General features: G+C 60.8%; 107 protein-coding genes, 1 tRNA gene and 1 pseudogene (2 of these 109 running past the window's edge). 46 read left to right on the plus strand and 63 right to left on the minus strand.

Annotated features, from left to right (window positions below):
• From tolB to folD, 9 genes are all read left to right on the plus strand, one after another.
• On the plus strand, positions 1 to 449 hold the final stretch of the coding sequence (tolB, locus tag KUV39_RS06255) for a Tol-Pal system beta propeller repeat protein TolB (protein WP_390655219.1). 865 nt of this gene lie to the left of the window's left edge; the window shows 449 of its 1314 coding nt (coding positions 866-1314); its start codon lies beyond the left edge, outside the window; it ends in the stop codon at positions 447 to 449.
• A gap of 128 nt (positions 450 to 577) precedes the next feature.
• Positions 578 to 1087, plus strand: coding sequence for a peptidoglycan-associated lipoprotein Pal (gene pal / locus KUV39_RS06260; protein ID WP_222459268.1), 510 nt, complete (start codon positions 578 to 580; stop codon positions 1085 to 1087).
• Positions 1088 to 1097: 10 nt separating this feature from the next.
• Positions 1098 to 1955 carry a tol-pal system protein YbgF gene (ybgF, locus tag KUV39_RS06265; RefSeq protein ID WP_008559124.1) on the plus strand — a complete coding sequence of 286 codons (858 nt, stop codon included), beginning with the start codon at positions 1098 to 1100 and terminating at the stop codon, positions 1953 to 1955.
• A 65-nt stretch (positions 1956 to 2020) separates the two neighbouring features.
• On the plus strand, positions 2021 to 3205 hold the full coding sequence (gene tilS / locus KUV39_RS06270) for a tRNA lysidine(34) synthetase TilS (protein WP_082095541.1): 1185 nt from the start codon (positions 2021 to 2023) through the stop codon (positions 3203 to 3205).
• An 80-nt stretch (positions 3206 to 3285) separates the two neighbouring features.
• Entirely contained in the window at positions 3286 to 5205 is a 1920-nt protein-coding gene (ftsH, locus tag KUV39_RS06275; protein WP_008560072.1) for an ATP-dependent zinc metalloprotease FtsH, read from the plus strand.
• 164 nt (positions 5206 to 5369) lie between these two features.
• Complete coding sequence (locus tag KUV39_RS06280; RefSeq protein ID WP_222459269.1) at positions 5370 to 5948, plus strand: MOSC domain-containing protein; 579 nt, start codon at positions 5370 to 5372, stop codon at positions 5946 to 5948.
• A 202-nt stretch (positions 5949 to 6150) separates the two neighbouring features.
• Entirely contained in the window at positions 6151 to 7827 is a 1677-nt protein-coding gene (locus tag KUV39_RS06285; protein WP_008563068.1) for a formate--tetrahydrofolate ligase, read from the plus strand.
• A 60-nt stretch (positions 7828 to 7887) separates the two neighbouring features.
• Positions 7888 to 8193: a chorismate mutase gene (locus KUV39_RS06290; RefSeq protein WP_222459270.1), complete on the plus strand. Its 306-nt coding sequence runs from the start codon at positions 7888 to 7890 to the stop codon at positions 8191 to 8193.
• Positions 8194 to 8231: 38 nt separating this feature from the next.
• The gene (folD, locus tag KUV39_RS06295; RefSeq protein WP_008559906.1) at positions 8232 to 9122 is read left to right on the plus strand and encodes a bifunctional methylenetetrahydrofolate dehydrogenase/methenyltetrahydrofolate cyclohydrolase FolD; all 891 of its coding nucleotides are present in this window, start codon (positions 8232 to 8234) and stop codon (positions 9120 to 9122) included.
• A gap of 89 nt (positions 9123 to 9211) precedes the next feature.
• Here the strand turns inward: folD and KUV39_RS06300 are convergent, their stop codons facing one another.
• The 16 genes from KUV39_RS06300 to KUV39_RS06375 form a co-directional block, all read right to left on the minus strand.
• Positions 9212 to 9619 (minus strand): PaaI family thioesterase, encoded by a 408-nt coding sequence (locus tag KUV39_RS06300; RefSeq protein WP_222459271.1) that lies wholly within the window; start codon positions 9617 to 9619, stop codon positions 9212 to 9214.
• Positions 9620 to 9708: 89 nt separating this feature from the next.
• Positions 9709 to 10377 carry a ligase-associated DNA damage response endonuclease PdeM gene (gene pdeM, locus KUV39_RS06305; RefSeq protein ID WP_222459272.1) on the minus strand — a complete coding sequence of 223 codons (669 nt, stop codon included), beginning with the start codon at positions 10375 to 10377 and terminating at the stop codon, positions 9709 to 9711.
• Between the two features lie 54 nt (positions 10378 to 10431).
• A complete protein-coding gene (locus KUV39_RS06310) occupies positions 10432 to 12849 on the minus strand; it encodes a ligase-associated DNA damage response DEXH box helicase (protein ID WP_222459273.1) in 2418 nt (805 codons plus the stop codon).
• A gap of 74 nt (positions 12850 to 12923) precedes the next feature.
• The gene (locus KUV39_RS06315) at positions 12924 to 14231 is read right to left on the minus strand and encodes an ATPase (protein WP_008558930.1); all 1308 of its coding nucleotides are present in this window, start codon (positions 14229 to 14231) and stop codon (positions 12924 to 12926) included.
• A gap of 164 nt (positions 14232 to 14395) precedes the next feature.
• Positions 14396 to 14902 (minus strand): A24 family peptidase, encoded by a 507-nt coding sequence (locus KUV39_RS06320; protein WP_008562802.1) that lies wholly within the window; start codon positions 14900 to 14902, stop codon positions 14396 to 14398.
• A gap of 17 nt (positions 14903 to 14919) precedes the next feature.
• Positions 14920 to 15768, minus strand: coding sequence for a tetratricopeptide repeat protein (locus KUV39_RS06325; protein WP_222459274.1), 849 nt, complete (start codon positions 15766 to 15768; stop codon positions 14920 to 14922).
• Positions 15769 to 15813: 45 nt separating this feature from the next.
• Positions 15814 to 16416 carry a tetratricopeptide repeat protein gene (locus KUV39_RS06330; RefSeq protein ID WP_037302549.1) on the minus strand — a complete coding sequence of 201 codons (603 nt, stop codon included), beginning with the start codon at positions 16414 to 16416 and terminating at the stop codon, positions 15814 to 15816.
• A 3-nt stretch (positions 16417 to 16419) separates the two neighbouring features.
• Positions 16420 to 17403 (minus strand): type II secretion system F family protein, encoded by a 984-nt coding sequence (locus KUV39_RS06335; RefSeq protein ID WP_008559848.1) that lies wholly within the window; start codon positions 17401 to 17403, stop codon positions 16420 to 16422.
• 10 nt (positions 17404 to 17413) lie between these two features.
• Positions 17414 to 18382, minus strand: coding sequence for a type II secretion system F family protein (locus KUV39_RS06340; RefSeq protein ID WP_008561407.1), 969 nt, complete (start codon positions 18380 to 18382; stop codon positions 17414 to 17416).
• Positions 18382 to 19839: a TadA family conjugal transfer-associated ATPase gene (locus tag KUV39_RS06345; RefSeq protein WP_209034344.1), complete on the minus strand. Its 1458-nt coding sequence runs from the start codon at positions 19837 to 19839 to the stop codon at positions 18382 to 18384. The genes KUV39_RS06340 and KUV39_RS06345 overlap by 1 nt, the downstream gene beginning before the upstream one ends.
• Before the next feature lie 26 nt (positions 19840 to 19865).
• On the minus strand, positions 19866 to 21095 hold the full coding sequence (locus KUV39_RS06350; RefSeq protein ID WP_008560210.1) for a CpaE/TadZ family protein: 1230 nt from the start codon (positions 21093 to 21095) through the stop codon (positions 19866 to 19868).
• A gap of 209 nt (positions 21096 to 21304) precedes the next feature.
• The gene (locus tag KUV39_RS06355; protein ID WP_046210733.1) at positions 21305 to 21931 is read right to left on the minus strand and encodes an OmpA family protein; all 627 of its coding nucleotides are present in this window, start codon (positions 21929 to 21931) and stop codon (positions 21305 to 21307) included.
• A 20-nt stretch (positions 21932 to 21951) separates the two neighbouring features.
• Positions 21952 to 23358: a type II and III secretion system protein family protein gene (locus tag KUV39_RS06360; protein ID WP_046210734.1), complete on the minus strand. Its 1407-nt coding sequence runs from the start codon at positions 23356 to 23358 to the stop codon at positions 21952 to 21954.
• 215 nt (positions 23359 to 23573) lie between these two features.
• Positions 23574 to 24434 (minus strand): Flp pilus assembly protein CpaB, encoded by an 861-nt coding sequence (gene cpaB, locus KUV39_RS06365; protein ID WP_008563271.1) that lies wholly within the window; start codon positions 24432 to 24434, stop codon positions 23574 to 23576.
• A gap of 126 nt (positions 24435 to 24560) precedes the next feature.
• Positions 24561 to 24737, minus strand: coding sequence for a hypothetical protein (locus tag KUV39_RS06370; protein WP_008559765.1), 177 nt, complete (start codon positions 24735 to 24737; stop codon positions 24561 to 24563).
• Positions 24738 to 24827: 90 nt separating this feature from the next.
• Complete coding sequence (locus KUV39_RS06375; RefSeq protein ID WP_008560683.1) at positions 24828 to 25013, minus strand: hypothetical protein; 186 nt, start codon at positions 25011 to 25013, stop codon at positions 24828 to 24830.
• Positions 25014 to 25366: 353 nt separating this feature from the next.
• Between KUV39_RS06375 and KUV39_RS06380 the strand changes: the two genes are divergently transcribed.
• A complete protein-coding gene (locus KUV39_RS06380; RefSeq protein ID WP_008559193.1) occupies positions 25367 to 26209 on the plus strand; it encodes a lytic transglycosylase domain-containing protein in 843 nt (280 codons plus the stop codon).
• A 177-nt stretch (positions 26210 to 26386) separates the two neighbouring features.
• Positions 26387 to 26836 (plus strand): hypothetical protein, encoded by a 450-nt coding sequence (locus tag KUV39_RS06385; RefSeq protein WP_244998253.1) that lies wholly within the window; start codon positions 26387 to 26389, stop codon positions 26834 to 26836.
• Positions 26837 to 26931: 95 nt separating this feature from the next.
• Here KUV39_RS06385 and KUV39_RS06390 read toward each other — a convergent pair whose 3' ends face one another.
• Positions 26932 to 27561 (minus strand): 3-oxoacid CoA-transferase subunit B, encoded by a 630-nt coding sequence (locus KUV39_RS06390; RefSeq protein ID WP_008562820.1) that lies wholly within the window; start codon positions 27559 to 27561, stop codon positions 26932 to 26934.
• A gap of 12 nt (positions 27562 to 27573) precedes the next feature.
• Complete coding sequence (locus KUV39_RS06395; RefSeq protein ID WP_222459276.1) at positions 27574 to 28293, minus strand: CoA transferase subunit A; 720 nt, start codon at positions 28291 to 28293, stop codon at positions 27574 to 27576.
• Positions 28294 to 28487: 194 nt separating this feature from the next.
• Between KUV39_RS06395 and KUV39_RS06400 the strand changes: the two genes are divergently transcribed.
• Positions 28488 to 29741, plus strand: coding sequence for a Hint domain-containing protein (locus tag KUV39_RS06400; RefSeq protein WP_222459277.1), 1254 nt, complete (start codon positions 28488 to 28490; stop codon positions 29739 to 29741).
• A gap of 89 nt (positions 29742 to 29830) precedes the next feature.
• Here KUV39_RS06400 and topA read toward each other — a convergent pair whose 3' ends face one another.
• From topA to tldD, 3 genes are all read right to left on the minus strand, one after another.
• Positions 29831 to 32491: a type I DNA topoisomerase gene (gene topA, locus KUV39_RS06405; protein WP_222459278.1), complete on the minus strand. Its 2661-nt coding sequence runs from the start codon at positions 32489 to 32491 to the stop codon at positions 29831 to 29833.
• Positions 32492 to 32650: 159 nt separating this feature from the next.
• Positions 32651 to 33844 carry a DNA-processing protein DprA gene (gene dprA, locus KUV39_RS06410; RefSeq protein WP_222459279.1) on the minus strand — a complete coding sequence of 398 codons (1194 nt, stop codon included), beginning with the start codon at positions 33842 to 33844 and terminating at the stop codon, positions 32651 to 32653.
• Positions 33845 to 34114: 270 nt separating this feature from the next.
• On the minus strand, positions 34115 to 35536 hold the full coding sequence (gene tldD, locus KUV39_RS06415) for a metalloprotease TldD (protein WP_008561715.1): 1422 nt from the start codon (positions 35534 to 35536) through the stop codon (positions 34115 to 34117).
• Positions 35537 to 35731: 195 nt separating this feature from the next.
• Between tldD and coxB the strand changes: the two genes are divergently transcribed.
• The 10 genes from coxB (at position 35732) to KUV39_RS06465 (ending at position 44800) form a co-directional block, all read left to right on the plus strand.
• Complete coding sequence (gene coxB, locus KUV39_RS06420) at positions 35732 to 36571, plus strand: cytochrome c oxidase subunit II (RefSeq protein WP_008559214.1); 840 nt, start codon at positions 35732 to 35734, stop codon at positions 36569 to 36571.
• A gap of 146 nt (positions 36572 to 36717) precedes the next feature.
• Positions 36718 to 37659, plus strand: a complete 942-nt coding sequence (gene cyoE, locus KUV39_RS06425) for a heme o synthase (RefSeq protein WP_008560518.1) — start codon at positions 36718 to 36720, stop codon at positions 37657 to 37659.
• A gap of 1 nt (position 37660) precedes the next feature.
• Positions 37661 to 37843 (plus strand): hypothetical protein, encoded by a 183-nt coding sequence (locus KUV39_RS06430; protein ID WP_037302546.1) that lies wholly within the window; start codon positions 37661 to 37663, stop codon positions 37841 to 37843.
• Entirely contained in the window at positions 37843 to 38430 is a 588-nt protein-coding gene (locus KUV39_RS06435; protein WP_008561815.1) for a cytochrome c oxidase assembly protein, read from the plus strand. The genes KUV39_RS06430 and KUV39_RS06435 overlap by 1 nt, the downstream gene beginning before the upstream one ends.
• Before the next feature lie 23 nt (positions 38431 to 38453).
• Complete coding sequence (locus KUV39_RS06440; RefSeq protein ID WP_222459280.1) at positions 38454 to 39269, plus strand: cytochrome c oxidase subunit 3; 816 nt, start codon at positions 38454 to 38456, stop codon at positions 39267 to 39269.
• A 117-nt stretch (positions 39270 to 39386) separates the two neighbouring features.
• Complete coding sequence (locus KUV39_RS06445) at positions 39387 to 40058, plus strand: SURF1 family protein (RefSeq protein WP_008560400.1); 672 nt, start codon at positions 39387 to 39389, stop codon at positions 40056 to 40058.
• A gap of 4 nt (positions 40059 to 40062) precedes the next feature.
• Positions 40063 to 41451: a threonine synthase gene (gene thrC, locus KUV39_RS06450; RefSeq protein WP_222459281.1), complete on the plus strand. Its 1389-nt coding sequence runs from the start codon at positions 40063 to 40065 to the stop codon at positions 41449 to 41451.
• Positions 41448 to 42710 carry a M16 family metallopeptidase gene (locus KUV39_RS06455; RefSeq protein WP_222459282.1) on the plus strand — a complete coding sequence of 421 codons (1263 nt, stop codon included), beginning with the start codon at positions 41448 to 41450 and terminating at the stop codon, positions 42708 to 42710. The genes thrC and KUV39_RS06455 overlap by 4 nt, the downstream gene beginning before the upstream one ends.
• The gene (locus tag KUV39_RS06460) at positions 42710 to 43300 is read left to right on the plus strand and encodes a GNAT family N-acetyltransferase (RefSeq protein ID WP_008562154.1); all 591 of its coding nucleotides are present in this window, start codon (positions 42710 to 42712) and stop codon (positions 43298 to 43300) included. Before KUV39_RS06455 ends, KUV39_RS06460 begins: the two co-directional genes overlap by 1 nt.
• 75 nt (positions 43301 to 43375) lie before the next feature.
• Positions 43376 to 44800 (plus strand): FAD-binding oxidoreductase, encoded by a 1425-nt coding sequence (locus KUV39_RS06465; RefSeq protein ID WP_222459283.1) that lies wholly within the window; start codon positions 43376 to 43378, stop codon positions 44798 to 44800.
• A 16-nt stretch (positions 44801 to 44816) separates the two neighbouring features.
• Here KUV39_RS06465 and KUV39_RS06470 read toward each other — a convergent pair whose 3' ends face one another.
• From KUV39_RS06470 to KUV39_RS06490, 5 genes are all read right to left on the minus strand, one after another.
• Positions 44817 to 46037 carry an MFS transporter gene (locus tag KUV39_RS06470; RefSeq protein ID WP_222459284.1) on the minus strand — a complete coding sequence of 407 codons (1221 nt, stop codon included), beginning with the start codon at positions 46035 to 46037 and terminating at the stop codon, positions 44817 to 44819.
• 237 nt (positions 46038 to 46274) lie between these two features.
• Positions 46275 to 46751, minus strand: a complete 477-nt coding sequence (locus KUV39_RS06475; protein ID WP_008560065.1) for a fasciclin domain-containing protein — start codon at positions 46749 to 46751, stop codon at positions 46275 to 46277.
• A 218-nt stretch (positions 46752 to 46969) separates the two neighbouring features.
• Positions 46970 to 47509 (minus strand): adenine phosphoribosyltransferase, encoded by a 540-nt coding sequence (locus tag KUV39_RS06480; protein ID WP_008563170.1) that lies wholly within the window; start codon positions 47507 to 47509, stop codon positions 46970 to 46972.
• 213 nt (positions 47510 to 47722) lie between these two features.
• Positions 47723 to 48583 (minus strand): S-methyl-5'-thioadenosine phosphorylase, encoded by an 861-nt coding sequence (locus KUV39_RS06485; protein ID WP_037302545.1) that lies wholly within the window; start codon positions 48581 to 48583, stop codon positions 47723 to 47725.
• A 179-nt stretch (positions 48584 to 48762) separates the two neighbouring features.
• A complete protein-coding gene (locus tag KUV39_RS06490) occupies positions 48763 to 50421 on the minus strand; it encodes a hypothetical protein (protein WP_222459285.1) in 1659 nt (552 codons plus the stop codon).
• A gap of 271 nt (positions 50422 to 50692) precedes the next feature.
• Between KUV39_RS06490 and KUV39_RS06495 the strand changes: the two genes are divergently transcribed.
• Positions 50693 to 52333 carry a SulP family inorganic anion transporter gene (locus tag KUV39_RS06495; RefSeq protein WP_037302543.1) on the plus strand — a complete coding sequence of 547 codons (1641 nt, stop codon included), beginning with the start codon at positions 50693 to 50695 and terminating at the stop codon, positions 52331 to 52333.
• Positions 52334 to 52407: 74 nt separating this feature from the next.
• Here KUV39_RS06495 and KUV39_RS06500 read toward each other — a convergent pair whose 3' ends face one another.
• Both KUV39_RS06500 and KUV39_RS06505 read right to left on the minus strand, forming a co-directional pair.
• A complete protein-coding gene (locus KUV39_RS06500) occupies positions 52408 to 53049 on the minus strand; it encodes a CatB-related O-acetyltransferase (RefSeq protein ID WP_168578599.1) in 642 nt (213 codons plus the stop codon).
• Between the two features lie 9 nt (positions 53050 to 53058).
• The gene (locus tag KUV39_RS06505) at positions 53059 to 53664 is read right to left on the minus strand and encodes a flavin reductase family protein (protein WP_008561682.1); all 606 of its coding nucleotides are present in this window, start codon (positions 53662 to 53664) and stop codon (positions 53059 to 53061) included.
• Between the two features lie 194 nt (positions 53665 to 53858).
• Here KUV39_RS06505 and KUV39_RS06510 point away from each other — a divergent pair, with 194 nt between their 5' ends.
• The 4 genes from KUV39_RS06510 to KUV39_RS06525 all read left to right on the plus strand — a co-directional run bounded on the left by KUV39_RS06510 (position 53859) and on the right by KUV39_RS06525 (position 56491).
• Positions 53859 to 54389, plus strand: a complete 531-nt coding sequence (locus KUV39_RS06510) for a GNAT family N-acetyltransferase (RefSeq protein ID WP_222459286.1) — start codon at positions 53859 to 53861, stop codon at positions 54387 to 54389.
• A gap of 98 nt (positions 54390 to 54487) precedes the next feature.
• A complete protein-coding gene (locus KUV39_RS06515) occupies positions 54488 to 55267 on the plus strand; it encodes an EcsC family protein (RefSeq protein WP_222459287.1) in 780 nt (259 codons plus the stop codon).
• Positions 55268 to 55335: 68 nt separating this feature from the next.
• Positions 55336 to 55836: a DUF1178 family protein gene (locus tag KUV39_RS06520; protein ID WP_222459288.1), complete on the plus strand. Its 501-nt coding sequence runs from the start codon at positions 55336 to 55338 to the stop codon at positions 55834 to 55836.
• 13 nt (positions 55837 to 55849) lie between these two features.
• A complete protein-coding gene (locus KUV39_RS06525; protein ID WP_008561122.1) occupies positions 55850 to 56491 on the plus strand; it encodes an SDR family oxidoreductase in 642 nt (213 codons plus the stop codon).
• A gap of 100 nt (positions 56492 to 56591) precedes the next feature.
• Here KUV39_RS06525 and KUV39_RS06530 read toward each other — a convergent pair whose 3' ends face one another.
• Entirely contained in the window at positions 56592 to 58379 is a 1788-nt protein-coding gene (locus tag KUV39_RS06530; protein WP_222459289.1) for a trypsin-like peptidase domain-containing protein, read from the minus strand.
• Between the two features lie 300 nt (positions 58380 to 58679).
• Between KUV39_RS06530 and KUV39_RS06535 the strand changes: the two genes are divergently transcribed.
• The 8 genes from KUV39_RS06535 to glmM all read left to right on the plus strand — a co-directional run bounded on the left by KUV39_RS06535 (position 58680) and on the right by glmM (position 69477).
• Entirely contained in the window at positions 58680 to 59609 is a 930-nt protein-coding gene (locus tag KUV39_RS06535) for a glycine--tRNA ligase subunit alpha (RefSeq protein ID WP_222459290.1), read from the plus strand.
• Positions 59610 to 59643: 34 nt separating this feature from the next.
• On the plus strand, positions 59644 to 60177 hold the full coding sequence (locus KUV39_RS06540) for a DUF6446 family protein (protein ID WP_008559666.1): 534 nt from the start codon (positions 59644 to 59646) through the stop codon (positions 60175 to 60177).
• 76 nt (positions 60178 to 60253) lie between these two features.
• Complete coding sequence (gene glyS, locus KUV39_RS06545; protein ID WP_222459291.1) at positions 60254 to 62485, plus strand: glycine--tRNA ligase subunit beta; 2232 nt, start codon at positions 60254 to 60256, stop codon at positions 62483 to 62485.
• Between the two features lie 164 nt (positions 62486 to 62649).
• Positions 62650 to 65229 (plus strand): putative PEP-binding protein, encoded by a 2580-nt coding sequence (locus KUV39_RS06550; protein WP_209034314.1) that lies wholly within the window; start codon positions 62650 to 62652, stop codon positions 65227 to 65229.
• Positions 65230 to 65363: 134 nt separating this feature from the next.
• The gene (locus KUV39_RS06555) at positions 65364 to 66047 is read left to right on the plus strand and encodes a cell wall hydrolase (protein ID WP_008561340.1); all 684 of its coding nucleotides are present in this window, start codon (positions 65364 to 65366) and stop codon (positions 66045 to 66047) included.
• Between the two features lie 149 nt (positions 66048 to 66196).
• A complete protein-coding gene (locus KUV39_RS06560) occupies positions 66197 to 67117 on the plus strand; it encodes a dihydroneopterin aldolase (protein WP_008559107.1) in 921 nt (306 codons plus the stop codon).
• Entirely contained in the window at positions 67114 to 68109 is a 996-nt protein-coding gene (gene folP, locus KUV39_RS06565) for a dihydropteroate synthase (protein ID WP_222459292.1), read from the plus strand. The genes KUV39_RS06560 and folP overlap by 4 nt, the downstream gene beginning before the upstream one ends.
• A 21-nt stretch (positions 68110 to 68130) precedes the next feature.
• On the plus strand, positions 68131 to 69477 hold the full coding sequence (gene glmM / locus KUV39_RS06570) for a phosphoglucosamine mutase (protein ID WP_222459293.1): 1347 nt from the start codon (positions 68131 to 68133) through the stop codon (positions 69475 to 69477).
• An 83-nt stretch (positions 69478 to 69560) separates the two neighbouring features.
• Here glmM and KUV39_RS06575 read toward each other — a convergent pair whose 3' ends face one another.
• The 4 genes from KUV39_RS06575 to ilvC form a co-directional block, all read right to left on the minus strand.
• Positions 69561 to 70472 carry a DMT family transporter gene (locus KUV39_RS06575; protein ID WP_244998254.1) on the minus strand — a complete coding sequence of 304 codons (912 nt, stop codon included), beginning with the start codon at positions 70470 to 70472 and terminating at the stop codon, positions 69561 to 69563.
• Positions 70469 to 70912, minus strand: a complete 444-nt coding sequence (locus KUV39_RS06580) for a hypothetical protein (RefSeq protein WP_046210757.1) — start codon at positions 70910 to 70912, stop codon at positions 70469 to 70471. Before KUV39_RS06580 ends, KUV39_RS06575 begins: the two co-directional genes overlap by 4 nt.
• Before the next feature lie 135 nt (positions 70913 to 71047).
• Positions 71048 to 71962 carry a DMT family transporter gene (locus KUV39_RS06585; protein ID WP_222459295.1) on the minus strand — a complete coding sequence of 305 codons (915 nt, stop codon included), beginning with the start codon at positions 71960 to 71962 and terminating at the stop codon, positions 71048 to 71050.
• Positions 71963 to 72152: 190 nt separating this feature from the next.
• Positions 72153 to 73175: a ketol-acid reductoisomerase gene (gene ilvC / locus KUV39_RS06590; protein ID WP_008559566.1), complete on the minus strand. Its 1023-nt coding sequence runs from the start codon at positions 73173 to 73175 to the stop codon at positions 72153 to 72155.
• Between the two features lie 132 nt (positions 73176 to 73307).
• Here ilvC and KUV39_RS06595 point away from each other — a divergent pair, with 132 nt between their 5' ends.
• Together KUV39_RS06595 and KUV39_RS06600 are read left to right on the plus strand one after the other, a co-directional pair.
• Positions 73308 to 73763, plus strand: a complete 456-nt coding sequence (locus KUV39_RS06595) for an Lrp/AsnC family transcriptional regulator (RefSeq protein ID WP_222459296.1) — start codon at positions 73308 to 73310, stop codon at positions 73761 to 73763.
• Positions 73760 to 74218: an Lrp/AsnC family transcriptional regulator gene (locus KUV39_RS06600; protein WP_008560444.1), complete on the plus strand. Its 459-nt coding sequence runs from the start codon at positions 73760 to 73762 to the stop codon at positions 74216 to 74218. Before KUV39_RS06595 ends, KUV39_RS06600 begins: the two co-directional genes overlap by 4 nt.
• Positions 74219 to 74300: 82 nt before the next feature.
• On the opposite strand, the gene KUV39_RS06605 is transcribed toward KUV39_RS06600, so the two are convergent.
• The 3 genes from KUV39_RS06605 to KUV39_RS06615 all read right to left on the minus strand — a co-directional run bounded on the left by KUV39_RS06605 (position 74301) and on the right by KUV39_RS06615 (position 76617).
• Positions 74301 to 75497 carry a UbiH/UbiF family hydroxylase gene (locus KUV39_RS06605; protein ID WP_222459297.1) on the minus strand — a complete coding sequence of 399 codons (1197 nt, stop codon included), beginning with the start codon at positions 75495 to 75497 and terminating at the stop codon, positions 74301 to 74303.
• Between the two features lie 102 nt (positions 75498 to 75599).
• Positions 75600 to 75842, minus strand: a complete 243-nt coding sequence (locus tag KUV39_RS06610) for a hypothetical protein (RefSeq protein ID WP_222459418.1) — start codon at positions 75840 to 75842, stop codon at positions 75600 to 75602.
• A gap of 133 nt (positions 75843 to 75975) precedes the next feature.
• Positions 75976 to 76617 (minus strand): pyrimidine 5'-nucleotidase, encoded by a 642-nt coding sequence (locus tag KUV39_RS06615; protein WP_222459298.1) that lies wholly within the window; start codon positions 76615 to 76617, stop codon positions 75976 to 75978.
• 188 nt (positions 76618 to 76805) lie between these two features.
• Between KUV39_RS06615 and KUV39_RS06620 the strand changes: the two genes are divergently transcribed.
• Entirely contained in the window at positions 76806 to 77453 is a 648-nt protein-coding gene (locus tag KUV39_RS06620; RefSeq protein ID WP_008562359.1) for a GntR family transcriptional regulator, read from the plus strand.
• Between the two features lie 27 nt (positions 77454 to 77480).
• On the opposite strand, the gene KUV39_RS06625 is transcribed toward KUV39_RS06620, so the two are convergent.
• Together KUV39_RS06625 and carA are read right to left on the minus strand one after the other, a co-directional pair.
• The gene (locus KUV39_RS06625) at positions 77481 to 79388 is read right to left on the minus strand and encodes a glycosyltransferase (protein WP_473763783.1); all 1908 of its coding nucleotides are present in this window, start codon (positions 79386 to 79388) and stop codon (positions 77481 to 77483) included.
• A gap of 126 nt (positions 79389 to 79514) precedes the next feature.
• The gene (carA, locus tag KUV39_RS06630; protein WP_222459300.1) at positions 79515 to 80678 is read right to left on the minus strand and encodes a glutamine-hydrolyzing carbamoyl-phosphate synthase small subunit; all 1164 of its coding nucleotides are present in this window, start codon (positions 80676 to 80678) and stop codon (positions 79515 to 79517) included.
• 186 nt (positions 80679 to 80864) lie between these two features.
• Here carA and KUV39_RS06635 point away from each other — a divergent pair, with 186 nt between their 5' ends.
• On the plus strand, positions 80865 to 81338 hold the full coding sequence (locus KUV39_RS06635) for a GatB/YqeY domain-containing protein (protein ID WP_008563054.1): 474 nt from the start codon (positions 80865 to 80867) through the stop codon (positions 81336 to 81338).
• 28 nt (positions 81339 to 81366) lie between these two features.
• Here KUV39_RS06635 and KUV39_RS06640 read toward each other — a convergent pair whose 3' ends face one another.
• The 3 genes from KUV39_RS06640 to KUV39_RS06650 form a co-directional block, all read right to left on the minus strand.
• The gene (locus KUV39_RS06640) at positions 81367 to 82149 is read right to left on the minus strand and encodes a prephenate dehydrogenase (RefSeq protein ID WP_222459301.1); all 783 of its coding nucleotides are present in this window, start codon (positions 82147 to 82149) and stop codon (positions 81367 to 81369) included.
• Positions 82150 to 82357: 208 nt separating this feature from the next.
• On the minus strand, positions 82358 to 82843 hold the full coding sequence (locus tag KUV39_RS06645; protein ID WP_209034292.1) for a DUF2244 domain-containing protein: 486 nt from the start codon (positions 82841 to 82843) through the stop codon (positions 82358 to 82360).
• 154 nt (positions 82844 to 82997) lie between these two features.
• Positions 82998 to 84671 carry a cytochrome c oxidase subunit I gene (locus KUV39_RS06650; protein WP_008561848.1) on the minus strand — a complete coding sequence of 558 codons (1674 nt, stop codon included), beginning with the start codon at positions 84669 to 84671 and terminating at the stop codon, positions 82998 to 83000.
• Positions 84672 to 85003: 332 nt separating this feature from the next.
• On the opposite strand from KUV39_RS06650, the gene KUV39_RS06655 reads away from it, so the two are divergent.
• Positions 85004 to 85429: an HIT family protein gene (locus KUV39_RS06655; protein WP_008563182.1), complete on the plus strand. Its 426-nt coding sequence runs from the start codon at positions 85004 to 85006 to the stop codon at positions 85427 to 85429.
• A gap of 375 nt (positions 85430 to 85804) precedes the next feature.
• The gene (locus KUV39_RS06660) at positions 85805 to 87631 is read left to right on the plus strand and encodes an alpha/beta fold hydrolase (protein ID WP_222459302.1); all 1827 of its coding nucleotides are present in this window, start codon (positions 85805 to 85807) and stop codon (positions 87629 to 87631) included.
• A 98-nt stretch (positions 87632 to 87729) separates the two neighbouring features.
• Here KUV39_RS06660 and lipB read toward each other — a convergent pair.
• Positions 87730 to 88404 (minus strand): annotated as a pseudogene (lipB, locus tag KUV39_RS06665) (lipoyl(octanoyl) transferase LipB); the annotation flags it as partial.
• Between the two features lie 119 nt (positions 88405 to 88523).
• Between lipB and KUV39_RS06670 the strand changes: the two are divergent.
• Positions 88524 to 90176, plus strand: a complete 1653-nt coding sequence (locus tag KUV39_RS06670; protein ID WP_222459303.1) for a peptidoglycan-binding domain-containing protein — start codon at positions 88524 to 88526, stop codon at positions 90174 to 90176.
• 153 nt (positions 90177 to 90329) lie between these two features.
• Positions 90330 to 90416, plus strand: a tRNA-Leu gene (locus KUV39_RS06675).
• 82 nt (positions 90417 to 90498) lie between these two features.
• On the opposite strand, the gene KUV39_RS06680 is transcribed toward KUV39_RS06675, so the two are convergent.
• The 17 genes from KUV39_RS06680 to KUV39_RS06760 all read right to left on the minus strand — a co-directional run bounded on the left by KUV39_RS06680 (position 90499) and on the right by KUV39_RS06760 (position 107076).
• A complete protein-coding gene (locus KUV39_RS06680) occupies positions 90499 to 91065 on the minus strand; it encodes a TetR/AcrR family transcriptional regulator (protein ID WP_244998255.1) in 567 nt (188 codons plus the stop codon).
• Positions 91065 to 92129, minus strand: coding sequence for a flavin monoamine oxidase family protein (locus KUV39_RS06685; RefSeq protein WP_222459305.1), 1065 nt, complete (start codon positions 92127 to 92129; stop codon positions 91065 to 91067). The genes KUV39_RS06680 and KUV39_RS06685 overlap by 1 nt, the downstream gene beginning before the upstream one ends.
• Positions 92130 to 92228: 99 nt before the next feature.
• Complete coding sequence (locus tag KUV39_RS06690) at positions 92229 to 92897, minus strand: cupin domain-containing protein (RefSeq protein ID WP_222459306.1); 669 nt, start codon at positions 92895 to 92897, stop codon at positions 92229 to 92231.
• A 140-nt stretch (positions 92898 to 93037) separates the two neighbouring features.
• Positions 93038 to 93733 carry an RraA family protein gene (locus tag KUV39_RS06695; RefSeq protein ID WP_222459307.1) on the minus strand — a complete coding sequence of 232 codons (696 nt, stop codon included), beginning with the start codon at positions 93731 to 93733 and terminating at the stop codon, positions 93038 to 93040.
• Complete coding sequence (locus tag KUV39_RS06700) at positions 93730 to 94425, minus strand: alpha/beta fold hydrolase (protein WP_222459308.1); 696 nt, start codon at positions 94423 to 94425, stop codon at positions 93730 to 93732. Before KUV39_RS06700 ends, KUV39_RS06695 begins: the two co-directional genes overlap by 4 nt.
• Positions 94422 to 95549, minus strand: a complete 1128-nt coding sequence (locus KUV39_RS06705) for a cobalamin-independent methionine synthase II family protein (RefSeq protein ID WP_222459309.1) — start codon at positions 95547 to 95549, stop codon at positions 94422 to 94424. The genes KUV39_RS06700 and KUV39_RS06705 overlap by 4 nt, the downstream gene beginning before the upstream one ends.
• Before the next feature lie 114 nt (positions 95550 to 95663).
• Positions 95664 to 96626: a cupin domain-containing protein gene (locus KUV39_RS06710; protein ID WP_222459310.1), complete on the minus strand. Its 963-nt coding sequence runs from the start codon at positions 96624 to 96626 to the stop codon at positions 95664 to 95666.
• A gap of 160 nt (positions 96627 to 96786) precedes the next feature.
• Positions 96787 to 97776, minus strand: coding sequence for a nuclear transport factor 2 family protein (locus KUV39_RS06715; RefSeq protein WP_222459311.1), 990 nt, complete (start codon positions 97774 to 97776; stop codon positions 96787 to 96789).
• Positions 97763 to 98794 carry a LacI family DNA-binding transcriptional regulator gene (locus KUV39_RS06720; RefSeq protein ID WP_222459312.1) on the minus strand — a complete coding sequence of 344 codons (1032 nt, stop codon included), beginning with the start codon at positions 98792 to 98794 and terminating at the stop codon, positions 97763 to 97765. The genes KUV39_RS06715 and KUV39_RS06720 overlap by 14 nt, the downstream gene beginning before the upstream one ends.
• Complete coding sequence (locus KUV39_RS06725) at positions 98791 to 99567, minus strand: SDR family NAD(P)-dependent oxidoreductase (protein WP_222459313.1); 777 nt, start codon at positions 99565 to 99567, stop codon at positions 98791 to 98793. The genes KUV39_RS06720 and KUV39_RS06725 overlap by 4 nt, the downstream gene beginning before the upstream one ends.
• Entirely contained in the window at positions 99564 to 100625 is a 1062-nt protein-coding gene (locus tag KUV39_RS06730) for an ester cyclase (protein WP_222459314.1), read from the minus strand. The genes KUV39_RS06725 and KUV39_RS06730 overlap by 4 nt, the downstream gene beginning before the upstream one ends.
• A 98-nt stretch (positions 100626 to 100723) precedes the next feature.
• Positions 100724 to 102055, minus strand: a complete 1332-nt coding sequence (gene hisD / locus KUV39_RS06735; protein WP_050672981.1) for a histidinol dehydrogenase — start codon at positions 102053 to 102055, stop codon at positions 100724 to 100726.
• Between the two features lie 5 nt (positions 102056 to 102060).
• Positions 102061 to 102597: an ester cyclase gene (locus KUV39_RS06740; RefSeq protein ID WP_046210777.1), complete on the minus strand. Its 537-nt coding sequence runs from the start codon at positions 102595 to 102597 to the stop codon at positions 102061 to 102063.
• Positions 102598 to 102727: 130 nt separating this feature from the next.
• Positions 102728 to 103609, minus strand: a complete 882-nt coding sequence (locus KUV39_RS06745; protein ID WP_008560481.1) for a carbohydrate ABC transporter permease — start codon at positions 103607 to 103609, stop codon at positions 102728 to 102730.
• Positions 103609 to 104637, minus strand: coding sequence for a carbohydrate ABC transporter permease (locus KUV39_RS06750; protein WP_222459315.1), 1029 nt, complete (start codon positions 104635 to 104637; stop codon positions 103609 to 103611). The genes KUV39_RS06745 and KUV39_RS06750 overlap by 1 nt, the downstream gene beginning before the upstream one ends.
• A 73-nt stretch (positions 104638 to 104710) precedes the next feature.
• The gene (locus KUV39_RS06755) at positions 104711 to 105946 is read right to left on the minus strand and encodes an ABC transporter substrate-binding protein (RefSeq protein ID WP_008562460.1); all 1236 of its coding nucleotides are present in this window, start codon (positions 105944 to 105946) and stop codon (positions 104711 to 104713) included.
• Between the two features lie 77 nt (positions 105947 to 106023).
• Positions 106024 to 107076 carry an ABC transporter ATP-binding protein gene (locus KUV39_RS06760; protein ID WP_008558805.1) on the minus strand — a complete coding sequence of 351 codons (1053 nt, stop codon included), beginning with the start codon at positions 107074 to 107076 and terminating at the stop codon, positions 106024 to 106026.
• Between the two features lie 136 nt (positions 107077 to 107212).
• Here KUV39_RS06760 and KUV39_RS06765 point away from each other — a divergent pair, with 136 nt between their 5' ends.
• Positions 107213 to 108214: a nuclear transport factor 2 family protein gene (locus KUV39_RS06765; protein ID WP_222459316.1), complete on the plus strand. Its 1002-nt coding sequence runs from the start codon at positions 107213 to 107215 to the stop codon at positions 108212 to 108214.
• Entirely contained in the window at positions 108211 to 109077 is an 867-nt protein-coding gene (locus KUV39_RS06770; RefSeq protein WP_222459317.1) for an amidohydrolase family protein, read from the plus strand. Before KUV39_RS06765 ends, KUV39_RS06770 begins: the two co-directional genes overlap by 4 nt.
• A gap of 30 nt (positions 109078 to 109107) precedes the next feature.
• On the opposite strand, the gene KUV39_RS06775 is transcribed toward KUV39_RS06770, so the two are convergent.
• Positions 109108 to 109560 (minus strand): response regulator, encoded by a 453-nt coding sequence (locus KUV39_RS06775; protein ID WP_244998256.1) that lies wholly within the window; start codon positions 109558 to 109560, stop codon positions 109108 to 109110.
• A complete protein-coding gene (locus KUV39_RS06780) occupies positions 109560 to 110855 on the minus strand; it encodes a sensor histidine kinase (RefSeq protein WP_336512812.1) in 1296 nt (431 codons plus the stop codon). The genes KUV39_RS06775 and KUV39_RS06780 overlap by 1 nt, the downstream gene beginning before the upstream one ends.
• A gap of 213 nt (positions 110856 to 111068) precedes the next feature.
• On the opposite strand from KUV39_RS06780, the gene KUV39_RS06785 reads away from it, so the two are divergent.
• Positions 111069 to 111809, plus strand: a complete 741-nt coding sequence (locus KUV39_RS06785; RefSeq protein ID WP_222459318.1) for a sensor histidine kinase — start codon at positions 111069 to 111071, stop codon at positions 111807 to 111809.
• Positions 111810 to 112022: 213 nt separating this feature from the next.
• Here KUV39_RS06785 and KUV39_RS06790 read toward each other — a convergent pair whose 3' ends face one another.
• Entirely contained in the window at positions 112023 to 112715 is a 693-nt protein-coding gene (locus KUV39_RS06790) for a response regulator (RefSeq protein WP_222459319.1), read from the minus strand.
• A 152-nt stretch (positions 112716 to 112867) separates the two neighbouring features.
• Positions 112868 to 112900, minus strand: partial view of a LysR family transcriptional regulator gene (locus KUV39_RS06795; RefSeq protein ID WP_222459320.1) — the 3' portion only. 870 nt of this gene lie beyond the right edge of the window; only the last 33 of its 903 coding nucleotides appear in the window; its start codon lies off the right edge, out of view; it ends in the stop codon at positions 112868 to 112870.

Below are 112900 nucleotides of genomic sequence, written 5' to 3' on the forward strand. Positions count from 1 at the left end.
GCGCCCCCTCGATCGAGACGGCACCGTCCTATTCCCCCGATGGCAGCCAGATCGTCTTTGAAAGCGACCGGTCCGGTGCGCCGCAGCTTTATGTGATGCCCGCCTCCGGCGGAGAGGCCCGGCGGATCAGTTTTGGGGCAGGGCGCTATGGCACCCCTGTCTGGTCCCCGCGCGGTGATCTGATCGCCTTTACCAAGCAGAACAAGGGCCGGTTCCATATCGGGGTGATGCGCACCGATGGCAGCGAAGAGCGCCTGTTGACCGCCTCCTTCCTGGACGAGGGGCCAACCTGGTCGCCCAATGGACGGGTCATCATGTTCACCCGTGAAACCCAGGGGGAAAACGGGCGTGCGCTTTTGTATTCGGTGGACATCACGGGCCGAAACCTCAAGCCTGTGCGCACCCCCGATGGGGCGTCAGACCCGGCGTGGTCTCCGCTTCAGAATTAAACTGGCAGATCGCCCGTGACCCTTTGGCGGGCAGGGCGATCACCGAGATGTAACAAGACCAAAGTGGCACCCGCACCGGGCCTGTGTTAAATCTGGTGCAACAAATGGAATGGGACGAGGCGTTTAAGATGAGTGGTTTGAAGAAGGCATTTTTGGTGGCGGCTCTCCTGGGGCTTGCGGCATGTAGTGGCAACCCTTGGGATGACACAGACGCCTATGGTGGCAGCGGTCCGGGCGCAGGGATTGGGGCGCCAGGGCAGCTTGACCCGCAAAGCCCCGCGTATTTCCAGCAGGAAGTCGGCGACCGTGTGCTGTTTGCCGTCGATCAATCCACCCTGTCTGAGGCGGCCAAGGCCACTTTGGCGGGGCAGGCGCGCTGGCTGACGTCCAACCCGGATTACATCGTGACCATTGAAGGCCACGCCGATGAGCAGGGCACCCGCGAATACAACCTTGCACTGGGCGCTCGCCGCGCCAACGCCGCGCGGGAATTTCTGATTTCCCAAGGTGTTGCAGGTAGCCGCTTGCAAGTCGTCTCTTATGGCAAGGAACGCCCGCTGGAGATCTGCTCGAACGAGGCCTGCTATGCCAAGAACCGCCGCGCCGTCACGGTGCTGGCAGGTGGGCTGACAGGATAAGGGGATGCGGATGCGTTCTTTTGTTCCTGCCGCGGCCACCGCGCTGAGCCTGGCATTTGCGGTTGCGATCACCCCGCTGAAGGCGACAGCGCAGGATCAGCAGACCCTTGCAGACATCCGGCAGGAGCTGACGATCCTGCATGTGGAAATCCAGCGCCTGAAGCGTGAGATGTCCACCACGGGTAGCCCGCAGGTCAACCTGTCGGGCAACAGCGTTCTGGATCGTGTCACCGCCATCGAAGAAGAGCTGCAGCGCCTCACCGCCCAGACGGAACAGCTGTCCTTCAAGGTCGAGCGTGTTGTGCAGGACGGGACCAACCGGATCGGCGATCTGGAGTTCCGTCTGGTTGAGCTGGAAGGCGGCGATATCTCTCAGCTTGGCGAAACCACCACGCTTGGCGGTGTGGATCTGCCAGAAGGCGGAACGGGCGCGGAACCCGCCCTGCCTGCAACGCCGGGATCGGCGCCTGCCGATACCGAGCTGGCGGTTGGCGAGCAGCGCGACTTTGACGCCGCCAAGGCCGCCCTTGATGAGGGAAGCTATCAGGCGGCGGCAGAGCAGTTTGTTGCCTTCACCCTGGCCTATCCCGGCAGCCCGCTGACCTCTGCGGCGGAATACCACCGCGGCAAGGCGCTGGATGGGCTGGGCGACACCCGTGAAGCAGCGCGTGCCTATCTGGCCGCGTTTTCCGCCAACCCGGCAGGTCAGACGGCGCCGGATGCGCTGTTTGAACTGGGGGCTGCGTTGGGGCGTCTGGGCCAGACCAGTCAGGCCTGCGTGACCCTGTCCGAAGTTGGGGGGCGGTTCCCCGCCTCCGAGGCCGTGGCCGCAGCAGAGGCTGAACGCGCGAAACTGGCCTGCAATTGAGCGGGCGAAGGCGCGATATCCATGCCGTCGTGCGGGAGCAGTTCAGATCTGCCCTGCCGGCGCGCATGGGCGTCGCGGTCTCTGGTGGGGGCGATTCGATGGCGCTCCTGCATCTGCTGCACGATTGTTTTGCAGATGTCGGCGTGACGCTTTGTGTCGCGACGGTCGATCATGGTCTGCGTGCTGGCTCGCATGATGAGGCGATGATGGTGGCGGCTGAGGCCGCAAAACTTGGCCTGTCCCACGATGTTCTGGAATGGCGGGATCGCCCGGAAGGGGGCAACCTGCAGGATGAAGCGCGCAATGCGCGTTATGGTCTTTTGACCAATTGGGCGCGGATCAACGATCTGTCGGTCATCGCTCTTGGCCATACGGCGGACGATCAGGCCGAAACCCTGCTGATGCGCCTTGGCCGGGCCTCTGGCGTGTCGGGTCTGTCGGCGATGCCGCGTATGCGGGCGATGGATGGCGTCTCTCTGATGCGCCCCCTGCTGGATGTGACCCGTGACCAGCTGCGGGCCTATCTGCGCAAGAAACAGGTCGCCTGGGTCGATGACCCAAGCAACGAAGACACGCGGTTTGAGCGGATCCGCATTCGTCAGGCAATGGCGTCTCTGGCCCCGATTGGCCTGACGGTGGAACGTCTGGCTGCGGTGGCGCAGAATTTGGGTGCCGCCCGTGAAGCGCTGGATTGGTATACGTTTCTTGCCGCGCGCGAGATGCTGGAGATCCGCGACGGTGCCATTGTCATCGACCAGCGGGAGTTTCGCACCCTGCCGGATGAAATTGCGCATCGTCTGCTGGTACGGGCGGTGCAATGGGTTGGTGGCGCTGTCTATCCACCGCGGCGCGATCCGATGATGCAGGCGCAACGGACGGCCCGTCAGGGTGGCTCCTTTACCCTTGCAGGCTGCCGGATCCTGACGCGGGTGCAGAAAGTCTGGATCTGCCGGGAGGTAAAGCGCGTGGCTGACGAGGTTGTCGAACCCGGCGCCACCTGGGACGGACGCTGGCGGATTTATGGCGGCGACATCCACGGCCATCAGGTGCGCGCGCTTGGTTCCGTCGGGCTGGCACAGGTGCCTGACTGGCGCAGCACGGGCCTGCCCGGACCGGTTCTGGAAGCCACGCCGGCGGTCTGGCAGAACCACCATCTGGTGGCCGCACCATCGGCAGGTTTTGCCCAAGGATGGATCGCGGAAGAGGTCCGCAACGGCGAAGAGTTCTTCGCAGCTCTTTTATCGCATTGAACCTTATCGAAGGATCCCTATTTTAAGGGACAACGAAGGCCCCCTTGCAGGGTGGTCTCGAATTTTGGGAGATTTTTTCCTTGGGCAACGTACGTAATATCGCCTTCTGGGTTGTTCTGTTCGTTCTGGTGCTGGCGCTGTTCAATCTGTTCAGTGGTTCCGGCAGCACCATGCAGAGCCGTGAGCGGACCTTTTCCGATTTTGTCAGCGCTGTTGAAAACGGCAATGTCAGCACTGTGACCCTGGATGGGGAACAGGTGCGCTATACCACATCGGACGGCCAGAACTTCATAACCATCAAGCCCGGCGACGCCGAGGTGACGTCGCTTCTGATCCAGAACGATATCCCCGTGCGCGCCGAGAAACAGCAGCAGTCCGGGTTCCAATCCTTCCTGCTGACGCTGTTGCCGTTCCTTCTGCTGATCGGTGTGTGGATCTATTTCATGAACCGCATGCAAGGTGGCGGCAAAGGTGGCGCCATGGGCTTTGGCAAATCCAAGGCCAAGATGCTGACCGAAAAGCACGGTCGGGTAACGTTTGATGACGTTGCAGGCATTGATGAGGCCAAGGAAGAGCTTGAGGAAATCGTGGAATTCCTGCGCAATCCGCAGAAATTCTCGCGTCTGGGCGGCAAGATCCCCAAGGGTGCGCTGCTTGTTGGCCCTCCGGGTACCGGTAAGACACTGCTGGCGCGCGCGATCGCGGGCGAGGCCGGGGTTCCGTTCTTTACCATCTCCGGTTCCGACTTTGTCGAGATGTTCGTGGGTGTTGGCGCAAGCCGCGTGCGCGACATGTTCGAGCAGGCCAAGAAAAACGCGCCCTGCATCGTCTTTATCGACGAGATCGACGCCGTTGGTCGCCACCGTGGCGCAGGCTACGGCGGCGGTAACGACGAACGCGAACAGACCTTGAACCAGCTGCTGGTCGAAATGGACGGCTTTGAGGCCAACGAGGGTGTTATCATCCTTGCGGCCACCAACCGCCGCGATGTTCTGGACCCCGCTTTGCTGCGTCCGGGCCGTTTTGACCGCAACGTGACCGTTGGCAACCCTGACATCAAGGGCCGCGAAAAGATCCTGGGCGTTCATGCGCGCAAGACCCCGCTTGGCCCCGACGTCGATCTGCGCATCATCGCACGCGGCACGCCCGGCTTTTCCGGTGCGGATCTTGCGAACCTCGTCAATGAGGCCGCTTTGATGGCAGCGCGCGTGGGTCGCCGGTTTGTCACCATGGAGGACTTCGAAAACGCGAAGGACAAGGTGATGATGGGGGCAGAGCGCCGGTCGATGGTGCTGACCCAAGACCAGAAGGAAAAGACCGCCTATCACGAAGCAGGTCACGCCGTTGTCGGCCTTGAGCTGCCGCTGTGTGATCCGGTCTACAAGGCGACAATCATCCCGCGCGGTGGTGCATTGGGTATGGTTGTTTCGCTGCCGGAAATGGACCGTCTGAACTATCACCGTGACGAGTGTCAGCAAAAGCTGGCGATGACGATGGCGGGCAAGGCCGCTGAGGTCATCAAATACGGCGAAGACCATGTGTCCAACGGCCCGGCAGGTGACATTCAGCAGGCGTCGGCGCTGGCGCGGGCGATGGTGCTGCAGTGGGGCATGTCCGACAAGGTTGGCAACATCGACTACCGCGAAGCGGCAGAAGGCTATTCGGGCAACACCGCTGGCTTCTCGGTTTCGGCCAACACCAAAGAGCTGATCGAAGAAGAGGTGAAACGCTTTATCCAGGAGGGGTATGCGCGTGCGCTGCAGATCCTGAAGGACAAGAACACCGAATGGGAGCGTCTGGCGCAGGGGCTTCTGGAATACGAAACGCTGACCGGTGACGAGATCAAGCGCGTGATGAACGGTGAGCCTCCGCATTCTGATGATGGTGAAAGCGATGACAGTGATGCGGGCAACGCATCGGTCACTGCGATCCCCAAGGCAAAGCCGAAGAAAACCACTTCTGAGGATGATGGCGGGCTAGAGCCGGAACCCTCCTCTTGATCGCTGCAGGATCAGAACCCTGAAAACGCTGAACCCGGATGTCTGACCAGACGTCCGGGTTTTTCATTTTCGCAAAAGGGTTTGGGGCAATTCGCCCTTTCTATTCCGGCCGTGCGTTCCTAGGGTTGGCGCAATCAGTGATGGTGCAGGGAAGGAACGAGACCATGCCGGTTTTGCGGGAAACAGAATTCGTCGCAGAAATCACGTGGCTTGGGCATGTTCCACAAGAGACCGGCGGCTTGCGGTCGGTTGCAGATCAGGCGCTGACCCTTGGCTTTGATGGTATCGCAGGTGAGCGCCATCAGGGTGCGCTGCGCAAGTCCTGTGGGCGGGTGCGCAATCTGCATCCAGAGGGAACCGAGATTCGCAATCTTCGTCAGGTGAGCATCCTGTCGGCAGAAGAGATGGCGCAGATGGCCGCCGTCATGGGGATGGAGACGCTGGATCCGATCTATCTGGGCGCCACGATTGTCCTGAAAGGCATTCCCGATTTCAGCCACATCCCCCCATCAAGCCGCCTGCAGGGGCCGGATGGCGTGACGTTGACAGTGGATCTGGAAAACCGACCCTGCATTTTTCCGGGCAAGGAAATTGAGAAAGATCACAAGGGCTTCGGTCCAAAGTTCAAGCCAGCGGCAACCGGTCGTCGCGGTGTGATGGCCTGGGTTGAGCGCCCCGGGGCGCTAAAAATCGGCGATCAACTGCGTTTGTTTGTCCCCGATCAGCCCGCCTGGAGGGGCTGAGTCGGTCCCGCATTGACGCGCATAGACGTCAGAGCGGCCGGATAGGCGATCTTTGACTGCCCTAGCGTGAATGAACGCCGTTTCAATGCACCATCATGTCGGAAATCACGCGCACAGAATGTCGCAGAAGAGCTAAGTCTGGCGGGAAACCGGCACGGCTGTGCCGTTACTTTTTGCGACCTCAAAATTCAGGAACCCTGACATGAGCTACAAGTCGGATATTGAAATCGCCCGCGAGGCGCAGAAGCGCCCGATCCAGGAAATTGGTGAAAAGATCGGCATTTCCAGCGCCGACCTGCTGCCTTACGGCCACGACAAGGCGAAGGTAAGCCAGGACTTCATCAACTCCGTCCAGGACAAAGAAGACGGCAAGCTGATCCTCGTGACCGCGATCAACCCGACGCCTGCGGGCGAAGGCAAGACCACCACCACCGTTGGTCTGGGTGACGGTCTGAACCGCATCGGCAAAAACGCGATGATCTGTATCCGCGAAGCGTCCCTGGGCCCGAACTTCGGCATGAAGGGTGGCGCTGCTGGTGGCGGTTACGCACAGGTTGTTCCGATGGAGGAAATGAACCTCCACTTCACCGGTGACTTCCACGCCATCACCTCTGCCCACTCGCTGCTGTCGGCAATGATCGACAACCACATCTACTGGGGCAACGAGTGCGAAATCGACATCCGTCGTGTTGCATGGCGTCGTGTGGTCGACATGAACGACCGTGCTCTGCGTCAGATCACTGCGTCTCTGGGTGGCGTGTCCAACGGTTTCCCGCGTGAAACCGGTTTTGACATCACCGTGGCGTCCGAAGTCATGGCGATCCTCTGCCTGGCCAACGACCTCAAGGATCTGGAAAAGCGCCTGGGCGACATCATCGTGGCTTACCGCCGCGACAAGACCCCGGTTTACTGCCGCGACATCAAGGCAGAAGGCGCAATGACCGTTCTGCTGAAAGACGCGATGCAGCCGAACCTGGTGCAGACCCTAGAAAACAACCCGGCGTTTGTTCACGGTGGCCCGTTCGCAAACATCGCCCACGGCTGTAACTCCGTGATCGCAACCAAGACCGCGCTGAAAGTGGCTGACTATGTTGTCACCGAAGCAGGCTTTGGTGCGGACCTCGGTGCCGAGAAGTTCATGAACATCAAGTGCCGCAAGGCAGGCATCGCGCCCGACGCGGTTGTTCTGGTTGCGACCGTGCGCGCGATGAAGATGAACGGTGGCGTTGCCAAGGCCGACCTCGGCGCGGAAAACGTCGAAGCGGTCAACAAAGGCTGTGCAAACCTCGGCCGTCACATCGAGAACGTCAAATCCTTCGGCGTGCCGGTTGTGGTTGCGATCAACCACTTTGTCACCGACACCGACGCAGAGATCCAAGCGGTCAAGGACTATGTTGCGACCCACGGTTGCGAAGCGGTTCTGTCCCGTCACTGGGAACTGGGTTCGGAAGGCTCCGCTCCGCTGGCGGAAAAAGTCGTCGAGATCGTCGAAGGTGGCTCTGCCAACTTCTCCCCGATCTACCCGGACGAAATGCCGCTCTTCGAGAAGATCGAAACCATCGCCAAGCGCATCTACCGTGCTGACGAGGTTCTGGCCGACCAGAAGATCCGCAACCAGCTGAAAGAGTGGGAAGACGCGGGCTACGGCAACCTGCCGGTCTGCATGGCGAAGACCCAGTACTCCTTCTCCACCGACCCGAACCTGCGCGGCGCACCGACCGGTCACTCGGTTCCGGTTCGCGAAGTTCGCCTGTCCGCAGGTGCCGGCTTCATCGTTGTGGTCTGCGGTGAGATCATGACCATGCCGGGTCTGCCGCGCAAACCTGCGTCGGAATCGATCCGCCTGAACGAAGCAGGCCAGATCGAAGGCTTGTTCTAAGGCCTGAAATAGGCAATCTGCGGCCCGGGGAGCCTCCCCGGGCCGCAGGAGTTTGAAGCGATGACTGAACGACACCCGCCGCAGGACTGTGCCGACATGGCAACGTTGCGGCAGCAGATCGACCAGCTGGACCGTGAACTGATCGCGCGTCTGGCCGAGCGGGCCAGCTACATCGACCGCGCGATCGAGCTGAAGACGGAGAACGGCTGGCCAGCCCGCATCCCGGCCCGTGTCGAAGAGGTGGTCATGAATGCCCGGACCACAGCCGAGGCCACAGGGCCAGACCCTGATCTGATCGAAACGATCTGGCGGCAGCTGGTGGACTGGTCGATTGCCCGCGAGGCGCGGGTGATCCGCGAGGAGTAACGCGCAGCCCCCTGGCGCGCAGCAAGAGGACAAAAGCAATGGCAGCGAATATCATCGACGGGAAGGCCTTTGCCGCCACCGTGCGTGAGAAAGTGGCAGGCCACGTGGCCCGTCTGAAGGAAGAGCACGACATCACCCCCGGTCTGGCGGTTGTGCTGGTGGGCGAAGACCCCGCATCCCAGGTCTATGTGCGCTCCAAGGGCAAGCAGACCGTTGAAGCGGGCATGAACTCCTTTGAGCACAAGCTGGACGCGGATACGTCCGAGGCGGATCTGCTGGCTGTTGTCGATCAGCTGAACAAGGATCCTGCCGTTCACGGTATCCTCGTGCAGCTGCCGCTGCCGGGTCATCTGAACGAAGACCTGATCATCAACTCCATCGCGCCCGAAAAGGACGTGGATGGGTTCCACATTTCCAACGTGGGCCTTCTGGGCACTGGCCAGAAGTCCATGGTGCCCTGCACCCCGCTGGGCTGTCTGATGATGCTGCGCGACTATCACGGTTCGCTGTCGGGTATGGATGCAGTTGTGATTGGCCGCTCCAACATCGTCGGCAAGCCGATGGCCCAGCTGCTCTTGGGCGATAGCTGCACCGTGACCATCGCGCACAGCCGCACCAAAGACCTGCCGGACGTCGTGCGTCGCGCAGATATCGTGGTTGCCGCTGTGGGCCGCCCCGAGATGGTGCCCGGTGACTGGATCAAGGAAGGCGCCACCGTGATTGACGTGGGCATCAACCGGATCGAACGTGACGGCAAGAACGTGCTGGTGGGTGACGTCGATTTCGCCTCCTGCGCCGAACGCGCAGGCGCGATCACCCCGGTGCCGGGCGGCGTTGGTCCGATGACCATTGCCTGCCTGCTCGCGAACACCGTGACCGCCTGCTGCCGCGCCAATGGCCTGGCAGAGCCGGAAGGGCTGACCGCCTGAAGCGCAGACCACTGAGGTCCGAACAGATCTGCTCCCGCCGGAACGCCTACGGCGGGAGTATTTTTTTGGAAAAGTGACAGGTGCCCCGATCAGCGCGTGACCTGCACCATCGTGCCCTGCAATAGGGCGACGAGCTTTTCTTCGGGGCCGGTGATCGCGTGGACCTCGGCTGTGACAATCACCAGACGACGGCCGGGTTTGATCACCTTGCCCGTGGCACGCAGATAGTCCCCTGCGCCGGGTGCGAGCAGGTTGATCTTCATCTCGGCTGTCATCACCTCGCTGTCTTCGGGCATCAGCGTGAGGGCCGCATAGCCCGCAGCGCTGTCCCCGATGGCAAAGCTGAGCGCGGCATGGGCGACGCCATGCTGCTGGCGGCTGCCCGGCAGGATGGGGGCGGTGATGGTGACGCTGCCCTGACCCACATCCGTGATTTCGGCCCCCAGTGTCTGCATCATCGTCTGGCTGGAAAAGCTGTTGCGAATGCGGTTGTCCATCTGTGCGCTCCCTCATCTGGTCTGGTGCAGGCTACGGTGAAATGCGCAACCTGGGGCCGTGACGTTGCGCCACGGGCGGGCGTGGCCCGTTAGCGTGGCATCGGGCAGGGCAGGGCGCGGGGGCCGGTGAGGATGGCGAGGGCCTCACTTGCCATCAGGCCGCGCAGTGCGGCATGTGTTGTGCACAGACCACCCGTATAGGTGCCAAAGGCGGGCAGGATCAGCCGCTGATGATCCAGGAGAAAAGCCGGGCGGGAGGCGCCGCGCAGGCGCACCTTTGGGTGGTAATGGCCTGTGACCTCGCCCGCTGCGTGCGGCTGTGGCGAAAACCCCGGCTCGGCGATATGGCGAAAGATCAGTGGCCCCAGCGAAAGCGTGTTTCGCGTCTCGCCCCCCAAGCCGACAGGGGCGGGGTCGTGATTGCCGGTGATCCAGATCCAGCGGCGCTGCGCCATCAGTGCCTCAAGCGCTGAGCGTTCGCTCTCTGCCAGGGCCTGAACTGCCGCGTCATCATCGAAACTGTCCCCCAGGCAGATCACGGTCTGCGGGGCCAGATTGCCGATCAAAACGCCAAGGCGATCCAGCGTGTCACGGGTTTCATAGGGGGGCAGGGCCGCACCACCACAGCGGAGATGGCGTTCGGATTTGCCCAGATGCAGGTCAGAGACGCAAAGCAGCTGCTGTGCAGGCCACCACAGCGCGCCTGCGCCAAGGGCAATGAGATCTGCGCCAGCAAAGGAGAAGGAATAGCCGCTCATGGTCTGGTGATCGCCGGTTTTCAGGGCAGGTGCAAGGGGCGTGCGTTCGGCGTATCAGCCGGGCAGATTGGTGAGCCCTGCGCGTCGCATCATCTCTTCTGTTTCGCGTTCCAGGAGCTTTTCCTGCGCAGCCCCTTTGACGGGCACCTTGCCAACCTCCAGCAGAAGCGGGGCCGCCAACGGAGAGATCCGGTCAAGTCGAAGAAGCCGGGTGCGGCCGCGGGTGCGGGCCAGCATCTCCTCGATGCGGCCAAAGTCCACCAGACCGCTCAGCGCCTCCTGCCGGGTGATCTGCATAAGCAGATGGTCGGGATCATATTTGCGCAGCGTGTCATAGAGGATGTCGGAGGAAAAGGTCGCCTGCCGCCCGGATTTGCGCTGTCCGGGGGTGTTGCGTTCAATGAGCCCAGCAATGGTGGCAACGGCGCGAAAACTGCGTTTCATCACGGCATTGCCCGCCAGCCAGCCATCCAGGCCGTCCCGCAGCGCCTGTGCATCAAAGAGCGGTTCGGCATCCGTGATCTCCTCCAGCCCCCAGATGAGCGTGGCATAATCGGTGGCGACGAACCCCAGCGGGTCGAGGCCCAGCTCCTCCATCCGTTTGGTGAGCAACAGGCCCAGTGTCTGCATCGCGTTGCGCCCGGCAAAACCATAGACGCAGAGGTATTCGCGGCCTTTGAACGGAAAGCTCTCCAGCAACAGTTCACCCCGCCGCGGCATCTGTGACACAGAGCGTTGCAGCTCCAGCCATTGGGCCGTGTGGGGGGGGAGGTCGGGCCAGTTGTCCTGCTTGAGGATGGTCAGGATGCGGTCGCTCAGCTGGGTTGATGTGGCGAATTTCGTGCCGGAGAAGACCGCGACCTTGGGGGTTTTGCTGGCGTTTCGGCTGACCTCTACCGTCATTTCGCGCAGGCCCTCATAGCGTACGATCTGGCCGCCGATCAGAAAGGTGTCGCCCGCGCTGAGTGTGGCGGCAAAGCTTTCCTCGATTTCACCAAGAGGTTTTCCGCCGCGGCTGCGTTTCAGCCGCACTTTGAGTAGGTCAGCGTCCTGGATGGTGCCGATATTCATGCGGATGCGACGCGCAGCGCGCGGGTCGCGCAGTTGCCACTGGCCATCGGGGCGTTGCAGCAGACGCTGCCATTGGTCATAGGCCCGCAAGGCGTAGCCACCGGTTGCGCAGAAGGCGAGACAGTCGTCGAACTCTTCGCGACTGAGCGCGCTGTAGGCCCCGACGGAGGTGATCTCGGCAAAGAGGGTTTCAGCGCAGAAGGGGCCGGCGCAGGCGCGGATCAGGATATGCTGGCACAGCACATCGCGCGGGCCGTGTGTGCGGGGCGTGCCATCCAGCGTGCCTGCCTCGACGGCCTGCAGAGCGGCCTGACATTCCACCACTTCAAATCGGTTGGCTGGCACCAGAAGCGCCTTGGAGGGGGCGTTGTAGCGGTGGTTGGCCCGGCCGATACGCTGCACCAGTCGTTTGACGTTCTTTGGTGCGCCGATCTGGATCACCAGATCCACGTTGCCCCAGTCAATCCCCAGATCAAGCGAGCCGGTGCAGACAACGGCGCGCAGTTCGTTTCGCACCATCGCAGCCTCGACCCGTTCGCGTTGGGCCCGATCCAGAGAGCCGTGGTGAATGCCGATCGGCAGGCCATCGTCATTGGCGAGCCAGAGGTTGCGAAAAAAGATCTCTGCCTGGGCGCGGGTGTTGTGAAAGATCAAGGTGGTCTGGTGCGCCTTGATCTGCTCCAGCACGGCGGGGATGGCATGGGCCGCGCCGCCCCCCGCCCAGGGTGGGGCGGCATCGGTCTGCAGCATCCGGATATCGGGCGCGGGGCCGGGATCGGCGAGCACGATATCACAAGGGTCGGGATGACGGGCCAGATAGTGGGCGATGGCGGCGGGGTCATCCACCGTGGCAGAGAGGCCAACGCGGCGCAGATCGGGGCAGAGCGCCTGCAGCCGGCTCAGCGCCAGCATCATCTGATCGCCACGCTTGTTTTCCGCAAGCGCATGGATTTCGTCGATGACCACCCGTTTCAACCCGGCAAACATGCGCGGGGCATCCTCGTATGAGGTCAGCAACGCAAGGCTCTCTGGGGTGGTGAGCAGGATATGGGGGGGATCGGCGCGCTGGCTGCGGCGGCGCGATGATGGCGTGTCGCCGGTGCGGTCATCAATGCGGATGGGCAGGCCCATCTCGTCGACAGGTGTGCGCAGGTTGCGTTTGATGTCCGCTGCCAGCGCCTTGAGCGGCGAGACATAGAGCGTATGCAGCCCGTCATGAGAGCCGGCCGCGAGCTCTGCCAAAGTCGGCAGAAACCCGGCCATCGTCTTGCCGCCGCCGGTGGGCGCAATCAGCAGGGTTGCAGGATCATTGGCGCGCGCCAGCATGTCCTGCTGGTGCGGATGGATGGTCCAGCCACGCGAGCTGAACCAAGTGGTGATAACATCGGGAAGACGGCTCATCCGACTTATCTAGGCGCGGGTGCAGAACTTTTCTAAACGTTCTGGCCAAAGTTTTTCAAAAACTTTGGGCTGGCTCATTTGACGATGTGCTCGTCCTTGACGAACATATTGGCCCAGGCCCGGTCAATGAGCTCGGGTGACATTTGGTAGGGGATGCCTTCAAAATCGCAGATCGCCTTCATCTGATCGATGAGGAACACCGGCTGGTAGTTGGCATAGACGTTGTCGATGGTCGGGTATTTGCGTTTCAGCAGATGCACCAAGGCCGCTTCGTCCAGTGGCACGCCCTTCTTCTGCGCGACCATCGCAAAGATCTTGAGGAAGTTTTCCTGGTCCGGTCCGTCGATCTTGATCTTGAAGAAGATCCGGCGCAGGGCCGCCTGGTCGAAGATCTCGTTTGGGTGGAAGTTGGTGGAGAAAATCACCAGCGTGTCGAAGGGCACTTCAAATTTTTCACCCGATTGCAGGGCGAGGATGTCGCGGCCTTCTTCCAGCGGAACAATCCAGCGGTTGACCAGCGCCTGCGGTGGTTCTGCCTGACGGCCAAGGTCATCAACGATAAAGATGCCGCCGGTGGACTTGAGCTGCAGTGGCGCCTGATAGGTGCGTGCGGTGGGGTTGTAGACCAGATCCAGCATGTTCAGGGACAATTCGCCCCCGGTGATCACCGTTGGGCGTTCACACATCACGTAGCGGGTATCAAACCGGCGGGCGCGACGCAGGCTGTTTGGGTCGTCTTCCGGAAGAGGCACTGCATTGTGCACGATCGGGTCGTAGACGGTGATGACCTGGCCTGCGTATTCGATGGCGCGCGGCACATAGACGTGATCGCCAAGCGCGTCGCGGATCCCGTTTGAAATCGAGGATTTACCGTTGCCGGGCGGGCCATACATCAGGATCGAGCGCCCGGCGCTGACGGCGGGGCCAAGATGGTCGAGCAAGCTGTCGGGCAGCACAAGATGGCCCATCGCATCAACAAGCTGCTGGCGGGTCACGAGGATATTGCGGATCGACTGGCGTTTGACCTGCTCGCGGTAGACCTCCAGCGGGACCGGCATGGCGCCGTAGTATTCCGACTGGCTGAGGGCATCCATCGCGCGCGCCTTGCCTGCGTCGGTCAGCTGATAGCCCATTTCATTGCCGGCATTCGCATTGAGCGTACCTGTGGCTTCCAGCAGTTTCTGCTCGCGGGCGATATCCACCAATTCCTGGGTGACGGGGATCGGCAGGCAGATGGCTGCGGCGATCTCGCTGACGTTTTCGCAGGTCTTGCGAAAGATCGTCTTGAGCAGAATGTCCCGCATCATCACGAGGGGGAGCTGCATCTGTTCCAGGCCACGCGGGGCCGGGGGCGCGATCACGGCGGATGTCTGCATGTTCATGGTGCGGCCTGCCTTCTTGTTGCTCGCTGACGGCTGAGAACGGCAGCCCGCAGGCTGCGTCAGGCAAGAGTTTATTCAGCACTGTGGCACAAGCGGGGCAAAGCTGGTGCAATTCCGCGAAAGCCGGTGCGAGATAGGCAGGATTTTAGCAAGCTGTGGTGGGGTCAGCCGGTTGCGACCTGACCCAGCCGTGCCCCAAGGATGAGGTAGACCACAAGCGTGCCACCAAGGCAGAGCCCCATGGGAAATTTGCTGCCGACATCCCAGCTTTTCCAGTCGGGGGCCAGTCGGCGCAGAGGGGTGTATTTGACGAGGCGATGGGTCAGGAACCCGGCCAGCAGCATGGCCGAAAAGATCATGACCACGATCGACAGATCACCAAAGGCCACGAAAGGGGCTGCGGCGCCTGCGAATTTGGCGTCTCCTGCGCCCACCATGCCAGCGCTGTAGCACAGAAAGCCAAGCGCAATGCCCGCTGGCAGATGGACGAGCTGCCAGCCGTAGTCTGACCAGCTCATCAGGAACGGGCCGACGATCACGAAGATCGCCGCCAGCAGGTCAACCGTCCAATTCGGGATACGCATCTGGCGCAGGTCGCTCAGCGCCACGACAAAGCACAGGGGTGCGACGAAGGGCAGGAACCACAGGGCGACATGGGCCGAGATCACCATTTCGGGCTGGCTCCGTCTTAGCCGTTTTCCAGCGCTTCGAGCGCGCGTGCGGCGGCGTCGAAATGCTGCGGGTGGGTGGAAATTGCCTGACGCAGCAGGCTTTCGCCGGTCTGGATGTCGCCCTGCTTGATCGCAGAGAGACCGAGCGTGTGCAGAAGTTCTGCGCGCTCAACCTGATCAAGCGGGATCACCGGCAGGGTGTAGTTGCGCTGTGCACTGCGGGCCAGAACCATGTTGTTCTTGGCGGTGAACAGGTTGGGATCCTGGCGGATGGCGTCTGCAAACAGGCGCTCTGCCTCGGCGTAGTCGCCGCGGGTCAGTTTGGAATAGCCCCAGTTGTTCATCACTCGCGCCGGCTGCGTGGTGAGGCCGACGGCGGTTTGATAAAAGCTGTCAGCGCGGCTCCAGTCCTTGGAGGAGTCGGCCACCATCGCCTCAAGGCGGTAGCGTTGATAGGTCTCGTGGGTGGGGGGCACGGCGTTGAGGGTGGATTTCGCTGCATCCCAGTTGCTGGTGCGGATCAATGCATCGGCCAGCTGGACGCGATCTTCGTTGGTGGCTCCGGGGAGCGATACGACCTTTTGCCAGGCAGAGACCGCTTCGGTGTCGCGCTTGGCGCGGATCAGCGACAACGCCAGGCCGCGGTTCAGGTCGATGCGGTCCGGATCTGATTTGAGAGTGCGCTGGAAGTAGGTCACGGCCTCGTTCGGGTCCGCAACAGTCAGCATCACGTCGTTGAGGTTGCTTTCGTCGACGACGTTCACTTCCTGAAAGGCGCGATCGACGGCTTCGGTGTCATCCTTGGCGCAGGCCGACAGGACCAGCCCACCAACCAGACATGCGGATACGAAAAACTGCTGGCGCATTTTTGCGTCCTTTGTGCTGCTCTGCCTCGCTCTCGCAGGTGCGGCCTAGGGGGACGTGCGAATCAAATAGCTGCCACCACCGCGCTGCACCAATGCGTAGCCTTGTTTTTGCGTTTCACTATGTGCGCTTTGGTCAAGCTTGGCGAGGGCGAGGCGGAAATTTTCACGGATTGCGTCACTTTCGCCATTATTGAGCGCAAAGGCCCGGCGCAGGATTTGCTCTGCTTCGGGGTATTTCTGCCGTTCCATCAGCACCACGCCGAGGTTGTTGAGCGCGGCAGGCCACTCCGGATCACGTTCGACAGCGCGGCGCAGGTGGGTTTCTGCCTGACCCAGCCGGCCCAGACCCAGGTTGGCGCTGCCAAGGCCGGACAGCACCTCGGCGGTGAGCCCTTCTTCCAGTGCGGCGCGGGTAAAGGCGTCGAGCGCCAGCTCATATTCTTCGGCGGCCATCAGGCGATGGCCCACGATCAGCCCGCTGGTGGTTTCACCGCGCGGATCCACCCCCGGTGCCAGCGGAGAGGCAAGCGGATCGTCGGGGTCTGGTTTGCCGCCCGCAGACATGCAAGCCGCCACCAACGCAGTTGCGAGGGTGGCGGACATCAGTCGACAAAGACGGGAGGGGAGGGCCCAACCCAAAGTCATCATGTGTTATTTGCTCATATTGCCCAGGTTGGCGATGCCCTGCGCCGAGGGTCCGACCAGAATGATCAGCAGCGGCGGCACCGTGAGTGTCATTGTGGCAAGGGTCATTTTTGTTGGCAACTTGTTTGCGGCCTCTTCGGCGCGCATCACACGTTTGTCACGCATTTCCCCGGCATAGACCCGCAGCGCATCAGCGATGGAGGTACCAAAAGTGGCGGACTGGATCATCACGGTCACAAAGGAGGACACATCCTGCACACCGCAGCGGGTGCCCATGTCGCGCAGAACCTTGTCCTTTTCCTTGCCCGCCTTCATTTCGTAGGCGACGACCTCGAACTCTTCGGCGAGGGCGGGGTAGGAGGCATGGAGTTCCTTGGCCACACGCACAATCGCCTGATCCAGAGACTGACCTGCCTCGACGCAGACCAGCATCATATCAAGCGCATCCGGAAAGCCGGAGGTGATTTCCTGTTTACGCTCTTCGATGCGGCGGGTGATCCAGTACTTTGGCAGCATGTAGGCCGCCGCACCGGGGCCGATGATGCGGATGATCATCTGCTGGCTGTCGTATTCCATGTCGGCGTTCAGCACATAGACATAGACCAGACCGGCAACCAGACCGACAAGGCCCAAGGCGAACTGGGCAAAGTGGAACAGGCGCACGGAGTCTTTGGACTGATAGCCCGCCTGCCGCAGTTTCAGCTCCATCGCGGAGAGTTCGTCTGCGTTCTGGGGTTCCAGGAAGGAGGCGAATTTCTGCAGCTGTTCATTGCGGTCCGCCTGGCGGAGGCGTTCCTTTTGTGGCTTCTTGTCCCGTGTGCTTTCCGACATGCTGCGCTGCAGCTTCTTCATCGGGTCTTCGGGCTGGTTCAGCAGCAGCGGAATGGCCAGAAGGATCATGAAAAGACCCAGAAGACCAACCGCCAGCAAGGGGCCGAAGGGGCCGAATTGGTTGATGAGAAGATCGTTGATATCGTTCAGAGATGTCATGATCGGGTCCTCATACCTTGATGTTTGTCAGCATGCGCATGACAAAGAGGTTTACGGTCAGCATGGCGCCGACAACAAAGCAGGCCGGAATGAACCACGGGTGGTCGATGACACTGTCGTAATAGCCCGGATCCTTGGCCAGAATGCCGCCCAGGCAGAACAGCGGGAAACCCGAAAGGAACTTGCCCGACCACTGCGCTTCGGCGGTGATCGCCTTCACGCGGCGAAACAGGCGGAAGCGGGCCCGGATCACCTTGGCAAGACCTGCCAGAACCTCAGCCAGGTTGCCGCCGGATTGCTGCTGGATCGTCACCGCCACCGCAAGGAAACGCATATCCTGCATGTCCAGACGTTCGGCCATTTCCTTGAGCGCCTCACCGACATCGCGGCCATAGGCGCTTTCGTCTGCGATGATGCCGAATTCGGTGGCGAGCGGGTCTTCGACTTCGTTGGCAACGATCTGCACGGCAGAGGCAAACGGGTGGCCCACCCGCAGGGAGCGCACCATCAGTTCAACCGCGTCGGGCAGCTGTTCTTCGATCATGGACATCCGCTTGGCGGCTTTTTTGTTGACCCAGAAAAAGACCGCACCGACGCCAATGATGATAGAGGCCATCACTCGCAGCGGGACTTCGGCCGAGGTGCCGACGCTCAGCCCGACAAAGGCCAACGCGGCAACCCCCGCCATCACCAGAATCAACTGGCGCGGGGTAAAGGCGATCGCCGCCTTTTGCGCGCGTTCAGCCAGCAGAGAGTAAAGCGGAATGGACTTGGCGCTCATGTGCTGGCGCATTTCTTTGCGCAGCTGCTCCAGCACCTGTTCGCGATTAGCGCCCTTGTCCATCATCTCCAGCCGGCGGTTCACCTTGCTGTTGAGGCTGATGGATTTGCCGAACGTCACCAGATAGAGACCTTCGACCAGCACCAGAACGCCGATGAAGATCAGGCCATAGATGATTGGTTCTGCACTCAGTTGCATCAGCGTGCCTCCATTACGGTCGGCTCGTAGATCGACGGCGGCAGGTCATAGCCCCACAGGCGGAAGCGCTCGGAGAAGTGGCTGCGCACGCCGGTTGCCGTGAAATGACCGATGATCTTGTTGTCGGGCGTCAGGCCCACGCGCTGGAAGCGGAAGATCTCCTGCATGGAGATCACGTCGCCCTCCATCCCGGTGATTTCGGTGATCGAGGTCATCCGGCGCGAGCCATCCTGCAGGCGCGAGGCCTGCACGATCAGGTTCACAGCTGATGCAATCTGGCTGCGCACCGCCTTGATCGGCATTTCAATCCCGGCCATGGCGATCATGTTTTCCAGACGCGAAATCCCGTCGCGGGCAGAGTTGGCGTGGATCGTCGTCATCGAGCCGTCGTGGCCGGTGTTCATGGCCTGCAGCATGTCGATGACTTCCTCGCCGCGGGTTTCACCCACGATGATGCGGTCGGGGCGCATCCGCAGCGCGTTTTTCAGACAGTCGCGGGGGGACACCTCGCCCTTACCCTCGACGTTGGGCGGGCGGCTTTCCATCCGGCCCACATGGGTCTGCTGCAGCTGAAGTTCCGCAGTGTCCTCGATGGTCAGAATGCGCTCGGCGTTGTCGATGAAAGACGACAGCGCGTTCAGCGTGGTGGTTTTACCGGAACCGGTACCGCCCGAGACGATCACGTTCAGGCGGGTCGAGACGGCGGCCTGCAGATAGGCGGCCATTTCTTCGGTAAAGGCGCCGAAATTCACCAGGTCGTCGATGCCCAGTTTGTCCTTTTTGAACTTACGGATCGACACCAGAGAGCCATCCACCGCAATCGGCGGCACCATCGCGTTGAAGCGCGAGCCATCTGCGAGACGGGCGTCCACATAGGGGTTTGATTCATCGACGCGGCGCCCCACAGCAGAGACGATCTTGTCGATGATCCGCATCAGGTGCTTTTCATCCTTGAAGGTCACATCGCTGAGTTGCAGCTTGCCTTCGCGCTCAACAAAGACCTGTTGGGGGCCGTTCACCAGAATATCGCTGACGGTGTCGTCCTGCAAAAGGGTCTCCAGCGGACCAAGGCCAGTGACCTCGTCGTAGAGCTCTTTGTTCAGGGTTTGCCGATCCTCGCGGTTCAGCACAATGCCGCGCTCTTCCAGGATTTCGGAGGCGATAGAGGAAATCTCTGCGCGCAGCTCTGCCTCGCTGGCGCGTTCCAGCGCTGCGAGGTTCAGGTTTTCCAGCAGCTCTCGGTGCAGCTGGATCTTGATTTCACCCATGCGTTCCTTGCGCTTGCGCTCCTTGTCCGCTGGCGCGGCCTCGGCCTTAGTGCGCGCTGCCGGCTTGCGCAGAGTCGCAGCCGCCGGGGCAGGCGCCTTGGGCTGGGCCTCGGGGGCCGGTGCCGCCTTGGGCTGGGCCGCGGCGGCTGGCTTGGCAGTGGCAGACTGTCGTTTGTACTTGGAAAACATGGAAAACGCCCCAGGTTACGGTCGGTTCAGGCAGCAGCTTCGCTCTGTCCGAGGTCGTGCAATGATTGCGCCAGTTTCAGGATCTCCTTGCGCAGCGGGTTCTTTGCCGCCGAGCTGGCCAGCGGAGAGCCGTGATCGCAGCTCTGCGCGACCTGCTTGCCGCCGTCGGGCAGCTGCAGGTCAATGGAGATACCCAGTGATTCCGCCATCCGTTTCACGCGGCTCTTGCCGCTGAGATCGGTGAATTTGGGCGCGCGGTTGAGGGCAAAGCGCAGTTTTTCAAACGGCAGGTCCTCAGATTGCAGTGCCCGTTTCAGGCGAAGCGCGTTCTGCGCCGAGCGCATGTCCAGTTCCAGCATGGAGAAATAGACATGGGCCATGTTCAGGACGGTTTCCGACCACTGCACCAACGTGTGGGGCATGTCGATCACCACAAAGTCAAAGTGGCTGCGGGCCAGTTCGATCACGCGCTCGATGTCTTCTGGTGTGATGAAATCAAGCGGGATCATGTCGACCGGCGCGGTGAGAACCTGCAGCTTGTCCTGGAAGGTCACCAGCGCCTGGCCAAAGACGTCTTCGTCCAGCGTTTCGGTTTCGCTGAGCATTTCCATCACCACTTCGCGGCGTGGCAGATCAAGATAGGTCGCAACCGAGCCGTATTGCAGATCAAGATCGAGAAGGCAGACACTGGGGGTTTCGCTGCTGGACAGCTGGGCGAGTTCCCAGGCGAGGTTCACGGCCATTGTGGTTGATCCGCAACCACCGGCAAGCCCGTGACAGACGATGACCGCTCCGTCGCGCTTGCTGCCGCTTTTCAGCTGGTGCTGGGGTTCCTGATGGCGCTCTGCCTCTGCCATGCGCAGACGTTCAATCGCTGACTGCAGCTCTTGTTCGGGCAGCGGGTAGGGGATGAACTCATCCGCGCCCTGACGCAGCAGGCTGTGCAGGGCGGTCGGCGTGACATCCTCGGCGATCAGGATCACCTTGATATTGCGGGCTTTCGCCTCGGTGATGATGGTGCCCATCAGGGCCAGATTGGATTCATCTTCGCTGTCCAACGCCAGCGCTACGAATTCCAGCGCTTCGGCTTCGCTTTGGTTGAAGAAAGCCAATGCCTCGTTGAAGCCCAGATCACCCCAGGATTCCCCCATGGCGGTTTCCATGTCTTCGATCAGCAGATCGAAGTTCTGCACATCGCGACTGATCGTGCAGGCAACAATTGCATTCGCTTCTGTCTGCGGCATACCGCTGCTCATCACCGTTATCCTTCTCTCAGGCGTGTCACCAGATTCGGGCAGTCACGCTTCACGTGAATCCTGCGTCTGGATACACTTTGCCTCTGAGAACAATGTCGGGGAAGATCTGGGCGAGATTGGGGCCAAGGCCGCCCATTTGTGGGGAATTGTTAATCAGGCGTAAACAAGGTTAACCGATGCTAACCTTGTTGCCGGACAGTCCGCGCGGCTTATTCCAGCGCTGTGCGCAAAGACCGCTCGCTGGTCAGCGTGGTGCGCGGTACGGCGCTTTCCACATATTCGCGGTAGATGATCTGCGCGTATTTCCCATCAAGAACAGTCGGATGACGCTTCAGGAAACCGCTGACCTCGGTGACGGTGCGGCGGTTGCGGCGTTCGCGATCCGATGTCGGAATGAGCGGCTGTGTTTCGCCAAAGGAAACAACGGCTTGCAAGCGACTGCGGCTGATTCCACGTGATACGAGGTAGGACACGGCGGCGCGGGCGCGGCGCAGGCCAAGGGTCTTGTTGTAGCTGTTGGAGCCCACGGCATCGGTGTGGCCGTAGACGCGGAAGCGCACTTCGGGGAATTGGCGGATCCAATGGGCCTGCTGGTCCAGAATCGCGCGGGCCTCGGCATCAAGCTGGGCGCTGTCGAAGGCAAAGTTGATGGTGGTTGGGACGTCTTCTGCAAAACGGGTAGCGAGCTGGATGGCGAAGTCCCGCTCGCCCGCCATCACCGCGGCATTGGATGTGGTGGCATTGCCAAAGACAGCGCGATCCAGAGGTTCGCCAGCTTCGTTGCTACAGGCCGCAACCGTCAGGGACAGGCCAAAGAGTGCTGCATATCTGATCATCTGCCCCAATTCCCTTCCGTTCAGTCCAAGACGTAGCCGTAAGAGCCGTTGAAATCCTGTTTCGCGACTTCGCTGGCCGGCCCTTTGCGTTCGCGCGCAACATTGCCAAACAGGAAGAGGTCGGTTTCGCTCGGCGGGCGAATGCGATCGGTCGGCAGGCTGAGCGCTTCGCCGCGGGTCGGTGTGACCAGATGAGCGCTGACGATAATCACGAGTTCGGTCTGAGCCCGCTGGTAGTTGGCGCTGCGGAACAGCGAGCCAAGCACCGGCACATCACCGATCCAAGGCAATTGGGAGGAATTGTCACGGAATTCGTCGCGGATCAGGCCCGCAATCGCAAAGCTCTCTCCGTCGCGCATTTCAACCGTCGTGACGCTTTCGCGGCGGGAGAAGGCTGCGATGTTGAGGCCGTTCAATTCGATAGAGTTGGTGGGATCAATGGCAGAGACCGCGGCCTTCATTTCCAGATTGATCACATCCGCATCAACGACACGGGGGATGAAATTCAGCTCGATCCCGAAAGGTTTGAACTCAATCGTGATAACGCCGTCTTCCTGCGCGACGGGGATAGGATATTCGCCACCTGCGAGGAACTTGGCCTCTTGTCCCGACAGGGCAGAGAGGTTCGGCTCCGCCAGGGTGCGCACAACGCCCTTCTGCTCCAGCGCCTCGAGCAGCAGGTTCACCTGAAATGCACCTGCGTTGAAGCCGAAGACAAATGCGCCGGTGTTGTCATTGGCAGCCGGGATATTGCCGGTCAGGCTGTTGGTCAGCGCGCCTTGGGTGTTGAGGGTGCTGGTCCCGCCGTTCACGCCAACGCTATTGCCGCCGTTCACACCGAGCGATGCGCTGAGGGATTTGGAAACAGTGCGCTGCATTTCGGCAAAGCGTACTTTCAGCATGACCTGCTGAACGCCGCCCACCGACATCAGATTGCTGACGCGATCAGGCGCATAGCGTTCGGCCAAATCCAGCGCCCGTTGCAGGCGGGCAGAACTGGACACCACACCGGACAGCACGATGCCGTCGTTTGCGGTGCGCACTTCGATCTTTTCGCCGGGCAGGATCTGACGGAGGCGCTCCTTGAACTCGCTCACATCGGCCGCAACGCGTACATCGACGTTGGTGATCAGGCGACCCGATGCATCCAAAAGCGTGAGGGTGGTCAGGCCCGGCGATTTGCCCAGCACATAGATGGTGCGGTCGGAAAGAGAGGAAATGTCAGCGATGCTGGGGTTCGCGATGCTGAGTTCGGAAAACGGAACGTCGCTCTCGACAACCACCGCCCGGTTCATCGGGACTTCGAGGTTGGAGGACGTGCCCTTTTTGACCACGCGCAAACCTTCGGCCCAAGCACCCTGTGCACTGGGCATTACCATAAGCGAAAGCCCCGTCAGGGCCGCCGCAAAATACCGTCTAAAAGCCATGTGACCTGCCTTTCCGATCACGCCTCAATACCGGGTCTTTTTGCCCGCTGTTTGCGCCACTGTGCGCGAGAACGAGAATTTTTGCAATAATCAATGGTTTCCAAGAGGTTTCTACAGTCTCTCACCTGTGGGGCAGAGGTCACATGACATACAAACGCCGCCCAGGGTATGAGCGGCGTTTAATGTGTTATCTGATTGATTGTCTTGCAGGAAACTCAGTTCGTGCAGGGGATCGGGATTTCGACAACTTCCGCGCCCCGGCGGGTCCGGATGGTGCAGACCTTCTCTTTTTCGGCCTGCTGCGGCGCTTCGATGGCGGTCAGACCAAGGAGCGATCGCTGGTCGACCTCGATCACGGAGGCCACAGTGTCATCCTCGGCACCGACAAGTGACAAGGTCAGGCGACCGGTGCTCTGGGCCTGTGCCAGAGCGGCGACCTGTTCGGGCCGTGCAGAGACGGTCACCGTGCGGGCGATGGTGGCTCCGTCGAGATCCGAGCCAGCGCTCTGGTCGATTGCGATCAGTTCGATGTTGGCCTGGATCAAGCGGGTGAAATCGCCACTGCGTTCGCTTGTCTGGTCGTCGACGCGACCTGTCCAGTAGACATCGACCCGATCGCCGGGACGCAGAAAACCCGACACGCCAGAAGAGACGTCGACCCGGATGGCAAATGCCCGCATGCCGCGTTCCAGCCGCGATGTCAGGCCCGCATCCTCACCGGGTTTGGTGACTTTGATCGCCAGGATTGCCTCGTCTTTTTCCATGGTCCGCAAAACCACGCGGGGCTTTTCCTCGGCTTGAGGTGGAAACAGCTCTTCTGCGGTCAGGAACGCCCCTTCGGGAATGGCATTTTGCGGCCATCGCACAGCGCGGACACGTTCCGGTGTTAGGCGTTCGCCATATTTTAACGGCTCGTTTGCGATAAAGACATCAACCAACGGGATCACCTCTCCGCGGGATGCCCGTTCCTCAGCAAGCGCATTCTGGTAGGCTGTGATGTAATTCTTTGCCATCATGACCGCCCCCCCGGCGAGGGCGATACCGACAATTAGGACAAGTCCGAAAACTGCACGCATAGTGGTACCTCTCATCAGTAGCAGCCGGTGTTGTCGTAACAACACCGGTGCCTGGATCGATCAAACCGTTGCCTGAACCGGGCGTTCTGTCCCGTCACCGCATAAATGCGGGAAGACGATTGGAAATCAGCTGAATGACCAGTTGGACATGTAAGCTGCCAGCAGATCAGCCAGCCCCAACGCGCCTTCTTCCATCGAGGCGGCGATAAGAACAGCCAGCCCGACGATTGCAGCGGTCAGAACAACCCAGTCCACGGTGACCGCACCGTCTTCTTTGGCAAGGAATTGCTTGAACGTATTCATGGTGGACCTCGCAGACCGAAGGTTCCTTGGGCAAAGGGCCGCGCCTTCGACAAAAGACGCGGCCCAATAACTCGTCAGATCAGGTACGACTTAGGAGTCGGTCGGACCTTTGGTGCCCAGGTAGGAACCGGTCGCGGAGGTCAGGTTGGACGCGCCGTTTTCGATGGAGGTGTAAACAACACCTGCCAGAGCAGCAACAGCAGCGGTCAGAACAACCCAGTCAACAGTCACGGCGCCGGATTCGTCTTTGCGGAAGTTTTTGAAGAATTTGATCATGGTTCGTCCCTCCAAAGGATCTAAGGTTTAAGTAACCCTGTCGTCCGTTGTGAGCCTGCTCTCTCCTGCGAAGCTCTGTCCGACTTGGTATGAACACATATAGCCAGTGGAGCGTGGCAGGATTTGGGCTGAAACGCGGACTCATTTGCCGAAGTTTAACTTTTCGGGGAAAATCGCCCTAGTGGACTGATTTGTAAGGGAATTAACTTTTACGTCTCGTAAATACCCGTGACCCTGGGGCGGCAGATCTTGGTAAATATGGCAAAACCGCCAGAATCTTGGCCGCTAAACTGGATTTCGGGCGCCGACTCGCAGAGGCTTTCGGCAAAAGAATCCCGAGTCCGAGCGCCGAAATGAGATATCCCACCGCTGTTTTGCTGGTCCTGAGCTGTTTTCTGGCTGTTTCTGGTCTTCCCGGCAGGGAATCACAGGCCCAGGAGGCTGCCGATTCTGTTCGCAAGGTGCCTGCCCCCTTTCCGGAGTTCGAAGCCAAACGTATCCGGCCACCGAAACCGGGCGCCCAAAAACGCATTACCATTCAGATCGAACCGGAGCCGGAGATCACCTCCGCTGTCCTGGCACCGGATGGACATGTTGTGCCTGATGCGCCTGAGGGGAGCTATAGTGGGTTCTGGGGCAGTGTCTCAGACAAGCTGAGTGACGCAGGGCCGGGCCGATTGAGCCAGGCCCTTGCCGCCCTTGGAGGGGAAACGCCGGTGGCCGCGCCGCGATTGCAGGTCTTGCAGGATATCGCATCAGAACGCGGCATCGATATCCTGACCGCGAGCGTTGGAACAGATGTCTCGCCGGCATTGGTCTTGGCGGTGATCGCAGTCGAGTCCGCAGGCAAGACTGGCGCGGTGAGCCGTGTGGGGGCCGAGGGGCTGATGCAGCTGATGCCGGACACGGCCCGCCGCTTTGGTGTCGAGGACGCTTTTGACAGTGCACAGAACATCAGGGGCGGAGTGAGCTATCTGAACTGGTTGATGGCAGAGTTCGATCGTGACCCGATCTTGGTGCTTGCGGGCTATAACGCGGGAGAGGGTGCAGTGCGCAGCCATGCCGGTGTGCCGCCCTTTGCCGAGACGCGTGACTATGTGCCAAAGGTTCTGGCCGCCTTTCAGGTGGCGCGGGGCCTGTGTATGACCCCGCCAGAGCTGATCACTGATGGCTGCGTCTTTCGTCAGATGAACTGAAGCCCGGATCGGCTGCGACCCTTCTCTTTTTTATAAATCGCAATTGATGTCATGTGACATCATTATTCTGCCCGAATTCTGGTGTCTTATAGGGGCATATTTGAGACCTCTGTATTTGGAGACAGTGATTTGGATTTGGGTATTGATCCAGCGGCCATTGCCGCAGGTTCCCAAGGGATGAGCAGCAATCTCATCCTGATCGGAGCCATCGCCTTTGTCGGCTTTTTCGGACGTTTGGTTTTTGTTGCCTTCGCACCAAGTATCGCCAAGGCCAACCCGTTGGCCAATTTCTCGGGCTTTGGCCTGATTGCCGTCGCGGTTGCACTGATCTTTGGTGGCCTGTTTGTCACCGGCAAGACGGTCAAAGCGACCGTGCTGGTGCAGCGGCATCTTATTGATCCTGTGATCGTCAGCGTATTGGGGCGGGACAGTTGTGACCTGAACTCAGACGACTACTGTGTTGTCGTATTCGAGGATGGTCGCGAGATGAGCGTCAATTGGCACGACAAGCGGGTTCATATGTATGAGATCCTGACACCCGCAACATTGCCGCTCTGGACGTCGCTCAGGCCCCGCAGCCGCCCGGGACATCCGGCGATGGCCACACCAGAAATAAGCGGCGCGTGAAAGCACCATCGCGGTGGCGCACCCTGCAAAAGAAAAGGCCCGCCGGGAAACCTGGCGGGCCTTTGTCGTTCTGGGTCGATTTACTGGGGCAGCGTTCAGTCGACGATGGTCGCCTGTGTCGCTGCGCGCAGCTCATCTTCGCTGACGCCCTCGGCGGTCTCGACGATCTTCAAACCGCCCTCGACCACATCCAGCACGCCAAGGTTGGTGATGATGCGGTCCACCACGCCCTTGCCGGTCAGGGGCAGGGTGCATTCTTTCAGCACCTTGCTGTCGCCATGTTTGTTGGTGTGGTCCATGACCACCACCACGCGGCCGACACCGGCCACCAGATCCATTGCGCCGCCCATGCCCTTCACGAGCTTGCCGGGGATCATCCAGTTTGCCAGATCACCGTTTTCGGCCACTTCCATCGCGCCAAGGATCGCCATGGCGATCTTGCCGCCGCGGATCATCGCAAAGGACTGCGCCGAGTCGAAATATGCGGTCTGCGGCAGCTCGGTGATGGTCTGCTTGCCGGCGTTGATCAGGTCGGCGTCTTCTTCACCTTCTATCGGGAAGGGGCCCATGCCCAGCATGCCGTTTTCGGACTGCAGCGTGACTTCGACGCCTTCGGGGATGTGGTTGCTGACCAGCGTCGGAATCCCGATGCCGAGGTTCACATACCAACCGTCCTGCAGTTCCTGCGCCGCGCGGGCGGCCATTTGATTGCGGTCCCATGCCATATCGCGGTCTCCTTACTTTGCTGCCGGGCGCACAGTGCGCTGTTCGATGCGTTTCTCGTGCTCGCCCTTGATGATGCGGTGCACGTAGATGCCGGGCAGGTGGATCGAGTCCGGATTGAGCGAGCCGGTGGGCACGATTTCCTCGACTTCAACCACGCAGACCTTGCCGCAGGTTGCAGCCGGCACGTTGAAGTTGCGCGCGGTCTTGCGGAACACCAGGTTGCCGGTTTCATCCGCTTTCCATGCCTTGACGATGGCGAGGTCGGCAAAGATGCCTTCCTCCATGATGTAGTCTTCCATCGCGCCGTCCGGCCCGGTGGGGAACTGCTTTTCCATCTTGCCTTCGGCAATCACGGTGCCCACGCCGGTTTTGGTGAAAAAGCCGGGGATGCCCGCACCGCCGGCGCGCATGCGCTCTGCCAGGGTGCCTTGCGGGTTGAACTCCAGCTCCAGCTCGCCGCTCAGATACTGGCGCATGAATTCGGCGTTTTCCCCCACGTAGGAGGAGATCATCTTTTTCACCTGCTTGGTCTGCAGCAGAATGCCGATGCCGAAATCATCAACGCCTGCGTTGTTGGAGGCAAAGGTCAGATCCTTTGTGCCTGCCTCCTTGATGGCCTCCAGCAGCAGTTCCGGAATGCCGCACAGACCAAAGCCGCCAGCCGCGATGAACATGCCATCGTGCAACAGCCCGTCCAGCGCCTCGGCAGCGTTGGCGTAAACCTTCTTCATATCCATCTCCCTCATCAGCCAGGTTGCAGAAGTTCTGACCAACACCCGTAGGGAAGTCAACGATACGGAGAAGACCGCGTATTTCTACGGATCGGGTCTCTATCGCAAATGTGATCGATCTGCGGACCCAGGATTACCCTACGTTAAGCTGGGTCTGGAATGTTGAGAATCGGAAATTACTACGAGAGGTCAACATGCCGAACTACACGTTTAAGGCCATCTATATCGGGACATTTTCCGATATGGACCCGGACGAAGCGAACTGGACCTCGGAAAATGCTAGCGCCCTTGTGGGAAAGAGCTTTGGCTCCAATCAGGACCCGCTCTACAAACAGCTTGAAGATCTGACCCTGGAGGATGTCGATGGTGATGGCGTCACTCAGGAAAACGACATGGGCCAAACTTCTGAGGATGTGATCTTTCAGGGCGCCTCCTCTGAACTCGACAGCATTATCGAATACACGGTTCAACTGTCTTTTGTAGGAGGCACGTGGGTTGAGGCCACGATGGTTGCCCTGCAGGATGATATGGGGCGGGTGTTTCTCGCACCATATGCCGATGGATCGATCGAGAACGATGTCTTCGACGATGCGCCAATCAAATCGATCAAGATCACCAAACTGTCGGGCGACGAATACATGGGCGCCTATAGCGACCGTGATCCGAACGCCTTTGTGGTCTGCTTTGCACAGGGCACCCGCCTGCGCACACCGGCAGGGGAGGTCGCTGTGGAGGATATGCAAATCGGGGAATATCTGCAGACATTGGACAATGGTCCTCAGCCAGTCGTCTGGATCGGGCAGGAGGAGGTGCGCGCAGCGCCGCGTACGGCGCCGATCCATATCGCGGCTGGTGCGCTGGGGCGGGATGGTGCTGGCAGGCCGCTGCCTGCCGTCGCACTTCGGGTTTCGCCGCAGCATCGTGTCCTGATCGCCTCGCGTATTGCCGAGCGTCTGTTCGCCACCCCTGAGGTTTTTGTTCCTGCCAAGAAGCTGCTGGGACTGGATGGCATCACTCAGGCGACAGGTGCTGGAGTGGTCCGCTATTGGCATGTGATGTTGCTCGCGCATGAGGTGGTGTTCGCCGACGGCGCCCCGGTAGAGAGCTTTCTACCCGGTCCAATGGCGCTGCAGGCGCTGTCCAAACCCTATCGCGCCAGTCTTTTTGCCACGCGGCCTGGGCTCAGGGCGGGGCTGGGCGTGCCTTCTCTGGCCCGTCCCCACGCCAAGGGGGAAAAACTGCGTCTGCTGCTTCAGCGCCATGAAAAGAACGGCAAGGCGCTTGTTGATGGTGACATTCTGGCCCGGCACGGTTGCGACAATCAGAACCGCCCCGGCGTGCCCGGCTATGGTCGCAGCGTGGTGCAGAATTTGGCACGGCTGCGACGTCAGCGCCCGGCTTTTGCTGCGCCAATCGCAGGAGGCGCAGGCGTCGTCGTCAACGGCTAAGCCAAGCCCAAGCGGGTCTGCCCGCCGACAAAAATGCCGATCAGCTGGGGCTGACCGGCATTTTTCGTTTGGGAAGGGTCAAGGCGAGCTTATTCCGCGTCCTTGGCCGCCGCTTTCTTGGTGGTTTTCTTTGCGGCCGTCTTTTTCGGAGCTGCTTTCTTCTTGGCGGGCGCCTTCTTCTTCGACTTGCCGGCCTTTTCCTCGATCAGCTTGACGGCCATCTCAACGGTGACGTCCTTGGGCTCCACGTCCTTGGGCAGGGTGGCGTTCACCTTCTCCCATTTGACGTAGGGACCATAGCGACCATCCATGATGCTGATTGCCCCACCGCTTTCCGGGTGATCCCCCAGCTCCTTGAGCGCCTTGGCGGCGGCGCGGCGGCCACGGCCCGGATTGGCGCGTTTTTCCGCCAGCATCTCCACCGCGCGGTTCATGCCGATTTCAAAGACGTCGAGCGTTTCCTTGAGGTTCACATAAACCGGCTTTTCCTCGTCGGGCTTCTGGTGCGCAATATAGGGGCCAAAGCGGCCGAGGTTGGCCTGAACCATGCCACCCTCGGGGTGTTGGCCCACGTCGCGGGGCAGCGTCAGCAGAGTGACCGCCTGCTCCAGCCCGATCTCATTCGGACCCCAGCCGGGCAGAAAGTCGCGACCCTGTTTGGGCAGCGAGGACCGCGGCGGTTTCTTGTTTTCTGGCGTTGCCTCGCCGCGCTGAACATAGGGGCCAAAGCGGCCGGATTTCAGGTGGATTTCGTCGCCATCGTCTTTGCCCAGAATGCGTTCGTACCCTTCGGCACCTTCGCCTGAAATCGGGCGTGTGTAGTTGCATTCCGGGTAGTTGCCACAGCCAACAAAACCACCGGTGCGCGAGGTTTTAAGATGCAGCTGCCCGGCGCCACATTTGGGGCAGACACGCGGGTCTGTTCCGTCTTCGCGGGGCGGGTAAAGCTGCGGCGCAAGCGCCTCGTCCAGAACATCCAGAACCTCTGAGATCCGCAGATCCGAAGTCTCTGAAATAGCGGCCGAGAAATCGCGCCAGAACTTGCTCAGCAACTCCTTGTAATCCGCATCACCTGCCGACACGTCATCCAGCTGGTTTTCAAGATTGGCGGTGAACTCATAGCCCACATAGGTGCGGAAGAAGTTCAGCAAGAAGATCGTGACGATCCGGCCCTTGTCCTCTGGGAACAGGCGGTTCTTGTCCTTGCGGACATATTCGCGGTCCTGGATCGTGGTGATCACAGATGCGTAGGTCGACGGGCGGCCAATGCCCAGCTCTTCCATGCGCTTGACCAGCGTTGCCTCGGTATAGCGCGGCGGTGGCTGCGTGTGGTGCTGCAGCGCCAGCACGGCACTGTTGTCGGACAGGACCGAAGCCTCCTTGCCCGCCTTTTCCGCCTGCGCACTGAGCGCGGCGGCAAATTTCATCGCGTCGCCCTGCATCACCTGCGGCAGGCGCTTGTCATCCTCATCCGCCACATCATCGCGGCCTTCCTCGTAAACCCGCAGGAAGCCGTCAAACAGAACCACCTGACCGGTGGCGCGCAGAACAACCTGCTGGTCGGCGGAACCGATATCAACGGTGGTGCGCTCCAGGCGGGCGCCGGCCATCTGACATGCGATGGTCCGTTTCCAGATCAGATCATAGAGCTTGCGCTGGTCGTCTTCGCTCAGCTTCAGGCTGGCGGCGTCCCGGCTCATGTCCGTGGGGCGGATACATTCGTGCGCTTCCTGCGCGTTCTTGGCCTTGTTCTTGTAGATGCGCGGCGAGGAGGGCACGTAATCGGCGCCATAGCGGCTTTCGATTTCGGCGCGGGTGGCCTGTACTGCCTCAGGCGCCATGTCGATGCCGTCGGTTCGCATATAGGTGATATGACCCGCCTCATAGAGACGCTGCGCCGCGTTCATGCACTGGCGTGCACCCATGCCGAATTTGCGGCTGGCCTCTTGTTGCAGGGTCGAGGTCATGAAGGGGGCAGAGGGGTTGCGGGAGGCGGGCTTTGCCTCCACCGATGTAACTGACAGCGCCCGGCTGGCGACCGCCTGCACAGCCAGCTCCGCAGCGGTGGAGTTGGCAAGATCAAACTTGTCCAGCTTGTCGCCGCCCAGAACCGTCAGTCGGGCTTCCAGCTCCTGCCCACGCGGCGTGGTCAGCGCGGCCTTTACCGACCAGTATTCCTGTGGATTGAACGCCTCGATTTCCATCTCGCGTTCGACGATGAGGCGCAGGCAGACCGATTGCACACGACCCGCAGAGCGGGCGCCGGGCAGTTTGCGCCACAGAACCGGTGACAGGTTAAAGCCCACAAGGTAGTCCAGCGCGCGGCGGGCCAGATAGGCCTCTACCAACGGCATGTCGACCTGGCGGGGGTTTTTCATCGCCTCGGCTACGGCGTCTTTGGTGATCGCGTTAAAGGTCACGCGGCTGACAGCGGTGTCCTTTTTGATGGAGCGCCGCTTGGTCAACGCTTCCTGCAGGTGCCAGCTGATTGCTTCTCCTTCGCGATCAGGGTCGGTCGCGAGGATCAGTGCGTTGTCGTCTTTCAAGGCATCTGCGATGGCTTTGACATGCTTGCGGCTGTCCGCTCCGACCTCCCAAGTCATGGCAAAATCGTCGTCGGGTTCAACCGAACCGTTCTTTGCAGGCAGGTCGCGCACATGTCCGTAGGAGGCCAGCACAGTATAGTCAGAGCCAAGATACTTGTTAATTGTCTTGGCCTTAGCAGGCGATTCTACAACAACGACTGGCATATATACGTAAACCTCTGTGCGACGGATTCCGGGCGCTCTATGGCGGGGCAAGATGTGGGGTGCAAGGGGAGATTGTCAATCCGGCATTCATTGGCCAGGTGCGGTTGCGGCTTTGCAGCGCAGGCGTTGGCGTCAATTCGGCGGGCGGGGGCAAGGCAGCTAGCGGCCAAAGTCGCCCCGGATCAACATGCCGCCGGGTTGGCGGGTGATGTCGCCGGAGAGCTCCAGATCAGTCAGAACCGGCGACAAGTCCTTTGCGGCCAGCGACAAGTCCCGAAGCAGCTGATCTTCCGTCAGGGGCGAGGGGCCAAGCCGGTCCAGGATCTCCTGATGCAGGGCGGCGGTTTCCTGCAGGCTGCGCTGCTCCGGTGGAGGCGGCGCCAGGTCCGGTGGCGCGACGGTGTTTGTCACATCAGGCAAGGGGGCGGGCTGCGGGGCCGTGACCACCGGGCAATGATCCATCGGGGGCAGGGCTGCGATCACATCATCGGCGCTGCGGACCAGTTGCGCGCCATCGCGGATCAGCATGTTGCATCCGGCTGCGCGGGCATCAAAAGGGTGACCGGGAACCGCCAGAACCTCACGGCCGAGATCCAGCGCATCGCGCGCAGTGATGAGAGAGCCGGATTTCGCCGCCCCTTCCACAACCACGACCGCCTGTGCGGCGCCTGCGATAATGCGATTGCGGGCGGGAAAATGGCGGGCCTGCGGTGACATGCCGGGGGGATGTTCAGACAGCAACAGCCCTTGATCTGCAATGTCGCGGGCAAGTTGCAGGTTTTCGGCCGGGTAGATCACATCAACACCACCAGCCATGACCGCGCAGGTGCCGGAGCCGACAGAGGCCACGTGGGCTGCGGTATCAATCCCGCGCGCCAGCCCGGAGATCACGGTATATCCGGCCTCTGCCAGGTCTCTGGCCAATGCGCGCGCCATCCGGATCCCCAGAGAAGAGGCATTGCGCGCCCCGACAATGGCAATGGTGGGCCGGGCCAGAACAGAGGTATCGCCCACAGCCCACATCAGGGGCGGAGCGTCGCGCAGATCCTTGAGAAGAGAGGGGTAGTCGGCGTCATGAAAGCACAGAAGCCGCGCATTGGCGGCTTCTGCGGCCTTTATTTCGGCTATTGCCGCATCGGCAGAGCATATTTCATACCCTTGAATGCCAGCGGCGCGTGCCATTTCGGGCAACGCGGACAATGCGTTCTGCACTGACCCATGTTTGGCGATCAGACGGTGATAGGTCACCGCACCAACCTTTCTGGAGCGCAACAGACGGAGGCAAGATATCCGCAAATCTTCCGTGGTGGGTGGGAGTGGGGGGTGAGTGGAAGAAAGTGCTTCTTCGGTCATCCTGCGCTCCGCCTTGTTGCAGGATTATGATTACCTTTTTGGTGGTTAACAGTTGATGAACGGGGCGGGTTTGATGAAAGCTTTTCTCAAACTGAAAACTAACATCCTAAATTATATAGACAAATTTTCATCAAGCGGAGTGTGTCGGGTCACCCGGCCTTGGGGCCTGTGGCGAAAACTGCTGCCGACTCGCCCTCAAATGTTAAAAAACCGCCGACTCGGGCGGGGCGAGTCGGCGGCGATTCCGGATTTTGGCTGTTCAGATCGCGGTCAGGTCGCTGATCCCCCAACCGTCAGGCCGCCCATCAATACGCTTGGCTGGCCAACGCCCACCGGCACCCACTGGCCCTGCTTGCCGCAATTGCCCATGCCGGGATCCAGTGCCATGTCGTTGCCAAGCGCGCGGATCTGGTGCAGCGCGGTTGCGCCGTCGCCGATCAATGTCGCGCCTTTGACCGGCGCGCCGATCTTGCCGTCCTTCACCCGATAGGCCTCTGTGCAGGAAAACACGAATTTGCCATTGGTGATGTCGACCTGACCGCCGCCAAAGCCAACGGCCCAGATCCCATCCTTGATCGAGGCCACCAGATCGTCGGGGTTCGCGTCGCCCCCCAACATATAAGTGTTGGTCATCCGCGGCATGGGGGCGTGGGCATAGCTTTCACGTCGTCCATTTCCGGTGCTTTCCACTCCCATCAGGCGGGCATTCTGGCGGTCCTGCATGAAACCGACCAATTTGCCGTCCTCGATGAGGGTGGTTTTCTGGCTCGGTGTGCCCTCGTCATCGACAGTGATAGAGCCGCGACGGTCGGGGATGGTGCCGTCATCCAGCACTGTCACGCCCTTGGCAGCGATCTGCTGGCCCATCAGCCCCGCAAAGGCAGAAGATCCCTTGCGGTTGAAATCGCCCTCAAGCCCATGACCGATGGCTTCGTGCAAAAGAATACCGGGCCAGCCGGGCCCAAGCACCACATCCATCTCTCCCGCTGGCGCGGGCACTGCATCCAGGTTCACACAGGCAATGCGCAAGGCTTCGCGCACCTTTCCCTGCCAGTCGGCGGGATCGACCAGGCCATCCAGCCCAACACGCCCGCCACCGCCGGCAGAGCCGCTCTCGCGGCGTCCGTCCTGTTCCACGATGACAGAGACATTGAGCCGGGTCATGGGGCGCACATCTCGCACGCGTGTTCCGTCGGCGCGCAGGATCTCAACCTCCTGAAGGGAGGCCGCAAGCATGGCCGTCACCTGAACCACCCGTGGATCAATGTCGCGCGCAAAGGCATCGATTTCGCGCAGTGTCTCGACCTTGACCGCAAAGGGCATCGCCCCGATGGGGTCGGCGTCAGTATAAAGACGTGTGTTGGTGCGCACCGGAGGCGGCGCCATTGTGCCGCCGCCATCGCCAACCGCAAGACGCGCGGTTTCGGCCGCCCGCTTCAGCCCGGCAATGGATACGTCGGTCGAATGGGCATAACCGGCCACTTCGCCATTCACGGCCCGCAGGCCAAACCCCTCGGCAGCGTCATAGTTGGCGCTGCGCAGCCGACCATCATCGAACACCAGTGCTTCGGATTTGCGCCGCTCTACAAAGATCTCTCCGTCGTCGGCACCAGCAAGCGCCTGACGCAGCACCCCCAGCGCCTCATCCTCGGGCAGGGTGGTTTCAAAGGGCCGGAAGGCTGCGGTATCCATGGTTTTGACCTCAGTTTTTTTGATCTAAATCAAGAAAGCGACGCTTTGACGCGAGCATTCCTCTTTAACTGCACGATGGAATATGATTTTTAGCAGCGTCAAAGACAACGGGTCCGGTGCGTTTTGTGGAATCAAATTTTTCCACCAGGGCGACGTCGGCACAGGAACAACTCGATCAACCGATCAGGACATGACATGAAGAACGCTTTGATGCTTTCAGGCCTTTTCACTGGCCTTTCGAGCCTTCCAGCAATGGCGCAAGAAGGTCTGGAAACCATTGGTAAGCCGGTCGATGGCGGCCTTGGCTTCCAGCCGGCGGCGACCGAACTCGCTGAAGGCATCCACACTCTGGATAACATGATCCTGGTGATCATCACCGCCGTGTGTGTATTCGTTGGTGCGCTGCTGCTTTACGCGATCGTACGCTTTAACCGCCGTGCGAACCCGACCGCGGCGTCCTTTACTCACAACACCCCGATCGAAATCGCCTGGACCGTTGTGCCGATCCTGATCCTGGTTTTCATCGGTTCCTTCTCGCTGCCGGAGCTGTTCCGCCAGCAGGAGATCCCCGAGGGTGACATCAACATCAAGGTGACCGGCTACCAGTGGTACTGGGGCTATGAGTACACCGACCACGAATTCGGCTTTGAGAGCTTCATGCTCGCCAAGGAAGACCTGGCAGCAAACGGCTATGCCGAAGACGAATACCTGCTGGCAACCGATACCGCCGTTGTCGTGCCTGTTGGCAAGACCGTCGTGATGCAGGTGACTGGCGCGGACGTGATCCACTCCTGGACCATCCCGGCCTTTGGTGTGAAGCAGGACGCCGTTCCCGGCCGTCTGGCAGAGCTGTGGTTCAAAGCAGAGAAGGAAGGCATCTACTTCGGTCAGTGCTCCGAACTTTGCGGCAAGGACCACGCCTACATGCCGATCACCGTCAAAGTGGTCAGCGAAGAAGCCTACCAGGAGTGGCTGGACGGCGCGATCGAGGAATACGCAGGTATCCCGCGCTCCTACCAGGTCGCCTCCAACTAAGCGATACGACCGGCGCTTGCCCCGGGGCAGGCGCCAGCTAGCTATCTCGTGAACACAGAAACTGGGTGCGCCTCAACCGCGCGCCCGATTTCGATAAGCCAATTCACGTCGTGATCACGACCACAGAGTGACCCAGAGAGTGAGCGATGACTGACGCAAGCATCAATGCAAGCACCGTCCGGGAAGGGGACGCGGAGTTCGGGGACTACTTTGCCCTGCTGAAACCGCGTGTCATGTCCCTTGTGGTGTTTACGGCGCTTGTTGGCCTGCTGGCCGCGCCGGTGGCCGTGCATCCCGTTGTGGGCTTTTGCGCAATCCTGTTCATCGCCATCGGCGGTGGTGCATCCGGTGCGCTGAACATGTGGTGGGATGCGGATATCGATCAGGTGATGAAACGCACCAAGTCGCGTCCGATCCCCGCAGGCAAGGTCGAACCGGGTGAAGCCCTGTCGCTGGGACTGGCGCTGTCGGGCATGTCCGTGATCATGCTGGCGCTGGCAACGAATATCTTTGCGGGGGCCTTTCTGGCCTTCACCATCTTCTTCTACGTGGTGATCTATACCATGTGGCTGAAACGGGCGACGCCGCAGAACATCGTGATCGGTGGCGCGGCTGGTGCATTCCCGCCGGTGATCGGCTGGATCGCAGCGACCGGTTCGATGGCGATCGAACCCTGGCTGATGTTCGCCCTGACCTTCATGTGGACACCGCCCCATTTCTGGGCGCTGGCGCTGTTCATGCGCTCTGATTACGACGATGCAGGTGTGCCGATGCTGACCGTGACCCACGGCCGCCCGGCAACCCGTAAACACATCCTGATCTACACCATCCTGCTGGCGCTCCTGGCTGTTGGCACCGCTTTCTCTGGCGTGGGTGGCCCGATTTACCTGGCCGTTGCTGTTGTGCTGAACGCCCTATTCCTGCACGGCGCGTGGAAAATTTCGCGCCGTGACGAGAACGACAGCGAGGCAGACAATTTCAAGGTCGAGCGCAGCTTCTTCAAGCTGTCGCTGCTGTACCTTTTCCTTCACTTCGGTGCGATCCTCGCTGAGGCCGTGCTGAAGCCCTATGGCCTGGGAGGCTGGTAACATGAGCTTGCGCAAAGAGCATGAGCTGCACCAGCGCCGCAAGGGTCGCAACGTGGGCGTCGGTGTCCTGTTGGCTTCTTTCGTGGTGCTGGTTCTGGCCTTGACCATCGTCAAGGTCACATCGGCAGGCTTCAAGTTTCCCAACACCTCCTCGGATGTGCAACAGACAGAGGGGCAAAACTGATGGCTTTGCAAGGACCGCAGAAAACCGTTGTTCAGTTGGTTGGCGTCGTCGTGGTGATGGGGGCGCTCTCCTGGGCGTCGGTTCCGTTCTACGACTGGTTCTGCCGTGTGACTGGCTTTGGCGGTGTGACAGGTGTCGCATCCCAGGGCTCTGACACCATTCTGGACAAGACCATCACAGTGCGTTTCGACGCATCCAAGGAACGCGGCATGCCCTGGGAATTCACCCCCAAGGTGCGCGAGATGGAAATCAAGATCGGCGAGACCGGTCTGGCCTTTTACGAGGCCTACAACCCCACAGACCGCCCCGTGGCCGGGCAGGCGTCCTATAACGTGACGCCCTATTCCGCCGGTGGCTACTTTGACAAGATCGCATGCTTCTGCTTCGAAGAGCAGGTGCTGCAACCGGGTGAGCGGGTTGAAATGCCCGTAACCTTCTTCGTGGATCCTGAAATTGTTGAGGATCGCGATGGAAAATACGTGCATACGATCACGCTGTCGTACACATTCTATGAAATCGATCTGCCCGAAGGCTATGCGGCCCTCGAGACCGGTGATAAAGCCGGGGCAGACACAATCACGAACTAGGCCGCTAGGTGAGGGACACTTAAATGGCGCACGCTAAAAATCACGACTATCATATTCTTCCGCCGTCGATCTGGCCGCTGCTCAGCTCCGTCGGTACCTTCATCATGCTGTTCGGTGCGGTTCTGTGGATGCACGGCGTCACCGCATGGGCTTTCTGGGGCGGCTTTGTCATGGTGCTTTACAGCGCCTATGCCTGGTGGGCCGAAGTTGTGGTAGAGGCCCGTCAGGGCGATCACACCCCGGTTGTCCGCATCGGTCTGCGCTATGGCTTCATCCTCTTCGTGATGTCCGAAGTCATGTTCTTCTTCGCGTGGTTCTGGTCGTTCTTCAAGCACGCCATCTACCCGATGGAGACCTATGTCGGCACCGAATATGTCGCGCCGGACATCTACCCGGTTGACGCATTCCACCTGCCGCTGATCAACACTCTGGTCCTGCTGCTGTCCGGCTGTGCGGTGACCTGGGCGCACCACGCGCTGGTCCACAACAACGACCGCAAGGCGCTGATCCAGGGCCTGGCCATCGGTATCGTTCTGGGCGTGTTCTTCACCTTCCTGCAGGGTTACGAATACTACCACCTGCTGCACGAAGGCTGGCAGTTCGGCGGTGATGAGTTCTACTCGAACTTCTTCATGGCAACCGGCTTCCACGGCTTCCACGTGATCATCGGCACCATCTTCCTGACCGTCTGCCTCATCCGCGCGATGAAGGGTGATTTCACGCCCAAGCAGCACGTCGGTTTCGAAGCGGCAGCTTGGTACTGGCACTTTGTTGACGTGGTGTGGCTGTTCCTCTTCGTGGCGGTCTACATCTGGGGCACCGCGGGCCTGGCCCACTAAGCCTTTTCAAATTGTACGGGGCACAGGTTTTTGGTTCCAAATCCTGACCTGACCCCGTAAGACATGCAGCGCGCGGAGCCATGCTCCGCGCGCTTTCTCATTCGCAAGGACAGCGGTATGCGGCGGTTGATCTTTCTTTCCCTTGTTGGCGGTCTGGGCCTTGCGGCGCTGGTGTCGCTCGGGGTCTGGCAGATCCAGCGACTGGCGTGGAAGGGCGAGCTGCTGCAAACGATCGAGACCCGCATCGCGGCGGCACCGGTTGCCTTGCCCGACGCACCCAGCGAGACCACGGACCGCTATCGTGCCGTCCGTGTAAACGGCGAGATCGAGCCGGGTGAACTGCATGTTTTCTGGGTCACCAAAGCGGCGGAGACGGGCTATCGCGTCATTGCCCCCTTCGTGACCGAAGATGGCCGCCGGGTGCTGTTGGACCGTGGTTTTATTCCGTCCGCCGCCAAGGCCGAAGACCGCCCCATCGGTGGTGCCACCGTGACCGGGAACCTCCTGTGGCCGGACGAAGGCGACTGGACCACACCAGAGCCTGATACCGCCGCCAATATCCTCTATGCCCGTGACATTGCCTATATGTCGGACAAGCTGGGCACAGAGCCCGTTCTGATCGTGGCCCGCGACAGCGCAGCGGCCGGGATCACCGCCCAGCCTGTGACAACAGCGGGCATTCAGAACAATCACTTGCAATACGCGATCACCTGGTTTTCGCTGGCCCTGATCTGGGCCGCCATGACCACCTATTTCCTGTGGCGCTCGCGCCCAAAATCCGAAGGCTGAAGCGATGAAATATATCTCGACCCGGGGCCAGGCGCCCGAGCTGACCTTTGAAGAAGCCATGCTGACTGGCCTTGCCCGTGATGGCGGTCTTTATGTGCCGGCTGAAATCCCGACCATGTCCAAGGACGAGATCGCGGCGCTGGCGGGCCTGTCTTACGAAGAGGTCGCGTTTCGTGTGATGCGCCCCTTCATCGGCGACTGCTTCAGCGATGATGAATTCCGCGCCATCATCGGCCGCGCCTACGAGAGCTTTGGCCACGCCGCCCGCGCGCCGATGGTGCAGCTGGCCCCCAACCATTTTCTGATGGAGCTGTTCCACGGCCCGACGCTGGCGTTCAAGGATTTCGCCATGCAGCTGATCGGGCAGCTGTTTGAAACCGCGCTGAAACGGCGCGGCGACAGCGTGACCATCGTGGGGGCAACCTCTGGCGATACCGGGTCGGCGGCGATCCAGGCCTTTGGCGGGCTGGAAGCGGTGAATGTGTTCATCCTCTACCCGCACGGGCGCGTCTCCGAGGTGCAACGCCGCCAGATGACCACGCCGAGCGATGCGAATGTGCACGCCCTGGCCGTCGATGGCGATTTCGATGATTGCCAGGCCGCGCTCAAGGACATGTTCAACGATTTCGACTTCCGCGACGAGGTCAAGCTGGCGGGTGTGAACTCCATCAACTTTGCCCGCGTTCTGGCGCAGGTGGTTTACTACTTCTTCTCTGCGGTCTCCCTCGGCGCGCCAGAGCGCAAGCTGAGCTTTACCGTACCGACCGGCAACTTTGGTGATATCTTTGCGGGCTTTATCGCCAAGCAGATGGGCCTGCCGATCGACAAGCTGGTGGTGGCGACCAATCAGAACGACATTCTGCACCGCTGCCTGAGCGGGCAGGGCTATCACAAGGGCGACACCATCCCGTCGATCTCTCCGTCGATGGACATTCAGGTGTCCTCGAACTTTGAACGCGCGCTTTTCTATGCCTACAATCAGGATGGCGCAGCCGTGGCTCAGCTGATGGAAGAGCTGAAATCCGGTGGTTTCGAGGTCAGCCAGGGTGCCATGCAAGCCCTGCAGGAGCACTATGTCTCCGGCCGCTGCTCGGAAGAGGAAACCTCTGCCACCATCGCATCTGAATACAAGGCGTCGGGCGAACTGCTGTGTCCGCACAGCGCCATTGGTGTCAAAGTCGCCAACGAACTGCGCGACCCTGCCGTGCCGATGGTCACTCTTGCCACCGCGCATCCGGCGAAATTCCCCGCTGCGGTCGAGGCCGCCAGCGACGTGCATCCGCCTCTTCCCCCGCGCATGGCAGATCTGTATGACACACCAGAGCGCGTGACGCGGATCGCCAACGATCTTGCCGCGCTTGAAAGCCACATCAGAGAGCAGATCGCGAATTGACAGTCAAACAGCACCAACTCGCCAACGGGTTCCGCGTCGTCACTGAAACCATGCCGGGGCTGCAATCCGCAGCGATCGGCCTGTGGGTGACGGCCGGCGGGCGGCACGAGCGGATCGAACAGAACGGTATTGCCCATTTTCTTGAGCATATGGCGTTCAAAGGCACCAAGCGTCGCAGCGCGCTGGAGATTGCCGAAGCGATCGAGGATGTGGGCGGATATATCAACGCCTACACCAGCCGCGAAGTAACCGCCTATTATGCCCGCGTTCTCAAGGACGACGTGCCGCTGGCGATGGATGTTGTGGCTGATATCGTTCTGAACCCGATTTTCGATCAACGCGAAATCGAGATCGAGCGCGGTGTCATCCTGCAGGAGATCGGTCAGGCGCTGGATACGCCTGATGATGTGATCTTCGACTGGCTGCAGGAAGAGAGCTATCATGACCAGCCCATCGGGCGGACCATTCTTGGCCCGGCGGAGCGGGTGCGTGCATTTGGGCGCGCGGATCTGGAAGGTTTCGTGGCCGAACACTACGGCCCCGGTCAGATGATCCTCGCAGCCTCTGGTGCCGTGGATCACGACGCGATTGTCAAACTGGCCGAAGACCTGTTTGGCCACATGCGCCCGAAACCCCTGTTCGACGTGGCCCCGGCTCGGTTTACCGGTGGTGAAGCCCGGCACGAAAAGGCGCTGGAGCAGGCCCATATCGCGCTGGCTTTCGAAGGGCCGGGATACCGTGACGATGACATCTATACGGCGCAGATCTATTCCAGCGCGCTGGGGGGCGGCATGTCGAGCCGCCTGTTCCAGGAGGTGCGCGAAAAGCGCGGGCTTTGCTACACGATCTTTGCCCAGACCGGCGCCTACGCCGATACCGGCGCGCTGACGCTTTATGCCGGCACCTCTGGCGCGCAGCTGGATCAGCTCGCCCAGATCACCATCGACGAGATGAAGCGCGCCGCAGACGACATGAGCGATGCCGAGGTTGATCGCGCCCGCGCCCAGATGAAGGCGGGGATGTTGATGGGGTTGGAAAGCCCGACCAACCGCGCCGAACGTCTGGCCCGGCTGGTGCAGATCTGGGACAAGGTGCCTCCGCTTGAGGAAACGGTTGCCCGCATCGACGCCGTGACCACCGCTGATGTGCGCGCGATGGCGCAGGCCATGGCACATGAGGCCCCGATGGCGCTGGCGCTTTACGGTCCGGTAGGGGATGCTGCCCGTCTGGAGGCATTGCAGGAGAGGCGCGCCGCCTGATGTTGCTGACCGGTCGCAAGGTACGTATCGAGACCGAGCGCCTGACCCTCAGGCCGCCGATTCATGCGGATTTTCGCGAATGGGCGGCGTTGCGCCAGCACAGCGAGAGCTATCTGACCCCGTGGGAGCCGAGCTGGGCGCCCGACCATCTCAGCCGCAAAAGCTTTACCAACCGTGTCTATTGGGCGCGCCGGGCTGTCAGCTCTGGGTCGGCGCTGCCGATGTTTCTGGTCCGTCGCTCCGATCAGGCGCTTGTGGGTGCGATCACGCTCGACAATATCCGTCGTGGCCCGGCGCAGGCCGGAACGCTCGGCTACTGGACCGGTCTGCCCTATGCGCGCAACGGCTATATGCGAGAGGCCATTGGCGCGATGGTCCATCACGCGTTCACCAAGCTGGACCTCAGCCGCATCGAGGCCGCCTGCCTGCCGGAAAACGCGGCCTCGCGGGGGCTTTTGGAAAGCGCGGGCTTCAAATACGAGGGCGTGGCCCAGTCTTATTTACAAATCAACGGGCGATGGCGGACCCACGTGCTATATGCATCTCTGCGCCACGACCGGCGGGGCCGGACCCAGGTTGGGCAAGCCTGACAGACTGCCTTGGTTGCTGCCGGTGAACCCCGGGGCCGCCCATATTCAAGGCCCGGAACATGAGGGATAGCTGACATGACACTGACCCCTGCCGACACCGCATTCCTGGACAAGCTGCGCCCGCAATTGCCAGAGGGCACGCTGCGCGCGCCCGAACCCCGCTACCTGGAAGAGCCAAGAGGCCGCTACAATGGCCAGGCCGCTGCAATCGCCATGCCGCGCACCACGCAGGAGGTCGCAACCCTTGTGCGCGCCGCGCACGACGCCCGCGTCGCTGTTGTCCCTTACGGTGGCGGCACCGGTCTTGTCGGCGGTCAGATCATGGAAGCGGATGGCCCGCTTCCGCTGGTGATTTCGCTGGAACGGATGACCGCCCTGCGCGGGATCTACCCCCAGGAAAACGTGATGACCGTCGAGGCCGGCATGGTCCTTGCTGATGTGCAAGCCGCCGCACAAGTGGCGGGGCGTTTGTTCCCGCTGTCGCTCGCTGCCGAAGGAACGGCACGGATCGGCGGAACCCTCGCCACCAATGCTGGCGGTGTGAATGTGCTGCGCTACGGCAATGCGCGGGATCTGTGTCTGGGTCTTGAGGCGGTGCTGCCCAATGGTGAGATCTGGCATGGCCTCAGCCGCCTGCGCAAGGACAACACCGGTTATGATCTGCGCAACCTGCTGATCGGGGCCGAGGGCACGCTGGGCATCATTACCGCTGCCGCGCTGAAACTCTCTGCGATCCCGGCAGAGCAGGGCACCGCGATCCTCTCCGTCAGCTCACCTGCGGCGGCAATTGATCTGCTGGCACTGGCCCGCGACCAGCTGGGCGAGACAATCAGCGCCTTTGAACTGATCCACCGACAGGGGCTTGCCTTTCTGCGCGAAACGCTGCCGGATCTGCGACTTCCGTTTGATGATCTGCCGGAATGGTGCGTGCTGGTGGATCTGGGCCTGCCCAAGGGGCGCGCGCCGCAGGACGAGCTGGCAGCGTTGTTTGAAGGTGCCTATGAGGCTGGGCTGAGCGATGATGGGGTGATCGCCCAATCCGAGGCCCAGCGAGAGGCCTTGTGGGCGGTGCGCGAACACATCCCAGAGGCCAATCGCCGGATTGGCTCTGTGTCCAGTCATGATATCTCGATCCCGATCTCCCGTATTCCGGAATTCATCGTCGAAGGGGGCAAGCGGATCGCGGCGCTTGGCGATCTGCGGATCAATTGCTTTGGGCATCTTGGAGATGGAAATCTGCACTACAACGTCTTTCCCGCGCAGGGCAAAGACCGCAGCGCCTACGAGCATCTGCGCAGCGACGTGAAACGCACCGTTCACGATCTCACTCATGAAATGCAGGGGTCCGTCAGTGCGGAACACGGCGTCGGTCGGCTCAAGGTCGGGGATCTGGAGCGCTACGGCGATCCGGTCAAACTGGCCGCGATGCAGGCGATCAAACAGGCGCTGGACCCACACGGCATCATGAACCCCGGCGCAGTTGTGCCCGCTGGACGCTGAGCCGACGCAATACGGCTCAGGCCATCTGCGCGTTGCGTCTGGCAGGGCGGCTGCGCATCAAGAGCAGGACCATGATGACAATGTTGATCCCGTTCCACAGGATCCCGTTCACAAAGGCCAGCTGATAAGAGCCGCTGACGTCATAGATCCAGCCGGACATCCAGCCCCCCAGCGCCATGCCGACAATCGTCATCATCATGACGAAACCCACCCGCGCCCCGGCCTCATGCGGCGGCATATACTCGCGCACCACCAGCGCATAGCTCGGCACAATGCCCCCTTGGGCCAGTCCAAAGACCGCGCTGACAAGATACAGCGAGACCATCCCGTCATAGGGCAGGTAAAGGAACAGCGCGATACACTGAAGGATAGAGCCAACCAGAAGGGTCTTTACCCCTCCAAACCGGTCCGCCACCAAGCCCGAGATAATCCGGCTGACCACCCCGCCAAGCAGCATGAGAGACAGCATCTCTGCCCCGACCGCGGGCCCGTACCCCAGTCCGACGCAGTAGGCGACGATATGCACCTGTGGCATTGCCATCGCAATACAGCAGCCGATCCCTGCAAGGCCCAGCACCCATTGCAGCTGGCGCGCCGACAGCCCGGAGCGCGCGGCATTCCCGGCCGAGGCGGCCGCGCTAGCGCTTTGCTCTGCCGCAGACACCCGCCGCCGCAGGATCAGCGACAACGGAATGACCGTGACCAGCGTCACCAGCGCCAAGGTTGCATAGACGCTGCGCCAGCCGCTGTCGGCCAGCATGTCTGCCAGCGCGGTCGGCCAGATAGCCCCGGACAGATAGTTGCCGCTGGCAACCAGGGCGACGGCAATGCCGCGCCTGCGCTGAAACCAATGAGAGATATCCGCAATCAGCGGACCAAACCCCGCCGCCGTGCCCAGCCCCAACAAAAGATGCGCTGCCGACAGCCAGACCATATCCGGCGCCAGCATCGCCAGCCCATAGCTGGCAGCGCTCAGCAGTGCGGCCGCAATCAAGGCTATGGTAATCCCAAAGCGGTCGACCAGGCGGCCGATCAGCAGATTGCCAAGGGCAAAGCCCACCATGGTGAGCGTATAGGGCATGGAAGCGGTGGCGCGATCGGCCTGAAACTCGGCCTCGAGCGCGGGCATCACCACAATGACAGCCCACATGCCGACATTGGCCACCGTGGCGATGGCAAGTGTGACCGCAAGGCGGGTCCAGGCGTAGCTGCTGTCAAGGCGATGGGCGAGTTGCATGTCGGCACGCTAGGCGCAGGGCCGACATGCTGCAACGATAATCTGGCGCAACCAGGAGGGGAAATTCGCAATCCGCTGGATTACCTTTGCAATCTATATCGGCAGCGGCGTGTAGGGCACCGCTGCCGACGCCGACAGACCTGACAACTGGTTGAGAAAAATATGGAAAAATCCAACCACTACATCAGGTGTCGTCAGGCTGCTGCCCCCGGGCGAAGGCAGCAGCTCTGTCTTGTGTTAGGGCATGATGACCTTGTCGATCACGTGGATCACACCGTTGTCTGCTTCGATATCGGCGGTCACGACGGTGGCTTCGTCAACCATCACGCCATTGTCCAGATCGATCGTGATCTCACCACCTTGGACAGTGGCTGCCTTCATATCGTCGCTGAGGTCGGTGGACATGACCTTACCCGGCACGACGTGGTAGGTCAGGATTGCGACCAGCTGGTCTTTGTTTTCGGGCTTCAGCAGGGTCTCGACGGTGCCCTCGGGCAGCGCAGCAAAGGCGGCGTCGGTCGGGGCAAATACGGTGAACGGGCCATCGCCCTTCAGAGTGTCAACGAGCCCTGCTGCCTCGACAGCTGCAACCAGCGTGGTGAAATCACCCGCGCCGACGGCGGTGTCGACGATGTCCTTGGCATGGCCACCCGCAAATGCGGCGGTGGAGAAGGCCACGGTGGCTACGGCGCTCAGTACGGTCTTGCGGATCATAAGTTCATTCCTCTGTCGCTGTGATGTTGCCCAATCAGGCAATGTCGGGGTTACGCAGAGGGATGCAGTTTGGATCTGGCGGGTTTTCGCCAGTCGGCAATTGACGAAAAAGGCGCGCGACCTAAGCCGCGCGCCCTTGGAAAATCCACTCACATTTATGTGATGAATACTCTGTTTTTTCCGGTGATCCGGGTCAGAAAAACACGGATCCAGGCAGCTTAGGCGCCTTCGAATTCACACAGAACGGTGACGTCCATCCCCAGATCTTCGAGCACCTTTCGGCCACCAAGTTCCGGCAGGTCGATGATGAAGGCGCAGGACACGATCTCGCCGCCCAGACGTTCGATCAGCTTGATGCCCGCCGCAGCGGTGCCGCCGGTCGCCAGAAGATCATCCACCACCAGAACCTTTTCACCGGGCTGGATCGCGTCGTCATGGATCTCCATGATCGCCTCGCCGTATTCCAGCTTGTATTCCTGGCTGATGGTGGTGCCGGGCAGCTTGCCCTTTTTGCGGATCGGCACAAAACCGACGCTCAGCTGGTGGGCAATGGCGCCGCCGAGGATGAAACCACGTGCCTCAAGCCCCACAACCTTGTCGATCTGCTCGCCCGCGTAGGGGTGCAGCATCTGGTCGATCGCCATGCGAAAGCCGCGCGGATCGGCAAACAGGGTGGTGACATCGCGGAACATGATGCCTTCGTGGGGGAAATCCACAATGGTGCGGATGTAGTCTTTGACAGCGGTTTTGCGGGCCATTGTGGCCTCCCTCGTCTAGGTCGTCACTAAGGCCGACCACAGGCGGGCCGGATCTGCCCGCCGCCAGAGTTGGCGCGCGGGGCCGGTGGTTTGTGGCCCAAGGCGGGCGCGCAGGCAAGGGCAGGCAATGCCCTTGTCCGTGGTCTTTTGGGGTTGTGACCTTTCAGAACCAATCCGCACCGGGGACAGGCCCCCTGCGGGTGGTGTCCCAGGTCAGCCCAAGAGGCGCCCCGCAACCGCATCCAGTTTGGCCAGAAGAGCGGGGTCGCGTTTTTCAGGCGCGGTCATGATCGCGTATTCCAGCGCCTTGTCGCAGCCATGCGGGCAATCCGCACGGGTCTGCCCCAACAGCGCAGGCAGGCGGCGCACCAATTCGCGCCCATTGGCGGAATTGCCCTGCAGGGTGGCGATGATATCGGTGATCTCCACCGCGCCATGCTCCGGATGCCAGCTGTCATAGTCGGTGACCATCGCGATGGAGGCGTAGCACAGCTCTGCCTCGCGGGCGAGTTTGGCCTCTGGCATGTTGGTCATGCCGATCACGTCACAGCCCCAGCTGCGGTACATCTTGCTTTCCGCCATTGATGAAAACTGCGGCCCCTCCATGCAGAGATATGTGCCGCCGCGATGCACATTGATGCCTGCATCGCGCGCCGCGGTCTCTGCCGCATCGGACAGCCGTTCGCAGGTGGGATGCGCCACGCTGACATGGGCCACGCAGCCGGTGCCAAAAAAGCTCTTATCGCGGGCAAATGTCCGGTCGATGAACTGGTCGACAACCACGAAATCCCCCGGCGCCATTTCCTCGCGGAAGGAGCCACAGGCGGAAATCGAAAACACATCGGTGACGCCCAGACGCTTTAGCGCGTCGATATTGGCGCGATAGGGAACTTCGGTTGGGGAATGCACATGGCCGCGCCCGTGACGGGGCAGAAAGGCCATCTTCACGCCGTCCAGCGTGCCGGTCAGGATCTGATCCGAAGGCGCCCCCCAGGGTGTCTCGACCGAGACCCACTCGGCATTCTGCAAACCGTCGATTTCATAAAGACCCGAGCCGCCGATCACGGCGATCATGGTGTCGCGAGAGGTTGAAGTGGTCACGCGCTGCCCTCCTGGTGATGCTGGTCCGGTTGTGCCGATGATTGCCGCAGTTGGCAAGCACAGAGCCACAAGCACAGAACCAAGGGAGGAGAGATGAGGACAGGTTGGGATGCCTTCGGCGAGAGTATTTGGGGAAAGATGACAGGCGGGGCTCACTCGCGCCGGATGACCCCCGTCAAAGCCGCCGCGCCAAGGGCGGTGACAATCCAGCCCGCGAGCGTGAACACCCAGCGCGCCCACCAGAGATGCCAGCCCCATGGCCCGCGCGTCGTAGAGGGGGCCCAGGCATCGGTCTGACCCAAGTCGATGATTGGGACGACAAGATCAGCGGCATAAGCGTAGCGATTGAAGCTTTCCCAGTCGCGGCCAATGGTGGAGGTCAGGCTCCAGTCCTTGGCTGGGTTGGGATGAGGCGAGAGGTTGTCGTCTGCTTCGTATTTCGCCCAGCTATCTGACTGCAGTGCAACGGCCGAATTGGGAGCAAAGCTGCCTTCCTCCCAGGCGAAGTGGGCGGGGACAGTGGCGAGCCCCCACAGAAGAACAAGCCAATAGAAGCTCTTCATTGGTCGATAGCCAAAATCCGTGAGAAAGTGCAGGGCCATATGCCAAACCCAGATTATTGGAAGGGGCAGCAGGGCTTTGAGAAACGCCAACTCAGTTCCAGCAAACCAGATGCGCTCGTTACGGGAATTCCTCGCCAGTTTTTGTGCCAAAGAAATGCGGACCATTTTAGCATCGGCCTCGTGCCCCATGTCGTCCAGCACCTTGGCGAGTTGTTTGTAGGGTTGGGGGAAGAACCCACAGTTCCAGTGGTCCCCCCGCGCCAGCCATTTGAGACGGGTGCGGGCATCTGTTGAGCCTACGATGCGGTGATAGGTGAAACCGTTGAGTATGAAGTTTTCACCGTCTTGCGCCTCGTCTGGCCAGCAGTCGGGATCATCTACTAGGTCGCCGCATTTTGCAGCGTTGCGATCTATGATGCCGTGGACAGTGGTCTGGTCCCGGAAGATAAAGCCTTGGCTTATATCCGCGCTCTGGAGGTTCAGCGCCTTTGCGTTTTTGTTCTGGAACTCTGTGCCGGAGCAGACCAAATCGCCACCAGTCATGAGGCCTTTCAGATCCACTCCGCCGATGAATTTCGCGGATTTGAGAAACAGGCTCTGGCCAATATCAGCATTCTGGAGGTTTAGTGCTCTTCCGCCTTGGTTCTTGAACCCTGCGCCGGAGCAGTCCAGCTGGCCGCCGATTTTAAGGCTAGCCAAGTTTGCTTCGCCGGAGACCTTTACGGAGGAGAGGAACAGGCTCTGGCCAATCTTAGCGTTTTGGAGATCCAGCGCCGTTTCGCCCTGATTCTGGAATTCTGCGCCGGAGCAGGACAGTTGGCCGCCAACCTTTAGGCCACGCGCCAAAAAGAACGGTAACTTGCAGGAGGCCAGCCGGAGATCTTTGCTAGCTGTGCAGCGGGTGGCATAGATGCCATGTTGGAACATGCAATTATTCAGCAGCATGTTGCCAGTAATTTCGCAGTCAATCAGGTCTAAAGTACCACTGATAAGCGCGTCTTCTAGCACAACACCAAGTTCTGTTGCGCTGCATGCTTTGCAACCTCCCAACAGAAAAAAACGCAGGACGTCGGCGCGGATGTGGCGATCAGAAGGTGGGTCTGACCAGTCGTCTGGCTGTTCTGGCTCTGGTGGCAGGTCGCCAGTCCCCAGTCTACAGACGTACCCAGCCTCCACAGCCTCTTTCAGTTTCCACTCCGCCTCGGTGGCAGTTGGCTCAATCTCGTCCCAGCTCTTAAACCGCTGCATGTCAAATCCTTTGGGTGCAATGACGCGACAGTTTCGTGAAAAGATCGGCAAATCAAGGTGGGGCGAGCTGCAATCCCTTAACAACCGCTTAAGTTTAATGTCAGCAGCGCTGCCGCAATGTTTCGCGTGCGAAACATTCGGACAGGAGGGCTGACCCATCCGGGCAGAGCCACCACGGGCAAGCCACGCACAGGGCCGCGCCCTTGCCCCAATGGCGGTTTTCCGCTAGGGGCGGCGCTAACATGACCCTTTCCCGATCACAGGTGACCCCATGACCCGCGGCATAATGGCGACGCTCGCCAAACAGATTTCACCGCCCAATCTCTCCATCATGCAGGATGAGGGCTTTACCGTCTCTCGCGTGCGCACCGAATTGCTGTCCGGCCTGACCGTGGCGCTGGCGTTGGTGCCCGAAGCGGTGGCCTTTGCCTTTGTGGCGGGGGTGCACCCGTTGGTGGGGCTTTATGCGGCCTTTCTCGTCGGGCTCATCACGGCGCTGATCGGGGGGCGTCCGGGCATGATTTCGGGCGCGACCGGTGCGCTTGCGGTGGTCATGGTGGCGCTGGTGGCCCAGCACGGGGTTGAGTATCTCTTTGCCACGGTGGTTCTGATGGGGATCCTGCAGGTCATTGCGGGTGTCATGCACTGGGGCAAGTTCATCCGGCTGGTGCCGCATCCGGTCATGCTGGGGTTTGTGAACGGCCTGGCGATCGTGATCTTTCTTGCCCAGCTCACCCAGTTCAAGGATCCCGCCAACCCCGGTGCCTGGCTCGCGGGGACGCAGCTGTACATGATGCTGGGGCTTGTGGGTCTGACCATGCTGATCATCTGGGGCATGCCCAAGATCACCTCTGTCATTCCCGCGCCGCTGGCGGGCATCGGGGTCGTGGCCGGTCTGGTCATTGCCTTCGGGATCAACGTGCCCACCGTGGGCGACATGGCCTCGATCAAGGGCGGGCTGCCGAGCTTTCACAATCCGTTTGGCACGGGCGAGGGCCTGTATGGCACGCCTCTGGCGCCTTTGACCTTTGAGACCCTGCAGATCATCCTGCCCTATGCGGTGATCCTGGCAGCGATTGGCCTGATCGAGAGCCTCTTGACCCTGAACCTTGTGGGGGAAATCACCGGCAAGCGCGGCGGCGCAAGCCAGGAATGCATTGCGCAGGGCACCTCCAACATCGTGACCGGCTTTTTTGCAGGCATGGGGGGCTGTGCGATGATCGGTCAGTCCATGATCAACGTGAAATCCGGTGGCCGGACGCGGATCGCGGGCATCACGGCGGCGCTGTTCCTGCTGTTGTTCATCGTTGTGGCCTCGCCGCTGATCGAACAGATCCCGCTGGCCGCACTGGTTGGGGTGATGTTCATGGTCGTGATCGGCACCTTTGCCTGGAACAGCTTTAAGGTGATGACCAAAGTGCCCGCGATGGATGCGTTTGTCATCGTGTTGGTGACGGTTGTGACAGTGATGACCGACCTCGCGATTGCGGTTGTGGTGGGCGTCATCGTGTCGGCGCTGGCCTATGCCTGGAACAACGCGCGCCGCATTCACGCCTATACCCGCGAATCCGAAAGCGACAAGGGGGCCAAGGTCTATGAGATCGAAGGCCCGCTGTTCTTTGGCTCCACCGACGGCTTTATCGAGCTGTTCGATGTGGCCGGTGATCCGGACCGTGTGATCGTCGATTTTGCCCGTAGCCGCGTGGTGGATCAGTCGGCGCTGCAGGCGATCGAGGCGGTGGCCGGCAAATACGAGGCCGAAGGCAAATCCATCGTCCTGCGCCACCTGAGCCGCGACTGCCATCAGTTGCTGACCAAGGCCGGGCACCTGATGGTCGACAGCGACGATGACCCGGATTACCAGGTGGCGACCGATTATTCGGTGCGAACCGGTGTTCTTGGCAGTCACTGAGCCTGCGGAACATGAAACTAAAAAGCCCGCAGGTGTCTGACCTGCGGGCTTTTGTTTTTGGGCTGGGGATCACATCAGTCGGGGGCGAGCCCTTCGAGCATGTCAAGATCACCTGACAGGATCGCAGGCTCTGCCCGCGCGATCAGCTCGGCCGGCCAATCCCACCATTTCAGGCTCAGCAGTCGCGCGATCTGCGGCTTGGGAAAGCGGTGGCGGATCACGCTCGCGGGGTTGCCGGTCACGATGGCATAGGGCGGGACGCTGCCGCGTACCACGGCCCCTGCACCGATGATGGCACCGTCACCAATACGGGCCCCGGGCAGGATCATCGCGCCATAGCCGATCCAGACGTCATTGCCGATCACCGTGTCGCGGGTGTCGGGCTGAAACCCGGCCATCTGGCTGGGATCAAAGACCGGGAAGGGATAACAGCTCAGCCCGTCCTGGGCGTGGTTGGCCGAGGCAGTGATGATGCGCACGCTGTCGGCGATCTGGCAGAACCGGCCAATCACCACCCGTTCCCGGGCACCGGGAAACAGGTAGGGCGCCAGCCGGCTGGCCCAATCCTGAGGCGGATCAAAGGCCGAGGCATAGCTATAGGCCCCGACGCTGAAATTGGGGTGTGATATCGCCTCGGACAGCAGGACCGTGCCTGCATGGGGTGTCCCGTCAGGCAGGATGATGGGATGTCGCTGTTTGGGATCAGGTAGGGGCATGGGGGTCAATCATTCTCCTGGGCGCGAGAGCGAGAACAGCTCTGTCACCACGGAATAGTCGCGATAGCCAAGACGGGCGAGCGGCTGGAAGGTCGTGACATCAAAGATACCGTCCCGCAGGCAGGCGTCATCGATGTGGACACCGACCACTTCGCCAAAGACCACCTTGTTGGCTGCGCCCGGCAGGGTCACGATCTGGGTCAGTCGGCATTCCAGCGCTGCGGGGGCGGCAGCGACGCGGGCACAGTCGATGGTTTCGCAGGCTGTCGTCTCAAGTCCAGCGGTGGTGAATTCATCCACCTCTTTGCCAAGCGCCGCAGAAGACGCGTTCATCGCATCCCGCAGAGCGTAGGAAACCACGTTCACGCAGAACACGCCGGTTTCCGCGATGTTGGCCACCGAATCCTTGGTCCCGTTCTGGTCGTCCTTGGCGCTGGTTGATGCAAACATGACCTGCGGTGGCTCGTAGGCGACTGCATTGAAAAAAGAATACGGCGCGAGATTGTTGGTCCCATCTGCCGCACGGGTGGAAATCCAGCCAATGGGGCGGGGGGTCACGATGGCATTGAACGGGTTATGGGGCAGGCCGTGGCCGTTCTCGGGGCGGTAGAACATGCGGTGTCTCCTCAATGCGGGCGGGGCAATCGGCATCCCCGGATTTCTGCAGGGTTTGCCCAAGGCTTACGTGCGTGTTAGGCGGATGACCAGCCTGCGTGACCGCTTTTGACTGTGCTGTGCCTTTGGGGTGCCGTGCGCCAGGGCAGGGACCGGGGTGAAACAGGCACAGACGGCGTGGAGGCAGGGGCGGCGTGATCGAATTGAAGGCAGAACAGCCGCAGGACCGCTGGGAGGTTGAGGCGCTTTATGATCTGTGTTTTGCGCCGGGGCGGGAGGCGTTGTCCTCTTATCGTCTGCGCGACGGGGTGCCTGCGGTTCTGGGTCTTAGCCAGGTTGCGCGTGACGAGGCGGGCATCCTTGCGGGGGCCATCCGCTTTTGGCCTGTTCATATCGCCGCCGATCCGGACGACGCAGACAGCAGCCGGCAGCCTGCACTGTTGTTGGGGCCGGTCGCCGTTCACCCCACCCACCAGGGCGAGGGGCTGGGCGGGGCGCTGATCCGCGACAGCCTTGCCAAGGCCAGTGAAAGCGGCTGGAGCCGGGTTCTTCTGGTGGGGGATGCACCTTACTATGTCCGTTTTGGCTTTGCCGGGTTGACCGGCGTGCACATGCCGCCGCCAACCAACCCGGACCGGGTGCTGGGGCTGGAGCTGATCGAGGGCGCATGGGACGGCGTCGCAGGCCATGTGATCCGCTGGAGCGGCCCTGTAACAGCCGCTTAGACGGGGTCTTGGCAAATGGCGGGATGGTGCTGCGGGGTGGGCGGACTTGAATGTTGGCGCAACCGCACAAATGTCTTTGCCAAAGGAAAGGGCCCGTCATGAATGAAATTCTGCTGTCAGATCCGCGCGCTGAACGCACGCTTGATGCGGCTGAGGTCGCCGCTGAGCTGGACGCGCTGGCGCGGCGCTACCGGGACGCAGGCGGTTTTGGCATTCAGATCCTGAACCTTCTGGGGGGCTCTGCCGACGGGCTGATCGACCGGTTGCCACGGCCTGTGCAATCGGGCCTGGAGGGCGCAACGCGACAGGCTTTGCGACTGGCCATGTTCGGGGCCAACGGATCGCGCCGGATGGTGCCGGATCAACCTGCGGGGATCAATCGCGCAGTGAGCGCTGCGATGGGAGCCGCGGGAGGCATGGGCGGATTGCCGGGGGCCTTGGTCGAGCTGCCTGCAACCACCGCATTCCTTTTGCGCAGCATTCAGGGTGTCGCGGCAGACGAAGGGTTCGACGCAACCGCCGACAGCGTGAAATTCGACTGCATTCAGGTGTTTTCAGCCGCCGGGCCTCTCGCTGCTGATGATGGCGCTGATCTGGGGTTTCTGTCGCTGCGTCTAGGGCTGACCGGCGCTGCGGTGCAAAAACTGATTGCACAGGTAGCCCCGAGGCTGAGCGTGGTTTTGGGCCAAAAGCTCGCGGCGCAGACTGTTCCGGTGTTGGGCGCTGTGGCCGGCGCGACAACCAACTTTGTCTATTCGGGCTATTATCAAGAGATGGCACGGGTGCATTTCGGTCTGCGACGTCTGGCTGTGGCGGCGGATCAGCCACATGAAGACCTGCTGGAGGGGCTCAGGGACCGGCTTCTTGATCCGGCCTGACGCGCTTCGGCTCTTGCACTTGGTGAGATTGCGGATTTAATCACGCTCTCCGAGGAAAAGTGACGGCGATGATACGATACGCTTTGAAATGCAAGGACGGGCACAGCTTTGAAAGCTGGTTCCAGTCAGCCGAGGCCTACGACAAGCTGGCGGCGGCGGGCATGGTGTCTTGTGCGATCTGTGGGTCTGACAAGGTCGAAAAGGCCATCATGGCGCCGCGTGTGCGGCCGGGCCGCAACGCTGTCTCCAAGGTGGGAGAGGCGGAAGCCCCTGCATCGGTTCCTGCGTCTGCGCCGCCCCCCGCAGAGCCACCTGCGCCTGCGGCTGGTGCTCTCAGCTCGCCGTCCGGTGATCTGGAGAAGGCGGTCAAGGAACTGCGCAGTCATATTGAAAAAACATCCGATTATGTCGGCAAGGATTTCGTCAGTGAGGCGCGCAAGATGCATCTGGGGGATTCCCCAGAGCGGGCCATTCACGGCGAGGCCAAACCCGAAGAGGCCAAGGCCTTGATCGAGGAGGGGGTGCCGGTGGTTCCGCTGCCTTTCCTTCCGAACCGCAAAACGAATTGAAGGAAGACTATTCATGCATGTCGTAGTGACAGGATCCAGCCGGGGCATTGGCCGCGAAATGGTCGCCAGGCTGCGCGACGCCGGTCACGAGGTGACGGGCACGTCGCGAGACCATTCTTCGGGCGTGCGCCTTGATGTCACCGATCCCGGCCAGCAGGCGCGATTTGCGGCGCAGCTCAAGGGGCGCCCGGTGGATCTGCTGGTGTGCAATGCCGGAGTGTATCTCGACAAGTCGATGGCGCTGGAAGATTACTCTGTCGAAGTCTGGAGCAAGACGCTCGCAGCCAATGTGACGGGTGTTTTTCTCACCGTGCAGGCCCTGTTGCCCAACCTGCGGCTGGCGCAGGATCCGAAGATTGCGATCATCTCGTCGCAGATGGCAAGTCACGCGCGGGCGCCGGGGGGCTCATACGCCTATCGCGCATCCAAGGCGGCGGCGCTGAATATCGGGCGCAACCTGGCGACGGATCTGCTGCCCGAGGGGATTGCCGTCGGCATCTATCATCCCGGCTGGGTCCGCACGGATATGGGCGGCGATGAAGGCGATATTTCCGTTGAGGAATCGGTCGCGGGGCTGCTGCATGAATTCGATGTGCTCAACACCGACACCACGGGGTGCTTTCACACCTGGGACGGCCGCATCCACCCGTACTAACGGTGGCTGAAGCAACAAAGCTGAACGCGCAAACAAACAAGGCCGGAGCGGGGATGCTCCGGCCTTTGGTCTTTTGTGCGCTGGTTGGCAGCTGCCGGGATTATTCCCAGCAGCTGACCAGAACGGTCATGCCATTTGCCTGACGGGTCAATGCCCCGATCGGCAGTGCGGCGACATCAGCGGCTGCGTCACTTGCGCTGACACCGGCAGCTGCGAGTGCGGCGCGCAGGGTCTCTGCGTTGGCAGCAAAGCGCACGCCTTCCGGCAGCTGGGTCGCGCCAGCGTTTTCGCCGAGCAACATGCCCTGCACGGCACCGTCCTTGGTCAGGATCGGGCCACCTGCGTCACCGGGCTGGCTGCTCAGTTGCAGGCGCGATACGCCAGTGTTGCCCTGCAGGTCCTTCACATCCTGAAGACTGCCCCAGCTGAGGCTGGGCGCGCCCAGAACGCCTTCATAAGAGAAGCCGGAGACCGCGATGTCAGAGTTCAGTCGCGCCGAGCTGCTGGCCAGACGGGCAAAGCCCATCGGCGCAAGATCCTGCGCCGGGCGCAGAACTGCAACGCCGGTGGTGGCGTCGACATGGGCGACTTGTGCCTGATATTCATGATCCAGCGTCACGCGGCCACAGCCCTGGACAACATCCGCAGTGGTCACAACGCTGCCCTTGCCATCGACAAAGAAACCAGACCGCGACAGGCGCGGTTTGCGCACATCAAGGCCTGCAATCAGGTCAACATCCTGCGGCGCATCTGCCCCGGCTGCCGGATCCAGCACGCCTTCGGTGCGGGCAAAGCTGGCCTTCATCGCGGCCAGAACACGCGCGCGGCGGTCTTCGTCGCCAGCGGGCCACACAAGGGTAAAGCCCTTGATTTCGCCATTGGCCAGACGGGCCTCTGTGTAAGAGACGATATCGCTTCCCTGACCTTCCAGCGTGAAGCTGTTGGAGCCACGTTCGCGCGGGCCGTTGAGGGGCACGATTTCCAGCGTCTGCATGATCTCGTAAAGACCAAACAGCGTGCCCTGATCTCCGGGCTGGCTGATCAACAGCACCTGCGCGCCAAGATCGCCGCTGGGGCTGTAGACGGCAAACGGGGATTCGTAACGGTCGAACGCCACCTCGCCTGCGGGGATCTGCATGGAGATACCGGCGCGGCTGTCGCGCACCTGGGCCATGCCCACAGAGATCAGCGGAGCGTTGTATTCATCCATCAGTGCCTTGCGCTGGGCGGTGGTCAGAACGCCTGTGGGTTCATAGCCGCGCGCGGTTTGCCATTCGGACATGGAACTGCGGGTGCCACGGCCAAAGGCGCCATCGATGGCCGCGTTGTAAAACCCTGCAGCCTTGAGAGCGATCTGCAGATCCTTGCGTTCCTCGCCGGTCAGGCGGGCCTCGCTGCGGCGTGCCTCGGCCGGGGTTTCGTCGGGCAGGGTGGACTGGACCTGTTCGGGCGCAGCTTCGTCCGGTGTGTCGGGGGCTTGCGTGACCGCAGCGGGATCAATCGGTTCCAGATCCGGGGTGTCGACGGCAGGCTCTACGACGGTGTTGGCAGTGGCTCCGGTCGGGTAGAACTGATTGCCAAGGTTGCTGCTGAAGGCGATGAAACTGTCGCGGGGGATCTGGCCTTCGGCGCGATAGACCTGCAGCACGCGGTCTGCGTCATTGCGGCTGTAGGGGCCAAGCACAATGCCATACCAGCCGCCGCCGAGCGCAAAGCCCGACACATCCGGAAGCCGGGCAGCGAAGCTCTGCGCTTCGGCGCGGGCCTCTTGCAGGGTGGGGCGCGCCGCGATCTGGATCCAGACGGGCTCTTGCGCGCGGGCGGTCCCTGTCATGACGGACACGAAGGTCGTCAGGGACAGCGCGAGCGCGGCTATCAAAGTCTTCATTAAAATGCCTCTGTGCGGGGTCTCGTTCACTTGGCGCGCAGATAACCATTTTCACACCTCAAATGGAACTCCTCTTCGCAGGGGGAAAAGGGTGGAGGTTGCGCCATTTCTGGCGGTGTTGCGCCGATGCATGGATTGCTTGGGCCAAAGTTCCGTTCCGATTGGCGCCAGAGCGCTCTGGATTGGGGCGCAGACAGGGCCGTGGCGGGGATCAGAGCGCGATGTGGCGTTGACCCTGCGCCGGGCGTTGCATAGGAAGAAGCCCGGATTTGCTGCCCCATAGGCCCATAGGGAAGACACATGACAGAGACCAAAGGCGCTCCGCGCTCGTTCCAAGAGATCATTCTGCGACTCCAGAGCTACTGGGCCGGCAAGGGCTGTGCCGTGATGCAGCCCTATGACATGGAAGTCGGCGCAGGCACCTTTCACCCTGCGACCACGCTGCGTTCGCTGGGCTCCAAACCCTGGGCCGCAGCCTATGTGCAGCCGTCGCGCCGCCCTACCGATGGCCGCTATGGTGAAAACCCCAACCGGCTGCAGCACTACTACCAGTATCAGGTGCTGATCAAACCGAGCCCGCCGAACCTCCAGGAGCTGTATCTGGGCAGCCTTGAGGCGATCGGCGTCGATATGGCGATGCATGACATCCGCTTTGTCGAGGACGACTGGGAAAGCCCGACACTGGGCGCCTGGGGGCTGGGCTGGGAAGTCTGGTGCGATGGTATGGAAGTCAGCCAGTTTACCTATTTCCAGCAGGTCGGCGGCCACGACTGCCACCCGGTCTCGGGAGAGCTGACCTATGGTCTGGAGCGTCTGGCGATGTACATTCTGGGCGTCGATCACGTGATGGACATGCCCTTCAACGATCCGGATGCGCTGATCCCGCTGTCTTATGGCGACGTGTTCAAGCAGACCGAGGAAGAATACGCGCGCTGGAACTTTGATGTGGCCAACACCGAGGTGCTGTTGCGCCACTTCGAAGAGGCCGAAGCCGAATGCGCGGCCATTCTGGCGCAGGAGCATATCGACCCGAAGACCGGCAAGCGCATCATCATGGCGCATCCTGCCTATGACCAGTGCATCAAGGCCAGCCATGTCTTCAACCTGCTTGATGCTCGCGGTGTGATTTCCGTGACCGAACGCCAGGCCTATATCGGACGTGTGCGGGCGCTGGCCAAGCAATGCGCCGATGCCTTTGTGCAGACCGAGGCCGGCGGCCACGCGGCCTGAGCCCGCCTGACCGCTTTTTCAGGAGATCGCCATCATGGGCAAGTTCCTTTCACTGATCCTGATCCTCTCTGGTCTCGTGGCCGGGGGGGCGATGTATTACCTGCAGGTCTATGGTTTTTACGAAGACGTAGAGCTGCAGCCGGGTCAGGACGTCATGCTGATGCCTTTGGGCGGGGGAGAGCCTCTGCCGATCCGCTACAGCGACTTTGAAGCGATTGATGCGGACAGCTCTCCCATCCGTTATCGGGCCTGTTTTTCGACCGAGCTTAAGCCGGAGCAGCTGGCACAGCTGTTTGTTTTGTCGGACCAGAAACAGCCGCGCAATGCGCCGGGTTGGTTTGATTGTTTCGATGCCGAGGCCATTGGTCAGGCGCTGGCCGAGGGGCGCGCTGAAAGCTTTCTGTCGGTCAAGAACATCTCATACGGGGTGGACCGGATCGTTGCGGTCACTGACGCCGGGCGCGGCTATGTCTGGCACGAACTGAACGATTGCGGCCAGAAGGCATATGACGGCACGGTTGTGGGCGAGGAATGCCCGCCCCGCCCCGAGGCTGTCGAGGGGAACTGATGACCACCTGCGCCCTGTCTGCCCTTTCTCTTCTTATTGCTGCGCCCGGGTGCGCGGCCATCCGTAAGGACATCTGATGCCTGATCTTCTGATTGAACTGTTTTCCGAGGAAATCCCGGCCCGCATGCAGGCGCGTGCGGCGGAGGATCTGAAAAAGCGCGTGACCGATGGTCTGGTTGAAGCGGGTCTGACCTATGCCGGCGCGCATGCTCTGTCGACACCCCGTCGCCTGACGCTGGCGCTGGAGGGGGTGCTGGACCACTCGCCGACCGTGCGCGAAGAACGCAAAGGCCCCAAAGTGGGCGCGCCGGACAAGGCCATCGAGGGCTTTCTGCGCGGTGCGGGCCTGACACGCGATCAGCTGGAAGAGCGCGACACCCCCAAGGGTGCGGTCTATTTCGCGACCATCGAAAAGGCTGGTCGCCCGGCAGCTGACATCATTGCCGAGGTGCTGGAAGACACCATCCGCAACTTCCCTTGGCCGAAATCCATGCGCTGGGGGGCTGGTTCGCTGCGCTGGGTGCGCCCGCTGCATTCCATCCTGTGCATCCTGTCCGCCGAAGATGGCGCAGAAGTTGTGGCGCTGGATATCGACGGCATCACATCCGGCAACACCACCCGCGGCCATCGTTTCATGGCACCGGACGAGATCACCGTGTCCAGTTTCGAGGATTACGCAACCAAGCTGAAGCGCGCCTATGTGGTGCTGGACCCGGCAGAGCGCGAAGCGGCGATCTGGCAGGACGCGACCAATCAGGCCTTTGCGAGCGGACTGGAAGTGGTCGAAGACAAGGGCCTGCTGGCAGAGGTCGCAGGGCTGGTGGAATGGCCTGTTGTTCTGCTTGGCTCTATCGATGATGAGTTCCTGGAATTGCCGCCAGAGGTGCTGCAAACCTCCATGAAGGAACATCAGAAGTTCTTCTCTGTGAAGAACCCCAAGACCGGCCGGATCGAGAAATTCGTGACCGTGGCAAACCGCGAGACCGCGGACAACGGCGCGACCATTCTGGCGGGCAACCAAAAGGTTCTGTCGGCGCGTCTGGCGGATGCGAAGTTCTTCTGGGAAAACGATCTGCGCACGGCCAAATCCGAGGCGGGCATGAGCGCCTGGGTGGACAACCTGTCGAATGTGACCTTCCACAACAAGCTGGGCACACAGGCCGCACGCATTGACCGCATCGCCGCATTGGCCCGCGAGATTGCCCCGGTGGTGGGTGCCGACGCCGATCTGGCAGAGCAGGCGGCACGGGTGGCCAAGGCCGATCTGTCATCCGAAATGGTCTATGAATTCCCCGAACTGCAGGGCCTGATGGGCCGCTACTATGCAGAGGCTGCGGGGTTGCCTTCGGCTGTTGCCAACGCCTGCGAGCAGCATTACTCGCCGCTTGGCCCGTCGGATGACGTACCGACAGAGCCGGTGTCTGTGGCCGTTGCTCTGGCCGACAAGATGGACACGCTCACCGGGTTCTGGGCGATTGATGAAAAGCCTACCGGTTCCAAAGACCCCTTCGCCCTGCGCCGCGCTGCGCTGGGGGTGATCCGGCTGGTGCTGAACAACGACGTGCGGGTGCACCTGGACAGCGTGATTGATGCCCATCTGTTGCGTCATGAGATGGCACAGAATGGCGATGACCCAGTGGCAACTCGCCTGATGCAGGACATGCTGACCGAGATCGCGGATCACGGTGTTTTCGGCTCTGCGGTGCGCACGGTTCTGGACGCCTTTGACGGGGATCTGCCGAAGCACATCGAACAGCTGAAAGAGCAGCTGCCAGATGTCTCGCGCGATCTCCTGTCCTTCTTCCACGACCGCCTCAAGGTGTTCCTGCGCGATCAGGGCATTCGCCATGACGTGATTGACGCCTGCATCGCGATGGATGGCAATGACGACCTGACGCTGCTGGTGAAACGCGCACGTGCGCTGGAGGATTTCCTGAAATCCGAAGACGGCACCAACCTGTTGCAGGGGTTCAAACGCGCCAACAACATCCTCACGCAGGCCGAGGAGAAGGACGGCGTGGAATATTCCTATGGCGCGGACAAGAAGTTTGCCGAGGACGACACCGAAAAGGCGCTGTTTGATGCGCTGGCGACCAGCGAAGGGGCGATCTCTTCGGCCATCGAAGCCGAAGATTTCGCGGCTGCCATGGGCAGCATGGCGGCTCTGCGCGCACCGGTGGATGCGTTTTTTGAGGCGGTGCAGGTCAATTCCGACAACGAGGTTGTGCGCCGCAATCGTCTGAACCTTCTCAGCCAGATCCGCAAGGTGGTAGGGCAGGTGGCAGATCTGACCCGGATCGAGGGCTGAGCACTGCTCTTTTGACCTTTTGCAAGGTTCTGAAAACCGGCGGCCCACGCGGCGCGCCGGTTTTTTTATGCTGACGGGGCTTGCGCTTTTCCTTGCGGGGATGTGTCAGCGGTTTATGCTGCATGGCAAAGGAAAACGCCGCAGTGCAGAAAAGCGATCATGCCATGGATAAATCTACCCACGATGATGTGCCGGACTCCGTTCTGATCACACCCACGGCGCCGATTGCCAATCACACCCACGGGGGTCGTGCGAAGTGTTTGCAGCGCCTGGTGCGTTTGGACCTGCCGGTGCCGACAACGGTTGCGCTGTCATTTGAGGCGGTCCATGCGATTGCCAATGGCGGAATGCCGGATCTGGCGGCGATTGTTGGCTGTTTTGCACCAGATGCGCTGCTGTGCGTGCGCCCGTCTTCGGAGGATCCCGACTGGGGTGGGCCGGGGGCTATTCTGAATATTGGCATGAATGATGCGCGGTATGTGGAGCTGTGCCAGTCGCTGGGGCGCGAGGCCGCAGCTGCGCTGTATCTGCGGTTTGTGCAGTCTTATGCCGTACATGTCGCGCGGCTGGATCCCGATGCCTTTGATGATGTGGAAGACAATGGCCCGGATGCCCTGAGCGAGGTGCTCAGCGCGTATGAAGCGGAAACCGATGAACCATTCCCGCAGGATCCGGCAGAGCAGTTGGCCGCGGTGCTGCGTTCTATGGCGCGGGCCTGGGAAGGAACATCGGCGCGGCTGTTGCGTCAGGCCAAGGGCGCCCCGGCGGATGCGGGGCTGGGCCTTGTGGTGCAGGAAATGGTGCCGGGCTACGGGCAGGGCGAATGCGGCTCTGGCGTGTTGCAGCTGGTCAACCCGGGCACCGGCATGCCGCAGATCACCGGTCGTTACCTGAGCCAGAGCCAGGGGCGGGATGCGCTTGGGGCGGGGACCGAGGCGCTGTATCTGGAGCGGGACGCACGCGGGCCGTCGCTGGAAGAATCCGCGCCTGAGGCCTTTGCCGACCTGAAGGCCCATGCCAGCCTGATGCGGCGTCGGCTGCGCGAGGAAATGCAGGTTGAGTTCGTCATCCAGAGCGGCGGAGTTCATATACTGGACGGTGTGCGCGTCACGCGGACTGCTCAGGCTGCGGTGCGGATTGCGGTGGCGTTGGCCGAAGACGGCATCATCCCGCGGGAAGAGGCGGTGATGCGGGTCGATCCGCGCATTCTGGCCGAGCTGTTGCACCGGCAGGTTGCACCGGACGCCAAGCGCGACGAAATCGGTCGCGGCATTGCGGCCAGCCCCGGCGCGGCGACCGGGCGGCTGGTGTTCACAGCAGCGGAGGCCCAGGCCAGTGCAGCCCGTGGCGAGCCCTGTATTCTGGTTCGGCGCGAAACCTCACCCGAAGATGTGCGCGGCATGCATGCCGCTGTTGGGGTTCTGACAGAGCGCGGTGGCATGACCAGCCATGCGGCGGTCATCGGGCGCGGCCTTGGCCTGCCGTGTATCGTTGGCGCGTCCAACATGAAATTCGACACAAGACGCAAGCAGTTGACCGCTGTGGACGGTCGGGTCTTTGTGCGCGGGGATATCATTACCATCGACGGCAGCAGCGGCGCGGTTCTGGCCGGTCAGCCCGAAATGCTGGAAGCGGCTGAAGATGGCGCGTTCCAGACGCTGCTGACCTGGGCAGACGATCAGCGTGACATCGGCATCCGTGCCAATGCCGACACCCCGGAAGACGCAGAGACCGCGCGCAAGTTCAATGCCCAGGGGATTGGGCTGTGCCGGACAGAGCACATGTTCTTTGAGCCGGGGCGTCTGACGGTGATGCGCGAGATGATCTTTGCCGAGACGTCAAAGGGGCGCGCGGCAGTTCTTGCGCGGCTGTTGCCCATGCAACGTGATGATTTTCATGCGCTTTTCCGGATCATGGAGGGGCTGCCGGTTTGCATTCGCCTGTTCGACCCGCCGCTGCACGAATTCCTGCCGACCTCGAAAACCGGACAGCGTGAACTGTCCGAAGCGCTGGGGATTCCGGTGAGCGATGTAACCCGCCGGGTTGAGGAGATGGAGGAATACAATCCCATGCTGGGGCTGCGCGGTGTGCGGCTGGGGGTGACGGTTCCGGAAATCTACGATATGCAGGCGCGCGCCATTTTCGAGGCGACGCTGGATGCCTCCAAGGAAGGTGAGCCGGTGGTGCCGGAGATCATGATCCCGCTGGTCTCTGCCAAGCGGGAGGTCGAGCTGGTCAAGGCGCGCATCGATGCGGTTGCCCTCGCGGTGAAGGCGGAGCGCGGTGAAGATTTCACCTACCGTTTGGGGGTCATGGTGGAAACGCCCCGTGCAGCCCTTCGGGCGGGTGAAATTTCGCCGCATACGGCCTTTCTCAGCTTCGGGACCAACGATTTGACCCAGATGACCTATGGCATGTCGCGCGATGATGCGGGGCGGTTCATGTCGGCCTATGTCAATCAGGGCGTCTTTCCCGAAGATCCGTTCCATGTTCTGGATACCGACGGGGTGGGGGAGCTGCTGAAACTGGGTGTGCAGCGGGGCCGGGCAGAACATCCGGACCTCACGCTGTCGATCTGTGGCGAACACGGCGGCAACCCCGAATCGATTGCGTTCTGTCGCGAAGCAGGGTTCGATTACGTGTCCTGTTCTCCGTTCCGGGTTCCCGTCGCGCGTTTGGCTGCGGCGCAGTTGGCGATTTCCAGCCAAATCGGAGATTCCAGAAAGAAATCCGCTAAATTGTAAGGAAAACAAGGCGCTTTGCAGATCTGTGCGTTTGGCGGACTGGATCCTGTGGTCTGGTGCGCAGGGGGTGTGCGGCTCTGTCGCTGGACGTTTTGAGGGTTTTCCACTAGGAGGTGCGTTCGCGTGACGTTGGGATGGCCGTGCGCGACCTTTCAAGTGGGGATGCCCTGATGAAAATTCTGACTGTAGCTGCCGTATTCGCCGCCGCCTTGGCTGCCGCGAAAGATGTATATGCGGAAACTGGTTTGGACGCTCTGTTCGAACGTGAGCAATCGACACTCAGCGCTGTGCCTACGGGCCGGCTGAACAATTTCTTCAACTTCACCCGGCCTGCCAAGAAGGTGAAGCCAACCGAAGTTCAGTTCACCAAAGCCTGGCTGGACACAATTCCCAAGGCCAAGGGCGATGAGAATTTTGCCTGCCTTGCAGAGGCGCTGTATTTCGAGGCCCGTGGCGAAAGCGTGAAGGGCCAGTTTGCGGTCGCCGAGGTGATCCTGAACCGGGTCAAATCCTCGCAATTTCCCAACAGCCTTTGTGGTGTGATCAATCAGGGAACAGGGCGCAAATATCAGTGCCAGTTCACCTACACCTGTGATGGCCACGAAGAGGTCATTCGCGAAAAGACCGCCTATGAGCGCGTGTCCAAGGTTGCGCGCCTGGTGATGGACGGGGCCCGGACGGGTCTGACCGATGGGGCGACCTATTATCACACCACAGCCGTGCGTCCGCGCTGGAGCAAGGCTTTCACCAAAACGGCGCGGATCGGTGTGCATCTGTTCTACCGCGATGATCGGTATCGTACTGCACTGAACAACTAAGACTTGCATGGCGCAATGTGGCGGGGGCAGGAAAGCGACCCCGCGCCGCTTTCGGCCACTGGCATGGCGCTTGGAAGCCTGTTAACCGGGCCTCCAATGCTTATGCTGGAACACCACAGCAAAATCGCCAGTTCAGGGACCCGATTGCCATGCCGTCAGAAATCCATCTCGCCTTTGCGCACCCGTCCGAGCGGTCGGAAGCGACAGCGCCCCGTGCGCCGCTGGACCGGATTTCTCTGCGCAATCATATCGTAGAGGTCGAGATCGGCGCCTTTCAGGCGGAGCGTGGCACCACGCAGCGGATCTGCTTTAACGTGGTCGTCGAAGTGACCCCGCTGCCTGCGGATCTGGATGATGATGTTGACCGCATCCTGTCCTATGATCGGGTGACCGAAGCGATTGCCCATGAGCTGTCTGAAGAGCGGCTGAATCTTTTGGAAACCCTGGCCGAGCGTGTGGCGGAGCGGATCCTGCTGGAGCCGCAGGCTGTGCGTGCCTTTGTGCGGATCGAAAAGCTGGACCGTGGGCCCGGTGCGCTGGGGGTGGAAATTGTCCGCGCCCGCGATCAGGTCGCATCCGAGGTCGACAGCGAAGAGCGCCCACATCCGCGTTTGATGTATCTGTCCAACAGCGCGATCGACAGCGCGAACCTGACCGGCTGGATCGATCAGATGGAATGTCGCAAACGTCCGCTGATCCTATGTGTCGGCGCACATGAGCTGGCGACACCCCAGACGGGCCACAAATGGACCCAGCGGCGGATTGATCTTCTTGCGATTGAGCAAAACGCCTGGCGTCTCGCGGCAAAGGATGACCGCTGTGTCGTGGTTGCAACCCGGACAGAACTGGACTGGGCCATGAAAAACGGGCAGATTTGCGTCTGGGCGCCGTCAAAAATCGTTTTGGATGCGGTAGATGGCCCCTCGGCTGCGCCCTCTGATGCGGTGGCGTTGGCTGCTTGGTTTGCCGCCACATTCGAGGCGGGCGAAATGATTGTGATTGGTGCCGCGTTGCCCGACAATCCGGGCGTGCCGCTGCGCGCCGTGGATGTGGAGCAGACACAACTGTGAGCTATTACCGACCGCTGGTTCAGCACGGGGAAAACCGCCCCGAGGGAGCCTTGCCACTGATCAGTGGCGCGCTTTGGTTTACTGAGGTCGAGGTTCTGGATCGCGGCGCGCCGCCGCGGATCATGCCTGCGGGGTTGCTGCCTGAAGAGGTTCGCCACCGGTTGACCGCGCGGCGGGCCACGATTGCCGGGCTCGACATGACCCAGCCGCAGATCATGGGGATCCTCAATGTTACCCCCGACAGTTTTTCCGATGGCGGTCAGCACGATAACGTCGCGGCGGCCTGTGAAGCGGCGCTGCAGATGGTGGCTGATGGGGCGAGCATCATTGATGTCGGCGGCGAGTCCACGCGCCCTGGTGCGGAACTGGTCCCCGAAGAGGAAGAGATCCGCCGAACAGCCCCGGTGATCGAGGCGATCCGGGCGCGATCAGAAGTGCCGATCTCCATTGATACCCGCAAGGCCGTTGTTCTGGCCGAAGCGCTTGAGGCTGGCGCAAGCCTGACCAATGATGTGTCGGGCTTTACCTTTGATCCGGCACTGGCGCCATTGACGGCGCAGGCGGGTGTGCCGGCCTGCATCATGCATGCCCAGGGTGATCCGGCGACGATGCAGGATGACCCGACGTATGAGAACGTGCTGCTGGACGTCTATGATTTCCTGTCGGACCAAATTGACCGGCTAGAGGCAATCGGCGTTGTGCGCGAACAGATCGTGATTGATCCCGGTATCGGTTTTGGCAAGACGCTGGACCACAACCTGACCCTGCTGCGCAATCTGAGCCTGTTTCACAGCCTTGGCTGCCCGATCCTGCTGGGTGTGTCGCGCAAGGGCTTTATCGGCAAGCTGGGCCATGAGCCGGATGCCGCCGCCCGTGCGCCGGGTTCCATTGCGGTAGGGCTTGCGGCCATCGGGCAAGGCGTGCAATTCCTGCGGGTGCATGATGTTGCCGAGACGGCGCAGGCGGTTCGCCTGTGGCAGGCCGTCCGATAAGACCCCAACGAAAGGGCCGATATGCGCAAATTCTTTGGTACGGACGGTGTCCGTGGAACTGCCAATATTCATCCAATGACCGCAGACATGGCCCTGCGCATCGGCGCGGCCGTGGGTCGGTATTTCCGGCGCGATGCGTCCGGTGTGCACCGGGTGGTGATTGGCAAGGACACGCGGCTTTCTGGCTATATGTTCGAAAGCGCGCTGACGGCTGGCCTGACCTCGACCGGGATGAACGTCCTGTTGCTTGGCCCGGTGCCAACCCCCGCCGTTGGCCTGATGACACGGTCGATGCGGGCTGATCTGGGCGTCATGATCTCGGCCAGTCACAATCCGGCGGCTGACAATGGCATCAAGTTCTTCGGCCCCGACGGGTTCAAACTGTCTGACAGTGTCGAGATGGAGCTGGAAGCGCTGATCGAAGCGGGCGTTGAACCGGCTCAGGCGCAGAACATCGGGCGGGCCAAGCGGATTGATGATGCGCGGTTCCGCTATGGGGAGCGGGTCAAAAGCTCGTTGCCCCGCGACATTCGCCTCGATGGTCTGAAGGTGGTGATTGATTGCGCCAATGGGGCTGCGCATCGCGCCGCGCCAGAGATCCTGTGGGAACTGGGCGCTGATGTGATCCCGGTTGGCGTGTCGCCCGATGGGACCAATATCAACCGCGACTGCGGCTCGACTCAGCCGGGAACCGCGGCAGAGACCGTCGTGGCTCATGGCGCCCATGTGGGGATTTGTCTGGACGGTGACGCGGATCGGGTGATCGTGATTGATGAGACCGGCAAGGTTGCGGACGGCGATCAGCTTATGGCCCTTCTGGCCAGCCGCTGGGCGGCCGATGGCCTGCTTGCCGGAAATGCGCTGGTGGCCACCGTCATGTCCAACCTCGGCCTTGAACGCCATCTGGCCGGGCAGGGCATCGGGTTGGAGCGCACCGCAGTCGGGGATCGCTATGTGGTCGAGCGGATGCGTGAAGGCGGGTTCAATCTGGGGGGCGAGCAATCGGGCCATATCGTGATGTCCGATTATGCCACCACCGGAGACGGGCTGATGGCGGGGTTGCATTTCCTTGCAGAGATGGTGCGCTCTGGCCAGAAAGCGTCTGAGCTGGCCCAGCAATTTGCACCGGTTCCACAGCTGTTGAAGAACGTGCGTTTTGCCGCCGGTCAGACACCGCTGGAAACGGACCGCGTTCAGAGTGCGATTATGGCCGCTGAAAAGGCGTTGGAGGGCAATGGACGCCTGCTGATCCGCAAGTCCGGCACAGAACCGCTGGTGCGGGTCATGGCCGAAAGCGAAGACAGCGCATTGCTGGCGGAAACCGTCGATGCGGTGGTCGCGGCGGTCGAGGCTGCTGTATCGGAATAACCGGAAAAATCGCTCAATCCGATTGCCCCGTCTGTGGTTGTGCCGCAGGCGGGGTTTTTATGTGTGGTGGTGTTTCACCTGCATCAGCGGCTGGATGCAAACAGCCGCCGCAAAGCGCCCAGCTGGCTCAGCCCCAGCCCGCCCAGGATCAGCGCCATCGCGAGCAGCATCAACGGCGGCAGCGCCTCGCCCAGAAAGACAGCCCCCAGAACCACGGCCCAGACCGGCACCTGGTAATTGGTCAGGGTCATGAATGTGGGGCCTGCCTCGCGCACCACGATGACACGCAGGAAATTCGCCGCCGCAGTCGGGACCAGGCCGAGAAAAGCCACCAGCAGGAGGGTTTGGTTGTCCGGGGGTGGCGGCGGGCCTTCGGCCAGCCAGGCAACCGGAACGATGATGATACTGCCAATCACCAGCACCACAGCAGCAAGCCCGAGGGGATCCACAGCAGGCAGTCTGCGCGTCAGGATGGAGCTGACCGAATAGCAGGCCGCAGAGGACAGGCAGGCAATGCGGCCGTAGGTTTCCAGCTCGGCGCCGCTGCTTTCAAAGGCCTTGCTGCCGATCAGCAGGGCAACGCCGACAAACCCGATGGCAAAGCCGATCAGGCGGCGCAGGGTCATCTGTTCGCCGGGGACAAAGACATGCGCAAGCGGCAGGACCATCAAGGGGATCGCCGCCATGCTGATGCCGGTAAAGCCAGAGGACACATGCTGCTGGCCCCAGTTGATCAGCATGAAGGGGACAGCGGTGCTGAAGACGCCGATGAGGCCGAGGGACAGCCAGTTGCGTTCTGCGTGAAACAGGCGAAAGCCACGCCAGCCCCACACCGAGCAAAGCAGCAGAGCCGCAAAACCGATCCGCCCGGCGGCCAGCCAAAACGGCGTGATCCCGTCGAGCGCAATCTTGATCAGCAGAAATGTCCCGCCCCAGACAAAGCCGAGGGTGGCAATCATCAGCCAGTAGCGTGGTGCGATGCTGCTTGTGCTCATGATCGGCTCTTGACCCATTCACTAACCGCGGTCTGAAAGAGATCGCGCGCGCGCGGCAGGATTGCCGGGTCCCTCATCTTGCGGTCAAGTATTTCGATCTGCAACTTCAAGGGGCGACGGTTAGACGACGAGGCTCCGGTGAGTAGAGGGATTGCCTTTGTGAATAGGGCTATGGCTTTTGCATCTTCGCCAAGATCTGCCTGTGCGATGCCTTGATTGATCAAATTGGTGGCGCGTTGGTGGTCGGTAAATAAAAAACCAGTAAACCGCAGACTGTTTTCGCATTTGTGCAACCTTTCATCCGCAGGGCGGCTGAATTTGTGGCATCCAGACGCGTAGAGGCTGAAGGAGAAAAAATAGATCCAAAAGCCCAGAAAGGCCCAGATCGCAATTGCCTTCAGCCATTGCTTGGGAGTGTCGCGCGGTTCAGTGCTGGGCATGGGTCCCTCGTGCCGGTTTCCGCGCGACAAAACCCCGCCGGGTGGGCGGGGTCAATGGCAATTGCTTTGTTATCTATCGAACAGTTGGCGGTTTAGGCCGCGCGCGGGCGGCGCCTGCCAGGGCATTGACGGTTGTCAGGGCCGTTGTCTGTGTGCCGGTGCCCGCGACAGGACAAGCCCGCCAAGGATCAGCGCCAGCGCGGCAAACAGCTGCGGCGGAAGGCTTTCGTTCAGAATGAGCGCGCCAAACAGAACGGCCCAGACTGGCACCTGATAGTTCACTGTCGACAAAAAGGCAGGCCCGGCGCTGCGGGCGACCTGAACCAGCAGAACCTGCGCCAATGCGGTTGGAACCAGACCAAGATAGGCCACCGCCAGCAGCGCATCGCGTGGTGGCAGGTTCTGGGGCAGACCTTCCTGCCACAGCGCGGCGGGCACGATGATCAGGGCGCCGCAGCTCAGCGCCGCGGCGGAGAGCGACAGCATGTTCACCTGCGGGCAGAGCCGGGTGATGATTGAGCCGATGGCGTAGCAGAGCGAAGCGCCCAGGCAGGCCAGGCGGGCCAGTGATTCAAAGTCGGTCCCGGCGGAGCGGAAAGCGTCGAGCCCGATCAGCACGACGACGCCGGCAAAGCCGATAAGGAAACTGATGGTGCGGCGCAGGGTCATATGCTCACCCGGCACCAGCACATGCGCCAGCGGCAGCACAAACAGCGGCACCACCGCCATGCAGACCCCGGCAAATCCGCTGGCCACATAGGTCTGCCCCCAGCTGAGCAGGCTAAAGGGCAGCGCATTGGTAAAAATTCCCATCCCAAGGGCGCAGGCCCAGATGATCCGGCCGTCCCGCGTGCGCAGCGACGGCAGGCCGATGCCCATTGCGTAGACCAGCACCAGAAGGCAGAGCGCTGCACTGAAAATCCGCAAGGCGGCAATGCTCATCGGGCCAAATCCCTGCAGGGCGACCGTGACCGCCATGAAGGAGGCGCCCCAGATCACACCTAGGAAAAGCAGCTTGGCCCAATTGGCGGCGCCGGGGGAGTTGTTCATTACAATACCTCAATCACTGGCAGCTTGCCGGTTTGCCGGAAAACTGCGCTGCTGCTGACAAATCGGGGAGGGCGCGGCCCGGCCTATCGGCCGGGCGGCAGGTCTGGAAAATGGCTTTCGGAAGAAAAAGGGCGCCCCAATGCGGAGCGCCCTGCAGAGGATAAAGCGCGCGGACGAACCCGCAGGCGCCTTAGTTCTTCTCTTTGTCGACCATCTTGCCGGCAGAGATCCACGGCATCATGCCGCGCAGCTTGGCGCCGGTTTCTTCGATCAGGTGCTCGTCGTTGGCACGGCGGGACGCCTTCAGGGTCGGCTGACCAACCTGGTTTTCCAGCATGAAGTCGCGGACGAATTTGCCCTGTTGAATGTCGTTCAGCACTTCTTTCATGCGCGCCTTGGTCTCGTCGTACTTCAGGATGCGCGGGCCGGTGACGTACTGGCCGTACTCGGCGGTGTTGGAGATCGAGTAGTCCATGTTGGCGATGCCGCCTTCATAGATCAGGTCAACGATCAGCTTCACTTCGTGCAGACACTCGAAGTAGGCCATTTCCGGTGCGTAACCAGCTTCGACCAGGGTCTCGAAACCGCAGCGGATCAGTTCAACCAGACCGCCACACAGCACTGCCTGCTCGCCGAACAGGTCGGTTTCGCATTCTTCGCGGAAGTTGGTCTCAATGATGCCGGAGCGACCGCCACCGATGGCGGAGCAGTAGGACAGACCGATTTCCAGCGCTTTGCCGGTTGCGTCGGTGTCAACAGCCACGAGGCAGGGCACGCCGCCGCCTTTGGTGTATTCGCCACGCACGGTGTGACCGGGGCCTTTGGGGGCCATCATGATCACGTCGACGCCTTCTTTCGGCTCGATCAGGCCAAAGTGCACGTTCAGGCCGTGGGCGAATGCAATGGCCGCACCCGGCTTGATGTTGTCGTGGACGTATTTCTTGTAGGTCTCTGCCTGCAGTTCGTCGGGCATGGTGAACATGATCACGTCACACCAGGCTGCCGCTTCTGCGATACCCATGACCTGCAGGCCTTCGCCTTCGGCTTTTTTCGCGGAAGGGGAGCCTTCGCGCAGCGCAACGACAAGGTTCTTGGCGCCAGAATCGCGCAGGTTCAGCGCGTGGGCGTGACCCTGGGAGCCGTAGCCCAGGATGGCCACTTTCTTGTCCTTGATCAGGTTAACGTCGCAATCGCGGTCATAGTATACACGCATGATCATCGTCCTTTTGTTTCGTGTTTGGCTGCAGCATAGACATGATTTCGGCAAAGGAGAGGGGGCGTTTACGCAGTTTTGTCAGAAAAATTGCAATGGTCATTCGCTGTAGGTCTAAATATAGTCAGGATCATGCTTGATGATCTTGACCGACGCATACTTCGCCATCTGCAGGCGGATCCCGAACAATCGCTGCCGGACCTGGGCGACCGACTTGGCCTGACTGCATCGCGCCTGTCGCGGCGGCTGGAGAAGCTGCGCGAGGGCGGCGTCATTCTGGGGCAACGCGCGGTGATCGACTGGCGCGCCCTTGGTTATGAGGTCGAAGTGTCATTGCGGATCACGCTGGACAAGACCAATTCCCGCGCCTTTGACGAGTTCATCCCCGCCGCGCGCGAAATCCCCGAGGTGCTGGAAATCCAGACCTTCCTCGGGCAGGTCGATGTGCGCCTCTCGGTGATTGCGCGGGACATGGCGCATTATCAGGGCATTTACCGCAGCCAGATCCTGACGCTGCCGCATGTCACCGACATCGAGGCGCTGATGCATGTGGCGCGGATCAAATCAGATGAGGCGCTGCCGATATGATGACGCTGGACGACATCGATCACGCGTTGTTGCGTGCACTGGGACGGGATGCGACGCAATCCGCGGGTGCGCTGGGGCGCGAGCTGGGGCTCAGCCAGCCTGCAACCTGGCGCCGCATTCGCCGTCTGCAGGACGCAGGCATCATCCGGGGGCGCAAGCTGGATCTCGATGCGGGCAAGCTGGGGTTTGGGGTCACGGTCTTTCTGGGCATCAAGCTTGCAACAAAGGGCCGTGTTTCGCTGGAGGATTTCGAGCGTGCGGTCTCTGCGATCCCGGAGGTGCAGACCGTCGAACATGTGCTGGGGATGTACGACTACCGTCTGCGGGTAACAGCCCGTGACATCGCCGATTTCGAGCGGGTGCTGCGGCGCCGGATCATGACCCTGCCCGGGGTGGGCAATGTCGATGCCAATGTTCTCTTGAGCGAAGAACGCAGACCTGGCCCGCTTGGCTAGGGGCTGACTGGGCGCGAGAGCCCTGTCATCTTTCCAAAAATACTCTCGCCGAAGGCACAGGCCCCGGACAGGGGCCTGATCCTTACTTCACGCCAAGCCCCATCTGCATCAGATTGCGGCGCACAGGAGCCAGCGAATAGAGCGCATTGAGCCCAAAGGCGCGCAGGTCGCGCAGGGGGCGCGGGGCCAGCATGGAGGTGCGGTTGAGCAGGTCGATCCCCTTGATCCGCATCTGGATGTCGCCGTGGCGCGCGCGGTGATAGGCGGCGAGCATCTTGGCATCGCCCAGATCGGTCGGGTTGGCCACCGCCAGATCCAGAAGCGCGCGCAGGTCGCCAAGGGACATATTGAGCCCCTGCGCACCGATCGGAGGGACGACATGGGCGGCTTCGGCCATCAGGGCCAGCCGCTCGCCGTTCAGCCGCTCGGCTGACTGGCTGATGATAGGCCAGATGGTGCGGTGGGACGCCAGTTTCAGATCCCCCAGCACGCCACAGCTGCGGCGGTTCATGGCGGCTTCAAACTGGGCCGGATCCATTGTCAGAAGGTCTTGCGCGCGGGGGCCTCGCTCCATCCAGACCACGGCGGACGAGGGTCTGCCCTCGTGATCCGGCAACGGCACCAGCGTGAAGGGGCCGCCGCTGCGGTGGATCTCTGTCGAGATATTGTCATGCGGCTGGTCATGGGTCACCGCAAAGGCCAGCGCCTTTTGCCCGTAGCGACGGGTTGTCACCGCAATCCCCGCCGCAGTCCGCATGGGCGAATTGCGACCATCACAGGCAAGGACAAGGCGTGCGGAAATCCGGCTGCCATCGCTGAGGCCGACGCGGGCGCTTGCGGTGCGGGTGAAAAGAGACGTGGTGCCAACGCCCGGACGGAAATCAACCGTGGACAGATCGGCAAGACGGCCCAGGAGTTCGCGGCGCAACAGCCAGTTTGGCAGGTTCCAGCCAAAGGGCTCTCCGGACAGGTCTGCGGAGTCGAAATCCTTGACGACGCGTGCCTCCGGTTCGGCCCCTCCGGCATCGATGATCCGCATGATCCTGAGCGCAGCGGCATGTGGTTCCAGATGGCTCCAGATGCCTGCCTCTTGCAGCAGCCCGCGGGCGGGCTGAAGGATGGCCGTGGTACGCAGGTCCGATCCGGCATCGTCGCGGGTTGTGACCGGCGGCGTGGGATCCACGCAGATCACGCGAAACCCTGCAGCCCCAAAGGTGGCGGCTGCCATCAGCCCTGCAATGCCACCGCCAGAAACCAGAATGTCACAGCTGTCAGCCATCAAACCTGCCTTTCGTCTTATCCCTTGTGAGATAGGCCTGCGAAGGTCGGAATGACAAGCGACATAACGTCCTTTTGCGTTCGGGCGTCGGCCAATGCTGACCTAGCCGCGCGTGATGAGGACCAGAACGACGACCATGGCAAAGGCCTTGGCCACTGCAGGCAGAAACAGTGCAGGCAGGCCCCAGACGGCGATGGCAAGCGCCCACAGCAACACATAGAGCAGGATCGCCAACAGGGGTTTGGTCGCGCCCGCCCAGTCATCTGCCCCACTGCGGGGGGACTGGTGCTGTGCCAAATCCAGCGCAACCGGGGCGTCAATCAGATCAAGAGAGAGGTCTTTCATCGGGCATCCTGTCGTTTGAGAGCGAACCTAAAGATGACCGGCATATATAGCTTTGACCAAGCGGCGTAAGGCCACTGCGGCCGCGCGCCACAGGGGGTGCGACAGGATGCGCACCCCTTGCCGTTCGCGCCTGTCAGATCTGGGCGAGAAACGCCGTCAGATCATCCGTGTGGTGGTGAATATGCGCGCCACCAACCGGCTCTGGCGCGACATGGACCGTGCGCATGCCCAGATCGTGCGGCGCTTGCAGATTGCGCGGATCATCCTCGAACATGGCGGCTGTTTCGGTTTTGATCCCGGCCTTGGCAAAAATGGTGTCAAAGGCCTGACGCTCTGGCTTGGGGCGATAATTGGCGTGTTCAACGCCGTAGATTTCGTCAAAACAGTCAGCCAGCCCACGCCGCGCCAGCACCTGTTCGGCGTAGGGGGCGGTGCCATTGGTGTAGATGATCCGCTTGCCGGGGAGGGCCTTGATGTGGGCGGCAAGCTGGGGGTCGGGTTCGAGCTGGTCGAAGTTGATGTCATGCACCTCGATCAGGAACGGGTCGGGGTCCAGATCGTGATGGGCCATTAGCCCCGCCAGCGTGGTGCCGTGTTCGCGCCAGTAATCCCCGCGCAGCTGATCTGCCACCTTCTTGTCGACGCCAAGGGTCGACATCACGTAGTTGGTCATCTTCACCTCGATCTGGTCGAACAGGCGAACAGAGGGGTGATAGAGGGTGTTGTCGAGATCGAACACCCAGTGGCGGACATGTGAGAAAGACTGCGATACCATATGCGTGGACCTATGGGGCTTGGTTCGTGATTGCAACTGCTTCGCAGCAGCTAGCGCGACCTTCGCTCAAGCCAACGGATAATATGCACCGCGGGGGGGATGTTTTTTACCCTGCGGGCTGGGCGGGGTTGATTGCAGGGGCAGCCGACCTGTAGACATCCATGAACAACAAGTCAGAGATCCCATTCATGAGCCGTTCTTCCAACCAGACCGATGCCTATGCGCTGATCCTTGAGGCGATTGATGTAGGCGTCTATCGCCCCGGCGACCGGCTGGTGGAGAGTGATCTGGCTGAGCGGTTTGGAGTGTCACGCACCCCCATCCGCGAGGCGCTGCAGCGGCTGGAGACGCAATCCCTTTTGGAACGGGATGGCCGGTCGCTGATCGTGGCCTCGCTGGATCACAACCAGATGGCAGAGCTTTATGTGGTGCGCCGCGAACTTGAGGGTCTGGCGGCGCGTCTGGCCGCGCGTCACGCCACCGAGGAAGAGATCCGTGTTCTGCAGGAGATGGTGGAATCTGATGATGCCTTTGTCGACAACCCGACAGAGCTGTCCAAGGCCAACCGTCGCTTTCACGAACAGATCCACCTTGCTTCGCACAACCGCTATCTGGTGCAGCAGCTGAACCTCGTACATCGCACGATGGCGCTGATGGCGACCACGTCGCTTGCGGCTGAGGGACGGGGGCGCATTGCTCAGGAAGAGCACAAGACGATCGTCAATGCCATCGAACGGCGGGACGAAGACGGCGCGGCGCGTGCGCTGAAGGATCATATCTCCGTTGCCTTCATGACCCGCCTGAAACAGGACGCGGGCGACCGCGCCAAGGGCTGAACCACCACCTTTGATGGGCTGTCATGTTCAGCCCAGTTTTTGGGTGCGGCTTTTGGGGCTGTGGCCGTGTGTGGTCTTGTCCCAGTAAAAGGGCTTCAGGATCAGCTCATAAAGGGCTTTGTAGACGGCGATGACGCCCATCGGGAAATAAAAGATCAGGCTGGGCGCCCAGAATGCCAGGCTGCGCCTGCCGGTGGCGCAGGCTGCGGTGATCGCAATGACCAGCCCCAACAGCTCAAAGAACACGAGAGACACACCCGCCAGATAGGTGGCCCCCGCAGGCAGGAGCGGCGCAGTCGGATGGGGCAGGCCCAACGTGATGAGCCAGAAGCTCCACAAACAGGGGGCCAGCAGGAACTGCCCGACGGTCCCCAGAAAGAAAGCCTGCAATCCAAGAAACTGACGCCAGCCCAGCTGTTTCAGCAGCAGCCGGGGGGAGCGCATGTGAACCAGGTAGGTGACCATAAAGCCCTTGAGCCAGCGTGAGCGTTGTTTGACCCAGGCCCAGGGGCGGCAGTTTGCCTCCTCGTAGGTGCTGGTCGGCAGCATGTCGGTTCGGTAACCAAAGCGGGACAGGCGCACGCCGAGATCGGCATCTTCGGTGACATTATGGGCATCCCAGCCGCCAACCTGTTCGAGGACGTCGCGACGAATGAACAGCGTGGTTCCACCGAGCGGCACCACCAGTCCAAGCCGTGCAATCCCCGGCAGGACGATGCGAAACCAGCTGGCGTATTCGAGGGTGAAACAGCGCGAAATCCAGTTCTGTGTGGGATTGTAGTAGTCCAGCGCCCCTTGCAGGCAGGCCAGGGCACCGTCCCCCTTGGCGAAAGCTGCGGCAACATGGTCAAGCTGATCGGGCTCTGGTGCGTCTTCGGCGTCCCAAATTCCAATGATCTCTCCGCGGCAGAAATTCAGCGCGTAGTTCATGGCGCGGGGCTTTGTTGTCAGGCCGCCGTGGGCGGGCACCTCTATCACCCTGAACCAATCCGGCAGATCTGCACAGCGGATTGCGTCGCGTGTGATGTCATCCTCTTCTTCCAGAACAAGAAGCACCTCCAGCAGGCTGCGGGGATAGGTGAGCTTGCACAGGCGGCGGAGCAGGGCGCGGCCAATTTCGGCTTCCTTGTAGAGCGGGACAAGGACAGAGATCATCGGCCGCCTGTGGCGCGGAGATGTGAATTTCGACCGCGAGGCAATCGGCAGCTCAATTTGGCGGCGCGACCGCATGGTCTGAATATGTGAGATGAAGCCCGCGCATTTCAGCAGGGTGAACAGCAAGAGCGTAAAGAGCGCGACGCCGCAGAGCAGGGCAAAGGCGTGCCGTGGAAATGCCAACGCAGTGAGCAGAAGCCCAAGCGCAAGGACGGCAGTTGCGCCGCTCCAGTCGGGTCTGCGCATGGTCCGGCAGCTGTATGCGAGTGGCAGACGGCTGCTTGCCTCGACCGCGAGATCCTTGCGGAAATGAGAGACCAGCAGCTGCTGTATATGGCTTTCCGAAGCCAGCACCGGCATCACCTCTCCGAAACTGGCAGCCAGATCCGTGCGGATGGTGTTCAGCTTGTTCGGGTCGGAAACGGCCACAACGACGGTCTGGCCCAACTGCATCCACGGCAGCACGGAGTGGCGCAGCCAGAACCCTGCGGGTTTTCGGGCCAGAAGCCGCGCTTGCGGATTGTGGCCGCTCAGATCGACCTTGGGGATCTTGTGCTGTGAGGACAGCGCGTCCATTACCTGATCCTGACTGGCCCACCCTTCTGACACGAGGATCCGGTCAATCGGGGCGCGCTGGTGTTGCTGCAGGGTGAGGGCCCGTATCACATGGTCCTTGCTGACGGCGTGATCCTGGATCAGACGCTGCTCCAGTGTGCGGCGTCCCACCTGTTTGGTCAGGGGGCGTGTGGCTCGAATCAATTCTAGGTTGTGCTTTGACATGCCACAAGGGTTTGCCCCCTTTCGCGATCCGGCAAGTCCCCTGCCAGATTGGCATCTTCCCAAAACGTTGAAACCCATGACAATTCCTTGCCATGGGTTTCAATTTTTAACGCAGCCTTTGCTGGATCAGGCGGATTTGCGTGCGTCCATCGCCTCGGCAAAACGCTCAAACAGGTAGAAACTGTCCTGCGGGCCGGGGCTGGCTTCGGGGTGGTGCTGCACGGAATAAACCGGGCGGTCCTTCATCCGGATACCGCAGTTGGAGCCATCAAACAGCGAGACATGGGTCTCTTCCACACCGTCCGGCAGGCTTTGGGCATCAACGGCGAAGCCGTGGTTCATGGACGTGATCTCTACCTTGCCGGTGGCGTTTTCCTTGACCGGGTGGTTGGCGCCATGGTGACCGTGGTTCATCTTGACCGTCTTGCCACCAAGGGCAAGCGCCAGCATCTGGTGGCCAAGGCAGATCCCGAACATCGGCAGGTCGGTGCTGTCGAGGATTTCCTTGATCATTGGCACGGCATATTCGCCGGTCGCCGCAGGATCGCCCGGACCATTGGACAGGAAGACCCCATCAGGGTTGTGTGCCAGAACTTCGGCTGCGGTCGCGGTCGCGGGCAAAACGGTGACGTCACAGCCTGCAGAGGCGAGGCAGCGCAGGATGTTGCGCTTGGCGCCGTAGTCAACAGCGACGACCTTGTGCTTGGGGGCTTCCTGACGGGTGTAGCCCTCGGGCCAGGCCCACCGCATTTCGTCCCAGCGATAGCTTTGGGGGCAGGTCACGTCTTTTGCCAGATCCAGACCTTCCAGACCGGACCAGTCACGTGCCTTGGCGACCAGCGCCTCGATGTCAAAGTTGCCGTCCGGGTCATGGGCCAGTGCCACATGCGGCGCACCCTGCTGGCGGATGGCGCGGGTCAGACGACGGGTGTCGATACCGCCGATGGCGATGCGGCCAGTGCGGGTCAGCCAGGACTTCAGCTCTTCGGTAGCGCGCCAGTTCGACGATTGGGTCGGATCCCATTTGACCACCATGCCAGCGGCAACGGGGTCGGCGGTTTCATCATCCTCTGGGGTGACGCCGGTGTTGCCTATATGGGGGAAGGTGAAGGTCACGATCTGGCCGGCATAAGACGGGTCAGTCATGATTTCCTGATAGCCGGTCATGGCGGTGTTGAAGCACAGCTCTGCAACTGTTTCACCATATGCTCCGAAGCCGTTTCCGTAAAAGATGGTGCCATCTGCGAGCGCCAAACATGCGGTGGGTTTGGGCGTGACGGTATCGGCCATGGCGCGACTCTCCAATCTGGGCAAAATTCATGGGCTTTTAAGGGGAGGTGGGCAACGCGTCAAGCCTGTGAGGCCGCGTTCTGCCATGCAAAATGTGCCCTCGCGTCATTCCATCGGGATAACTTGAATTGGCAGGGTGGTTTAGGTAAAGATCCCATTTCCGACTCCGTGGAAATGGACTGATAAATGGATACGCGAACTCGGGTCAATCAGGCCCTGAAACAGGCCATGAAAGACCGGGAGGCCTCTCGACTGGCGACTCTGCGTCTGATCAATGCCGCAATCAAAGACCGTGAAATCGCAGATCGCGTGGACGGTGAATCAGGTGGCATCGGGGATGCAGAAGTCCTTGCCATTCTTGGGAAAATGACCAAGCAACGCAATGAAAGCGCCCGCGCCTATGAAGAGGGCGGCCGGCTGGATCTGGCTGAGCGGGAATTGAACGAAATTGCCATCATCGAAGAGTTCCTGCCCAAGCAGCTCAGCGATGAGGAAATCACCGAAGCGGTCAAGGCCGCCGTGAGCGATACCGGCGCTGAGTCGATCCGCGACATGGGCAAGGTCATGGGCGCGCTGAAAGGCAAATACACCGGCCAGATGGATTTCGGCAAAGTTGGCCCGATGGTGAAAGACCAGCTTTGCCAGGGGGGCAACTGCTGATCTGCTGATTGCTCGGCATCGCATTGTTTCAAAGGCCCGCCATCTGTCGCGGGCCTTTTTCTATTGGGGCAGGTCCAGCGGCCAACTGTGCGGCGCGGCTCAGGAAATCAGCGCGCACCTCTGCTGCAAAGGGATTGTCGCGCAGGATGGCGTCCAGCACGGCCGGGGCGTCTGCGCTCACCATGCGGCGGGCTTCCAGCAGGTGGTCAAAGCTGGATGTCGTCATGCGCAGCTTCTCTGGCAGGATCTGGCTCAGGGTTTGGGCAATCAGATGCGTCAGCCCCTGCACGGTGGCGACTTCGCGGTCGTGGTCTTCGGCGGTGGTCCAGATGACGTGCAGCCCAAAGAGACTGCGAAGCGCCGCTGCGATGCGCCAATGTGTTCTTCCACGCTGGGGGCAGAGTGCGATCTTGTGACCGGCGAGACCATCCTTTGCGCTTTGTGGGCCAAACAAGGGGTGGCTGCCGAGAATATTCACATGGGCTGGCAGATGGGTTTCCATATCCTGCATGGGGCGCAGTTTCACTGATCCTACGTCCATCACCGTCGCCCCCACAGCCAGCAACGGGGCGATCCGCTGACAGACGTCCGAGATTGATGAAACCGGTACCGCAAGAATGACAAGCGGGCAGGAGCAGGCATCTTCCAGAGTTGAAAACCGGACGCGAGCAGGCACCTTTGGGGGCTGGGCTGGATCATGCACCACGACCTGCATATGCGCTGCGAGATTTCGCGCAATGAGCTGACCAAAGGCGCCAAAGCCAATGAGACCAACACGCGGTGCAGTGGAAGAGGATGAAAACGGTAACATGGAACAGGGCTCCGCCTGGGGCCGCGATACCGATGGAATGAGAGGTCTTTTGTTCTGTCACCGCTGGATCGCGGCGGGATGAACATCAAGATATGAAAATGCGCCCGCCGTTATGAAAACAGCGGATAATAGACGGTCGAAAAGATCAGGGTCGCATTGTTCATGCCCCAGCCATAACTGGGCGCGCGCGGTATGTCAAAGGGCAGCATCAGGGTTTGCGAAAGGCTGCCAGCAACTCGTCATATAGCGCCTTGCGCTCATCTTCGGAGAGAAAGGCGCCGATTTCCACCTCGCGCCCGCTGCCCCTGAGAGTGACATAGTTCGGAACCGGCCCGTCATCAGTGTGCATTTCAACCTGTGTCCAGTAGCGGTTGCAGCTCCAGCTTTGGCGCGTGCCCTTGGGGTCGATCCGTTCGAGATGCGCCTCCTCGGGCTCCAGTCGCAGAACCTCCAGGATCTGGCGGTCTCGGCGGCTGCGGTCCAATGCCCATTTCACCGCAAACAGTGTGCCTGCCACAAAAGGCAACACCCCCCAAAGCGCAACGCTGCCAAGGAGAGGGATCATCGGGATGGTGATCAATGCGGCCAATGTACCGAGAAAGCGGACATAGCCCTCGACCGGCAGGGATTGATGCGGCCAGAGGTGCATTTCCTGAATGCTGTCAGTTTGGGGTGTCGTCCACTGGTAAGGCATGGGCGGAATTTAGCGTTGCAGACGGAGCTGTCCAGAGCTGCGTGCGCGGGGCCAATCACAGCTTTGGGAAGGCGGGTTGGGCAGTGGGGCATACCAAAAGAAGAAGGCCCCGGAGCCTGTGCTCCGGGGCCTGTCTTTTCAGATCATCGACACCTTAGTGGGAGTGGGAGCGATCCCATTCTTCCTGCTTGGGCAGGATTTCAAAGGTGTGCTCTGGCGGCGGAGAGGGCAGGGTCCACTCCAGCGTATCTGCATACTCGTTCCAGTAGTTGTTCTGGGTGATGCGTGCGCCGCGCAGCAGCGAGTAGATCACAACACCGAAGAAGAACACGAAGGAGGCAAAGGACAGGAACGCGCCGTAGGACGAGATCTTGTTCCAGTATGCAAACCCTTCCGGGTAGTCGATGTAACGACGCGGCATGCCCTGACGGCCCAGGAAGTGCTGGGGGAAGAAGGTCAGGTTGGCGCCGATGAAGAACATCCAGAAGTGGATCTGTGCGCCCAGCTCAGAGTACTGACGGCCGGTCATCTTGCCGAAGTAGAAATATACACCGGAGAAGATCGCAAAGACTGCACCCAGCGACATAACGTAGTGGAAGTGTGCAACCACATAGTAGGTGTCGTGATATGCGCGGTCCACGGATGCCTGCGACAGAACCACACCGGTCACACCACCAACGGTGAACAGGAACAGGAAGCCGAAAGCAAACATCATCGGTGCTTTGAACTCGATGGAGCCGCCCCACATGGTTGCGATCCAGGAGAAGACTTTAACACCGGTCGGAACCGCGATGACCATGGTGGCCAGCATGAAGTAGGCCTGCTGGTTCAGCGACATGCCAACGGTGTACATGTGGTGCGCCCACACGACAAAGCCCAGCACACCAATCGCGATGATCGCCCAGACCATCGGCAGGTAGCCAAAGACCGGCTTGCGCGCGAAGGTCGCGATCACGTGAGAGATGATGCCAAAGCCCGGCAGGATCACGATGTACACTTCCGGGTGGCCAAAGAACCACAGGATGTGCTGGTACAGGATCGGGTCGCCGCCACCTGCAGGATCAAAGAAGGTGAAGCCGAAGTTGCGGTCCATCAGCAGCATGGTGATCGCGCCCGCCAGAACCGGCAGGGACAAGAGGATCAGCCAGGAGGTGACGAAGATCGACCAGGAGAACAGCGGAACCTTGAACAGGGTCATGCCGGGTGCGCGCATGTTCAGGAAGGTGGTGATCATGTTGATCGCACCCAGGATCGAGGACGCACCAGAGACGTGAACGGCGAAGATCGCCAGGTCCATGGAGAAGCCGCCTTCGTTGGTGGACAGCGGAGGGTAGAGAACCCAGCCCACGCCCGAACCGGCCTGGTCGTTGCCACCCGGCGCGAGGACCGAGGCAACCGCCAGCGAGGTGCCCGCGACATACATCCAGAACGACAGGTTGTTCATCCGCGGGAACGCCATGTCCGGCGCACCGATCTGCAGCGGCATGAAGTAGTTGCCGAAGCCGCCAAAGAGGGCGGGGATAACCACGAAGAACATCATCAGGATGCCGTGGCCTGTGATCAGGACGTTCCAAAGGTGCCCGTTAGGGGTACATTCCGCAGACGCGTCTGCGAAGAGACGTGCGCCTTCAAGGCACATGTACTGAACGCCGGGATCCATCAGTTCAAGCCGCATGTAAACGGTGAACGCGACGGAGATGAAACCAACGATCGCCGAAACGATCAGGTAGAGAATGCCGATATCCTTATGGTTCGTGCTCATGAACCAGCGGGTGAAGAAACCGCGCTCGTCTTCGTGGCCGTGACCATGAATGGCTGCATCTGCCATTAAAGGTGCCTCCTGTTGCATAACGATAGGCCAACAAACGCCGTCCCCGGCGGGCCTAGACTCATCTTGGGTTTTAGTTCGCCAGCAACAGGCCTTCAATGGCGGAGTTTGATCTGGATCAAGAATAATTGTCGCGGGCAGGCCCTGTTGGGCTGCTCGCTTGCCCCTATGGGGCCCAATCTGCGCGGATTTGGCGAATTCGCGCGGGCGCAGTACCGCAAAGGCGCGGCATTTTGTCAATCGCCGCGCTTGACCCAAGGGACGGTGGGGCGCAAAACGACGACAGCCAGTCAGACCGGGGAAGGTCCGGTCCTGCTTATGGAGAACAGGTAGTGACCCAATACGACTCAGACAATATCTTTGCGAAAATTTTGCGTGGTGAGATTCCCGCCCACCGGATTTATGAGGATGAGGCAACCTTTGTCTTCATGGACATCATGCCCCGCGCCGATGGCCACATGCTGGTCATTCCCAAGACGCCCTGCCGAAACATGCTGGATGCCTCGCCGGAACAACTGGCCGCTGTGATGGCGACCGTGCAGAAAATCAGCCACGCAGCCCTTGAGGCCTTTGACGCGCAGGGCATCACGCTGCAGCAGTTCAACGAGGCTGCGGGCGGGCAGGAGGTGTTTCACCTGCACTTCCACATTCTGCCCCGTCGCGACGGAGACGCGCTGCGTCCACCCGGCAAAATGGCAGAGCCCGAGACCCTGGTCGAGCATGCCAATAAAATGCGGGCGGTGCTCGGCACGCAGTAGCGTAAAGCTAGCGTAAAAGATTCTACCTCAGCGGGAACTATTCTGTTGATGTGCACGCTTATTATCGCGTAGTTTGTGATCATGTAACGGGAGGCCTAACGCGGCTCTCGGGACTTGGGGCCCTGCTTTGGGAGGGGCGGGCCGACATTTTGAAACAGAACCCGACAGGTCGCAGATCCCACCAATGGCGGAGATCGTCAGCCTGTCGGATGTTTCGCTCCCCCTAGGGCCGAGATGTCGCAGGTCGCCCTTGGGAGATCCTTTTGATGCGCGTCGATGGTTCCAACCGACGATTACATCGGAATTGCATGGCAGTCTGCGGCGCTGCGCTCGTCCGGCTTTGTCGGCGGCGCGACCTAAGGAGGGGCCGCAAGAATGACGGCAAGGGACACCGGTGCAGCGGATCAGCTGGCCGATGAAAGCGCCATATCGGCGATATACAACTCTGTTCTCGGGGCCGAAAAGGCCTCAGCCTGGCGTGACAGGCTGGCTGCAGATCGTATTGATGACCGACAATGTGACATCGCCGCCCGGCACCTTCCCCAGCTTCCTGGCATGAATGATGCAGCCAAGGTGGCTGCCGACGTGGGGCAGGCAAACCTGTGGTCGGGTGGGCCACCCCAGACACTCTGGGCGCGCAGAGATCGTCTCCAACGCCATTTTGAACGCGCGCTGTATCTGCGGGCAAAGCTCTGCCATGACGATCAGTCCGGCGTTGCTGCTGACTTTATCGAAGTGCTGCCGGGTGGCGGCGGCAAGTGGTTGATGATCGCCGGGGACAACAGCATTTGTGGCGCCTCTGCGGGCTGGCCGACAACCGGACTGGCAACCGATGACTGGGTTGAACGCAAGATTGGCATTTTTGGATCATATCGCGCGGAATGGCAGGGTTTCTTTTCGGTGCAGTCACAGCCGCAGGACGACTGGCCGGGCGCGCCGGGGTGGCCGTCGCTTGCGATTTTGCGAAAGCCACGCAGCGGGCTGCTGCTGTGCCAGGCCCTTGCGCGCCCCTCTGGGGCCGCCGACGGCGCGGTGATGTTGGTCGAAGAACTGCCTATCGGGGTCTGCGATATCTGTGTTGATCAGCTGACAGAGTATTTCGGGTTTGATACCGCCGAAAAACTGACCCTTCGGCAGATATTCTACGGTGAAGGCTGGCTGGTCCTGCATACCGCAACAGGCGGACGCCGGGCGCCGGAACTGCCGATCTTGGGGTCGATGCTGTCCAAGACCGGTGCGCCCAACTATGGCGAGATGCTGAGGCTTCTGACCAATCTGCTGGCCCAGTCCACACAAGATCAGGCCATCGCCACGGGACAAACCCGCCCCGAAGAACGGACTTTGACGACCGATGTCGGGCTTGCGCAGTATCTGCGTTTTGGCGCGGACAGCGGCCACCCGGTGATTTTCACCCATGGAATATTTGACGGGATTGCCCCGCTGCAGCGCCTGCAAGACAGCTTGCGTCGTCGGGGGCTGCGGGTGCTCGCCCCCTGGCGCAATGGTTATGGGGGCTCTGGCCCGATTGAGCCGAAGGCCGATCCCGTCGAAACATATCTGGCGCAGGTCGAGGCGCTGATTGATGAGGAGGGACTGGAGGCACCGATCATCCTCGGCCATCGCAGCGGCTGCCTCTTTGCGGCAGCGGCGGCGCGGCGGCTGAGGGATCGGATTGCCGGGGTGGTCTGCGTTGGTGCAACCTTGCCCCTGCAAAGCGTCGGAGAAACCGGCGCGCTGAGGGGGCACCAGCGCGCCATGGCGCTCAGCGCGGTTCGGGCCAAGGCCATGCTGCCGTTAATCGTGCGCAGCTGGAGACGCAATGTCCGTCGCAAGGGGCCTGCGGTGCTGGTCTCGCAGCAAATGGCGGCAGGGGAGGATGAGCGCAAACTGTTGTCGGACCCCAGTCTGGCGGCCCTGCTGGATCAAAGCCACCGTTCGATGATGGACCAAGGCGGCGGCGGCTACGAAAGCGATCTGAAACTGGCCGTGCGCCAGCGTGACATGCGCCACAGCCCCAAGGCTGCCCCTGCGATCTATCTACATGGGGGGCAGGATCTGGTCACGCCGGTGGATAAACTGCAGGCTGCTCTTGGAGGGGCCGACAATCTACAGGTTCGTGTGTGCCGACGCGCGGGCAGCATGTTGTTTTATTCGCAACCGGACTGGGTTCTGTCCGCGCTGGAAGAGATGCGGAGCACGTGACAACCGTCGCACGCCCCGCGAAGGGCAAGAGCCCCTGACATGACAACGGCGCCCGGTGGGGCGCCGCAGATCAACATGACCGGCTGTCATGGCACCGGTCAATCGGTCGGGCAGGTTTCGGTCTCTGCAAAGGCGATGTCGAAGGTCTTTTTCAAGGCAACATCGACGTCGTCCATGGTCACAGGCAAGCCCAGATCCACGAGGCTGGTCACGCCGTATTCCGTAATCCCGCAGGGCACGATACCATCAAAATGGCTGAGATCCGGTTCAACATTGATGGAAATGCCGTGGAAGCTGACCCATTTGCGCAGCCGAATGCCAACTGCCGCAATCTTGTCCTCGGTCTTTTCCCCATTCGCCATCAGCGGTTTGTCGTCCCGCTCTACCCAGACGCCGACGCGGCCGTTGCGGACGTGGCCGGTGACGTTGAACTCATCCAGCGCCAGGATCACCCAGCGTTCCAGCTGACGCACAAAGCAGCGCACATCGCGCCCGCGTTTGGCAACGTCCAGCATGACGTAGATCACGCGCTGACCTGGCCCGTGATAGGTGTACTGCCCGCCGCGTTTGCTGGTGTGGACCGGGAAACGATCGGGATCGGTCAGATCCTCACTCTTGGCTGAGGTGCCCGCGGTGTAGAGCGGCGGGTGTTCGACCAGCCAGATGCATTCATCTGCTGTCCCGGCTGCAATCCCGGCTGCGCGCTCTTCCATGAAGGCGACAGCATCTTCGTAGTCGGTAAACCCTGAGCTGGTGATCCATTCGACCATCGGAACATCCTTTGTTACGTGTCCAGTAACCTATTTTGCAGCCTACGCGCGAATTTTCTGGCTTGGGCTGCGGGCTGTGCGCTACCGTGGTTCGTGTTTTTCATCAATAGGGAGCGCGTACAATGTTCTCACATTCTCTTAAAACGACATTAGCGGCCTCATTTCTGCTTACCTCCGGGACTGCTCCGGCAATGGCGGACAATCTTGGCGCGGCATTGGTCGGAAGTATCATCGGCGGCGTGATCGTCAACGAGGCCAACAAGAATCGGGCCAGAAAGCAAACTGTCACCAGACAAAAAACATATTCACCGGCGCGGGCACAGAACCGCGAAACCCAAACCGCGCTCAACTACTTTGGGTTTCCGGCAGGGACACCAGATGGGGTGATGGGGCGCAAATCTCGTTCTGCGATTGCGCAGTATCAGGGTCACATGGGCTTTCCTGCGACCGGAGAGCTGACGCCCTATGAACGCGATTTCCTTGTGTCTTCCTACAGCCGTGCCCAGATCGGCGGCCCGCAGGTCATCAAGGCCATGCAAGGCCCAACCGGGGTCCGCGGCCTGCTTCTGACCTGGCGGGACGAGGCAACAGGCGTGCGCAGCGCCTCGAGCGGGGGCTATGGTGGTCTGCCGTTTGAAGTGAGCGAAGCGGTGGACGAAATCGCCGCGAGTGCCGACCCAAGCGCAGAGCAACTGTTGCAACGCTCGGGCTTTATGCAGCTTGCAGACCTGAACGGCGACGGCAAGAACGATTATATGATCGATACGTCCGTGTCGGGCAGTTCGTTCTGGTGTGGGGCGTCTCACTGCTCTGTCATGGTCTTTGCCTCGACACCGCAAGGCTATCAGCGCAACGACTTTATGGCGCGTGGTGTGACAACGGCGAGTTTCTCCTGCCATCAGGGTGTTTGCCGCATGACTGACGCCCCGGCTGCAGGAAGCGTTCAGGCCGCCGCGCCGACACCTGCTCCGGCACCGGCCCCCGCGCCGGGGGCAACGGTTCTGGCCTCGACCGTGGCGCCAGCCCCAGTCCCGGCACCTGCACCAGCCCAGGGCCTGGCCGGCATCCAGCTGTTTGAGCAACCCGCCGATGCGCCGACGCTGGCATCGCTCACCAGCCATTGCAGCAAGGTCAGCCTGCTGACCAGCTCCAACGGTGGCTACATGACGGTGGCAGATATGCGGGATCCGGAACTGGCACTGGGAGAGCAGTTCTGCCTTGCGCGCTCTTACGCGATCAACTCGGGCGAGGCGTTGGTGGCCAAGATCAATGGCGTCACCCAGGCGCAGGTGGACAGCCAATGTGACGCGTTCGGCCCGGCAGTGCAGCCCTATCTGGCGAAGCTCGGCAGTGACGGGGCTGAGGCGGTCATTTCCGATGTGCAGAAGTTCGTGCTGCAGTCCAACATGTCGATCGATCAGCTGGCGAACACTGCAGGCATCTGCCTGTTCTCGGGCTATCGTCGCGACAACATGGACGTGGCTCTTGGCGCAGCGCTGATCATGGTCGGTGTTGGACAGCGCCCCTATGCAGAGCTGGTGGGCCATCATCTGGCGCAGGGCTTTGGTGTGGTGAAGTCTGCTGACAAGGCGCAGGGCTGGTACGAAACCGCCATCAGCGCGCTGGAAGCAGGCGCAACCCCGGCTTTCGCACCGGGTCAGCCGGAACGTGTTGCCCTGATCAAGGCCGCCTCAACCGGTCTTGTGGGCGGGCTTGCGCAGCCGGTTCCTGCGGCAAGCACTGCATCGGCCTTGCCGACCTTCTCCACCGACTGAGAATGTCGCGCAAGATCCATGGTTTAGAGGGGCCGGGCATCATGTCCGGCCTCTTTTTTGCAGGAAGTTCACAAAACGGAAGAAAATGCGCATTTTGCATCTTCACATCCCCGCACAGCTCGTCTATACGCCGCTACACCAAGTCAAGACAGTGCGGTCGTGGCGGAATTGGTAGACGCGCAGCGTTGAGGTCGCTGTTCCTTAACCGGAGTGGAAGTTCGAGTCTTCTCGACCGCACCATTTTCTCTTTTTCCTGAGATGATGTTCAGCCCAAGCGGGCCATTCGACCCTGAGGTGGCTACCTCAGAGGTCTTTTTGCATTTCAGCTGAGCCGTTTGCGCAGCAGTGACAGGGATCCGTCGAAGATAGCGATGTCCTCGCCGGCGCGGGCGGCGAGATGGGCGCCTTCCAACAATGCGAGGGTGGCGCGGGCCTCTTCATTGGGGGCGTCGGCCGCGCGGATTGTGCCGTCGTCTTGGGACTGCGCAAAGATCGCAGTGAGATGGGCCAGGACCATGGCGCGGAATTGGGCGACCTTGTCCATTACATCTGCGGGCAGGCTTTCCTTGCTGATGGTGAAGGCGATGCACAAGCACAGCTGGCGGCCACCGGCAAGAGCGTCGCGGTAGAGGTCAATCATGGCAGACAGCTGTTTGGCAGCTGTTGCATGGGTTGCGCGGATCGTCGAGCAGGCCGCGTCAAAGCGGCTGTGGTGGCGATCGATCAGCGCCGAGGACAGGGCGGATTTTGTTGGAAAGTGATAGTGGATGGAGGCCTTTCGAATGCCTACATCCTCGGCGAGGTCGGCATAGCTGAACCCATCATACCCACGGGCGCGCACGGCACGCTCGGCGCTGTCCAGCAGCGTGGTCCGTGTGTTCTGTTCCATCATTCAGCCCCTTCGGTGGCAGGGATCTGGGTCAGTGCCGCCTCTGCGGCAACAAGAGCCCCTTCGAGGTAGCCGCCGAATTCATTGGCAACTTCCGTGCCTGCAAACACCAGACGACCGTCCCACAACCCTAGCAGAGCCCGCGGCATCCCGTAATGGGGGTGATAGGACAGGGGGTGGTGGTCAAGGGACGTGGCCGTCAGCGGGTCGCGCGTCCAGTCCTTGATGGACAGGGTTTGTGGGGTGGCAGCCTCGGCGCCGAAAATCCGCACCAGCTGGTCGAGAATGGCCTGTTTCAGAGCGGCCTGATCCAGCCGTGCAGCGGGAGGAAGCCCAACAAAGCCGAACAGGGCATATGGGCCATCCGCGGCGGAGGCATCGTGAATTTCCGCCAATGGTCCCTTACGGCTCATGGCGTCACCCGAGAGCCCGGCGCCGCGCCAGAACGGACGGTCGTAGATGGCAAAGGCCTTGGCATGACCGGCCATCCATGTCGCAACTTGCGCCATCTCCGTCATGGTGTCGGAGGTAAGAGCAGGGGTAAAGGCGAATTGAGCGGCCAGCCTTGGCGGCAGGGCAAGAACAACACGGCGGGCGTGAATGTCGTCTCCTGTTTCCGAACGCGCGGTGATCCCGTTTTCGGTCTTTTCCAGTGCCGTGATCTTGGTGGACAAACAGATGTTGTTTTGAGGCAGCGCAGCCGCCATCGCGGTGGTCATGGCGCCAAAGCCACCATCGATCCGCCAGGAGCCCTCCATAGAGGCAAATCCGCGTCCCCGCTGGACCGAGCCATTAACCTCCTCATAGCTCAGCGCGCCGTCGGCGTATTGATCGAACCGCGTCAGACCCAGCGCATCGACAAGGGCCGCAATGCGGGGCTGGCCTGGCCAGAACCACGACGGGCCAAGATCAAAGGCGCCGCCTGCGTGGGTTTCGCTGAATATGCGGCCACCCCAGCGGTCACGTGCCTCCACCAGCAAAAAACGATCGCCGCGGGCTGAAAGGTGGCGCGCAAGCGACAGGCCCGAAAGCCCGCCGCCGATGATCAGGGTTTCTGTGTCCATGTCACACTCCTTCTGTGGCTGATCGCAGGTCACATCCCTTTGCCCAGGCTCATGTGCTGCTCTGTCGCGCGCGGGTGATGCGCGCCAGAACAGGCCGGGTCAGACTGACGGCGCTTTTGCGTGGGGAAGGTGGCCGGTTTTCATCCAGACCTTTGCTCCGTCCGCTCCGGCAACCGCAGAAAGGGGTGCACCTTCGGGCAGGCGCAACCAGCTGTTGCGGGTCAGAGTATCGCCACCTTCCGTGAGGCTTCCGCCAATGATCAGCAGTTCATGCCCGCCGGGCGCGTCTGAGGTAAACGCCGCTCCGGGTTCAATATCGCTGTAGGTCACAACTTCGCGCTGGTCTGAGTGCAGGGTTGCGGTTGCAACGCCATCGCTGGCCGGGGGCAGCTCTGCCGACATGTCCTTGCGAAACTGGGTCCGGTCATCGAGGTCGAACTGCCAGAGTTTGACAAAGATGGTGCAGCCCTCCGCCGAACCGGGGGTGTGCTGGCTGGTTGGAGGATTGCGAACATAAGTGCCTGCGGGGAAATCGCCGTGTTCGTCCTGAAATACACCGTCCAGGACGACGAACTCTTCCCCACCAGTGTGGGTGTGTGCCGAGAAGTGGCTGCCGGGGGCGTAGCGGACGATCGTGGTGGCACGGGCGACTTCGCCACCGATACGATCCAACATCCGCCTGTCGACGCCCTTCATCGGGGAGGCCCGCCAATCCAGTTGATCTGCATGGACCACAACCCGGCTGGTGAAGTCGGCATTCAGTTCCATCGCCTGTTCCTTTCGGTGCGAGTTATCTACCTACCAGTAGGTAGGCAATCATGACAGCCCGAACAAGGGCAGGAGAGAGCGCTCACGCGGACGTGAGCCCGCCCCCTTGCAGGTCGGCTGTCGCAAGGGGGCGGGATGGATCAGGTGCGCGCAGCCTCGAAGGAGGCCCAGGCCGCTTCAAAAGCGTCAAAGTCGAACCCCTCCGCCCGGGCCGGGCCGAGGATCAGTTTCTCGGTATCGAGAAGCTTGTGGATCGCAGCCTCCAGCTGGTCAACGACGTCCTCGGGGATCACCAGCGCCCCGTGACGGTCCGCGTGGACCAGATCACCGTCGCGGACCTGAAGGCCAAAGATGGTGACAGCTGTGCCAATCTCCTTGACGTGCACAAACCCATGCGATGGCCCGACCGAGCCTGCGACAACAGGAAATCCGTCCGGCAGGTCGCCGAGGTCCCGCATCACCCCATTGGAAAGCGCCCCGCTGATGCCAAATCCCTTGTGCACCGTCGTGTTGATCTCGCCCCAATAGGCCCCGATGCAATTTGGGTAATCAACATCTTCAACAACCGTCACGGCGGGCCTGGGGCCTTCTGCCATGTGGCGATAGTAATCCATCCGTCGCGCCTTGATGATATCTGGCGCTTCGGTTGGTGGGGCGAGTGCTGAAATCTTGGCCGTCCGGGCATAGCCGACCATCGCGCCTGCCTCTGGCGCTGAACAGAGCATGGTGCCGCGGGTGAAGGCGTTGAAGCCACGCTTGCCTTGGGCGACTTCGATCGCGTTGCAGACTGTTGGCGTGTCGACCCGGCGCAGCAGATCAAGAAGGGAAGGGGTCATATGGCCTCCAGCCAGCGGGCCAGTGCCGCTGTGGTCTTGGTGGGTTGTTCCAGTGTCGGCAGATGGCCGGCACCATCGATGATCTTCAGTGTGCTGTTGGGCAGCAGATCATGCATCAATTCGTGGCGTGACACGGGGCACAGGGCATCATCACGCCCGCAAAGGACGAGAGCGGGGCCATCGAAGCTGCGCAACGTATCACACTGGTCCGGCCGATCACGCAGGGCGCGAGACTGGTTGACGAACACCTCGGGCCCCAGATCCAGCGCCATCGCCATGCACAGGTCAAGAATGGCAGCCCTGTCTGGCCCTTCGGTGAGATAATTGGGTTTCATCTCATCTCGCATCACTTCTGCCAGGCGGCCGGATTGAACCGCTTCGATCTGAGGCCCCCGTCGCGCCTGTATGTCCGGTTTCTCCGCGAGCGGGTTGGTGTCCATCAAGGCCACAGCCGCCACCCGGTCAGGGGCCTGACGGATGATCTCCATCGCCAGGATCCCGCCCATCGAAAGGCCAGCCACCGCAAAGCGGGGTGGCGCTGCATTCAGCACCGTCCGGGCCAGTGCGGTCATCGTATCGGCGCCGCCAATTGGGGCGGTGATCAATGTGTGGCGACCCGATAGCGCCGCGATCTGAGGTTGGAACAGGCGGGCATCGCACATCATGCCCGGTAGCAGCAGCAGCGGTGTCATGCGCGCCCTTTTGCCAGCGCAGCACCGTCAGCCAGCGATCGCAGCTTGGCGTAGGCGATATCGGGATCAACAGCGCCAAACCCTGCAAAGGTGCCAAAGCCGCAATCAGACCCTGCGATAACGCGGTCAGCCCCCACGATGCCGGTGAAACGCTCGATGCGCTGGGCGACGACTTCGGGGTGCTCGACAAAGTTCGTTGTGCTGTCAATCACGCCCGGCACCAGAACCTTGTCATCGGGGATTTCCGCCTTCCGGTCCCGGAAGACCGTCCATTCATGGGCATGGCGGGGGTTGGACGTTTCAAAAAGCACATAGCGCGCCTTGGCCGCCATCAGCGGCGCAAACACCGTATCCATCGCGATATCGCAGCAATGCGGGCCCTCGTAGTTGCCCCAGCAAATGTGGATCCGAACCTTTTCAGCTGGGACATCCGACAGCGCGTGGTTGAGCGCCTCGACATGCATCTGGGCGATCTTGACGAACTCCGCGTCGCTCAGGTCGTTGAACAGCATGTGGCGGGACAGCGCGAGATCGGGGCAATCCAGCTGCAGGTCGAGCCCGGAGCCCACGATCGTTTCATATTCCTCCTTCATCGCATCAGCGAGTGCTGCGAGATAGCCCTCTCGGGTTGGGTAGAAATCATTTTGCAAAAACAATGAGATCACACCAGGGGAGGCCGCATTCATGAAACCGCGCTCTGCGCCATGCTCTGCCATTGCGGTCTTGAGGTTCGCGATGTCTTTTTGCAGTTCGCCCTGGCCTTTGGAACGCACCTCTCCGGTGCACATGGGACGGGCGTATTGCGGCGTGCCGCCATCATTGGCGAGACGTTCCAGAAACCCCGGAAACATCTTCAGATCAGCAGGCGCGTTGCGGGGGCTGTCGCCGGAAAACCCCGTGTAGCGGTCCTTGACGTAGGTCGCATAGGAGATCTTGGAGGTTTCACCGTCGCTCACGATGTCGATGCCGGCCTCCAGCTGTTTCTTGACGGTCGCGCTGACGGCTTGGGTCATGCAGCTGTCAAAAGCGCCTTGATCAAAGGGCTTTTCCTGTTCGCGGGCAAAGATGAAATCCACCACGTCCTGCGTGCGCGGCAGCGAGCCTACATGGGTTGTCTTGACCATTTGGGGATCTCCTTGCTTGGCATGGCGTCGATGTTGGCGCCCGCTGACGCGCGGGCGCATGGGGCGTTGTGTGATCCCCGCCCCGCATTGGGCGGGGCAGGGACAATGGCGGGTTTATGCGCCGGTCCAGGTGGCGCCGGCGGGATCGTCGGTTGCTGTGATGCGGTAAAGCCCGGCCTGACCCGTCATGGAGGGTTGAACGCTGTAGCTTTCGCCCGGCAGGACAAGGGCGGTGTCCCCAGCAGACAGTGTCACATCGACGTCATTGATCGAGATCGCCCAATGGCCGCTTGCGGGCATGAGGACGACGGGTTTTTCCGCAGTGATCTTGTCCGTGATGGCAGAGCCACGACCAAGGAAGTCGACATCAAAACCGGGCTTGTCCTTGATGATGGCATCTTCGCCGATCACCCTGGCAGGTTTCTTGGCGGACAGGGCCATCAGATCCCAGTAGCGGGCGACGTATTTGCCGACCACTTCCTCGACCGGTACTTCGGGATAGGCCTTCAGCTCGTCCTCGTTCAAAACGGGCATGGGGCGCACGTTATGGGGCAGCTCTTCGCCCTTTTTGCTGTCATACAGAACGCCGTTGTCGCCCAACATCAGCCCATGGGCCTGTGCGTCCTCGATCACCTGCGGGGCCCAGGTGACACCGCCGCCCGCATCGTCACCGCCCAGGATCGACATGATCATCCCGTAATCCTGGCCGACGTTTTCGAACCCACGGAAGATGCCCGTCGGAATGTTGAAGATATCGCCTTCCTCGGCAATGAATTCGCCCGCGGTGCCATAGCGGCCCCAAAAGAACCGCCAGCGTCCCTTGGCAACAAAGAACACTTCGGCCGTGGTGTGCGAATGCAGGCTGTTGCGGCACTTCGGAGGCTGGCCAGCTGCGCCAATGTTAAACCCGATCTTGTCGGTGATATGGACATGCTGGTCCGGGCTTTCGCTGACGCCGCCACCGATGATGGTAAAGTTTTCTTTCTGGTCGGAGCCGGGGGTGTGGGCATCAATAAAGGCGGTCTTGCAGGGGCGCAGCTCACCGTAGCGGACGATGCGGGATTGGATGGTGCTCATGGTTTTTCTTTCAAATCTGAATGCTTTGTGGGTGGAAACGGACTAGTCCATGCCGCCGGGTGGGCGGTTGTTCAGTCGTTTCGCCCGCAACGAGGCGCGGTGGCAGTGAAACCGCCGGGTGCGCTCTGATGCGTCCAGATATGATGCGACCGGCGCCATGTCAGAGATCGCCGGTATGCAGCAGGATCTGCTTCCAGACGGCGGTTTCATCAAACAGCGTCCATTCGCGGCGCAACTTGATGTCGCCGCCGATCAGTTCGCCCCATTCAGCGTGGCTGATCCCCAGCACGTAGAGATCCGCGCCACTTGGCGCACCAAGCGCCCCCCAACCGTCGTGTTTGCCCTGCAGGCTCCAGCGGATGGCAGAGCGCGGTGGCATGTTGGGATCGTCCCGGCCGATCTGGTGATGAATGGTGAATGTGGCAGAGGGCAGGGACGCGCGCAGCGACATCCAGAACCGATCAACCGGATCAAAGCTGTGACCGGTGCGCCCGCCCGGGTATTCCGTCTGAACGGCACGGTCATACTCGGCCTCGATCGCGGCCATATCGGCGCCCATCATTCGGGTCAGAAGGTCTGCGTGGCGTTGCCCCCAGGGATTGTCATTGCCCGATCCCTTGTAGGGTCCAGCCAGATCATTGGCCGGTGTCAGCGGTTTCACGCAAGCATCCGGCCCCCCTTCGCGCGCGATCAGGTCGCGGGCAAAGGCTTCGGGCTCCCAGCCCATCTGGCGCACAACGGCGCCGTTGTCCCGGATCAGCCATTCATCGTCGATGGCATTGTTTCTGGCGTGGCAGTCCGCAAGGATCCTGTAGGTCAACTTTGCCCCGGTCGCCTTGCCGAACAGGCCGTCGCCCAGATGAGTCGCCGTCGACAGGATCCGGTGGCTCGACAGCATGCCGTCCTCGGGTGTTCCTGACCAGATCACATCCTCGCCCAGAAGGGTTCGGTCGGGAAACTCGGCAAGCGTTGCCATGGTTGCGCCGATAACGCCCTGGTTGCCAGTCGACACGGAACCGGGCATCCGAACAACGATGTCGGGCGCATAATAGTCATGCAGCGTCGCGATGCCGCGATCTTCCCAGATCTCCTTGGTAATACCGACGATATAGTCAGGAAAGTCGCGGAATTTTGGGTCAAAGCCCTTCATTTTTGGTCCATCCTTCGGGAATGCGGGCCGAGCCGCGAGTAATGAGAGGTCCGTCAATCTCCACTCTGCGCGCGCCTTGGGGGCCGCCTTCGATTTCTTCGAGCAGAATATCAACGGTCGAGGCCACCATGCGGTTGGCGGGCTGGCGGACGGTGGTGAGGGAATAAGCAGGCCATGCGGCGGTTGGCACGTCGTCATAGCCGACAACCGATACATCACCCGGTACGGACAGCCCCAGTTCCGAGCGCAGAACGTCCATCACGGCAAAGGCCATGTGGTCGTTGGCCACGAACACCGCGTCAGGCGGGTCGTTTGCAAACATGACACGGGCGGCGGCGGCGGCTGTGTCCATCTGAAAATTGCCAACACCGCGGGCATGGAGGCTCAGGCCGTCCTCCGCCAGACGCTCGCAGAACCCCGTTTCGCGGTCGCGCTGGGTCGATGCCCCTTCCCAACCTGCAATATAGCCGATCTTGCGATGCCCTCCTGCCAACAGAAAGTCAGCCACCTTGCGCCCGCCAGAGTGATTGTCAGAGGTCACGGCAGACATGTCCGGGTCATCTTGCGAACGGTTGAACAGGACCATGGGCACACCGGCTGCACGGCAGCGCGCCGACAGTTCCGAAGACATGGCAACCGATGCGGCGATGATGCCATCCACCTGATAATCCAGGATTTCTTCGATGACCTCATCAATGCTGTCGGTGGTGTTGGGCGCCATGAACATCAGGACGTGATAGCCGCGTGCCTGCAACGCATTGGACAGCTTTTCCAGGGCCTCGGGGTAGAAGTGGTTTTCAAGATAGGCAACGACCAGCCCAATGATACGTGAGCGCCCGGACACCATCGCGCGCGCCAGAGAATTCGGCCGGTAGCCCAGCTGGTCGGCCGCTGCGCGCACCTTCTCGACGGTTTTCTTGGACGCGGATGCACCGGGGGTGAACACCCGGCTGACGGCGGATTGCGAAACACCGGCAAGGCGGGCGACGTCGGCAGATGTTACCTTGGCTGCGGTCATTCTGCGGTCCATCCTCCGTCAATCATCAAGGCCGACCCGGTGACGAGCGCGGAGGCATCCGAGGCCAGAAACACCACACCGCCCATCATGTCCTCGACTTCGCCTACACGGCCCAGTTTGATCTTGTCTTCGATCCAGGCGCGGCGGTCGGGGTTGTCGAACGTGGATTGGGTCAGCGGTGTCAGAATGAAGGTCGGACAGATCGTGTTTATGCGGATGCCGGCTTTGCCCCATTCGATGGCCATCGACTTGGTAAAGCCTTCTACCGCGTGTTTGGTTGCGGAGTAGACGGCGCGATCAATGCCACCGACCTTGGCCATCTGGCTGCTGATATTGATCAATGAGCCGGGTTTGCCCGCATCCATAAGCGCCTTGGCAACGGCCTGTGTCAGGAAATAGGCCCCTTTGAGGTTCAGCGATACGACCGCATCGAAATCCGCAGCTGTTGTTTCAACCGCAGCGCTATGACGGGCGAGCCCGGCTGAGTTCACCAGGACATCAAACGGGCCGTCGCTGGCCGTCCTGGCGGCGATGGACGCCTGCATGGCTTCGGTGTCGGCGACATCCAGAACCATCGTATCTGCCGCCAATCCGGCTGCCTGCATTTCGTCCATCAACTGCTGCAGCGGCTCTGGTCGCCGGGCAGCCAAAGTAACTTGCGCTCCGGCTTCGGCCAGAGCGACGGCGCAGGCGCGCCCGATGCCAGAGCTGGCCCCCGTGACCAGCGCGCGTTTGCCATCAAGACGAAAGGAAGGGGTGCGGGGTAATGTCACGAGGGGTCTCCGGTCAGTGAAATGGGGCCAAGGTGTCGGGCTTTGTTGAATTCACGCAGCCGCGCAAACACGTCAACGCCAAGCTGCGTGTAGACATCCAGAAGGTCAACCAGCACCCAGTTCTCGCGGATGAGACCATTTTCCATGCGCCAGAAATCAAGGCTGCGCAGATCGATTTGCGTTCCGCTCGGTGCGATCCCAAGCCAGCCGCCTGCGGTGATGCTCTGGCGCATGTTGGGCCAGCCGGTGACGGCAGCATAGGGGCCATCTCCGAAGAAGTGGAAATCCAGCGCCTCGTCCTTGGCGCCCCGGTCCGGCATGGCGCTGAGGAACGGGATCTGGTGCCAGTTGCGAAAGCCAAAGACGCCGCGGGCGGTGCCGATGCCTGCGGGTCCGTACCAGTTGAACCGGGGATGCCAGAACCGTTCCAGTTCCATCACTTCGGGCCCGCCCTGCGCCGGGTGGAGGGTGAGATGGGCAAGCATATCGACAACATGCGCACAGGAGGCCTGTGCCTGCTCCCGGTCCCATGGCCCCGGCACGAACCCGTCTTGCGTGGCTGGGCCGGGCACGAACATCTCTCGTCCCAGCGACGGGGCGAGCGGCCAGGCACTTGCCTGCATCATCAGCTCGGGAATGTCCCAGATCGCCTGCATCTCGACGATCTGACCGTCTACCAGCCGGTAGAATTCGTGATAGCGCATATGCGCCAGATGGCCCGTTGCAGGAATGTCGAGCCAAGGCGCAGCAAAACTGCCGACATAATGGCCACCAGTTCCCAGCCATTGATGCCCCGCCTCGGTTTCGCCCGCCATCACGATCCAGTCGCGGCGCTCCAGATCGGGAAAGGCTGCAAGCAATGGCGCATAGGCAACTTCAAACAGAGCCTCTGGCCCGGTCAAATCCCCAAAGGGGTGACACAGGTGAATGGTGGCATCCGGCGCGAAACTCTCTGCCAGGGCTGCGCGAACAGGCGCCTCGGCGAAATCGCGCATGGCGCTGAACAGGGGCGCGAGACGGGCCTTGTGGGCCGAGGGCAGATCCGGGTGCTGTGTCATGTCGTCTTATCTTGTTCTGGTGCCCCCGCCAGATAGGCGAGGGCAGGGGCCCTGGCATCAGGGGAGATTTGACGCCTGGGCCGGTCGTTCATTGCGGCTTACTCTGCCGCGTCGCGGTAGGCTGCACCCTCGCCGTAGGGGACATTGATGCCGCCATAGCGACGGACGCGGATGTTGCATTGCTCGGCGTGGCCAACGAACCCTTCGAGCATGCACAGACGCGAACCGTACTCACCGATTAGCGTTGCCGCTTCGTCGGTTGTGACCTTCTGGTAGGAATGGGTCTTGAGGAACTTGCCAACCCAGAGACCACCGGTGTAGCGCCCCGCCTTTTTGGTGGGCAGCGTGTGGTTGGTGCCGATGACCTTGTCGCCATTTGCCACATTGGTACGCGGCCCGAGGAACAGCGCGCCATAGCAGGTCATGTTGTCAAGGAACCAGTCATCGCGATCGGTCATGACCTGCACATGTTCAGAGGCGATATCATCTGCCACCTGCAGCATTTCCTCGTAGGTGTCGCAAACGATGACTTCACCATAGTCCTGCCAGCTGACCCGCGCGGTGTCGGCGGTGGGCAGGATATCGAGAATGCGGTCGATTTCCTTCAGTGTGTCTTCGGCCAGTTTGCGCGAGTTGGTCAGCAGCACGCAGGGGCTGTTGTAGCCATGTTCGGCCTGCCCAAGAAGATCAGTCGCGCAGAGTTCGGCGTCCGCCGCAGTTTCATCTGCGATCACCATGGTTTCGGTTGGGCCTGCAAACAGGTCGATCCCGACCCGGCCAAACAGCTGGCGTTTGGCTTCTGCGACAAAGGCGTTGCCGGGGCCAACCAGCAGATGCACAGGCGCGATGCTCTCGGTGCCGATGGCCATTGCGCCGACTGCCTGAATGCCACCCAGAACGTAGATCTCATCTGCGCCACCCAGATGCATTGCCGCGATCACGGCCGGGTTCGGCTCTCCGTTGAAGGGCGGGGTGCAGGCCACAATACGCGGAACACCTGCAACCTTGGCCGTTGCGACGGACATATGGGCAGAGGCCACCATCGGGAATTTGCCCCCTGGCACATAGCACCCAACCGACTGAACGGGGATGTTCTTGTGCCCCAGGATCACCCCCGGCATGGTTTCGACCTCGATATCCAGCATCGAATCCCGCTGGGCCTGCGCAAATTTGGTGACCTGCTCCTGGGCGAATTTGATATCCGCCATCTCGCGTGGGGAAACCTTGGCAATAATGGCTTCGATCTCCGCATCGCTCAGCCGGTAGCTGTCGCGGTCGTAGTTGTCGAATTTGCACGCCAGTTCCCGCACGGCAGCGTCACCGCGGGACTCGATATCTTTCAGCGTTGCCGCGACGACGGCTGCGGTTTTGGCGTCATCTTCGGCCCGATCTGCTTCGGGCTTGCCGCGTTTGAGATAAGCAATCGCCATAGTCTTTATCCTTTGTTGTCGGGTCGCGGCGGTTCTTTGTCGCCACGATCAAATGCTTCCCAGCCTTCGCCGTTGAACAGGTCCACGCCGAGCTGGGCGGCCACATGGGCGAAATCGACATTCACCCAGTTGTCCACGATTTTGCCATCGACGACCTTCCAGAAGTCCATGTAGCGGATCTCGACCCGCTTGCCGGTGGGCGCGATACCAAGGAACGTGCCGCTATGGGTTGCTTCCTGGCGGCCAAAGGCGGCGGCCCATTCACCCATGTAAAGCCGGGCCTCGTCGATGCAGACCTTGTCGGAAAACGCGGCCTGAAATGGGCGCTGCCAGTTGTCCTGGAACTCCTTCAACCCGGTCTTGGTGCCGCAACCCTGGTTGCCCATCCAACGAAACCCCTCGGCGAAGAACTCGCCGATGTCGTTGATGCGGTGGTCGTTCAGACCGTCCACCATGCCTTCGATGACGGCACGGGTCTCTTCGGTTTTGCTCATGTCCGTGTCTCGGCTGAGAACGGCCTGTTCGGGGCGGGAACCTTTCATGTGTCTGGTCCTTTCAGTTTGCCAAGGGTCTATCTGCGAAGGGGAGAGGACGCCCCGTGCAGCAGATAGTCCCGTGGCATTCTGTTGAGCGCCGGATGTCGGGACATGGCGCCGGATCTGAAATTCGCGCTCATCCCTTTACCGCGCCTGCGGTCAGGCCGCTCACAATCTGACGCTGGAAAAACATCACCAGCACGAACAGTGGCGCAGTCGCAGAGACAACGGCGGCGACAGCAAACATCACATTGCCCTCTTCCAGGGTAGAGCCGAGAAAGCCTGCAATGGCTGGCACCATCGTACGGTTCTCTTCGCTCAGCAGCATCGAGGTCACGGCAAAATCGTTGTAGGCCAGCAGGAAGGAGAACAGCCCAGTGGTGATGACGCCCGGCCACATCACCGGAATGATCACATGTCGAAATGCCTGGAACTGGGTGCAGCCATCCACCTTGGCGCTTTCGTCAAGATCCTTGGGGATGTTCAGGAAGAATGAATGCAGCATCCAAAGCGTGAAGGGCTGGTTGATCGCGACCAATACGATGATCGAGGTCGGAAGATGGCCCCACAGGTTCCATTCAAAGAACGGCAGCAGGTAACCCGACACCAGCGTGATATGCGGCATCGCGCGAAAGATCAGGGCAATCATCAGCAGCCAGAAGGCGTATTTGTGCCCCGAGCGCGCCAGCGCATAGCCACCCAACGTGCCAAGTGTGAGGGAGATCACCACGGTAAAGAAGACCACGATCATCGTGTTGATTGCGGCCCTCCAGAACTCTTCCTGGATCCAGGCGCCTTCGTAACCTGCCCCGGTAAAGGTGCCGCCGGTTTCGATCAGCGTGCGCGTGCCCCACAGGGCATATCGCCAATCTGCTTTGGAAAAGAAATCGGCCTGAACCTTGAACGAGCCCCAAAGCGTCCAGATGAAGGGGAAGGAGGCGATCACAACCCAAACCAGCACAAAGGCGGAGGAGATCAGAACGACCGAGCGGGACGAGCGGTTGGCGGGAGAAGACATCAGGCAGCCTTTCCTTTGAAGTCGCGCCAGGTGCGCAGCAGCACCGGGGCAAGAAGGATTGCAACGCCGATGACCGTCAGTACCGAGGTCGCGGCAGCAGAATTGAAGCGGGTGATATCGCTGCGCATGTCAGCAAAGATGATGTAGGAGAGCGAGGTGGCATTGGCCTGTGCCGAGAAGCCGACGATAGGTTCAAAGACCCGGAAATTGTCCATCAGCTGGATCAGGGAAATGAACACCACCAGCGGCATCAGATGTGGGATCACCACATAGCGGATCTGTTGCCAGCGGGTTGCCCCGTCAATCATCGCCGCCTCAAGAGAGTCGGTGTTCACGGTCTGAAGCCCGGCATAAAACACCACAAAGGCAAAGGGCGCAGAGCTCCAGACGCCATAGATCATCAACGTGATCCAGGTCAGCGTGGGAGAGGCCTTGAGCGACAGTTCTGGGTCGTCAAGCAGCCATTGCAGGGTCTTGCCGATCACACCCTGGGCGTCGATCATCCAGAACAGGATCAAGGAACCGATCAGCGGTGTGATGATCATTGGCAGCAGCGAGACAAAGATTGTCGGCCCCTTCAACACCGGTTTGAGCCGGTTCACGCCGAGTGCGATCAACAGCCCCAGGACAATGACCAGGGGTGTGACGAGGAACGTATAGGTCAGCGTAAAGGCAAGCGCCTTGTAAAATGGCAGGTTGTAAAGTTCGGACAGGAAACCGCCGAAACTGTCCTGGGTCCGCCAGGCTTCGGCGACCTCTGCCGTCGCCAGATGGCCACGATCGAAATAGGTGCTGAGACCTGCAAAACGCCCCAGCGGCTGCTCCGCCCGCAATTGTGCGGTGGCTTCTGTATCGACGGAACTTTCCTCTGTGCAGCCAAACGGACCACAGTTTTCTGTCGTCACGATCACCTGCTCGTGTTCGATATGGAGAGATTGGACAACAACCGACACAAGCGGCAGTGCAATGAAAAGGATCATCGCTGCCAGGCTGGGCAGAATAAACCAAAAGAACGTTTTATGGCGCATCTCGGATCGTCCCGTTCGCTTTCATGAGGGGCAGAGCCAGCCGGGACCGGCCCTGCCCAGACTGGGGCTTCGCTTAGTTCAGGAAGCCTTTTTCCTTGGCTGCTGAGATATAGGCCGCTTCGGTGTCGGCCAGCGCCTGCTCCGCGCTCTCGGAGCCTTGCAGGAACTCGGTCAACTCGGCGCCCAGTGCGGTGTGCATCAGGCCCATGAACGGGATCATCGGATAGGGCTTGGTCTTGCCCGCTGCCGTTGCGAACACGCCAGCAGATGCAGGGGAGGGTTCATAGCCTTCCACCAGCCAGACAGCCGCGTCATTATTGGCCTTCACAACCGCGGGGCTGATGCCGTTCAGCATCGCAAGAAAGCTGGCCTCGGCGTCTTCGTCGCTGATGTTGCTGGCAATGGCAAAGCCGTCCCACCACAGGGTCGATGCCGGGATGTCACCGCCGCCGACAGTGGGCGAGGACACGAGGAGCGTGTTGCTGACGATCTCTTCGGTGGAGCCTTCATTGTCCAAAAGACCGGTCCCGCGAGACCCCCACAGATGCGCCATGGCGATTTCGCCTGCCTCCCAGGAGGCCTGAACCGCATTGGAATCAAAGGTCAGATAGTCGGGATTGGACAGTTCCGTCAGCGATTTCAGCGTGTTGAGCGCTGCAATGCCGGCTTCGTTGTTGATGTTGGGTTCAGCTGTGCCGGGTTTGAAGAACTCCCCGCCAAAGCCCAGATACATGTTCACGAACTCTTCGCCCAGGTTCCAACCGGTCTTGCTGGTGGTGGCAAAGGGGTGCTCCATCAGGCCAGCGTCCTTGATCGCTTTGCCGGCTGCGATCACCTCTTCGTAGGTTGTCGGCACGTCCACGCCTGCGGCTTCCAGAACGTCCTTGCGGACAAACAGGTGCTGGGCATTGGCCATGAAGGCAACCGCCATCACCTTGCCGTCAACGGTGATCATCTGGTTCTTGCTGAGGTTCTGGCCGTGCTTTGCGATCAGATCGTCCAACGGGCGGATCAGGTCATCACCCAGCAGCGGCACGATCGCGGCGTTGGTGGTGGTGACTGCGGTGTATTGGGCGGGGTTCGCCGTCAGGGCGGCAACCTGCAGTTCGCGGTAGTCCTTGTTCAGGTTGCTTTCAACGGTCACACCATCGCCTGCGCATTGCTTGGCGCCCTCGGCAACGGCCTGAATGGCGGCAAACTCGTTGCCCAGAATGCTGACGTTCCCGCTGGAGATGCCGCAACCGGCATAAGCAGTTGTTCCCATGAAGACAGCGGTCGCGCTGATCATGGACAGTTTCGTGATAGACATTTTTGTCTCCCTGTTTTGGGTCGCTGATGCTGCACATGACCCGGTTGGCCCCGCTGCGGGCGGGGCAATTGGCTGGGTTAGTCCCCCAGGCGCGCGCCATCTTTTGCGTTGAAAAGGTGGCAGATTTCATTGGGAATGCTGAAGGACACCATGTCCCCGATTTCCGCGCGGTAGCTCTTGTCGGCTTTTACGGAAACCAGGGCATCGCCAACGCGCACAGAGATCATCGTCGCGTCGCCAAGCAGTTCCAGAGTGTATATCGGAGCGGTGATCTGGCCACTGCCCTGCGGGGCGAGGGCTGCATCCTCTGCCCGAAATCCCAGGGTGAGAGGGCCATCAGGGGCATTCAGTCCGCGGATTTCAACATGTGCCGCGCTGAAGACCCCTCCGCTGACCTGCCCCTCCATCAGGTTCATGGCCGGAGAGCCAATGAAGCTCGCAACAAAGGCATTGGCAGGGCGATCATAGATTTCTGTGGGGCTGCCGACCTGCTGGACAACACCGCCTTTCATCACCACCACGCGATCGGCAAGGGTCATCGCCTCGATCTGGTCATGGGTCACATAAATCGTCGTAACAGCCAGCTCATGACTGAGGTTTTTGATCTGCGCGCGGGTGGAGACCCGCAGCTTGGCGTCAAGGTTCGACAGCGGCTCGTCCATCAGGAACACGTTTGGCTCGCGCACGATGGCGCGGGCCAGGGCCACCCTTTGACGTTGCCCGCCAGAGAGCTCTGCCGGTTTGCGGTGCAGGAAGTCATCCAACTCCACCATGCGACTGGCCCGACGTACCTTTTCGTCATGGGTTTTGGGGTCGATCCCGCGCACCTTCAGCGGGAAGCGGATGTTCTCGTAGACGTTCATATTGGGGTAGAGCGCGTAGCTCTGGAACACCATCGAGACATCGCGATCCTTTGGCTCTAGATCATTGACCCGTTTGCCATCCACCAGGATGTCTCCGTCGGTTACATCCTCTAGGCCCGCGATCATCCGCATCGTCGTTGTCTTGCCACAGCCAGAAGGGCCCAGAAGGACAAGGAACTCCTTGTCGGCAATCGTCAGGTTGAAATCATCAACCCCGACAAAGCTGCCCCAACGCTTGCTGACATTTCGCAGCTCAATCTGTGCCATGCGGGTCCGCCTCCCAGCGAAAAACTATTTTTGCATACGATTGCAAAAAGGTTAGTCATTGCTACCTTTATTTGGCAAGCTATTTTTGCAATCGTATGCAAGCGGGCGGGCGAAGCCGTCCAAATAGGGAAAAACCATGGACAAAATTCAGGCAGCAAAATCCGCCGTGCGTGATTTTTACGCCAAGCTGGACGCCGGTGACGCGAATCTCTCGGCTGTTCTGGAGCAGCACACAGACCCGAATTACCTCTGGCGGGGGTTTCACCCGTTTGGGGAAATCACCTCTGCGTCCGAGGTTGCGGCACGGTTCTGGGTACCGCTGCGCCAGAGCCTCACTTCACTGCAGCGCCGTCAGGACGTGTTCTTTGCCGCTGAAAACTCCCTCGATGCAGAGCGCGCGGTCTGGGTGGTTTCAATGGGTCATCTGATGGGCCTGTTCGATCTGCCGTGGCTGGGAATCCGCCCCACCGGCAAGATGGCTTTTCTACGCTATTGCGAGTTCAACAAGGTGGTGGATGGGCAGATCACTGAAACGGCGATGTATTTCGACATCCCTCATCTGATGGTTCAGGCAGGTCAAAATCCGTTTCCCCCCCAGACCGGTGCCCATCTGGTGCAACCCGGCGGTCAGCCGCACAATGGGCTGCAGTTTGACCCCCAGCCTGGCGAGGAAGGCGACAAGACGCTGGCCACCATCAACGCGATGATCTCTGATCTGGGGCAGTGGGACAGTGGTCTCAGCCTCGAAGATGAGCTGCGCCGCACCTGGCACGAGGACATGATCTGGTGGGGGCCAGAGGGGATCGGCGCGACCTACACCATCCCACGCTATGCGGCGCAACATTCCGGCCCGTTCCGTGCAGGCTTTGCCGATCGCAGCAAGACCGGCCATATCTGTCGCCTGGCCGAAGGGCACTATGGGGGGTTCTTTGGCTGGCCCAATTTCACGGCGCGCCCGGTCGGTGGTTTCATGGGGATGCCCGCGACCGGTCAACCCGGCGAATTCCGTGTCATCGACATCTACCGCCGCGAGGGTGACAAGCTGGCCGAGAACTGGATTTTCATCGACCTTCTGCATTTCTGGAAGCAGCAGGGGGTCGACATTCTGGCTCGCACCACAGGAATAGAAACGCCATGATCGACGCCCATCACCACCTGTGGGATCTGTCCGCGGTGCATTACCCTTGGCTTGCGGCCAAGGGCGCCACCCGGTTCTTTGGCGATCCCACGCCAATCCAGCGCAACTATCTTCTGTCCGAGTTCCGCAAAGATGCGGCGCCCCATGGAATTTCGGGATCGGTTCATATTCAGGTCGGCGCACAGAACGCGCTGGCCGAGGCCACATGGGTTCAGGCTGTATCAGACGCCGCAGCTGACTGGCCGATGGCACAGGTGGTGTTCTGTGACCTCACGGCGCCGGATCTCGCTCGCCAGTTGGATCAGTTCCAAGCGCTGTCTACGGTGCGGGGGGTGCGCCAGATCGTGGGGCGCGCGCCGGGTGAAGATGCCCGGACCGGGACCAATGCCCTCTTGGATGATCCGGCCTTTCTTGCGGGGTTGCGCGAAGTTGGTGCGCGCGGTCTGTCCTTTGATCTGCAGTTGATCCCTGAGCTGATGGAGAAAACAGCGCAGGTCTTGGCCAAAGCTGAGGAGACGCCCGTTGCGCTCTGTCATGCAGGCAGCCCACATGACCGCAGCCCCGATGGGCTGCGCTCTTGGTCGGGGCAACTGCGCGCCTTGGCGGACCTGCCCCAGGTGGTCTGCAAGCTCTCCGGCCTGGGCATGTTTCAGCACAACTGGCGCGAGGCAGATTTTCGTCCCATCATAGAGACCTGTCTTGATCAGTTCGGTGCAAGCCGCTGCATGTTCGGGTCAAATTTCCCGGTCGACAGTCTCTACTCCGATTACTCAACCCTTTTTGCGGCGCACCGCAATCTGGTGCCAGAGCCGGACAGGGGTGACGTGTTTGGCGCCACCGCCCAACGGTTCTATCAGCTGTAGGCGCGTGCCGGGGCGTATCACGGGGCGGCGTTACTGCGCTGCAGCTTGCAGCTGCGGCCGCCCCTCCAATGAGACAATCTCGACAAAAGCGCCCAGCATTTCCATCGCCGCCTTGACCGTGTCATAGGCGTTTTCCTTGATGATATAGCCTGCGATCTTCTGCTCGTAGGCCTTGGCGATATCCGATGGGGCATCTGAGGTCGTCAAGACAAAGATGACGGAATTTGCCAGTTCCTCGTCCTCGCGCACCTCTGCCAAAAACTCCAACCCGCCCATGCGCGGCATGTTGAGATCAAGGAGGATGATGTAAGGTTTGGCCAGCGCCTCGGAGTTGACCCCCCGCAGCAGATCAAGCGCCTCCTGCCCATCGCCAACCACCTCGACCGGGTTCACGAAACGCATCTTGTTGAGCGCGCGACGAATGGCCATGACAGCGACCTCATCGTCGTCCACGATAAGGAAGGTCACGGTTTCTTTGTCCATCAAGCGGCTACTCCTTTCTTCTGGTCTTTGATATTCACCGGGTGGGGGACGGGGGCAGATGCCACCGCCTGATTGGGCAGGCGGACAGTGAAGACCGCACCGCGGGCGATGTCCGGATTGGACCTGAGCGACACACTGCCACCAAGGGAATTGGCAAGCTTCTGCACCAAGGCCAGCCCAAGGCCTGATCCCTCCACCTCGTCGCGGGATTTAAGGGTCTGAAACAGAACAAAGATCTGTTCCTGATATCTGCGCGCAATACCGGGGCCATCATCGGCCACCGTGATTTCGATGAAATTCTGATATCTCTCACAGCTTACGTGGATGGTGCCGCTGTCGCGGTCATGATGTTTGGCCGCATTGCTGAGAAGGTTGATCAGAATGGTCTGCAATGGGGTGAGATAGGCACCAAATGGCCCGCAATCCTGATCAATCTTGATGGTAAAGTTATCGTTCGCGTTGAAGTGATGGCGCACGTCGTCGACAAATTCAGTCAGGCTGAAGCTGCCGAACTCTCCTTCGATCTGCCCGGCGCGGGCGTAATCAAGAAGCGCGCTGAGATGATGGGCAAGGCGATTGGTGCGGCTGCGGATCAGTGTGAGATTGCGACTGGCTTCTTCGGGCAGCTCTTCGGTGAAATCTTCGATTGTCCATTCCACCAGGTTGGAAATCGCTCTTAGTGGGGCGCGCAGGTCATGGGCTGCGACGTAGGAAAAGCGCGCCAATTCCTCGTTCGAGCGCCGCAGATCGGCGTCAATCTGGCGAGATTTTTCAACCGCGTCAAAGATTTCGCCTATTTCGTCTGTTCCGGATTTGGGCAGCGGTTTTGACAGGTCCCCGGATGCCATCTGCTGGATATGTCGGGTCAAGGTTCGCAACCGCGACATGATGCGCAGCTCGATCATGAACCATAGTGGGCCGAGCGCAATGAGAAGGACCAGCCCGTTGACCAGGATTTCCGTCAATCTGATCCGCTCTGCGAGATGGGCCGTTTCTGCGGCATCTGCCCGGATCGTCAGGGTCGCATCGCGGATGCTGCGCAAATCATCCAGCAAGCTGGTCGCACCGGGTATGATACCCTGATCCGAGGATGCGCCGGCCGTGAGACCAGCAACCCGATCCTGTTGAATTTCAGCGACAGAGCGCATGCTCGCCAGAACAGGCACCGTCAGGTCCGACAGCCTTTGGGTCTTTTCCTCTATTCGGTTGAGATAGGTCCATTGCAGCAGCATCGCCGTGCATATGGCGACCAGGCAGAAGATCAGACAGACTCTGAGGCGAAATGTAAGAGACACTGGAATCTCCTTTCGCTAACAACTTTAGGGGGAAACTGTTACTGGGTGTTAACTTCTGAAATTCAAAATCGCCTCGGTGATATTTTTTGCGGCGGCTTCATGGTTGTCGATATTTATCGGTAGTTTAACGTGTCTGTGAAGGTTCAGGTAACATCCGTTTGGGATCATCCATTCACGCGCGACACAGGCGATGAAAGGGAGCGGGAGAGGTCTATGGCTGAGCCTGACACAACCAGAGGTGATGTTCCGTCCGAGCTGGCCGAGGTCATTTACAAGATCGTCCATGATGTGCGCGGCTCTGTTCGTGCCATCGGAGAGCTGCCGACCTGGATTGATGAGGATCTCGCTGATGAAGGGGTTCGGCTGCCCGATGGTCCGCGCCATTCCTTTGAACTCTTGCGCTGGCACGCAGGCAAGCTGAACCTGATGTTGGATCAGCTGATGCAGTTTGTTCGCGCCGGTGACACGGGACCAGATGGGGTGGAGGAAGGCAAGCAAAGCGATCCCAGGAAGTGCCTGCGCCGTGCGGTGCGGATGCTGGCCCTGCCTGATCGGGTCCGTATCCGGGCGCGGTTTGGCAGCAATGGGACCGGTTTGGCCCCCATCGATGAAAACGTTCTGACCTCGATTCTTATGATCGCAGTTGGCAATGCGGCTTCGCATAATTCCGAGGCGATCCGGATTGCGCTTTGCGGGGGAGACAACGGGCAGGAGTGGGTTTTGCGGATTCGTGATAGCGGCGAGGGTTTCCCTCCTGGAAAGCTGTTTCAGATCTTTGATCCCATGCGCAGTTACTCGCGTCATGACAGCGGCGGCTGCGGGATGGGGCTTGCGATCTTGCAACGCCTGATCGAAACCCGTGGAGGCCGGGTAACTGCACACCACCCGGCGCCACCGCGAGTGGGGGCAGAGTTGCGGATTTCTCTACCATGTGAAGCCAAGACCAGCATGTGACGCCAAGACCAGACTGACCTGACGCCAGTGCACGGCTACGCAGTGGGCGCGGTTTGCCGTGATCCCCCGGCGCTGGTTTGCGGTGGTTCCCACCCCGGCGCTAGGGCAAGCCGTCGACAAGGTTTTGAATGGTCAAACCCCGCGCAGGCCTGGCCTGAGCGGGGATGCGACTGCCCCATGAGCGGGTGGGGTGCCTATTTGTGGCTGTCCTGCCTAGTGGCGGGTTTCGCCAAAGCTGGCGCTATAGGCCTCGACCTCGTCAAAGAAGCGCCAGATGTTCAGGCAGTGGTCTTCGATCTCATCCAGGGCCTCTGGCGAGGGCAAGACACCTTGCGCATGGCATCCTCGGATGAACGAGATCTGGCGGTACATACGGCGCAGTCTTGGTTGCAGTTCACTGATGCAGCCCTGTGCCAGACCGGAGATGACATCGCGCGCAGCCTTGTTGACCTGTTCCTCGAGTTCAGGGTCGGAAAATGTCTCAGCGATGGAGGTGAAGATCACATCATGCAGTTTCTGGGCGGTCAGGTTTTCCTTGCCGACATAGTTCACGCAGCCGGCCCGCATGGAGCTGACGATGCTTTCGGTGTCTTCAAAACCGGATACCATGACCACGGGCACATCCGCGCATCCGCTCTGGTCCTTGAGCGCGGCGATGGCGTCCAAACCGCTGGCGTCGCGCAGCTGGTGATCCACCAGGCAAAGATCAACGGGATGCTGTTCCAGAGCGACCTTGAAATCAGCGATGTTTTCGCATGTCACGACTTTCACGCCTGCGCTGGTCTGGGTGATCATGCGGCGCATGCGACTGCGATCAAATTCACTGTCATCAAGGACAACAATGCAAAGCTGGGGCGCGGCAGAAACTGCGCGGTTCGCAGTGGATGTGAGTACAGGTCCAGTCATCGGAAATCACCCTTTACCAGTTGACCCTAGGATGCTCACAGTCTGGGCTTAAGGAAGGGTGAATTGTAACCCTTATAGTTGATTGAAGTTTACTGAAACGCCCCGTGATTGTGTCGTCATTTTACTATGTCTTTGCGATATTGGGCGGTGCGCTAGGGTGTCCCATCCTGATTATGCGAGCTTTG

The sequence above is a fragment of the Phaeobacter italicus genome (genome assembly GCF_019801785.1).
GTDB lineage: Bacteria > Pseudomonadota > Alphaproteobacteria > Rhodobacterales > Rhodobacteraceae > Phaeobacter > Phaeobacter italicus.

Excerpts from the sequence above, each read along its gene's own strand:
- KUV39_RS06430 (WP_037302546.1), top strand. The coding sequence starts at position 37,661 with ATGAGCTTGCGCAAAGAGCATGAGCTGCACCAGCGCCGCAAGGGTCGC.
- KUV39_RS06480 (WP_008563170.1), bottom strand. The coding sequence starts at position 47,509 with ATGGCCCGCAAAACCGCTGTCAAAGACTACATCCGCACCATTGTGGAT.
- KUV39_RS06720 (WP_222459312.1), bottom strand. The coding sequence starts at position 98,794 with ATGACCGCAGCCAAGGTAACATCTGCCGACGTCGCCCGCCTTGCCGGT.
- cpaB (WP_008563271.1), bottom strand. The coding sequence starts at position 24,434 with ATGCGTGCAGTTTTCGGACTTGTCCTAATTGTCGGTATCGCCCTCGCC.
- tilS (WP_082095541.1), top strand. The coding sequence starts at position 2,021 with ATGGGCGTCGCGGTCTCTGGTGGGGGCGATTCGATGGCGCTCCTGCAT.
- KUV39_RS06395 (WP_222459276.1), bottom strand. The coding sequence starts at position 28,293 with ATGAAGAAGGTTTACGCCAACGCTGCCGAGGCGCTGGACGGGCTGTTG.
- KUV39_RS06620 (WP_008562359.1), top strand. The coding sequence starts at position 76,806 with ATGAGCCGTTCTTCCAACCAGACCGATGCCTATGCGCTGATCCTTGAG.
- KUV39_RS06300 (WP_222459271.1), bottom strand. The coding sequence starts at position 9,619 with ATGGACAACCGCATTCGCAACAGCTTTTCCAGCCAGACGATGATGCAG.
- KUV39_RS06555 (WP_008561340.1), top strand. The coding sequence starts at position 65,364 with ATGGCCGTGCGCGACCTTTCAAGTGGGGATGCCCTGATGAAAATTCTG.
- KUV39_RS06785 (WP_222459318.1), top strand. The coding sequence starts at position 111,069 with ATGGCTGAGCCTGACACAACCAGAGGTGATGTTCCGTCCGAGCTGGCC.
- KUV39_RS06435 (WP_008561815.1), top strand. The coding sequence starts at position 37,843 with ATGGCTTTGCAAGGACCGCAGAAAACCGTTGTTCAGTTGGTTGGCGTC.
- dprA (WP_222459279.1), bottom strand. The coding sequence starts at position 33,844 with ATGACCGAAGAAGCACTTTCTTCCACTCACCCCCCACTCCCACCCACC.
- KUV39_RS06485 (WP_037302545.1), bottom strand. The coding sequence starts at position 48,583 with ATGATCGCCGTGATCGGCGGCTCGGGTCTTTATGAAATCGACGGTTTG.
- KUV39_RS06740 (WP_046210777.1), bottom strand. The coding sequence starts at position 102,597 with ATGAAAGGTTCCCGCCCCGAACAGGCCGTTCTCAGCCGAGACACGGAC.
- KUV39_RS06715 (WP_222459311.1), bottom strand. The coding sequence starts at position 97,776 with ATGAAGGGCTTTGACCCAAAATTCCGCGACTTTCCTGACTATATCGTC.
- KUV39_RS06670 (WP_222459303.1), top strand. The coding sequence starts at position 88,524 with ATGTTCTCACATTCTCTTAAAACGACATTAGCGGCCTCATTTCTGCTT.
- KUV39_RS06580 (WP_046210757.1), bottom strand. The coding sequence starts at position 70,912 with ATGCCCAGCACTGAACCGCGCGACACTCCCAAGCAATGGCTGAAGGCA.
- KUV39_RS06385 (WP_244998253.1), top strand. The coding sequence starts at position 26,387 with ATGAGCAGCAATCTCATCCTGATCGGAGCCATCGCCTTTGTCGGCTTT.
- KUV39_RS06615 (WP_222459298.1), bottom strand. The coding sequence starts at position 76,617 with ATGGTATCGCAGTCTTTCTCACATGTCCGCCACTGGGTGTTCGATCTC.
- KUV39_RS06650 (WP_008561848.1), bottom strand. The coding sequence starts at position 84,671 with ATGGCAGATGCAGCCATTCATGGTCACGGCCACGAAGACGAGCGCGGT.
- KUV39_RS06750 (WP_222459315.1), bottom strand. The coding sequence starts at position 104,637 with ATGCGCCATAAAACGTTCTTTTGGTTTATTCTGCCCAGCCTGGCAGCG.
- KUV39_RS06505 (WP_008561682.1), bottom strand. The coding sequence starts at position 53,664 with ATGTTCTACCGCCCCGAGAACGGCCACGGCCTGCCCCATAACCCGTTC.
- KUV39_RS06440 (WP_222459280.1), top strand. The coding sequence starts at position 38,454 with ATGGCGCACGCTAAAAATCACGACTATCATATTCTTCCGCCGTCGATC.
- carA (WP_222459300.1), bottom strand. The coding sequence starts at position 80,678 with ATGGCCGATACCGTCACGCCCAAACCCACCGCATGTTTGGCGCTCGCA.
- topA (WP_222459278.1), bottom strand. The coding sequence starts at position 32,491 with ATGCCAGTCGTTGTTGTAGAATCGCCTGCTAAGGCCAAGACAATTAAC.
- KUV39_RS06660 (WP_222459302.1), top strand. The coding sequence starts at position 85,805 with ATGACGGCAAGGGACACCGGTGCAGCGGATCAGCTGGCCGATGAAAGC.
- KUV39_RS06645 (WP_209034292.1), bottom strand. The coding sequence starts at position 82,843 with ATGCCTTACCAGTGGACGACACCCCAAACTGACAGCATTCAGGAAATG.
- KUV39_RS06535 (WP_222459290.1), top strand. The coding sequence starts at position 58,680 with ATGACAGAGACCAAAGGCGCTCCGCGCTCGTTCCAAGAGATCATTCTG.
- KUV39_RS06495 (WP_037302543.1), top strand. The coding sequence starts at position 50,693 with ATGACCCGCGGCATAATGGCGACGCTCGCCAAACAGATTTCACCGCCC.
- KUV39_RS06330 (WP_037302549.1), bottom strand. The coding sequence starts at position 16,416 with ATGATGACTTTGGGTTGGGCCCTCCCCTCCCGTCTTTGTCGACTGATG.
- KUV39_RS06765 (WP_222459316.1), top strand. The coding sequence starts at position 107,213 with ATGGACAAAATTCAGGCAGCAAAATCCGCCGTGCGTGATTTTTACGCC.
- KUV39_RS06490 (WP_222459285.1), bottom strand. The coding sequence starts at position 50,421 with ATGCAGCGGTTTAAGAGCTGGGACGAGATTGAGCCAACTGCCACCGAG.
- KUV39_RS06350 (WP_008560210.1), bottom strand. The coding sequence starts at position 21,095 with ATGAGCAGCGGTATGCCGCAGACAGAAGCGAATGCAATTGTTGCCTGC.
- KUV39_RS06560 (WP_008559107.1), top strand. The coding sequence starts at position 66,197 with ATGCCGTCAGAAATCCATCTCGCCTTTGCGCACCCGTCCGAGCGGTCG.
- glyS (WP_222459291.1), top strand. The coding sequence starts at position 60,254 with ATGCCTGATCTTCTGATTGAACTGTTTTCCGAGGAAATCCCGGCCCGC.
- KUV39_RS06730 (WP_222459314.1), bottom strand. The coding sequence starts at position 100,625 with ATGACACAGCACCCGGATCTGCCCTCGGCCCACAAGGCCCGTCTCGCG.
- tldD (WP_008561715.1), bottom strand. The coding sequence starts at position 35,536 with ATGGATACCGCAGCCTTCCGGCCCTTTGAAACCACCCTGCCCGAGGAT.
- KUV39_RS06705 (WP_222459309.1), bottom strand. The coding sequence starts at position 95,549 with ATGGTCAAGACAACCCATGTAGGCTCGCTGCCGCGCACGCAGGACGTG.
- KUV39_RS06525 (WP_008561122.1), top strand. The coding sequence starts at position 55,850 with ATGCATGTCGTAGTGACAGGATCCAGCCGGGGCATTGGCCGCGAAATG.
- KUV39_RS06290 (WP_222459270.1), top strand. The coding sequence starts at position 7,888 with ATGACTGAACGACACCCGCCGCAGGACTGTGCCGACATGGCAACGTTG.
- KUV39_RS06310 (WP_222459273.1), bottom strand. The coding sequence starts at position 12,849 with ATGAGCCGTCTTCCCGATGTTATCACCACTTGGTTCAGCTCGCGTGGC.
- KUV39_RS06315 (WP_008558930.1), bottom strand. The coding sequence starts at position 14,231 with ATGAACATGCAGACATCCGCCGTGATCGCGCCCCCGGCCCCGCGTGGC.
- KUV39_RS06775 (WP_244998256.1), bottom strand. The coding sequence starts at position 109,560 with ATGGACAAAGAAACCGTGACCTTCCTTATCGTGGACGACGATGAGGTC.
- KUV39_RS06610 (WP_222459418.1), bottom strand. The coding sequence starts at position 75,842 with ATGAAAGACCTCTCTCTTGATCTGATTGACGCCCCGGTTGCGCTGGAT.
- KUV39_RS06470 (WP_222459284.1), bottom strand. The coding sequence starts at position 46,037 with ATGCAACTCGCCCATCGCCTTGACAGCAGCTACGCCTGGACCCGCCTT.
- KUV39_RS06475 (WP_008560065.1), bottom strand. The coding sequence starts at position 46,751 with ATGATCCGCAAGACCGTACTGAGCGCCGTAGCCACCGTGGCCTTCTCC.
- KUV39_RS06755 (WP_008562460.1), bottom strand. The coding sequence starts at position 105,946 with ATGTCTATCACGAAACTGTCCATGATCAGCGCGACCGCTGTCTTCATG.
- KUV39_RS06605 (WP_222459297.1), bottom strand. The coding sequence starts at position 75,497 with ATGGCTGACAGCTGTGACATTCTGGTTTCTGGCGGTGGCATTGCAGGG.
- pal (WP_222459268.1), top strand. The coding sequence starts at position 578 with ATGAGTGGTTTGAAGAAGGCATTTTTGGTGGCGGCTCTCCTGGGGCTT.
- KUV39_RS06585 (WP_222459295.1), bottom strand. The coding sequence starts at position 71,962 with ATGAACAACTCCCCCGGCGCCGCCAATTGGGCCAAGCTGCTTTTCCTA.
- KUV39_RS06685 (WP_222459305.1), bottom strand. The coding sequence starts at position 92,129 with ATGGACACAGAAACCCTGATCATCGGCGGCGGGCTTTCGGGCCTGTCG.
- KUV39_RS06640 (WP_222459301.1), bottom strand. The coding sequence starts at position 82,149 with ATGTTACCGTTTTCATCCTCTTCCACTGCACCGCGTGTTGGTCTCATT.
- KUV39_RS06760 (WP_008558805.1), bottom strand. The coding sequence starts at position 107,076 with ATGGCACAGATTGAGCTGCGAAATGTCAGCAAGCGTTGGGGCAGCTTT.
- glmM (WP_222459293.1), top strand. The coding sequence starts at position 68,131 with ATGCGCAAATTCTTTGGTACGGACGGTGTCCGTGGAACTGCCAATATT.
- hisD (WP_050672981.1), bottom strand. The coding sequence starts at position 102,055 with ATGGCGATTGCTTATCTCAAACGCGGCAAGCCCGAAGCAGATCGGGCC.
- KUV39_RS06595 (WP_222459296.1), top strand. The coding sequence starts at position 73,308 with ATGCTTGATGATCTTGACCGACGCATACTTCGCCATCTGCAGGCGGAT.
- KUV39_RS06700 (WP_222459308.1), bottom strand. The coding sequence starts at position 94,425 with ATGACACCGCTGCTGCTGCTACCGGGCATGATGTGCGATGCCCGCCTG.
- ybgF (WP_008559124.1), top strand. The coding sequence starts at position 1,098 with ATGCGTTCTTTTGTTCCTGCCGCGGCCACCGCGCTGAGCCTGGCATTT.
- cyoE (WP_008560518.1), top strand. The coding sequence starts at position 36,718 with ATGACTGACGCAAGCATCAATGCAAGCACCGTCCGGGAAGGGGACGCG.
- ilvC (WP_008559566.1), bottom strand. The coding sequence starts at position 73,175 with ATGCGTGTATACTATGACCGCGATTGCGACGTTAACCTGATCAAGGAC.
- KUV39_RS06445 (WP_008560400.1), top strand. The coding sequence starts at position 39,387 with ATGCGGCGGTTGATCTTTCTTTCCCTTGTTGGCGGTCTGGGCCTTGCG.
- KUV39_RS06635 (WP_008563054.1), top strand. The coding sequence starts at position 80,865 with ATGGATACGCGAACTCGGGTCAATCAGGCCCTGAAACAGGCCATGAAA.
- KUV39_RS06550 (WP_209034314.1), top strand. The coding sequence starts at position 62,650 with ATGGATAAATCTACCCACGATGATGTGCCGGACTCCGTTCTGATCACA.
- KUV39_RS06380 (WP_008559193.1), top strand. The coding sequence starts at position 25,367 with ATGAGATATCCCACCGCTGTTTTGCTGGTCCTGAGCTGTTTTCTGGCT.
- KUV39_RS06515 (WP_222459287.1), top strand. The coding sequence starts at position 54,488 with ATGAATGAAATTCTGCTGTCAGATCCGCGCGCTGAACGCACGCTTGAT.
- KUV39_RS06335 (WP_008559848.1), bottom strand. The coding sequence starts at position 17,403 with ATGACATCTCTGAACGATATCAACGATCTTCTCATCAACCAATTCGGC.
- KUV39_RS06695 (WP_222459307.1), bottom strand. The coding sequence starts at position 93,733 with ATGACCCCTTCCCTTCTTGATCTGCTGCGCCGGGTCGACACGCCAACA.
- KUV39_RS06575 (WP_244998254.1), bottom strand. The coding sequence starts at position 70,472 with ATGAGCACAAGCAGCATCGCACCACGCTACTGGCTGATGATTGCCACC.
- KUV39_RS06790 (WP_222459319.1), bottom strand. The coding sequence starts at position 112,715 with ATGACTGGACCTGTACTCACATCCACTGCGAACCGCGCAGTTTCTGCC.
- KUV39_RS06520 (WP_222459288.1), top strand. The coding sequence starts at position 55,336 with ATGATACGATACGCTTTGAAATGCAAGGACGGGCACAGCTTTGAAAGC.
- KUV39_RS06345 (WP_209034344.1), bottom strand. The coding sequence starts at position 19,839 with ATGTTTTCCAAGTACAAACGACAGTCTGCCACTGCCAAGCCAGCCGCC.
- KUV39_RS06600 (WP_008560444.1), top strand. The coding sequence starts at position 73,760 with ATGATGACGCTGGACGACATCGATCACGCGTTGTTGCGTGCACTGGGA.
- KUV39_RS06530 (WP_222459289.1), bottom strand. The coding sequence starts at position 58,379 with ATGAAGACTTTGATAGCCGCGCTCGCGCTGTCCCTGACGACCTTCGTG.
- KUV39_RS06360 (WP_046210734.1), bottom strand. The coding sequence starts at position 23,358 with ATGGCTTTTAGACGGTATTTTGCGGCGGCCCTGACGGGGCTTTCGCTT.
- KUV39_RS06390 (WP_008562820.1), bottom strand. The coding sequence starts at position 27,561 with ATGGCATGGGACCGCAATCAAATGGCCGCCCGCGCGGCGCAGGAACTG.
- KUV39_RS06355 (WP_046210733.1), bottom strand. The coding sequence starts at position 21,931 with ATGATCAGATATGCAGCACTCTTTGGCCTGTCCCTGACGGTTGCGGCC.
- folD (WP_008559906.1), top strand. The coding sequence starts at position 8,232 with ATGGCAGCGAATATCATCGACGGGAAGGCCTTTGCCGCCACCGTGCGT.
- KUV39_RS06400 (WP_222459277.1), top strand. The coding sequence starts at position 28,488 with ATGCCGAACTACACGTTTAAGGCCATCTATATCGGGACATTTTCCGAT.
- KUV39_RS06285 (WP_008563068.1), top strand. The coding sequence starts at position 6,151 with ATGAGCTACAAGTCGGATATTGAAATCGCCCGCGAGGCGCAGAAGCGC.
- KUV39_RS06680 (WP_244998255.1), bottom strand. The coding sequence starts at position 91,065 with ATGGAACAGAACACACGGACCACGCTGCTGGACAGCGCCGAGCGTGCC.
- KUV39_RS06375 (WP_008560683.1), bottom strand. The coding sequence starts at position 25,013 with ATGATCAAATTCTTCAAAAACTTCCGCAAAGACGAATCCGGCGCCGTG.
- KUV39_RS06460 (WP_008562154.1), top strand. The coding sequence starts at position 42,710 with ATGTTGCTGACCGGTCGCAAGGTACGTATCGAGACCGAGCGCCTGACC.
- KUV39_RS06340 (WP_008561407.1), bottom strand. The coding sequence starts at position 18,382 with ATGCAACTGAGTGCAGAACCAATCATCTATGGCCTGATCTTCATCGGC.
- KUV39_RS06325 (WP_222459274.1), bottom strand. The coding sequence starts at position 15,768 with ATGCGCCAGCAGTTTTTCGTATCCGCATGTCTGGTTGGTGGGCTGGTC.
- thrC (WP_222459281.1), top strand. The coding sequence starts at position 40,063 with ATGAAATATATCTCGACCCGGGGCCAGGCGCCCGAGCTGACCTTTGAA.
- KUV39_RS06465 (WP_222459283.1), top strand. The coding sequence starts at position 43,376 with ATGACACTGACCCCTGCCGACACCGCATTCCTGGACAAGCTGCGCCCG.
- KUV39_RS06770 (WP_222459317.1), top strand. The coding sequence starts at position 108,211 with ATGATCGACGCCCATCACCACCTGTGGGATCTGTCCGCGGTGCATTAC.
- KUV39_RS06710 (WP_222459310.1), bottom strand. The coding sequence starts at position 96,626 with ATGAGCACCATCCAATCCCGCATCGTCCGCTACGGTGAGCTGCGCCCC.
- pdeM (WP_222459272.1), bottom strand. The coding sequence starts at position 10,377 with ATGAGCGGCTATTCCTTCTCCTTTGCTGGCGCAGATCTCATTGCCCTT.
- KUV39_RS06745 (WP_008560481.1), bottom strand. The coding sequence starts at position 103,609 with ATGTCTTCTCCCGCCAACCGCTCGTCCCGCTCGGTCGTTCTGATCTCC.
- KUV39_RS06320 (WP_008562802.1), bottom strand. The coding sequence starts at position 14,902 with ATGGTGATCTCGGCCCATGTCGCCCTGTGGTTCCTGCCCTTCGTCGCA.
- KUV39_RS06690 (WP_222459306.1), bottom strand. The coding sequence starts at position 92,897 with ATGGAACTGAATGCCGACTTCACCAGCCGGGTTGTGGTCCATGCAGAT.
- KUV39_RS06625 (WP_473763783.1), bottom strand. The coding sequence starts at position 79,388 with ATGTCAAAGCACAACCTAGAATTGATTCGAGCCACACGCCCCCTGACC.
- KUV39_RS06500 (WP_168578599.1), bottom strand. The coding sequence starts at position 53,049 with ATGCCCCTACCTGATCCCAAACAGCGACATCCCATCATCCTGCCTGAC.
- KUV39_RS06280 (WP_222459269.1), top strand. The coding sequence starts at position 5,370 with ATGCCGGTTTTGCGGGAAACAGAATTCGTCGCAGAAATCACGTGGCTT.
- KUV39_RS06370 (WP_008559765.1), bottom strand. The coding sequence starts at position 24,737 with ATGAATACGTTCAAGCAATTCCTTGCCAAAGAAGACGGTGCGGTCACC.
- KUV39_RS06540 (WP_008559666.1), top strand. The coding sequence starts at position 59,644 with ATGGGCAAGTTCCTTTCACTGATCCTGATCCTCTCTGGTCTCGTGGCC.
- coxB (WP_008559214.1), top strand. The coding sequence starts at position 35,732 with ATGAAGAACGCTTTGATGCTTTCAGGCCTTTTCACTGGCCTTTCGAGC.